Source organism: Serratia myotis (genome assembly GCF_027474885.1).
In the GTDB taxonomy this organism is placed as follows: Bacteria; Pseudomonadota; Gammaproteobacteria; order Enterobacterales; family Enterobacteriaceae; genus Serratia; species Serratia proteamaculans.
Genome location: NZ_CP099707.1, coordinates 1,727,355 through 1,842,697, shown reverse-complemented (window position 1 = coordinate 1,842,697; position 115,343 = coordinate 1,727,355). Strand labels below are relative to the sequence as shown.

Here is a 115,343-nt window from a genome sequence, read left to right as displayed (position 1 = left end):
CAAATGAATTTGTCGAACAGGCGCTGGAAACCTTCCGTTGGCACAGCCGGGCGACGGTCAGCGCAGCCGAATATCAACAGTTGCATGACCAGCACCGTTTGATCGCCGATGTCGTGGCCTTTAAAGGCCCGCACATTAACCATTTAACACCACGCACTCTCGATATCGATTTGGTCCAGCAAGCCATGCCCGGCCGGGGTATCACCCCCAAAGCGGTGATTGAAGGCCCGCCGCCACGTCGCCGCCCTATCCTGCTGCGCCAAACCAGTTTTAAAGCGCTGGAAGAGAACGTTGATTTTGTTGAACATGATGGTAGCGCCGTAGCCGGGCATCACACGGCACGCTTCGGCGAAATTGAACAGCGCGGAGTGGCACTGACAACCAAAGGCCGTACACTGTACGATCGCTTGCTACAGGCGACCAATGATGCTTTGCAGGCCCCGCCGAGCGAAAAAAATGCTGAGCGCTACAACCAGTTACTGGCGGAAAATTTCCAGGCATTTCCAGATGATTACGCCACCCTGCGTGAGCAGCAGTTGGCCTGGTTCCGCTATTTCCCGACCGAATGTGGGCTGGCAGCTAAAGAAACCCTGGATCACCACAGCACGTTGGAACAGCTGATCGCTCAGGAATATATCCGTTTCCAGCCGCTGGTCTATGAAGATTTTCTGCCGGTCAGTGCCGCAGGCATTTTCCAATCGAATTTGGGCGACAGTGGCCACACGCAGTACAACGCAGCCTCAAGCAGGGCGGCATTTGAACTGGCGTTGGGTGCAGAAGTGGTTGATGAATTGGCGTTATATCAGCAAACGCAACAGCGTTCGATAGACGCCTGCGCGCAAGCACTGGGGCTTCACGCGCTGGCAATCTGAATTATTTTTTTAGCAGAGTTTCAATGCTGTGCAGCAGTTGCTCAGCCTGTTCGGGGGGAAGTACCGCGTCAACCGGTAAATACCACCAGTTGGGCTGGGCAAAAGCACGACATTTGACCGCATCTTTCTCAGTCATCAGTAGCGTTTGCCCTGAAGATACCAGCGCCGCCAAGGGGTCATGCTGATATTCCTGATGATCGGCAAATGCCACTTCCTTTTCAACCTCCACACCCAGCTTTTCCAAGGTGGCGAAGAAGCGTGGGGGATGACCGATACCGGCCATTGCCACTACATGCGGCAGTTCGACTGCCGGGCGGCGCTCACCGCTGGCAACATTAACCGCGTCACGTGCCTGCAACCGCATGGCGATCTCACCCTGCTGGGCCACACCACCGTTGGCAATCAGGGCATCAACGCTGTTTAGCCGCGAAGCACGTTCGCGCATCGGGCCTGCCGGTAACCACCATCCATTGCCAAAGCGGCGTACTCCGTCGATCACCACCAGTTCAAAATCACGCTGCAAAGCGTAATGCTGCAGACCGTCATCGGTAATCACCACATCAAGTGGCTGCTGCTTAAGCAACGCCTGAACCGCTTCACAACGCTTGGGTGAGATTGCCACTGGTGCAGCAGTACGCTGAAAAATCAGCACCGGCTCATCGCCCGCCTGCTGGGTGGTCGTGCTCGCGTTAAGTAACAGCGGATAAGCCTCGGCTTTACCACCATAACCGCGAGAAACCACACCCACCCGGTATCCGCGCTGCTGCAACTGTTCTACCAGCCAGATCACCATCGGAGTTTTGCCGTTGCCACCGGCAGTGAGATTCCCTACCACCACCACCGGCACCGGTGCGCGCCAGCTTTTACGCAGGCCGCAACGGTAGCTGAGCCGAATCAGACCACTGACCAGGCCATACAGCCAGGACAGCGGTAACAGCAGCAAATAAACCAGCGAACTGCCTGACCAGATGCGCTCAATCATTATTGACCAAACTGCATACGGTGAAGCTGGGCATAAGCCCCCCGCTTTTCGAGCAAGACCGCATGCTCGCCACGCTCAACGATACGGCCATCCTCAACCACCAGGATTTCATCAGCCTTCTCAATGGTCGACAGACGGTGCGCAATCACCAGTGAAGTACGGTTCTTCTGTAATTCATCCAGCGCGGCCTGAATAGCACGTTCCGATTCTGTGTCCAGTGCCGAAGTAGCTTCATCGAGGATCAGGATCGGGCAGTCACGCAGCAAGGCACGGGCGATAGCGATACGTTGGCGTTGACCGCCGGACAGCATTACGCCGTTCTCACCGATCACCGTGTCCAGACCGTTCTCCATTTTTTCAATGAAGTCCATGGCATAAGCCATGCGCGCAGCCTTTTCTATCTCTTCGCGGCTATAACGTTCTTCACGCGCGTAAGCGATGTTGTTGGCAATAGTGTCATTGAACAAATGCACGTTTTGCGAAACCAGCGCTACCTGATCACGCAGCGATGCCAGTGTGTACTCGCGCAAATCATGACCATCCATCAGGATCTCGCCTTCCTGGACGTCATAAAAACGGGTCAGCAGATTGGCGATCGTCGATTTGCCCGAACCGGAACGCCCTACCAACGCCACAGTTTTACCTTCTGAAATGCTCAGATTGATATCGCGCAACGCAGGAGTTTCTTTGCCTGGATAGTAGAAAGTGACATTACGGAATTCGATATCGCCCTTCGCACGTGCAACTTCACGGGTGCCGGTATCTTTTTCCTGTTCCATATCCAAAATCGAAAATAAGGTCTGGCACGCCGCCATCCCACGCTGGAACTGAGCGTTGACGTTGGTCAGTGACTTCAGCGGGCGCATCAGGGCGATCATCGAAGAGAACACCACGGTGATAGTACCGGCAGTCAGGGTAGCCATTACGCTAGGGAAGCTGGCGGCATACAGCACGAAGGCCAGCGCCAGTGACGCGATAAGCTGAATAATGGGGTCAGAGATAGAGGAAGCGGAAACCAGTTTCATACCTTGTTGGCGCATGCGGTTGCTGACCGAATTGAAGCGATCGGTTTCAACCTGCTGACCGCCAAAAATCAGCACTTCCTTATGGCCTTTAAGCATCTGCTCTGCGCTGGTCGTCACCTGCCCCATCGTGTTCTGCATGTTTTTGCTGATATTACGGAAGCGTTTGGAAACAATGCGGATAGCAATAGAGACAATAGGGGCCAGTACGATCAGGATCACCGACAGCTGCCAGCTGTAGTAGAACATCATGGTGAACAGCGCGATTATCGACGCCCCTTCACGCACCACGGTCACCAGCGCACTGGAAGACGATGAAGCGACCTGTTCGGAATCATAGGTGATCCGCGACAGCAAGGTCCCGGTAGACTGCTGATCGAAGAACGATACCGGCATTCTCATCATATGGCCAAACAGCCGGCGGCGCATATGCATCACCACCATACCGGATACCCAGGAGATACAGTAACTGGAAACGAAGCCAGTCGCCCCGCGCACCACCATCAGGCCAATTACCGCCAATGGCATCCACAGCAGAATGCTGCTTTCCGTTTTCCCAAAACCGTCATCCAATAAAGGTTTAAGCAAAGACAACATAAAGGCGTCGCTGGCCGCGTTAAGTACCAACGCAATGGCGGCCACGATCAGTCCGGTCTTAAAAGGTGTGATCATCGGCCAGAGGCGACGGAAAGTCTGCCAGGTGGAGAGATCTTTATCATTCATCATGCAAATACCAGCATCGGAAGAAATAGCGGCCCATTTTACTCATTATCACCCTCTACGCCAAACCGCTGATGGTACCAACGGGGCATTAATTGTTCACGAAAGCCTTTAATTTGCCAATCGTTGTCGAAAAAAAGTACGGATAACTGACCGGAGCGCGAAGTATCGCGCCATATGATGTCATTTGCCAGATATCTGGTGACAACTTTAACCGCAGGTAAACGCCATTTATTGTAACGCGATGCCGAAGCTATTGCTGCCTTCGGCGCTACCGCCCGCAAAAATGGCGGCGTGGACGAGGTTTTACTGCCATGATGCGGTACCTGTAACACTGTAGCGCTCAATAAAGGACGTTGATGCCGTACCAGCTGTGCCTCCGTCCTTTTTTCTGCATCGCCGGTTAGCAACAGGCTATATTTGCCATCATCAATACGAATTACGCATGAATCATCGTTTCCTGCCATTTTTACCCTCTTTGGCGGCCACAACACTTGAAACTGTAACGATTGCCATTGCCAGCGCTCCCCGGCCACGCAGGGTAAATGACCTGCATCAAGACGTGGACTTCTTACGGCCGCTTGCGGAAATGCCCGCTGCATCTCTTCAAGACCACCGATATGATCCAGATGATCGTGACTGATAATGATTTGCTCCACAGGTAATCCTCGCCAGTGAAGAAACGGCAAAATATTCCGACCAGCGGCACTCCCTGTCCCCCAACGGGGGCCAGTATCATACAATATTGCCCGACCGTTCTTTTCAACCACCATCGCCAAACCATGCCCAACGTCTAGCATATCTACACGCCAAGAGTATGTGGGCTCTCTTTCACGCCACAGTAAGCCACACACCGCCAAAGTTGCCAGCACCGATGCATAACGCCACCACCAGTGAAAACGCCAAAAAATCACCAGCAGCCAACCGGTAAGACTGACAGCCAGAGAGGCTGCGCCAAGATCGACCCAACCATTTTGCAGGTAGTGTAATGGGGTAAACACCCCTGCCAGGGTAAGATCGGCTACTTCCCAGAGTCCCGCACTCAACATCGGGAAAATACCCACCACCACTGCCAGCAGGATCAAGGGTACCGTGACCAGCGAGACCAGGGGGACAGCCCAAAGATTGGCCGGTATGGAGGTAAGCGTCAGGCCAAGAAACAAGCCGGCCTGCATGGGGACCAATAGCAATGTGATACCAAACTGAATATGCAGCCAACGTAGCGGTGCCCAGTACCATCCCGAGCGAAAGCGGGGATGCAACGGCACCCATTCGAACCAAAAAATCAGGCAAAGCACTGCCGTGGCCGATAGCCAAAAGCTGTCGGATAACACTGCCAGCGGATCACAAACCAGGATTAGCCCGATACACCACAGCCAAATTTGCCAGGAAGAGCAATGGATGCCGCGTATACGCAACAACATCCACAGTGTCAGCGCCAGGCCGGTTCTTACCGCGGGTGGATGCGCGCCAGCCAACCAGACATAGCCCAATGCGCCGAGCCAACTGATGATCAGTGGAAAACGGTAACCAATCAGGTTTGCCGGCAGAAAAAATTGCAGAGCCCGTAACAAGGACCAAATCAAAATAGCCACCATCGCCACGTGCAGCCCCGAAATGGCCATCAGGTGGGCAATGCCGGTTTTCAACATCAAAGTCCGCAGTGCCGGTTCCAGCGCCGCCCGCTCTCCAAATGCCAACGCCAGCAACACGGCTTTATAGCGGAGAACTCCCATATTGCTCTCGGCATGGCCGATCATGCGCTGCCGCCAACCGCAACTTTGGTCCAGGATTACCGCGCTCTTAACCTGTGCCGTCAAAGGTTGGCGCCGTGACATCGCCCAACGCTGACTGTCAAAGCCCCCTTCATTTAAGCTGCCATGCACCGGCCGCAAGCGCAGGTGCAATCGCCAGCGTTGTCCGGCGCACAGGGGCCGATCTTTCGGCTGCCAGCGGGTGGAGAAAGCGATCGAGGGCACCAGCCAGTGGCCATTGATCTGCTCGATACGCATAACCGTCTGCTTTCGTGGTGCGGAAGCCAACGCAATACTGCTCACCTGAACCACCGCGTTCACCACTGGGCCCTGACTTAAGCGATTGATTTGATTAACCAGGGTTCCGGCAGTAAATACCGCCCAAAGAAAACCCAATGCCCCCCACGCCATAAATCGGCCTACGTTGCCCCTACACCACAGGCAGAGACAAACAGGTAAGGTGACCCACAGAGTGAGGCGCGCATCGGGTAAGGACGGCATGAAAAGCAGCGGTAAAATACCGCAGATAATTGCACTTACAGCCAAATCCAGCGAAGTTTTGATAAGTGATCTCCCGGTATCGGGCAGCTATTCAGGCTGCCAACATCACGGGATTGTTTACGCATAGGCCAATACTCACCATCAACAATCTGACGGCACGCGATCGTCACCGCACAATAACAGCAGCCGTTACCACGGCTAACCACATGCTGCGGCTTGGCTCGCAAGAAGCGCCGAGACCGCCAATGGAAGATAACAGGCAAAAAAAAACGGCGCCCCAAGGGCACCGTTTTGTATTTCTTTACAAGCAACAACTCTATGGTCAGTCAGTGACTAGCCATAGATATTGGCGCGGTCACGCAGCTCTTTGCCTGGCTTGAAGTGAGGAACGTACTTGCCGTCCAACTCAACTTTATCGCCAGTTTTCGGGTTGCGACCCACACGCGGAGCACGGTAGTGAAGAGAAAAACTGCCGAATCCGCGGATCTCGATGCGTTCCCCATCGGCTAGCGTTGCAGCCATATGTTCTAGCATCTCTTTCACTGCATCCTCAACGGCTTTCGCCGGTACATGAGATTGCTGGCCAGCAAGTCTTTCAATAAGTTCAGACTTGGTCATAGTTCCTCCAAGCTTTGCAGCTAAACTACCGTATCGGGGCGGTCAAAAACCGCCCCCCGTCATTACTCGCCTTTAGCCGCTTTGAAAGCTTCAGCCATTGCGTTAGAGAAGTTGCTTTCTTCCTGCTTGCTGCCGCTATTAACAGTAGCAATTGCATCTTTCTCGTCAGCTTCGTCCTTAGCACGTACGGACAGGCTTACTACGCGGTTCTTACGGTCAACGCCGGTGAATTTAGCTTCAACGTCGTCACCCACATTCAGAACCAGAGTTGCATCTTCAATGCGGTCGCGAGAGGCTTCAGAAGCACGCAGGTAACCTTCTACGCCGCCTGCTAATTCAACTGTAGCACCTTTGGCGTCAACTGCAGTGACTTTACCAGTAACAATAGTACCTTTCTTGTTCATAGACAGGTAGTTATTGAACGGGTCTTCAGCCAGCTGCTTCACGCCCAGGGAGATACGCTCGCGCTCTGCGTCAACTTGCAGAACAACCGCTGCGATTTCGTCGCCTTTCTTGTATTCACGAACTGCTTCTTCGCCTGCAACGTTCCAGGAGATGTCAGACAGGTGAACCAGGCCGTCGATGCCGCCGTCCAGGCCGATGAAGATACCGAAGTCAGTGATAGACTTGATTTTACCTTCAACGCGGTCGCCCTTGTTGTGGGTTTCTGCAAACTGCTGCCATGGGTTGTTTTTGCACTGCTTCAGACCCAGGGAGATACGACGACGTTCTTCATCGATGTCCAGAACCATAACTTCCACTACATCGCCCACGTTAACAACTTTGGACGGATGGATGTTTTTGTTGGTCCAATCCATTTCAGAAACGTGTACCAGACCTTCAACGCCTTCTTCGATTTCTACGAAGCAGCCGTAATCAGTCAGGTTGGTTACACGACCAGTCAGCTTGGTGCCTTCTGGGTAACGTTTCGCGATAGCAACCCATGGATCTTCGCCCAGTTGCTTCAGGCCCAGGGAAACACGAGTACGCTCGCGGTCGAACTTCAGCACTTTAACAGTGATTTCGTCGCCAACGTTGACGATTTCGCTCGGATGCTTAACGCGTTTCCAAGCCATATCAGTGATGTGCAGCAGGCCGTCTACGCCGCCCAGATCAACGAATGCACCGTAGTCAGTGAGGTTCTTAACGATACCTTTAACTTCCATGCCTTCCTGCAGGTTTTCCAGCAGTTGATCACGTTCTGCGCTGTTCTCTGATTCGATAACCGCACGGCGAGAAACTACAACGTTGTTGCGTTTCTGGTCCAGCTTGATGACTTTAAACTCAAGCTCTTTGCCTTCCAGGTGCAGAGTGTCACGTACTGGACGCACGTCAACCAGGGAACCTGGCAGGAACGCACGAATACCATTCAGCTCTACAGTGAAGCCACCCTTAACTTTGCCGTTGATAACACCGACGACAGTTTCAGCTTCTTCGTAAGCTTTTTCCAGCGTGATCCAAGCTTCGTGACGCTTAGCTTTCTCACGGGACAGCAGAGTTTCACCGAAGCCATCTTCAACAGCGTCCAGCGCAACATCAACTTCGTCGCCTACCTGGATTTCCAGCTCGCCCTGTGCGTTTTTGAATTGCTCAGCCGGGATGGCAGACTCAGATTTCAGACCGGCGTCAACCAGTACTACGTCTTTGTCGATAGCAACTACAACGCCACGAACGATGGAACCCGGACGGGTTTCGATTGTTTTCAGGGATTCTTCAAAGAGTTGAGCGAAAGATTCAGTCATGTTTAATCTTCAGGGTTCTATAGTTTAACGTCCATTTAGCATCCCGCCGAATGGGGTTGTTTCACATACCCCGCCATTGGCTCCATGCCGACAGGGTTTAGGTTACAGGGGTAAAATTTTACCCGATATAGTTCGATACTACCATGACAAATATGACAAAAAGCCAATAACGCCGCCGCGCTTACTGCTGCGGCAACGCTAAAACTTCATGTGCATAAGTCAGCGCACGCTGGATGACTTCGTCGATCGACATGCTGGTTGAATCCAGCACGAGGGCGTCGGAAGCAGGCACCAGGGGCGCGATAGGCCGATTACGGTCACGGTCATCCCGTTCCTTTATCTCGGCTAAAAGACGTTCAAAGTTAACATTAAAGCCCTTTTCCTGCAACTGTAGCATGCGGCGGTGTGCACGCTCCTCCGAACTGGCGTCCAGGAAAATCTTGACCGGCGCATCGGGGAACACCACCGTGCCCATATCGCGGCCATCGGCAATCAGCCCAGGGGCCTCACGGAACGCCCGCTGGCGGCGCAACAGGGCTTCACGCACGCGCGGAAAAGCGGCTGCCTGCGAAGCGGTATTGCCAACGGTTTCGGTGCGGATTTCATTGCTGACATCCTCACCTTCCAAAATAACCTGCAGTTTGCCATCCAGGGCAATAAAGCGAACATCGAGATGTGCGGCCAGTGGAACCAGCGCCTCCTCAGACGTGATATCGACCTGATGATGCAACGCCGCCAAAGCCAGCACGCGATAAATCGCACCGGAATCCAGCAAACGCCAACCAAGTGATTCGGCCAACGCTTTACACAGCGTGCCTTTGCCTGCGCCACTTGGTCCATCAACGGTTATCACCGGGGCTGTAGCCGTCATTTCTCTCTCCTTCAGGTAGAAAACCTCACAGGGACATAACCTGCCGCCAGCACAATGCGAAAGCATAATTAAAAACATCCCTGCCGCCCGCCCAATCGGGGCAGTCACGGTGGCGCATTATACGCTGCCAAACGGCGAACTGTTACCCTGGAACTGTCTGGTTGTTGAAAATAAGCGTATGACCGCGCAAAAGTATAGCGGACAGCGCCGGGCTACAGGCGTTAAAAACAATAAAGGCCCAATTAAGGGCCTTAAAAGAAAGTATCTGACTGCGGATCACGCCAATTGACTGATGCGTGCCAGTTGTTCGAAGTAGTCCGGGAAGGTTTTCGCGGTACATTTCGGATCGAGAATGGTCACTGGAGTATCCGACAGCGCCACCAGCGAGAAACACATCGCCATACGGTGGTCATTGTAGGTACCGATATCGGCAAATTTCAGCTTGGCCGGCGGTACGACGTGAATATAGTCTTCCCCTTCATCCACTTCCGCGCCCACTTTACGCAACTCTGTCGCCATCGCAGCCAGACGGTCGGTTTCTTTCACCCGCCAGTTATAGATATTACGAATGGTCGTTGGGCCTTCGGCAAACAGGGCCGCAGTCGCAATGGTCATCGCCGCATCAGGAATGTGGTTCATATCCATGTCGATGCCACGCAATTCACCGCGGCTGCATTCAATATAGTCATCGCCCCAGGTAATGCGTGCCCCCATTTTTTCCAGTACATCGGCAAATTTGGTGTCACCCTGAACGCTTTTCTTACCGATGCCGGTGACACGCACGGTGCCACCTTTAATTGCGGCGGCCGCCAGGAAGTAAGAAGCCGAAGAAGCATCACCCTCCACCAGGTAGTCGCCCGGAGAACGGTAGGTTTGGCGGCCACTGATGTGGAACACGCGATAGTTGTCGTGGCTGACCTCAACACCAAAGGTACGCATCAGGTGCAGCGTGATATCAATGTACGGCTTGGAAACCAGCTCACCCTTGATATGGATATTGGTGTTCTGTTCGGCCAAAGGTGCCGCCATCAGCAATGCGGTCAGGAATTGACTGGAAACGCTGCCGTCGACGGTCACATCACCGCCGCGGAAACCCCCACGCAGGCGCAATGGCGGATAATCGGTCTGCTCCAGGTAATCAATCTGGGCGCCGCCCTGACGCAGGGCATCCACCAGATGACCAATTGGACGCTCTTTCATGCGTGGCTCACCGGTCAGCACCACATCATTGCTGCCCAGGCACAACGCGGCCGCCAAGGGACGCATCGCGGTACCGGCATTGCCGAGGAACAGTTCAAGCGGCTGGCTGGCCACCAGCGGGCCGGCAACACCTTCAACTTTACAAGTGGTGCGATCGTCTGACAGTTGATAGTTCACGCCCAGCGCCTGCAGCGCATTCAACATATGGCGCACGTCGTCGCTGTCCAGCAGGTTGGTCAGCGTCGTCGTTCCCTCCGCCAGCGCAGCCAGCAGCAGAGCACGGTTGGACACGCTCTTGGAGCCGGGTAAGTTGACGGTGCCATTGACCAAGGCAACCGGTTGTAACGTCAGGGAATCCACCATGTGAACTAAAATCTCCAAAATCTGATAAACGAAACGGCCCCGGGAAAATGCCGGAGCCGCTTTAACTCAAAAGGACAACAGCGAAGGCGGCCCGCTCAAGGCAGGCAACCTGGCTTAACCGTGACGACGTTCGAAGTCGGCCATAAAGTCGGTTAATGTCTTCACACCGGCCAGCGGCATTGCATTGTAAATAGAAGCGCGCATGCCGCCAACCACTCGGTGGCCTTTCAGCGCTTGCAGGCCAATGGCTTCTGCTTCGCTGAGGAACACCTTATCCAGCGCAGGATCCGCCAACTGGAACGGCACGTTCATCCAGGAACGGTTGGCAAGCGCCACCCGGCTGCGGTAGAAATCAGAATTATCGATGGTCGCGTACAGCAACTCGGCCTTGGCCTGGTTACGTTTATGCATTTCCACCAGGCCACCCTGCTCTTTCAGCCATTTGAACACCAGGCCGGACAGGTACCAGGCAAAGGTCGGCGGCGTGTTGAACATGGAGTCGTTCTCGGCCAGCACGGTGTAATCGAGGATCGACGGCACTTCACGACGCGCCTTACCCAGCAGATCTTCACGTACAATCACCAGCGTCAGACCGGCCGGACCAATATTTTTCTGCGCCCCGGCGTAAATCACGCCGAAACGGCTAACGTCCAGCGGACCGGACAGAATGGTGGAGGAGTAATCGCCAATCACCACTTTATCGCCGAAGTCAGGCACCTCATCGATAGCCACGCCGTCGATGGTTTCGTTCGGACAGTAATGCACGTAAGCCGCGTCATCGCTCAACAGCCACTCTTTCATCGGTTTGATGCCGAGCAGGCCGTCGACGTTAGTTTTCACGTCGATGGTGTTTGGCGTGCAGTATTTTTTCGCTTCGGTGATGGCGCTATGTGCCCAATAACCGCCGTCGATATAGTCTGCGGTGGTTTTGTCACCCAACAGGTTCAGAGGCAACGCGGCAAACTGCGCGCGGGCACCACCGTGGCAGAACAGAACTTTATAGTTGGAGGGGATTTTCAGCAGATCGCGCAGGTCCTGTTCGGACTGCTGAGCGACTTCGATAAACTCTTTACTGCGATGGCTGATTTCCATCACCGAGGTGCCAAGACCGTGCCAGTTGCACAGCTCCTGTTCCGCACGACGCAAAACTTCAACCGGCAGCATGGCCGGACCAGAGCTAAAATTATAAACCTGAGTCATTTCCCCTCACCACATTCACTATTCGCCAATGATACTGGCCTACCGAAATACGCCCGAATTAATCCTTCGGTTTTATCACTCGCGCCCCCCTCCTGCAATGGTTATTCGCCCGATGCCGGGAAACGCCCAACCCCTGCACTAACAGGCTCTGCCAAATCACCGGTATTTTTTGCAATAAAACGCTGTGACAACGGCCAATTCAGTGGGTTAACGCGGTTTTTTATGCTGTATACAGCCGACATGGCTAGGGGGCACGCAGGCCCCCGAATGAAGGAAAGACACTCAGTATTGATTAAACATCTGCTGAATTTGTTTGGCGTCTTTAGTCTGAGTCAGCGCCAGTTGCAGCAGGATCCGCGCTTTTTGCGGATTCAGCGTACCGGCGGCAACAAAGCCTAATTTGGTATCATCCACTTCGGCATCTTCGGTGGTCGCGCCGGTGGGCACTCTGGAGGAACGCACCACGGCGACCCCGTTATGGGCGGCTGTCGCCAGGGTGTCGAATACCGTTTTATACAGATTGCCGTTACCGACCCCGGCGCTGACGATGCCCTGATAACCTTCGGCAATCAGCGCTTTGGCCGGCGCATCGGAAGCATTGGCATAGTTATAGATAATGCCGACCTTGGGTAGCGCTGTCAGGCTGGAGACATCAAACGGGGTATCGGTAGTGTGTTTGCGTTGCGGTGAACGTTGGTAATCAACCTTGCCGTTATGGATATAGCCGAGCGGGCCGAAGTTGGGCGACTGGAAAGTCTGTACGGAAGTGGTATTGGTTTTAGTCACGTCGCGCCCATCCAGCACGATGTCGTTCATCGCCACCAGCACACCGCGTTTAGCCGATTGCGGATCGGCTGCCGTCACCACGGCGTTATACAGATTAAACGGACCGTCGGCACTCATCGCGGTGGCCGGGCGCATCGCTCCGACAATCACCACCGGCTTATCGCATTTTACCGTCAGATCAAGAAAGTAGGCGGTTTCTTCCAGTGTGTCGGTGCCATGGGTGATGACAAAACCATCAGTTTTAGCGCAGTCGGCATTGATTTTCTTCGCCAGCTTCAGCCAAACTTCATCATTCATATCCTGCGAACCGATGTTCACTACCTGTTCGCCCTGCACATTGGCGACGTTTTTCAACTCCGGCACGGCATTCACCAGGGCATCAACGCCCAGCTTACCCGCCGTGTAGTTGGATTTTGTCGCCGATTCGCCCCCACCGGCGATGGTGCCACCGGTCGCCAACAGCGTAATGGTGGGCAAGGCCAGAGCAGAACCGCTTGCGCCCGCCAGCAGGAGCGCCACAGCGCTGAGTTTCACTGATTTCATTGGGTTTCTCCATGATAGATAACCCGCTGAATTATGGCCCTTATCCCCAAAAAAACTGTGACTTTGCCACCGATTTAGGAATACATGGAGCTTGGGCGTAAAACCCCGTATCATTGCGCGTTTTTAGTACGCTCAAAAAGTGAAGACAATGACGCAAACTTTTATCCCTGGCAAAGACGCCGCGCTGGAAGACTCTATCGCCCGTTTCCAACAGAAATTAAGCGATCTGGGTTTTAATATCGAAGAGGCCTCCTGGCTGAACCCGGTGCCACACGTATGGTCGGTTCACATCCGCGATCGCGATTGCCCGCTGTGCTTCACCAACGGTAAAGGCGCCAGCAAAAAAGCTGCGCTGGCCTCCGCTTTGGGCGAATACTTCGAACGTCTCTCTACCAACTATTTCTTTGCCGACTTCTATCTGGGCAAACAGATTGCCGAAGGCGATTTCGTGCATTACCCGAACGAGAAATGGTTCCCGATCCCAGCCGATGATTCGCTGCCGGCCGGCATTCTCGATGATCGTCTGCATGCATTCTATAATCCGGATCGGGAAGTTAACGCCAGCGATCTGATCGACCTGCAGTCCGGTAATGGCGATCGTGGCATTTGCGCCCTGCCATTCTCCCGTCAGTCCGACCAGCAGACGGTTTACATCCCGATGAACATCATCGGTAACCTTTATGTGTCCAATGGCATGTCTGCCGGTAACACCGCCAACGAAGCTCGCGTACAGGGCCTGTCTGAAGTGTTCGAGCGCTATGTGAAAAACCGCATCATCGCCGAATCCATCAGCTTGCCGGAGATCCCGGCTGAAGTATTGAACCGCTATCCGGGCGTGGTGGAAGCTATCGCCAAGCTGGAAGAAGAAGGTTTCCCGATCCTCTCTTACGATGCCTCACTGGGCGGCAACTACCCGGTGATCTGCGTTGTGCTGTTCAACCCGGCTAACGGCACCTGTTTCGCCTCGTTCGGCGCCCATCCTGATTTTGGCGTGGCACTTGAGCGTACCGTGACTGAACTGCTGCAGGGCCGTAGCCTGAAGGATCTGGATGTGTTCACCGCACCAACCTTCGACGACGAAGAAGTCGCAGAGCATACCAACCTGGAAACCCACTTTATCGATTCCAGCGGTTTGATCTCCTGGGATATGTTCAAGCAGGATGCGGATTACCCGTTTGTCGACTGGAGCTTCAGCGGCAGCACGCAGGAAGAGTTCGCCACGTTGATGAGCATCTTCGATAAAGAAGGCGCGGAAGTGTACATCGCCGACTACGAACATTTGGACGTGTATGCCTGCCGCATCATAGTGCCGGGCATGTCCGATATTTACCCTGCGGAAGACCTGCTGCTGGCCAACAACAGCATGGGTGCGCACCTGCGTGATCTTCTGTTGGCTCTGCCGGGCAGTGAGTGGGAGCCGCAAGAATATCTGGCGCTGATTGAACGCTTTGACGACGAAGGCCTGGACGATTTCACCCGCGTGCGCGAACTGCTGGGTATTGCTTCCGGTAAAGACAACGCCTGGAACACCCTGCGCGTTGGCGAGTTGAAATCAATGCTGGCATTGGCCGGTGGCGATATGGACCAGGCGCTGATCTGGGCCGAGTGGACGCAAGACTTCAACGCTTCGGTGTTGAGCCCGGCACGCAGCAACTATTACCGTTGCCTGCAAACGCTGCTGTTACTGACACAAGAACCTGACCGCGATCCGGCGCAGTACTACACTGCCTTCGTGAAGATGTACGGTCAGGAAGCGGTAGATGCTGCCTCTGCGGCCATCAGCGGCGAAGTGCGCTTTAACGGCCTGTTCGCAGTCGATAACGATCTGAAAGCCTTGCCGGCTCATCAGGCGCTGTTAGCGGCCTACGAAAAACTGCAGAACGCCAAACGCCGTTATTGGGCGCAAGCATAATCTCAGTCCCTTTGCGCCGGCGGTCCGCTGCCGGCGCAATACTCAAATTGCCCCCTGTCGCCTCTCTCCAAATTATCAACATCTTATTTTGACGGTTAAATAAGCGGTTTTTCTGCTTATTTTTTTCGCTTAATTACGCACTTATCAGCAAACAAGACAAATAAAACGGCAATTGTTACCGGTCGGTAAAATAATAATTAACCGATAATTAAACGCTGACCATCGGAAAGTGACAAAATGCATGAAAATTTAACCTTTCCGAGAAGGTTCGGATGGTTTATTCAAAATTATTTGCAAACATTAAAAAATAGTTTTACAATAAAATTCAATTAGTTAACTCAATAAACCTTGCGATTTATCTGGTTTTTGGCCGCTTTAGTTTCTCGCCTTATGATCCAAATCAATTTTTACCCTATACTGCTTTGCTAGTATCTCATTGCGTTGTTTTAACCCTTAAAAGCGAGAGTTAGTGTGAAAGCTGACAACCCCTTCGATCTGATATTACCTGCAGCAACGGCGAAAATCGCTGAGGATGCAGGTGTGTACAAAGCCACCAAGCATCCGCTGAAAACGTTTTATTTGGCGATCACTGCCGGTGTCTTTATTTCAATCGCATTCGTGTTTTATATCACGGCGACTACCGGCACTGCCGGTGTGCCTTTCGGCCTGGCAAAATTGGTCGGCGGCATCTGTTTCTCCCTGGGGTTAATGCTGGTCGTCGTTTCGGGCGCCGACCTGTTCACTTCTACCGTACTGATTGTCATCGCCAAGGCCAGCGGCCGTATCAGCTGGTGCCAGCTGGGTGCCAACTGGCTGAATGTCTATATCGGTAACCTGATTGGCGCACTGTTCTTTGTGGCACTCATCTGGTTCTCTGGCGAACACATGGTGGCCAACGGCCAATGGGGCCTGAACGTCCTGCAAACCGCTGACCACAAGCTGCATCACACTTTTGTTGAGGCCGTCTGCCTCGGCATTCTGGCTAACCTGATGGTCTGCCTGGCGGTGTGGATGAGCTACTCAGGCCGCAGCCTGATGGACAAAATGTTCGCCATGATCCTGCCGGTCGGCATGTTTGTCGCCAGCGGTTTCGAACACAGCATCGCCAACATGTTTATGATCCCTATGGGTATCGTGGTTAAAAACTTCGCCACGCCAGAATTCTGGCAAGCCATAGGGGCAACACCTGAGCAGTTTGCTCATCTGACCGTAAGCAACTTTATCATCGACAACCTGATCCCAGTCACCATTGGCAACATCATTGGTGGCGGTTTGCTGGTTGGGTTGACTTACTGGGTAATTTATCTGCGTGGTGGTGAACAACAGCACTAAGCTGTTAGTTATCGCGCGCCGAGTTAGAACTCCACAATTAAAGGTAGGTGTATAATGACCGAACTTAACGAGAAGTTAGCCAAAGCTTGGGCAGGTTTCAGTAAAGGTGACTGGCAGAACGAGGTCAACGTTCGTGACTTCATCCAGAAAAACTACACTCCTTACGAGGGTGATGAATCCTTCCTGGCCGGCGCAACTCAGGCCACTTCCACCCTGTGGGACAAGGTTATGGAAGGGATCAAACTGGAAAACCGCACCCATGCGCCAGTTGATTTCGACACCAACGTTGCAGCTACCATCACTTCCCACGACGCTGGCTACATTGCCAAAGAGCTGGAAACCATCGTTGGCTTGCAGACTGATGCACCACTGAAACGTGCGCTGATCCCATTCGGCGGCATCAAAATGGTAGAAGGTTCTTGTAAGGTCTATGGCCGTGAACTGGATCCACAGCTGAAAAAAGTGTTCACCGAATACCGCAAAACCCACAACCAGGGCGTATTTGATGTTTACACCAAAGACATTCTGAACTGCCGTAAATCCGGCGTGCTGACCGGTCTGCCAGATGCTTATGGCCGTGGCCGCATCATCGGTGACTACCGTCGCGTAGCCCTGTACGGCATCGATTTCCTGATGGCCGACAAACTGAATCAGTTCAAGTCACTGCAGACCAAGCTGGAAAACGGCGAAGATCTGGAAATGACCATCCAGCTGCGTGAAGAAATTGCTGAACAGCATCGCGCTCTGGGCCAGATTAAAGAAATGGCGGCCAAATACGGCTGCGATATCTCTAAGCCGGCTACCAACGCGCAAGAAGCCGTACAGTGGACCTACTTCGGCTACCTGGCCGCAGTGAAATCCCAGAACGGTGCAGCCATGTCCTTCGGCCGCGTGTCTACCTTCCTTGACGTGTTCATCCAACGCGACATCGAAGCAGGCAAACTGAACGAAGAACAGGCGCAGGAACTGATTGACCACCTGGTGATGAAACTGCGTATGGTGCGCTTCCTGCGTACTCCTGAGTATGATGAGCTGTTCTCCGGCGACCCAATCTGGGCGACTGAGTCCCTGGCAGGTATGGGCGTTGACGGCCGTACTCTGGTCACCAAAAACAGCTTCCGTTTCCTGAACACCCTGTACACCATGGGGCCGTCTCCGGAACCGAACATGACCATCCTGTGGTCTGAAAAACTGCCGTTGAACTTCAAAAAATACGCAGCGAAAGTGTCTATCGACACCTCCTCCGTACAGTATGAAAACGACGACCTGATGCGTCCTGACTTCAACAACGATGACTACGCCATCGCCTGTTGCGTTAGCCCGATGATCGTCGGCAAGCAAATGCAGTTCTTCGGTGCCCGTGCCAACCTGGCGAAAACCATGCTGTACGCCATCAACGGCGGCGTTGATGAAAAAATGAAAATCCAGGTTGGCCCGAAAGAAGCGCCAATGATGGATACCGTGCTGGACTATGACAAAGTCATGGAACGTATGGACCACTTTATGGATTGGCTGGCCAAGCAGTACGTGACCGCGCTGAACATCATTCACTACATGCACGACAAGTACAGCTATGAAGCTGCACTGATGGCACTGCATGACCGTGACGTTTACCGCACCATGGCTTGCGGCATCGCAGGTCTGTCCGTTGCGGCTGACTCCCTGTCTGCTATCAAGTACGCTAAAGTATCCACCATCCGTGATGAAGACGGCCTGGCCGTAGACTTCAAAATCGAAGGTGAATACCCGCAGTTCGGTAACAACGATGCTCGTGTTGATGACATCGCCTGTGACCTGGTAGAACGTTTCATGAAGAAAATTCAGAAACTGCGTACCTACCGTAATGCTGTAGCGACTCAGTCCGTACTGACCATCACTTCCAACGTGGTTTACGGCAAGAAAACCGGTAACACCCCAGATGGTCGCCGTGCTGGCGCTCCATTCGGTCCAGGTGCTAACCCAATGCACGGCCGTGACCAGAAAGGTGCCGTAGCCTCTCTGACTTCCGTAGCCAAACTGCCGTTTGCCTATGCGAAGGATGGGATCTCCTACACCTTCTCCATCGTGCCAAACGCACTGGGTAAAGACGACGACGTGCGTAAAGCCAACCTGGCGGGTCTGATGGACGGTTACTTCCACCACGAAGCTTCTATCGAAGGCGGTCAGCACCTGAACGTCAACGTGATGAACCGTGAAATGCTGCTGGACGCGATGCAAGATCCTGAGAAATATCCTCAGCTGACCATCCGCGTATCCGGTTATGCCGTTCGCTTCAACTCGCTGACCAAAGAACAACAGCAAGACGTAATTACCCGTACTTTCACTCAGTCGATGTAATTGCCCCATCCGGGCGGGGTTTCCCGCTCGGTGGTTAAGCTGAACCCCGGGGCCGGATCTTTCCGGCCTTTTTAATAAATGCTAGTTCCCTGACTCAGCACGAGTCTGTTTTGCCAGATAGCTATACTTGATGGATATCCGGCAAAACAGTTATCCGGCGTAATAACCGGCCAACAGGAATCGTTCCACCCCAGTCGTCGGGCCCTGCCCGCTTACTGCATCGCTGATCCCTGGCTGGCGGTTATGAGCCTACTTTTAGACTGCGTTTGACAGTCAATATTGGAGAAAACCCCGCAATGTCAGTGACAGGTCGCATCCACTCCTTCGAATCCTGTGGCACCGTAGATGGCCCAGGGATCCGCTTTATCGTTTTCTTCCAGGGCTGCCTGATGCGCTGCCTGTATTGCCACAACCGTGATACCTGGGATACCCACGGTGGGAAAGAAGTCACCGTCGAAGAATTGATGAAAGACACCGTCTCCTATCGCCACTTTATGAATGCCTCCGGTGGCGGCGTTACGGCTTCCGGCGGCGAGGCTATCCTGCAGGCCGAATTCGTCCGCGATTGGTTCCGGGCTTGTCATGAAGAAGGTATCAACACCTGTCTGGACACCAACGGTTTTGTACGACGTTACGATCCGGTGATCGACGAACTGCTGGATGCCACCGACCTGGTGATGCTGGATCTCAAACAGATGAACGACGACATTCACCAGAATCTGGTCGGCGTTTCTAACCACCGCACGCTGGAATTCGCCCGCTATTTGGCGAAGCGCAATCAGCGCACCTGGATCCGTTATGTGGTAGTGCCGGGTTGGTCAGATGATGACAAGTCAACGCACCTGCTGGGTGAGTTCACCAAGGACATGACCAACATCGAGAAAATCGAACTGCTGCCTTACCACGAACTGGGCAAACACAAGTGGGTAGCGATGGGGGAAGAGTACAAGCTGGACGGTGTTCATCCGCCGAAAGCGGACACTATGGAGCGCGTCAAAGGTATTCTGGAAAGCTACGGCCACAAAGTGATGTACTGATCCGCTAGCAACAACAAAAAACCCGGCACGGTATGGCCGGGTTTTTTATGCTCAGGCGGCAGCAAACGGAGTGTGTTGCGGGTCCGGCTTTTTCAATAGCATCATCAGATAGACCAGAGCCACGGCGGCAATCATCACAAACAGCGACTGGTCAGAATAATTTTGCATCAGCAGCGCCGTCATCGACGGGCCGAGCAGGCTGCCAATGGTGTAACTCATCAATAGCGCCTGGTTCATCGCCACCAGCTCATGCGGTAACGTCTTCTCACAGGCCCAGGACATCGCCACCGGATACAGGGTAAAGCCGGCACAGCCGAGAATGAACAGCGATGGTGCCATGGCAGAGTGACTGAGCATCGCCACGCTGGCGAGGATCACCACAAACACCTGAATGCGCAGTACCAGCAGGCGACCATAGCGGTCAGCCAGTCGCCCCACCGGCCATTGACCAACAATGCCGGAGCTGACCAGCAACGCCATCCAGTAACCGACGTTGGCATCACTCATCCCCTGATGAGATAAATACAGCGGCATCAGACCATACAGTGAACCAAGCACAATCCCGGAGATGATGCAGCCATTGATACCCAACCGGGCACTGCGGCGTTTCAGCATCGGCCATACCGCGGCCTGTTGGGGTTCATCGTGCTGGCTGTTCACCCGGGCAAACAACATCGGCAACATGGCGCTGATCACAATGGCTGTTACCCAAGGCACCACGTTCAACAGTTCGGTAGACACCATACTCAACAGCAGTTGGCCGACCACCGTACCGAGGTAGTAAACCATCATATAGGCCGCCAGCAGTTGGCCACGGTTGGAAAGATTACCGCTGCGCAGTAAGGCGCTCTCAACAATCACCCAAATCCAGGCACAGCCGATACCGGCAAAGAAACGCCACCCCATCCAACTCCAGAAATCAAGCGACAACGCCATACCGGCGGTCGCCACGGCGAACACCACGCAGGCAAGATGATAGCTGCGGGTAAAGCCAATGCGCTGGATCAGTTTGCCCGCAATCAGCGTGCCGAACAGATTGCCGGTAAAGTAAGAAGAACTTACCATTCCCACCTGCCCGGTTGACAACTGAGCATGGGTTAACCAAAGAGGAACTAACGTATTCAATACGGCAATAGAAACCGTGAGCAACAACAGGCCACAGAGCAGCAGGAGCACTGGGCGGGAATATGCGGACATAGTGAGATTAAAACCGAACGCGCAATGAGAGTGCGCGCATCATGCCACTGGCGATAAAAAAGTCAATCAGCTCTTATCAGTACACCGCACAATTTGTATTACACAGACTGGCAGGCGTAACACAGAGCAAAAACCTTTATGCTGAGCACTGATAAACCTCGCGGGGAGGAAGGACATGATGGAAAGCAAAACAGAGACTGCCGTCACTACACTGTTGAGTGATATTGCCAGCACCCACGCTGAGCTTTTACCGGTGATTCAGCGCGTTCGCCAACTGGCCACCGCCTTGGGTGATAAGGTCTGCGAATCGGTACGTTTCGCCGTATGCCGAACCGATGAACAGCCGCCGGCGTTTGTACGCCTGACGGCCGTTCATTTTTTATCAGAAATGCAGGTCCAAAGACTCAACTTCGGCAGTGCATTCTTCACCCCAGGCGTTCAGGGTAATTTGCGCCAATTGCGCCAGCCCCTGATAGAAAGGATGCTGCGCATTTGCCTGCAACAACTCCAGATAGCGCGGAGCCCAAGGCAGCACATGTTTGGTCAGCAGTTGTTCAACCAGCCCACCCTGACGTTCTTCAGCTAACCATGCCACCATCATCAACAAGGTGCCGATGTGATCTTCCGGCTCATTGCGATCGTGTTGCGCATCAATGCCATTCGAACGTAACCACCGGCGCAGACGCAGGGTGGAATTGCCAAACAGCACGTTCTCTTTGTCCAGATACACCGAACCCCATAACGGAGCCGGTAAGGTGTCAGGCCCGACAAACAGACGTTGGTAAGCCTCTGCCAACGACTCCTCTTGCTCATCTTCAATCCCGGTAGCGATCAGTGCTGCCGCAGTCTGCAACTGCTCGGCGTCGCCATACGGCCATTCTTTGACCCACTCAGATTCAGACAAGGTTGCCAACAACTGTTGACCGTCTTCACTTTCTGGCGGTGCATACAACAACACACCCAGCACCCGGCCCGTTAAAGCGATATTTTCAAGCGTCATAAATCAAGGATCCTATTAAGGGCACAGCGAACTGTGCCTGACTACAATATTAACCGGCTACCGCCATGCCAACGGTCATATGCAGGCCGTAGAACACACCACGCCCTACCAGCTCACCAGCGATAACCAAAATCAAACCTAAAACCATCCCCATCACGCTCGCGTTACCCCGGCGCAACAGTGGGCAAATCCAACAACCTAAACCTAACACCACCAATACCAGCCGCCCAACCATTAACTGGCCGTATTGAGGGATCAACGTTGATGCCTGCTGTACCGAGCTGGTGATACTGGCCAACTCATAGCCTTGCATCATCACCGCACCCAGGCTTACCAACAGCGCCACTACGCTCAGAATAGCCAGCGAATAGCGGGCTGATACCGCTAATCCAGCCGCACGCAGTAACAGAACGCCCAGCAATGGCCCACCGATCAGCGTCGTCAGGAAAAAGTTCAGCGTAGTGTAACCGTTATGCCAGGTTGGCACAGTATCGATTTGATACACCCGCGTCATGGCGTAAACAAAGACTATGCCCGACGCCATGGTCACCCACAGCCACACTTTGCCCAACGCCGCTGGCATTTTGCCCAGCACCGCCAGTAGCCAATAGAACCCCCCGACGGCGAAGAACAACGCGCCACCGGCAATTTCGTTGCTCAACGCCGACGCGCCGACGCGGTTTAAAGAGTTAAACGCCCGTAACGGCGAACCCAGGTGCAGGGTAGATGCGACAAAAGCGATGCCCATCAGCAACCATAAGAAGAACATTGAGCGATGCACCGCCCGGTCCTGCTGCTGGTTCAGATTGCCACCGATCACCGCAATTCCCATAACGATGATCGCCCCCACCACAGATTGCCCCAATACGGTAAACAGCATCAGCGGCCATTCATGCCATCCCATGCCCATATTAAACCTCCTTCGGATTGGCCAGATAACCCGTGGTATCACCACTCGGTCGGCTATTGGCATTGGGTTTCAGCACGATGCACGGCCGGGTAAAATGCGCCGCCGGCAGCGGGGCCACCTGTGCCAAAGTGCCATGCTGCTGGCGTAGTTGCTCGATAGGACCAAAGTCCAGGGCCCGCAGCGGGCAGGACTCCACGCAGATAGGCTTGTTGCCTTCTGCCACTCGCTCATGGCAACCATCGCATTTGGTCATGTGCCCTTTGGCCGCATTGTACTGCGGCGCGCCGTACGGACAGGCCATGTGGCAATAGCGACACCCAATACACACCTCTTCATTCACCACCACAAAGCCATCTTCCCGTTTGTGCATCGCACCGGTCGGGCACACTTTGGTACAGGCGGGATCTTCACAATGGTTGCAGGCGATCGACAAATAATAGGCAAACACGTTTTGTTGCCAGCCTTCGCCATCCTGTTGCCAATCGCCTCCGGCATATTCATAGATGCGGCGGAAGCTGACATCCGGCGTCAGGTTTTTATAGTCCTTGCAGGCCAGTTCGCAGGTTTTGCAGCCGGTGCAACGACTTGAATCGATAAAGAATCCATATTGCTGAGTCATTGGCTACCCCTTATACCTTTTCGATTTGAATCAGATTGGTATGCTGCGGATTCCCCTTCGCCAAAGGCGAGGGACGATGGCTGGTCAGGGTATTCATGCAGGCGCCATGATCGACCCGATCACCGCTCATATCCGCCTGATGCGCGGCGTTACCTTGGCTTCGACCCGTACTTCGCCACGGCCGTTGAACACCCGCACCTTGTCACCGGCGAGGATCCCACGCGATTGCGCATCCAGTGGGTTGATCCACACTTCCTGGCGGCAGGCCGCCTGCAAAATATCGATATTGCCGTACGAGGAGTGGGTGCGCGCCTTGTAGTGAAAGCCAAACATTTGCAGCGGGTAGGTTTTACGCAGCGGATCGTCCCAGCCTTCAAAGGTAGAGGCATAAACCGGTAACGGGCTGATGGTTTCGTCTTTCTCCAGTTGCCAGTCATTGGCAATCTCAGCCAGTCGGCTGGAATAGATTTCTATCTTGCCGGACGGCGTTTTTAACGGGTTCGCTTCCGGATCCTGACGGAAATTTTTGTAAGCCACGAAATGGCCATTGGGATCTTTACGCTTGTAGATGCCCATGCTGCGCAACGCTTCATAGCCCGGCAGCAGGGGATCCCGCGCCTGCATTTTGGCGTACAAATATTGCAGCCATTGTGCCTGGGTACGCCCTTCGGTGAACTTCTGATGCACCTCTGGCCCCAAACGACGCGCTACTTCACTCAGCACCTCATAGATGCCTTTACGTTCGAATTTGGCGGAGGTGGCGGGTTGAATAAAGATCAGATAGCCCATGTTACCGGCATAGTCGTTGGGAATAATGTCTTCCTGTTCGACGGTCATCAGATCCGGCAGCAGAATATCGGCATATTTCGCCGACGAGGTCATAAAGTTTTCCAGCACCACTATCATTTCGCATTGGGAATCGTCCTGCAAAATATCGTGGGTTTTATTGATGTCGGAGTGCTGGTTGGTGATGGTATTACCGGCATAGTTCCAGATGAACTTGATCGGTACGTTCAGTTTATCCTGACCACGAACCCCATCGCGCCTGGCGGTCATTTCCGGGCCTCGTGCAATGGCATCGGTCCAGCTAAAACAGGAGATTTGCGCTTTGACCGGGTTGGTCAATACCGGCATACGCTCAATGGTGATGGTATAGGTGGATTCACGCGCCCCACTGTTGCCGCCATTAATGCCAACATTGCCGGTCAGAATCGGCAACATGGCGATGGCCCGCGAGGTCAATTCCCCGTTGGCCTGCCGCTGCGGCCCCCAGCCCTGGCAGATATAGGCCGGTTTCGCGCTGCCTATTTCCCTTGCCAGTTTGATAATGCGATCTGTCGGAATGCCGGTAATTTTTGCCGCCCACTGCGGCGTTTTTTCAACGCCGTCCTCACCCTGTCCAAGAATATAGGCCTTGTAATGGCCATTTATTGGAGCATCGGCGGGTAAGGTTTTTTCGTCGTAGCCAACGCAATATTGGTCCAGGAAGGGTTGATCGACCAGATTCTCGCTGATCAACACATGCGCCAGTCCAGCCACTAATGCCGCATCCGTACCTGGCCGAATCGGGATCCATTCATCCTCACGTCCGGCGGCAGTATCGGTATAACGTGGATCGATAACGATCATCCGTGCATTAGAGCGTTCACGCGCCTGCTCCAGATAATAGGTAATACCGCCACCACTCATCCGCGTTTCCGCCGGGTTATTACCGAACATCACCACCAATTTGCTGTTTTCAATATCCGAGGTGCTGTTACCTTCATTGCTGCCATAGGTGTAAGGCATGGCGCAGGCGATTTGCGCGGTGCTGTAAGTGCCATACTGGCTCAGGTAACCGCCATAGCAATTCATCAGACGGGCGACCAGTGAAGCATTCGGCGATGAGCGGGTAATATTGCCGCCGACAATGCCCGAGGTGTAATTGATATACACCGCCTCGTTGCCATATTGCCCGACAATCCGCTTCAGGTTGTTGGCGATGGCATCATAAGCTTCGTCCCAGCTGATACGTTTGAATTTGCCTTCACCCCGTTTACCGACGCGCTTCATGGGATAATTCAGGCGGTCAGGATGGTTCATTCGGCGACGAATAGAACGACCGCGTAAACAGGCTCGCACCTGGTGGTCGCCATACTCATCCAGGCCGGTGTTATCGGTTTCGACCCAATAAACTTCATCGTCGCGGACGTGTAAACGCAAGGCACAGCGACTGCCACAGTTAACCGAACAAGCGCCCCAGACCACTTTGTCCTGTGCGGCTTGTAGCACACTTTCACTGATTGAAACCGCTAAAGCACGCCGGCTAAAGGGCAATGCGATACCCCCGACGGCCAGCGCCAACCCGACTATGCCGCTGGATTTTACCAACGTACGACGGCTGAATCCCCCAGACTCCTGACGGTTTGTTTTGTTTTCCGACATAACTCACTCCACGTTTTACCCTGGTATTGATAAACGTCATGCCCTTGATTCAAGGCAGCGATCAGAGGAGACAGATCCGATGTCTGTTGATGAGCCTGAGAAAAGCCCTCCTCTATGAGTGGATATTACTCAGAAGTGAGTAGTGAACTTTGTCTGCTATCAATAAAGCGGGGGAAGTATCTGAAAGAAAAAGGGCTTTCGAACAAAGGGGTAACAATTTTCTTATAAAAAAAGCGCCCGTAGGCGCTTTTCGTGGAACAGCTAACTTATTAACCGATATATTCCAGGCCACCCATATATGGGCGTAATACTTCTGGTACCTGAATACGGCCATCGGCCTGCTGGTAGTTTTCCAGCACCGCCACCAGCGTACGACCTACTGCCAGACCAGAACCGTTCAGCGTATGCACCAGGCGCGGCTTCTTCTCGGTTTTGCTGCGGCAGCGGGCTTGCATACGGCGCGCCTGATAATCCCACATGTTGGAGCAAGATGAGATCTCACGGTAAGTGTCCTGCGCCGGCAGCCACACTTCCAGATCGTAGGTCTTGCATGAGCCTGCACCCATGTCACCGGTACACAGCAACATTTTGCGGTATGGCAGGTTCAGCAACTGCAGCACTTTCTCTGCATGGCCGGTCAGCTCTTCCAGCGTAGCCATAGAGTCTTCCGGACGGACGATCTGCACCATCTCAACTTTGTCGAACTGGTGCATGCGGATCAAACCACGGGTGTCACGGCCATAAGAACCGGCTTCGGCACGGAAACAAGGCGTATGCGCGGTCAACTTCAGCGGCAGAGATTCCTCTTCCAGGATCTCGTCACGCACCAGGTTGGTCAATGGTACTTCTGCCGTTGGGATCAGCGCATAGTTGCTGCTGTCGGACTCTTCTTCCAGCGGTTTGGTGTGGAACAAGTCTTCACCAAACTTCGGCAACTGGCCGGTACCGTACAGCGTGGCATGGTTAACCAGATAAGGAACGTAGGTTTCCTGGTAGCCGTGCTGTTCGGTATGCAGATCCAGCATGAACTGGGATAACGCACGGTGCATGCGGGCGATTTGCCCTTTCATCACCACAAAGCGTGAACCCGTCAGTTTTACCGCCGCGGCAAAGTCCAGACCCCCGGCCATTTCGCCCAGGTCGACGTGATCGCGCACCTGGAAATCGTACTGGCGCGGTTCGCCCCAGCGGCTGACTTCCTGGTTATCGCTGTCGTCTTTGCCGTCTGGCACTTCATCGTCAGGCAGGTTCGGGATCGCCAACGCATAGTCACGGATTTCAGCCTGCAGCTGGTCCAGCGCGGCCTTGGCCGTGTCCAGCTTGTCACCCAGTTCGTTTACTTCGCGACGCAGCGGCTCAATGTCTTCCCCGCGCGCTTTAGCCGCGCCGATGGATTTCGATCGGGAGTTACGTTCTGCCTGCAGCGTTTCGGTTTCTACCTGCAGAACTTTGCGACGCTCTTCTTGAGAACGCAGCAGATCCAGATCGAGTTTAAAGCCTCGGCGAGCCAGTTTGACGGCGACTGCGTCTAGCTCATTACGCAGCAGATTGGGATCGAGCATGCTAATCCTGTGCTTATTGTTATTGAAAGAAAATTTGATGTTTTATTCGGCTGAATTTATAGCCGCATAAAGGAAGAGTGATACCCGCTAACCTTACCGCAACGGCAACGCTAGCGGTAGCGTTTTGTCTGGCTATTTTGATCCTGCTCAGCAAGCCATGCCAGCTTTTCACCGATTTTACCTTCCAGCCCGCGAGTGGTTGGATGATAGTAACGCGTCTTGGCCATTTCGGGCGGGAAGTAATCTTCACCGGCGGCATAGGCATTGGGTTCGTCGTGGGCGTAGCGATATTCTGCACCCAACCCCATTTCCTTCATCAGCTTGGTTGGCGCATTGCGCAAGTGCTCGGGTACGTCATAATCAGCCATCTCTTTGGCGTCACGTATTGCCGCTTTGAAGGCGGTGTAAACCGCGTTGCTTTTTGGCGCACAGGCCAGATAGACGATAGCCTGGGCTATCGCCCGTTCACCCTCCGCCGGCCCTACCCGAGTGAAGCAGTCCCAGGCCGCAATAGCCACCTGCATACCACGCGGGTCAGCATTACCGACATCTTCAGAAGCGATCGCCAGCAACCGGCGTGCCACGTACAAGGGATCGCCCCCGGCGGTAATAATACGGGCATACCAGTAAAGCGCAGCGTCCGGTGCTGAACCACGCACCGATTTATGCAGCGCCGAGATCAGATCGTAAAAGCGGTCGCCTTTATTATCGAAACGCGCACTGCGTTCCCCGGAGACTTCTTTCAGTAATTCCGGCGTCAATACGCGGATGCCTTTGGCGTTGATTTCCGCCATGTCCGCCATCATCTCCAGGCTGTTCAGCGCCCGACGGGCGTCGCCGCCCACCAGCTCCGACAACATGCGGCGCGTCTCTTCCGGCAGTTCGATATTCTGGCCACCCAAACCCCGGCTGTTGTCTTGCATCGCCTGATCCAGCACCTGACTGATATCTTCGGCAGTCAGTGCCTTCAGTAAATAGACGCGAGCACGCGACAACAACGCCGAGTTAAGCTCAAAGGACGGGTTTTCGGTGGTGGCGCCGATAAAGGTGATGGTGCCGTCTTCAATATGCGGCAGGAAGGCATCCTGCTGGCTTTTGTTGAAGCGGTGCACCTCATCGACAAACAGGATAGTGCGGCGACCGGAGTCACGGTTTTGACGTGCGCGCTCAATCGCCTCACGGATCTCTTTAATCCCGGACGTGACGGCAGAAATACGTTCGACGTCCGCCTGGCCATAACGGCCGATCAATTCCGCCAGCGTGGTTTTCCCGGTGCCCGGTGGCCCCCACAGAATCATCGAATGCAGTTGTCCCGCCTCGATAGCCCGCGGCAAAGGCTTACCGGCAGCCAACAGATGCTGCTGGCCGATGTATTGTGCCAGCGTAGTCGGCCGCATCCGCGCGGCCAACGGCTGGAATTCATTCTGGGAAAAATCGAGCGACATATTACTCACGCGGACCTCACTGGCGCTGGTCGTCCAGCGTCACCCCCTTCGGCGGGGTAAATTTGAATTTGCTGGCATCAGCCGCGACATTCTGCTGGCTTTTCAGCGCGTAAGAACTGCGTTGGCCGTCCTGCTCAACCGCGGCAAAACTGCGGATAGTGCCGCTGTTATCCACGGTAATAGCGAACTGTTTCAGGTTGCCGCTGCTGGATTTTGGCGTCAGCTCAAAATCATTGCCCTTCTGCTTAACGTTGTACTGTTTCCAGTCATTGGCGTTATTACGGGTGATCAGCATGAACGGCGTGTTGCCGGTGGCGTTTTTCAGCCAGGTGGCAGTGACCTGCTCAACAAAGGGATTGTAGAACCACAGGGTCTGACCGTCTGACACCAGTACGCTCTCGTCCGGCGAGGTCATATGCCAGTTAAACAGATTCGGGCGCTTAACCCAGAGTTCGCCTTCACCCTGCTGTACCGCCGCGCCATCGCTGCTGGTCACCGTCTGGGAGAAGCTGGCGTGGAAACTGTTCACTTTCGCCAGACGACTTTGCAAATCCTGCGCGGCGTCGGCCAGCACAGAGGTGGAAGCGAAACCCGAAAGCAGACAACAGGCAACTAACAGTTTTTTCATTATTCCAGATACCTTATGAAATGCGTTAACCGCAAGGCGGTGCCGTGCGGGTCAAATTACCCCTTAAACACCTTTACTCTACCCGAAGCCATTCGCCGGCAGATAGGCCAATGTTCCGAGAAGCCGATGGGTTTACGCTTCTTTGCACAAGGGCCGCTAAGCGGCCCTTTTAATTAAATAACAACGATTAAAACTTCATCAGTCATGCCGTGGCGGTGCCAGCACCTCGCGGTTGCCGTTGTGCCCCTGCTCGCTGACGATGCCCTGCGCTTCCATCTGTTCGATGATACGCGCGGCGCGGTTATAACCGATGCGGAACTGACGCTGTACGCCGGAGATAGAGGCGCGGCGTTTATCCACCACAAACTCCACCGCCTGATCAAACAACGGATCCAGCTCTTCGTCACCGTCCAGACCACCGCCGGAACCCCCCTCACCGTCGTCACCGGCGTTGAGGATACCCTCTTTATATTGAGGTCGTTCACGCGCTTTCCAATCCTTAACCACTGCATGCACTTCCTGATCGCGCACAAATGCACCATGCACACGTACCGGAATGGAGGAGTTAGGGGCCAGATACAGCATGTCACCCATCCCCAGCAGGGATTCAGCACCGCCCTGATCGAGGATGGTGCGCGAGTCAATCTTGCTGGATACGGTAAAGGCAATACGGGTCGGGATGTTGGCCTTGATCAGGCCGGTGATCACATCCACCGACGGACGCTGAGTTGCCAGCACCAGGTGGATCCCCGCCGCACGCGCTTTCTGCGCCAGACGAGCGATCAGTTCCTCGACCTTTTTGCCGACCGTCATGATCAGGTCGGCAAACTCATCGACCATCACCACGATGTAAGGCTCTTTCTCCAGTACCGGCGGCGTGATGTCCATGCTGTCGGTCGGTTTCCAGAACGGATCCGGGATCGGACGCCCCATGGCTTCAGCCTGATCGACGCGTTCGTTATAACCGGCCAGGTTACGCACACCGAGCGCAGACATCAGCTTGTAACGACGCTCCATCTCGGCGACACACCAACGCAGGGCATTGGCGGCGTCTTTCATGTCGGTAACCACGTCGGTCAACAGATGCGGAATGCCCTCATAGACCGACAGTTCCAGCATTTTCGGGTCGATCATGATAAAGCGCACTTCTTTCGGCGTGGCCTTATACAGGATGCTCAGGATCATGGCATTGACCCCGACCGACTTACCGGAACCGGTGGTCCCCGCGACCAGCAGGTGTGGCATTTTCGCCAAATCGGCCACCACCGGTTCGCCGGAAATGTCTTTACCCAATACGATCGCCAGCGGCGACGGATTGTCGCGGAACGCCGGGCAGTCCAGCACTTCTCGCAGATAGACCGTCTGACGCTTGACGTTAGGCAGCTCCAACCCGACGTAAGGCTTGCCGGGGATCACTTCCACCACACGCACCGCGGAGGTCGACAATGAACGCGCCAAATCGCGCGACAGGTTGGAAATACGTGCAGCCTTGACGCCCGGAGCCAAATCCAGCTCGAAGCGGGTGATGACCGGACCTGGCAAAATATCCACCACGTCGGCTTTCACCCGGTAATCGGCCAGGCTGGCCTCCACCAAACGCGCCTTTTGTTCCAGTGCGAAGGAATCTACCGGTTCCACCTCTTTCGGGGCTTCGGTCAGCAGATCCAGCGTCGGCAACGGCGTGGTCGGTTTTTGCAACGGCATATCGTTGCGCATCAGGAACGGGTGTATCAGGCTGTCCATCGCCGGTTGCTGCACAGCGGCAGGTTCCGGTTGCGCCACAGGCTGCTGATAGGCTGGCGGCTGTTGCTGCACTGCCGGTTGCTGCTGCGGTTGTTGGTAAGCAGGCTGATAGGACTGTACCGGCGGAGTCTGAGGCTGAGCCGGCGCGGCGGGCTCAAACTGACCGAACGGCACATCGTCTTCACGCTCGCTTTGCTGCTCAATGCGCTCTTCCAACTGTGGCGACAAGGTGAACAATGGCTCAACCGGGCCATCATCAACCAAATCATCCATCGGCGAGAAGCCGAACGCATTACGGGTATCGACCGGCGTAGTTGGCTGCACCGATGGCGCGACTTCTGGCTGGCCATAGCGCTGGCTTTGCTGGTTGGCAAACGCTTGACGCAGTGCGGCCTCCTGCAGAGCAGCTTCATCATCCAGATTATCCGACGCAGATTCCTCACCGTAACGCTGGCTTTGCTGCTCGGCAAATGCCTGACGTAACGCCGCTTCCTGCAGGGCTTCATCATCTGGCGAAAGATTATCCGCATTCTGCAATGGCTCATCGTCCCCTCGGGTGCGCTGTTCCTGTTCGGCCATGCGCTGCGAAGGCAGTTTGATGCCATAAGAAGCCAGTTCACGACGAGTCGGAATGCGTACCGGATTAGGACGCGGTAATTCAGGGCCGAGGCCTTGTTTCACCTGCGAGTTAGCATCACTGGTAGCGCTAAAGGCCGGCATAAAGGTATTGGCGGCAACAGCACCGGCAATCGCCGCCGCTGCGGCAGGTGCCTGAGGTTTCACGCTGCCAAACGGGGTAACGGCAGGCTCAGCGGCACTGAAGCCGGCCGGAGCGCTGACGTCAACGCTATCACGCTGGGCGGCAGAAAAATCAAACGGGGAACGGTCTGGCGACGGCGATACGGCCGGTGCGTCCCAGTTCCCCATACGCGGTTCATCGTCGTCCCGGTAAGGATCGGCCTGGCGCGTCAACTTCGGCGTCGGCGTCTCTTCAGGGATTTCAAACGAATACAGCGGCGGTGCGGTGTTTTCTGCTACCGCACTCATCGGATGCTGGTTCACCGAGGCCGGAGCCACAGGTGCTGCAGTAACCGACGGTGCCTGAGCCACGACAGGTGCCGCAGTGACAGGGGCGCTGGCTACCGCTGACGCGACAGGCGCGACATCGGCCTCATCGTCATCATTAGCCCGCAGACCGCTGAGTAACGGATCTTCGGCATCTTCCGCCGCCATTTTGGCGGTTTCCGTTACCGAAGGCGCAGAGAACAACACGTCGTCTTCCGCCGCATTGGCCGCCGTTGCCGAGGTAGCCACAGCAAGCGCGGCATCCTTGTCAGCGGATTCAGGCTGATCTTCGACGTAGCGCTCATCATCGTCATGATAACGGTCTTCACGACGTGAGCGGTTGGTCATAAAGGTGGCCGTACCCAGCACCACGCCGCCGATGCGCTCGGCGATCACCAACCAGGACCAGCCGGTAAACAGCGTCAGCCCCGCAGCCCAAACGCACAACAGCCCCAGGGTGGCGCCGATACCGTTGAACCACGGCAACATGGCGTTGCTCAGCAAGCTGCCAATCACGCCGCCGGATGCGAAGTAATAGAGGTCGTCGACATTCAATGCCGCCAGGCCACACGAGGTGAGCACCAGCGCCAACGTGCCGATCAGGCGCAGTGAAAGCGCAAAATAGTCGATGTATTCGCCATTGCCGCGCTGACGGTAAGCCGCCCAGCACAACACCAGCATGATCGGCGGTATCGCATAGGCGAGTACCCCGAAGGTGAAGAACAATGTGTCGGCCATCCAGGCCCCGACGCCACCGCCCAGGTTATGAATAGGCTCATGCCACGCGGTCTGCGACCAGCTTGGGTCAGAGGGATTAAAACTGACCAAGGCAGCCATGAGGTAAATGGCAAAAATGGCTACCACAATCAACACAGCTTCGAGCAAACGGCGACCGCTGCTGAGTTTTCTCAAGGTAACTTCTTTATCTTCTGTATATTCCTGGCTCAAGAAAGGCTCTCCAGGTTCCTGTTAGCTGACATAGCAACAGCGCCGAGAAGCTTCCCCGGCGCCGAAACTGTATGAATAAACAGGAGTGTAACCAATTTAATCAGGTTTTGCACCTGCACCCTACCGTGTTTTGATAACCAGACGGTTACTCTGTTTCACTTCTTCCATTACCACGTACGTACGGGTGTCGTTAACCCCCGGCAGACGCAGCAAGGTTTCACCGAGCAACTTACGGTAAGCCGACATATCCGGCACGCGGGTTTTCAACAGATAGTCGAAATCACCGGACACCAGATGACACTCCTGAATTTCTTCAAGCTTCTGAACGGCTGAGTTGAATTGCTCAAACACATCCGGCGCACCGCGATTCAACGTGATTTCCACGAAAACCAACAGGGAAGCGTCCAGATAATGCGGGTTGAGCAAAGCGGTATAGCCATGAATAAAACCCTGGCGCTCGAGGCGGCGCACGCGTTCTAAACATGGAGTTGGAGATAGCCCCACGCGCTTCGAAAGCTCAACGTTCGAAATACGCCCATCCTTCTGCAGCTCGTTCAGGATATTGCGGTCGATACGGTCGAGATCTTTACCCGGGCGTTTCTTATTGTCTGCCATTATTATTGTCTCTCTTATTTTCTTCCCTGCACTTGCCACACCCTAACCAACATCAATGTGTAAGGGTTCGTTCCAAGCGAAGACCCAATGCCTGTCATATGCTTCACTACCATCATCACCCCTTGTGCAGTCTGTCTGTCAAACCCTGCACCGGGTAGTTAAATGACGTTATTGCAAGAAGAAATCCCCCTCGCTTGCGCGGTGTCCCCTCACCCGCCGCACGCGGCTTCAGCAACGGCGCAAAATTCTGCGCCAACGCCGTAAATACGTACGATTTACTGCAGGGACAGGGATAATTTCTTCTTCCTATGATGTTTTCGCAAATGCGCAGCGGATTGTCAAAGTAAAAGAAGCAAAATCAGAAGAACGTACCGTCATGAAAAGTTAGCACCCCGTTTTTAGTTATGAATCGCTGGCTTAAAAACCCCGCTGCCAAGGCGCTTAAACCCGCTTTACGGGCTGTTTCTGACCCATTGAGTACACCACAGTGTTGAGTGGCTTCCATAAGTTAAATTGCTGCGTTTTACGCTCGCTTTAGCAGCAAAATAATAATTAATAGGCCATGACTATCAAACAAATCGTTAACAACATCCCCTGACGCTTTTTTTAATGCCGCATTTTCCCTACAATCGAATCCATTGTCCGCCATTGTGGGAAAAGAGGTTATTCATGGGCACGGCTAAACACAGTAAATTATTGATCCTGGGCTCCGGCCCGGCTGGCTACACCGCCGCCGTTTACGCAGCGCGCGCCAACCTGAGCCCGGTATTGATTACCGGTATGGAACAAGGGGGTCAGTTGACCACCACCACCGAAGTGGAAAACTGGCCGGGTGATGCCGAAGGCCTGACCGGCCCGGCGCTGATGGAGCGTATGCGTGAGCATGCGGAAAAATTCCAGACCGAGATTGTGTTTGACCACATCAACAGCGTTGAGCTGCAGAACCGTCCGTTCCGTCTGTTTGGCGACAACGGCGAATACACCTGTGATGCTTTGATCATCGCCACTGGCGCTTCCGCACGTTACCTTGGCCTGCCTACCGAAGAAGCGTTCAAAGGCAAAGGCGTGTCTGCCTGTGCCACCTGCGACGGTTTCTTCTATCGCAATCAGAAAGTCGCGGTCGTCGGCGGTGGTAATACCGCCGTGGAAGAGGCTTTGTACTTGTCCAACATCGCGGCCGAAGTTCACCTGATTCACCGCCGTGACAGCTTCCGTTCAGAGAAAATCCTGATCAACCGGCTGATGGAGAAAGTGAAAAACGGCAATATCGTGCTGCATACCGACCATACCCTGGACGAAGTGCTGGGCGATCAGATGGGCGTGACTGGCGTACGCATCCGCAGCACCAAAGCGGAAAACCAAACGCAGGACCTGGAACTGGCTGGCGTGTTTATCGCCATCGGCCACAGCCCGAACACCAGCATTTTCGGTGGTCAGCTGGAACTGGAAAACGGCTACATCAAGGTGCAGTCCGGCATTCACGGTAATGCCACCCAGACCACCATTCCTGGCGTATTCGCTGCCGGCGACGTGATGGACCACATCTACCGCCAGGCGATCACCTCCGCCGGGACCGGTTGTATGGCGGCGCTGGACGCTGAGCGTTATCTGGACGGCATTGCCGGCGCAGAAGTGCTGTAACCCCACACTGTCATTTTGAAAAGCGGCTATCACAGCCGCTTTTTTTTTGCCGCCATCTTTCTGTTATACCGCTATTTGACCGCTTTATTATTTTCAGTCTGTCGGGTGAAGAGGTAACATTGGCCTTCACTTGTTCGCTTCAGGTTGGGGCAAACACTTTTTTTAACAGTACGTTAACCTTGTCTGTACCCACAGGCGCCGGCGACGCAGACCCATATCTGATGAAAAAAACCAGACAGCAACAGTTAACACATTGGCTCAAAACTCAGAGCAGCCTGGCGCAGCGTTGGTTGCGCCTTTCCATGTTGTTGGGGCTGATAAGCGGCATTCTGATTGTCGCCCAGGCATGGCTATTGGCTGCCCTGCTCCACGCGCTGATTATCGAGCACGCCCCGCGCGAACAGCTTATCCCCTCGTTTATCTGGCTGGCCGCCACCTTCGCATTGCGGGCGGTGTTGAGTTGGCTGCGTGAACGCGTCGGTTTTATCTGCGGACAGGTGATCCGCCAGCGTATGCGTCAGCAGGTGCTGGATAAACTGCAGCAACTCGGCCCGGCCTGGATCCAGGGCAAACCGGCCGGCAGTTGGGCCAGCATCATCGTCGAACAGATCGAAGACATGCAGGATTATTATTCTCGCTATCTGCCGCAGATGTACCTGGCGGTGTTTATCCCCGTGCTGATCCTGATTACCGTATTCCCGATAAACTGGGCCGCCGGCCTGATCCTGTTGACCACCGCCCCGCTGATCCCCATGTTTATGGCGCTGGTCGGTATGGGTGCCGCAGACGCCAACCGCCGCAACTTTGTGGCGCTGGCACGACTGAGCGGTAACTTCCTCGATCGCCTGCGCGGTTTGGATACGCTGCGCCTGTTTAACCGGGCTGAAGCGGAAACCGCGCAGATTGCCAAATCATCCGAGGATTTCCGTACTCGCACCATGGAAGTCTTGCGACTGGCATTTCTGTCGTCAGCGGTGCTGGAGTTCTTTGCCTCCATCTCCATCGCTGTGGTGGCGGTCTATTTTGGTTTCTCGTTCCTTGGCGAACTTAATTTTGGCAGCTACGGCACCGGCGTTACGCTGTTCGCCGGTTTCCTGGTGCTGATCCTGGCACCGGAATTCTTCCAGCCGCTGCGTGACCTTGGGGCCTTCTACCATGCCAAAGCGCAGGCGGTGGGCGCAGCAGAAGCGCTGGAAACCTTCCTCAGTGCCGAAGGTGAGCAAATGGGTAGCGGCACGCAAACGCTGGATAGCGATGCGCCGCTGGAGTTGCAGGCGCAGGATCTGGAGATCCTGTCACCGGATGGCGTACTGCTGGCCGGCCCGCTGAGCTTCACTCTGCCCGCGAACCAGCGCATTGCTTTGGTCGGGTTGAGCGGCGCCGGTAAAAGCTCGCTGCTGAACCTGCTGCTCGGTTTTCTGCCCTATCGCGGTTCTCTGACGGTCAACGGCATCGAGTTGCGCGAGCTGGCCGCCGAAGGCTGGCGTCAGCAGCTTGGCTGGGTAGGACAAAACCCGCACCTGCCGGCTCAAACGCTGCGGGCCAATATCCTGCTGGGCAACCCGCAGGCCAGTGACGCCCAGTTACAGCTGGCGGTAGAGCAAGCCTACGTCGGTGAGATCCTGCCGCATTTGCCACAGGGATTAGAGACTGAAGTCGGCGATAACGCCGCCCGTCTCTCCGTCGGTCAGGCCCAGCGCGTAGCAGTTGCCCGGGCGCTTATCAGCCCACGTCGTTTGCTGCTGCTGGATGAACCGGCCGCCAGCCTTGACGCCCACAGTGAACGGCGGGTGATGCAGGCACTGAATGCCGCCTCGCATCAGCAAACCACCCTGCTGGTGACCCACCAGTTGGAAGATACCGAAGACTACGACCAGATTTGGGTCATGGACGGCGGGCACATCGTCCAGCAAGGCGATTACGCCACGCTGAGTGCCCAACCGGGCCTGTTCGCCAATCTGATTGCACACCGCAGCGGGGATCTATAATCATGCGCGTTTTGCTGCCGTTTCTGGCGCTATACCGTCGTCACAGCCTGCTGATCTGTCTGGGCATTGTACTGGCCATCGTTACGCTGCTGGCCAGCATCGGACTGCTGGCGCTGTCTGGCTGGTTCCTCGCCGCTTCGGCCCTGGCCGGGCTGGCGGGCCTGTTTACTTTCAACTACATGCTGCCGGCCGCCGGTGTCCGCGGTGCCGCCATTTTCCGCACCGCCGGGCGCTACGCCGAACGCGTGGTCAGTCACGATGCCACCTTCCGCGTGCTGTCCCATCTGCGGGTGTTTACCTTTAAAAAGATCCTGCCACTGTCGCCGGGCGGCATTGCCCGTTTCCGTCAGGCCGATCTGCTTAACCGTCTGGTGGCGGATGTCGATACGCTGGATCATTTGTACCTGCGGGTGATCTCACCGCTGGTCAGCGCTGCCGCCGTGATTGTGGTCGTCACTTACGGCCTGAGTTGGCTGGACACCTCTCTGGCGCTGACGCTGGGGGGCATTCTGCTGATGCTACTGTTGCTGGTGCCCCCGGTGTTTTATCGTGCAGGCAAGCCGATTGGCGGCCAGTTGACCACGCTGCGCGGCCAGTACCGTACCGACCTTACCGCCTGGCTTCAGGGCCAGGCCGAACTGGTGGTGTTTGGCGCCGTTGAAAGCTTCCGCGCCGATCTGGATACCACCGAGCAGCACTGGCAGCGCCGCCAATGGCAGCAGGCCTCGCTGGGCGGCATGGCGCAGGCACTGATGATCCTGGCTAGCGGCCTGACAGTCACCTTGTTGCTGTGGCTCACTGCGGCCGGTATCGGTGGCGACAGCCAGCCCGGTGCGCTGATTGCGCTGTTCGTGTTTGCCGCGCTGGCCTCATTTGAAGCGCTGATGCCGGTGGCTGGCGCTTTCCAGCATCTTGGGCAGGTGATCGCTTCCGCCACCCGGGTGAAGCAGGTCATCGACCGGCAACCGGAGGTCAGCTTCCCTACCCGCGGCCCAGCGGCTGAGAAAGGCGCTGCCCTGAGTCTGCAACGGCTGACCTTCACCTACCCCGACCAACCGCTGCCGGTAGTGCAGGACGTCACGCTGGAGATTGCCGCCGGTGAACACATTGCTCTGCTCGGGCGTACCGGCTGTGGCAAATCGACCCTGCTGCAATTGCTGACCCGCGCCTGGAACGCCGATAGCGGCCAGGTGCTGCTCAACGGCCAGCCACTGAGCGCTTACGATGAAACCACGCTGCGCCAGATGACCACCGTCGTCAGCCAGCGGGTGCATATTTTCAGCGATACGCTGCGTGAAAACCTGCGCATCGCTGCCCCGGCGGCCACCGATGAACAACTGCGCGGGGTCTTGCAGCAGGTCGGGCTGGACAAGCTGCTGGAGAACGAGGGGCTGAATGCCTGGCTGGGAGATGGCGGTCGCCAGCTTTCCGGCGGTGAGCAGCGTCGTCTGGGCATTGCCCGTGCGCTATTGCATCAGGCCCCCCTGTTGCTGCTCGATGAACCGACCGAAGGCCTGGATGCCGAGACCGAACAACAGATCCTGGCACTACTGCGCCAACATTGTCAGGGGAAAACGCTGATCCTGGTCACCCACCGTCTGTATGGGCTGGAGCACCTGGACCGCATCTGCGTGATGGACGGCGGCCAGATTGTCGAGCAAGGTGATCATCTCACCCTGATGCGTCAACAGGGGCGTTACGCCCACTTCCGCCAACGTATCAGTGGTATACCGCTGTAAAATGGCCTGTAGAGGACGCTGAGACCTTATATGCGCATTGTTAAGCTGTCACCGCAGTCACTGGCGTTCCCCTCTCCTGAGGGCGCTCTGCGCGATCCTAACGGGCTGCTGGCCATTGGCGGCGATCTGACCGCGCCGCGTTTGCTGGCCGCTTATGAGCGTGGCATCTTCCCCTGGTTCTCGCCGGGAGAAGCCATTCTGTGGTGGTCACCGGACCCCCGGGCGGTGCTGTTCCCGGCCGAACGTCATATCAGCCGCAGTCTGAAACGTTTTCTGCGCAGTAACCCCTTTCGCATTACGCTGAATCACGACTTTGCGGCGGTGATCGCCGCCTGCGCCGATCGACCGGAAGAAGGCACCTGGATTGGCCCGGAAGTACAACGTGCTTATTTGCATCTGCACCGCCTTGGCTTCGCCCACTCGATCGAGGTTTGGCAGGATGAAGAGCTGGTTGGTGGCATGTACGGTATCGCTCAGGGGGCGCTATTTTGCGGCGAGTCGATGTTTAGCCGCACCACTAATGCCTCCAAGTGCGCCCTGATGACTTTTTGCCGCCATTTTGCCGCTTATGGCGGAGAATTGATTGACTGTCAGGTGCTTAACGCTCACACTGCCACGCTGGGTGCGAGAGAGATCCCCCGAAGACAATTTTTGCAGCAGCTCAGCCAACTTCAGCGCAAGCCATTAGCGCCAGAGTGTTGGGCACCGCAAGTTTTACCCCCACAGCAGGTTGAACCACCCTCCCCAACAAACTAATTTTGCGGAAACGGTGCAATGTTCACCGACACTTCTTTACATAATGTGGGTTTTTCGGCATTATCTTGCCGGTTAAAAACTAAGGTAGTTAGACCTAGAGGATTCGATGGCCAAAGAAGACAATATTGAAATGCAGGGCACCGTTCTTGATACGCTGCCAAACACCATGTTCCGCGTTGAATTAGAAAACGGGCACGTGGTTACCGCACATATCTCCGGTAAAATGCGTAAGAACTACATCCGCATCCTGACGGGCGACAAAGTCACTGTAGAGCTGACCCCGTACGACCTGAGCAAAGGCCGCATTGTCTTCCGTAGCCGTTAATCGGCTCACTCGTCGCCAGCCGATGGCGGCACCGAGGATGTAATGCCTCCGGAGCCCTTTCCGTTTACCCCCGTAGCAACGTTCAACATCGAGTTGCAGGTGCGCAGGTAAACTGAGAGGGCTCAATCATTTCTGTTGTGGTGATGATTTTCACCCATAAAAAAAGCGATGCCGAAGCATCGCTTTTTCTTTATCTGACCCCGGACTTAGTGCACCGCACCTTCATCCGCTTTGCGCATTGACGCGCTGATAAATTGGTAAGTCAGTTTCTGATTCTCTTTGTCCAGCTCGACTTTCACCGAGCCGCCATCCACCAGTGAACCAAACAGCAATTCGTTGGCCAGCGGTTTTTTCAGGTTTTCCTGCATCACACGCGCCATTGGACGAGCCCCCATCGCACGGTCATAGCCTTTCACTGACAGCCAGTCACGCGCTTCGTCACTCACTTCCAGCGACACGCCCTTCGCATCCAGCTGCGCCTGCAGTTCGACGATAAACTTGTCGACAACCTGCTGAATGACTTCGGCCGACAGATGGTTGAACCAAATAATGTTGTCCAGGCGGTTACGGAATTCCGGCGTGAACACTTTTTTGATCTCTTCCATCGCGTCGGTGCTGTTGTCCTGCTGGACCAGACCGATCGATTTACGTTCTGTCTCGCGTACCCCGGCGTTGGTGGTCATCACCAGGATCACGTTGCGGAAGTCCGCCTTGCGGCCGTTGTTATCGGTCAGGGTACCGTTGTCCATCACCTGCAGCAGCAGGTTGAACACGTCCGGGTGCGCCTTCTCGATTTCATCCAGCAGCACTACCGAGTGCGGATGTTTGAGCACCGCATCGGTCAGCAGACCGCCCTGATCGTAACCGACATAGCCCGGAGGTGCGCCAATCAGACGGCTGACGGTATGACGTTCCATATACTCGGACATGTCAAAACGCAGCAGTTTGATATCCATCGCCTTCGCCAGCTGAACCGTGACCTCGGTTTTCCCGACGCCGGTTGGCCCGGCAAACAGGAAGGAACCGACAGGCTTGCGATCGTGTCCCAGACCCGCCCGGCTCATCTTGATCGCTTCGGTCAATGCTTCAATCGCCTGATCCTGACCAAACACCAGCATTTTCAGACGGTCGCCCAGGCTTCTCAACACATCCCGATCGCTCGCTGACACGGTTTTTTCCGGGATGCGCGCGATACGCGCCACCACCGACTCAATGTCGGCAACGTTGACGGTTTTCTTGCGCTTGCTGATCGGCATTAAGCGACTGCGAGCACCCGCCTCGTCGATCACGTCAATAGCCTTGTCCGGCAAATGACGGTCATTGATGTATTTCACCGACAGCTCAACCGCCGCACGCACCGCTTTCGCGGTATAACGCACATCGTGGTGTGCTTCGTACTTGGTTTTCAGGCCGTTGATGATCTGAATGGTCTCTTCCGGCGTTGGCTCGGTAATGTCGATTTTCTGGAAACGACGGGCCAGTGCGCGGTCTTTTTCAAAAATGTTGCTGAATTCCTGATAGGTGGTCGAGCCGATGACCCGGATCTTGCCGCTGGAAAGCAGCGGTTTGATCAGGTTGGCGGCATCTACCTGCCCACCGGACGCCGCACCGGCACCGATGATGGTGTGGATCTCATCGATAAACAGGATGCTGTTCTTATCCTGCTCCAGCTGTTTCAGCAGGGCTTTGAAGCGTTTTTCGAAGTCGCCGCGGTATTTGGTGCCCGCCAGCAGCGAACCGATGTCCAGGGAATACAGGGTGCAGTCCGCCATCACTTCCGGAACGTCGCCCTGCACAATGCGCCAGGCCAGCCCTTCGGCAATCGCGGTTTTACCCACGCCGGACTCACCCACCAACAGCGGGTTGTTCTTGCGGCGACGGCACAGTACCTGGATAGCGCGTTCCAGCTCAGGGTCACGGCCAATCAACGGATCGATGCCGCCCACCCGGGCCAGTTGATTGAGGTTGGTGGTGAAGTTCTCCATACGGTCTTCCCCTCCGGACTGCTCTTCATTCACCGGGTTTTCCGCATTTGGCGCTTGGCCCGGCTCGTCTTTACGTGTGCCATGTGAAATGAAGTTCACTACGTCAAGACGACTGACGTCGTGTTTGCGCAGCAGGTAAGCCGCCTGCGACTCCTGCTCGCTGAAAATTGCCACCAGCACGTTGGCGCCGCTGACTTCGCTGCGGCCGGAAGATTGCACATGGAATACCGCACGCTGCAGTACGCGCTGGAAGCTAAGCGTCGGCTGAGTGTCGCGCTCTTCTTCACTGGCGGGCAGCGTCGGCGTGGTTTGTTCGATAAAGGCTTCGAGTTCCTGGCGCAGTGCAGCCAGGTCCACCGTACATGCCTCAAGCGCTTCCCGCGCGGCAGGGTTGCTGAGTAACGCCAGCAACAGGTGCTCCACGGTCATAAACTCGTGTCTGTGCTCACGCGCCCTGGCGAAAGCCATGTTGAGACTGAGTTCCAGTTCTTGATTGAGCATAAGCACCTCCCCAATAGATTGCCTTAATCAGGCTTTTTCCAGCGTACAAAGCAACGGATGCTCGTTCTCCCTGGCATAACGGTTCACATGTACGACCTTGGTTTCCGCCACCTCGGCGGTAAAAACACCACAGATCGCCTTGCCTTGATAGTGGACCGTGAGCATCAGTTGCGTTGCGCGTTCAATATCATAAGAAAAGAACTTTTGCAGAACGTCAATCACAAATTCCATCGGTGTGTAATCGTCGTTGTTAAGTATAACTTTATACATAGACGGCGGTTTTACCGCATCGATTTGTTTTTCTTCGGCTAAGTGTTCAAAATTTAGCCAATCGTTGTTATTGCCCATCGCTGCTCATCTTCTCTGCTCTGTCCTTTAATATGGGGACAGGTTCCGGTTATTCAAAGTGGGGTATTCATACTATTTTATCATCTTCGCCGCCATCCCGCCGCACTGGAACGTGCGCAAAAATCACTGACGAATTGTTACCAAACAATGTCAATAGCGTTACCTGCTTCAAACTTTGATGAACTGCACCCCACCGACAAAAGCCGATCCCTTGACGTGATGATCATTTGCTCTAGAGTGTAAATTCGTGAGCTGGTGGTGTTTTAACCACTCTCAGGCTCATCTGCTGCCTGCCATTGGCGGGTGCGAATTCAGTTATTCATCTCACCTAAAAATAGCGTTGCGAGGGATGTAAAAGCATGGAGACGGGTACTGTTAAATGGTTCAACAACGCCAAAGGGTTTGGGTTTATCTGTCCTGAAGGCGGCGGCGAAGACATATTCGCCCATTACTCTACGATCAAGATGGACGGGTACCGGACGCTAAAAGCTGGCCAGCAGGTCAGTTTTGACGTGCACCAAGGGCCAAAAGGGAACCATGCGAGTCTTATTGTGCCAGTGGAAAGCGAGGCGTTGGCCTAAACGCTTCCACCAAGTCAGTCTGAAACACCGCAAAGAATGCCAGCCGCCGTATGACTGGCATTTTTTTATTGGCTTATTATTCGCGCGCCAGCGCGTCAATCGGGTTAAGCCGCGCCGCACTGCGCGCCGGCAGATAGCCGAATACCACACCGATCGCCGTTGAACAAACAAACGCGCTCAGCAACGCCGCCGGTGGGAAACTGATTTGCCACCCCGGTAGCACCAGTTGAACCAACAGGCCGATGGCAAACGACAGCATGATACCCAACGCGCCGCCGACCAGACACACCAGCACCGCTTCAATCAGGAACTGCTGCAGTACGTCACCGGATCGAGCCCCCACCGCCATACGAATGCCGATCTCACGGGTACGTTCTGTCACCGACACCAACATGATGTTCATCACGCCGATCCCACCAACCACCAGTGAAATTACCGCCACCAGCGTCAGGAACAGCTGTAGCGTACGCGTGGTTTTTTCTGCGGTCTGCACCAGACTGTCCATGTTATAGGTGAAGATGTCTTTCTTGCCGTGGCGCAGCGTCAGCAAGCGCGTCAACTGCTGCTCCGCCTCCTGGCTGTTGTAGCCCTCGCGAATACGCACGGTGATCGAATCGAAATAGGCGTTGCCCATCAGTCGGTTGGCCATGGTGCTGTAGGGCACCCAGACGTTCAGCGTCTTGCTGCTGCCGAACATCGACTGTTTTTCTTTCGCCACCCCGACCACCGTCGCCGGCATATTGCCCACCAGGATCACCTGCCCCACCACATCCTTCTGGTGCGGGAACAGCCGGCGCTGGGTATTGGCGTCAATCACCACCGTTTGCGACTGCGATTGCACCTGCAGTTGATCAATACCGATGCCCTGGGTAAAGGTCATGCCGTATACGCGGAAAAACTGCTCGCTGACCCCGGTGACGTTGGCCGCCACGTCGACGTTACCCAACCGCAGCCGCATGCTGCTGGCGATGGTGGGTGACAGTGCATTGACGTAGGGTTGCTCACGGAGCGCGGCAAGGTCGTCGTACTTCAGCGCCTGGCGAAAGGTCGGGTCGTCGTCACCAAAGTCCTTGCCGGGATAAATGTCGACCGTATTGGTGCCGATGGATTTGATGTCCGCCAACACCATCTGTTTGGCAGCGTCGCCGATCACCAGGATCGACACCACCGAGGCGATGCCGATAATAATCCCCAGCATGGTCAACGCGGTACGCATTTTACTTGCCGCCATCGCTCGCCAGGCCATCACCAGCGCCTCACGGAAACGGCCAGTGGTTTGCTGCCAGGACGGGGCCGGGGCCACCATCTCCAGGGGTTTGGCGTTCGGGTTGCGGCGCTGTTCCGGCCGTGAATCGGCAATGATCGCCCCATCGCGAATCTCAATGATCCGCTCAGCCTGCTGGGCCACCGCCGGATCGTGGGTGACGATAATCACCGTATGCCCCTGCTCGCGCAGTTGCTTGAGGATCGCCATCACTTCTTCGCCGGAGTGGCTATCGAGAGCACCGGTCGGCTCATCCGCCAGGATCACCTGCCCACCGTTCATCAACGCGCGAGCAATACTGACCCGTTGCTGCTGGCCACCGGAAAGCTGGCTTGGCCGGTAGCCCACACGCTCACTGAGCCCCAGGCGCTGCAACAACCCCACCGCCCGCTCGCGCCGTGCCGCCTTTCCCAGCCCGGCATACACCGCCGGGACCTCAACGTTATGTGCCGCGCTCAGATGGGGCAGTAAATGATAACGCTGGAAGATAAAGCCAAAATGCTCACGCCGCAGCCGGGCCAACGCATCGCCATCGAGCGTCGCGACGTCCTGCCCCGCCACCCGATACACACCGGCGCTGGGCTTATCCAGGCAACCGAGAATATTCATCAGCGTCGATTTGCCGGAGCCAGAGGCTCCCATGATCGCCACCATTTCGCCGGCTTCGATGCTCAGGCTCACGTCCTTCAGGACCGCCACCGTCTGATCGCCCGATTGATAGCTGCGGCAAATACCGCTCAGTTCCAGCAACGCGGCCATCAGAGAGCCTCCGCGCCGCCGCGGCTGACAATCACTTCATCGCCGATGTTCAATCCGCTGAGAATTTGCACGTCAATATTGTTCCGCAGGCCAATGGCCACCTCACGCTTTTCCTCCTTGCCCTGTTTCAATATCGAAACCTGGTAGCGATTATCGGCAATTTGATCGCCCAGCGCCGCCAAAGGAATGACCTGTGCCTGACTGACGCCCGCCAGTTGGATATGCACCTGCGCGGTCATTTGCAGTCGCAGCAGCCCCTCGGGGTTCGGCACTTCAAAACGTGCATAGTAAAAGATGGCGTTATTGACCTTTTCCGGCGTCGGCTGAATATCTTTCAGCACGCCGTCAAAGCGCCGGTTCGGATCGCCCAGTACGGTAAACCAGGCTTTTTGGCCCGGTTTGAGGCTGATAACGTCTGCTTCCGATACCTGAGCCTTCACCAACATGGTGCTGAGATCGGCCAGGGTCAAAATGTTTGGCGCCTGTTGTGCGGCGATCACCGTCTGGCCCTGCAAGGTGGTGATTTGCACCACGTCACCGTCCATCGGTGCTTCAATACGGGTAAACGCCAGATTGATTTTTGCGGTATCCAGGCTGGCCTGATTTCTGGCGATCTGCGCCTGAATGGTGCCCACCTGGGCTTTTTTCACCGCCAGTTGGGTTGCCGCCTGATCCAGATCCTGGCGTGATACCGCCTGCAGTTTGGCCAGCGCCTGATTACGCTGCAGTGTGACCGCCGCCAGCTGTTGTTCCGCCTGAGCCTGCTGCAACTGAGCATGCAATTCACGCAAGGTAGCCTCACCCTCTCGGATGCTGTTTTGCGCCTGCTGCGGGTCAATCACGCCCAGTAACTGGCCCTTTTTCACCCGGTCGCCAATCTCGACGTACAGGCTTTCCAACTGACCGCTGACCTGCGCGCCCACGTCAACTTTGCGCACCGCGTCAAGCTGGCCGGTCGCCAATACGTTTTGCTGTAGATCGCCCTTGGCAACCTTCACCGTTTTAAATGGGGTCGCTGTCGGATGACCAAAGTGCCAGGCCGCTACGGCGGCAATCGCCACCAGTACCACCAGCGCCATGACCCAGCGTCGCTTATGTCCTTTAAACCACGTCAAAATAGGTTCCTGTCTGTTGCAATTCAAGCTGCCAATGGCGGCAACGGAGGCTAAATTATCACGCACAGTGATGAATAACTAAACCTTAGCTCAACACATTGTGGAGACACCCTTGGTTACATTCAGTATTGAACTCCCGTTTAGTCAAGGCTTGTTGAAATAGCGCCATTCAACACAGTCAAGGATTTCATCATGTCTCAGCTCAGCTATCCACTCGTATCTGCTCGCCCGCTTAACGGCTGGCAACTGATGACGGCGCTGGCCAATGGCGACAAAGCGCCGAGCAAAGCCTGGAAGAAAACATCATTCCGCCTTAAGTTTGTCGGCCGTTCGTTATTTTCCTGGCGCACCACCAGTGGCCTGCTCAACATGCTGGCGTCCAACCCTTTGCTGGATGAGATCCTGAGCGCGCAACCCAACCTGCCGTGCAAGCTGCATCGCCCCTATCTGGCAGCAAACATGAGCAAAATCGAGGGCCTGTTCGCCCTGCGTGATCATTACGATCTCAGCAAACAACGCATGCCAATGAAAATGCTGCTCGGTCATCTGAACAAGCCCTTTATGCTGACCAGCGCCAGCGGCAAGAGTGGCGGTGCGGTGTCACTGGAGCTGGCAGCCATTGATCACCTGAATAAAGAAGGGGAGGCCACCCTGCTGCTGCGTAATGCCAACGGGATCATGCTGGCGGAAATCACCTTTGCACTGATGCACTTTCAGCAACAGCCAACGTTGTTTATCGGGGGTTTGCAGGGGGCCAATCACCAGGTACCGCACGCGGAAATCCAGCAGGCCACCAAAGAGTGCCACGGGTTATTCCCAAAACGGCTGGTGCTGGAAGGCATTTGCACACTGGCACGTCATCTGGGCATTCAGCAAATCGTGGCGGTCGGCAACAGCACCCATATCTATCAGAACTGGCGTTATCAAAGTAAAAAGAAACAACAACTGCATGCCGATTACGATCAATTTTGGATATCAATGGGCGGCAAGATGCTGGAAAGCGGCTATTTTCTGTTGCCGGAACACATCACTCGCAAACCCATCGATGACGTCGTCAGTAAAAAACGTGCAGAATACCGCCGTCGCTATCAACTGCTGGACGAGCTGGAACAGGGAATGGCGGAGCATTTCAACGCCCAATCCCGTTTTGCCGGTGCCTAATCGGCCCGGCCGCGTGCCAGCCAGATCACGCGTGAGAACATTTTCTTCAGCAGGGGGGGCACCGAATCCGTGCCCCGCTCACCCGCGTTCATCGCCACCTCAATCGCCAGGTCGGGCTTCGAGGAGTGATGCACCGCCTTGAGGATCACCTTACGTACCGGCATCTGGCCATTGCTCGGCACCGAGGCCACCCGGTAATAGACTGAGCTGAAGCCTTCACGGAACATAAAGTGTTCCATATCCGGTGCCGGTAACGCGGTCAGCCGGTCACGTTCGTTGTCCTCATGGTTATCCAGCATGCCGCGTACGGTGCTGGCGTATTTTCTCCCCGCCTCATCGCCGTCCACCAGCGCATGCCACTCAATGCCCATCCGCCGGGCAAACCTTAGCAACGGTTTCAGGCCGCACTGGGCAAACTCGATCACCCGCACCCCTTCCGCTTCAAAGTGATAGCCACACTGGCGCGCCAACTCGTTCAACAGCCAGACTTCCGTTTCACCTTCCACCAGCAGCCAACAGCGGGCAAACAACGACGACGGTCGGTTAAAGCGAATATGAAATGAAATGCGTCGCCCATCCTCCGGGCCCAGCCCACGTGGCCCAAGGCGATAAGTGGCAACCCGCCCCGACTCACGTACTAACCGGCAAACGTGCTCAACCGGCACCAGGGAGACCAGTTCGCTGGAATTGGTGGTGGTGATGCGCTGCAGCGGCAGCTGGTTCAGCAGCCCCCAGGCCACCGACAGCATGATCGGATGCAGACGGGTCTCCGGATCCTCCACCAGCAACAGCGGCCGGGCGTGCGGATCCAGCTTGACGCTGCCCTTGGCCTGCAGCAGCGTAGAAAACATGCCCAGTAAAATAAGACGCATACTGCGGCTATTAGGTTCGGCCACCATGCGGTTGATACTGTCCAGCGAACGCCATGCCAGCTGATCCTGATCTTGATCCAGTCGCTGTCGGCGTGGCCTTGTCACCTGCGAGCCCTGTTCAGCGAAGTAGTGTTCCAGCAGTTGCTGCATGGCCGCCAGCCCCTGACGCATCTCGGCATTGGTCAATTTTTGCGGGTTACGCACCAACTCACGCGTCAATTGATCCAATTGCAGTGACAGCGCCTTGTTATCGGCCGGGTTTTCGTTATTCAGCGTACTGGGCCGCAGGCGGCGGATAAAACGCGCATCGCGCAGGCGCAGTACCGGGTGAATACGGATGATGGCGTGCACCAGTTGCTCAATATGATGCAATTGCATCGCATTGCCGTCGGCATCCAGGAAGCCGCGCCAGGTGCATACCGTATCGTCATCGGCCAATTCGCCTTCGCAACGGTAATAAATGCGGTTCAGGTTATCGTCACCCTTAATCCACAGCGGCGACAGATGGCGGTAACGGGGCAGATGAGCATGACCAATGTCTTTTTCGCAGAAGGTAAAAACCACCTGCAAATGCCGATCTTTGGCCTCTTCCTCACCGGGCGGGAAATGAAAGTCATGCGCCTCAAAACGGTACAGCTTGGGCTCTGGGGCCAGAAGCAAAGTCAGCGCGTCAAGCAGGCTGGATTTACCCCAGGCGTTTTCGCCGAGCAGCAGCGTGTTGTCATCCAGCATCAGTGATAGCCGGTTGATGCCGCGGAAACCTACAATCTCGATACGCTCTAAGAACATCTGTCGCCTCCCGTGCGCACTGCCACCGTCCTTCATGGGGTGACCTCCTCAGAGCATGGTCAAAAAACCCCTTGCAGGTCAAGCAGGCGAGGTTAAATCTGCCGCTTTACTCCGGCCGTTGTTTTGGTTAGCTTGTTGAGCCCCGCCGGTCACCCGCGCGCCATCCGCTGAACAAAGGACGTAAGCTTCACCATGTATTCAGGACTGCTGATTATTCTGTTACCGCTGATTGCCGGTTACCTCATTTCTTTACGCAGCAGGACGTTACTGCAAACCATCAACCGCCTGCTGAGCGGGATGGTGTACGTGATCCTGTTCTTTATGGGCATCAGCCTGGCGTTTCTGGAGGATCTGAGCAGCAATCTGGTCTTGATCTTCCAGTATGCCTCGGTGTTTTTCCTGTGCATTCTCGCCGCCAGTTTACTGATGCTGATGCTGCTGGAACGCAAAATGCCGTGGCACAACAGCCATAAACAGGAAAAGCTGCCCTCACGCCTGCATATGGCACTCGAGTCATTCAAGCTGTGCGGCGTGGTGCTCGGCGGCTTCCTGCTCGGCCTGACGCAGTGGCAATGGCTGCAATTCGCCAATAAAGGCAGCGAGTACGCGTTGATTTTCCTGCTGCTGCTGGTCGGTATCCAACTGCGCAACAGCGGTATGACGCTGCGCCAGATCGTGCTTAACCGTCGCGGCATGATGGTCGCGGTCGTGGTGGTCGTTAGCGCACTGGCCGGGGGGGCTCTGGCGGCACAGCTGCTGGGGTTGCCAATTAAAGCCGGGTTGGCGATGGCGTCCGGTTTTGGCTGGTACTCGCTTTCCGGCATTCTGATCACCGACGCCTACGGCCCGGTCCTGGGTAGCGCCGCCTTCTTTAACGATCTGGCCCGCGAACTGGTAGCGATTATGCTGATCCCAACGCTGGTGCGCCGCAGCCGTTCCACCGCGCTGGGCCTGTGTGGCGCCACCTCAATGGACTTTACCCTGCCTGTGCTGCAACGCAGCGGGGGTATGGAGATAGTGCCGCCAGCCATTGTGCACGGCTTCCTGCTGAGTCTGTTGGCACCGGTACTGATCGCCCTGTTCTCTTGATCTCTGCCCGGGGGCATTGCCCCCGGAAAGCGTAATAATTCCCATCCGCGCGGCAAAATTGCGCTAAATCAAACTTGCCCTTGGTAGCATCACAAAAGCCTTTTTAAGCCCCGATTGCCGATCTATGCTCTTAAACAAGCATTATAAATGCAACTTTAAAAAGGAAGCGATTATGTTCTGTGTGCAATGTGAACAAACCATCCGTACCCCAGCCGGCAACGGCTGCTCCTATGCCCAGGGCATGTGTGGCAAAACGGCGGAAACCTCTGACCTGCAGGATTTACTGGTCGCAGCGTTACAGGGATTATCCGCCTGGGCGTTGCAGGCCCGGGCGCTCGGGATCGTCGATCATGATATCGACAGCTTTGCCCCACGCGCCTTCTTCTCGACCCTGACCAACGTTAACTTCGATTCCGAGCGCATCATCGGTTACGCGCGCGAAACCATCGCTCTGCGTGAGTCTTTGGCCGCCCGCTGCCGGTTGCTGGACGCTGGCGTGCACGTCGATCATCCCCTGGCCAGCCTGCAGTTGGCCGGCGATGATATGCCCTCACTGTTGCAACAGGCCGCTCAGTTTGCCCTGAATACCGATAAAGCCGAGGTCGGTGACGACGTGCACGGCCTGCGCATGCTGTGCCTGTATGGCCTGAAAGGCGCTGCGGCTTATATGGAACACGCCCACGTGCTGGGCCAGTCCGATGACCAGATTTACGCCGACTACCACGCTTTTATGGCCTGGCTCGGCACCCAGCCGCGCGACGTGGATACCCTGCTGAATAACGCCATGGGCATCGGTAAAATGAACTTCAACGTGATGGCGATCCTCGATCACGGCGAGACTCAGGCCTATGGCGATCCGGTACCAAGTGCGGTTAACGTGCGCCCGGTGGCGGGTAAAGCCATTCTGATCTCCGGCCATGATCTGAAAGATCTGCGCATGCTGCTGGAACAGACCGAAGGCCAGGGCGTGAACGTCTACACCCACGGTGAAATGTTGCCGGCACACGGCTACCCGGAACTGAAAAAATTCAAGCATCTGGTGGGCAACTACGGCAGCGGCTGGCAGAACCAGCAAACCGAGTTTGCCAAATTCCCCGGCCCGATCCTGATGACCTCCAACTGCATTATCGATCCTGAGGTCGGTAACTATGGCGATCGTATCTGGACGCGCAGCATCGTCGGCTGGCCAGGCGTTAACCATCTGGAAGGGGACGATTTCGCCCAGGTGATCGCTCAGGCACAGGGCATGAGCGGCTTCCCGTACAGCGAAATCGAACATATGATCACCGTCGGCTTTGGCCGCCAGACGCTGCTCAACGCCGCTGATACGGTGATCGACCTGGTGGCGCAAAAGAAACTGCGTCACGTCTTTTTGGTCGGCGGCTGTGACGGCAGCCGTGATGAACGCAGCTACTTTACCGACTTCGCCCGCAGCGTACCGCAAGACTGCCTGATCATGACCTTGGCCTGCGGCAAATACCGCTTCAACAAGCTGGATTTCGGTACTCTGGAAGGTTTGCCGCGCCTGCTGGACGTCGGCCAATGTAACGACGCCTATTCTGCCATCATGCTGGCAGTCAAACTTGCCGATACCCTCGGCTGCTCGGTCAACGAGCTGCCGCTGAGTCTGGTGTTGTCCTGGTTTGAGCAAAAGGCGATCGTCATCCTGCTGACGCTGCTGTCACTGGGAGTCAAAAACATTGTCACCGGGCCGACCGCGCCGGGCTTCCTGACCGACAACCTGATGGCCATCCTCAACGACAAGTTCGGCATGCGTCCGATCACTACCGTTGAGCAGGATCTGCAAGCCCTTCTCGGCTGATAACGTTATTCCTGGGGTCGCGGATAGCGGCCCCTTTGCTTTTGAGGTGCCCGATGACCCAACCCAGCCCACTTTGCCCCAACCGCATGCAGGTGCATTCGATCCAGCAGGAAACCGCTGACGTCTGGACGCTGAATCTGATTTGCGATGTTTTTTACCCTTATCAACCCGGTCAGTTTGCGCTGGTCAGCATTGGCAATAGCGAAGACACGCTGCGCGCCTATACGCTGTCCTCCTCACCCGGTCAGAGTCGTTTTCTCAGCATCAGCGTGCGTTGCCTGCCGGACGGCGTGGGTTCACGCTGGTTAACCCGCGAAGTCAAACCCGGCAATACCCTGTGGCTGTCCGACGCACAAGGCGAGTTCAGCTGTGAACGGCACCCGGCCGATCGTTACCTGATGCTGGCGGCCGGTTGTGGCGTCACGCCGATTATCTCCATGTGTCGCTGGCTGGTAGCGAACCGTCCGGCCTGTGATATCGCGGTGATCTTTAACGTGCGTACCCCTGCCGACACCATTTTCGCCGAACAATGGCGCGAGTTGTGCGCCGCGCATCCGCAGCTGCGGCTGACGCTTATGGCCGAACAGGATATTCAGCCGGGCTATCTTAGCGGGCGGATCAGTGCCGAAGTGCTGCGCCAGACGGTGCCGGATCTCACCGAGCGCACGGTGATGACCTGTGGCCCCGCGCCCTATATGACCCAGGCAGAACAGCTTTGTCTGCAGCTTGGTGTGCCGGCCAGCCGCTTCCATAAGGAGCAATTCCATACCCCGGCAGAAACCGATGCCGAACAGGGTGAAGGATTAACCCTGCGCACCGCTCGCCCTCTGCGTGAGTTCCGCGTACCGGTCGGCAGCACGCTGCTGGCGGCAATGGAAGCTCACGCGCTGCCGGTCAACGCCGCCTGCCGCGCCGGGGTGTGTGGTTCATGCAAAACCCGCATCCTCGAAGGTGACTACACCACCACCAGCAGCATGACGCTGACTGCGGCTGAAATCGCCCAGGGCTATGTGCTGGCCTGCAGTTGCCAACTGCAAGGTGACGTCACCCTCGCCTGACACTTTCTGCCCCGTCGGCGACGATGGGGCATTTATCGGCAAGCAGGCTTTCCCTTCCCCTTCTACACTTTCCCGGTTCCATGCATGTCACTGCGTTTATTTGAGAAAGACTGATAAGTCATACCCAATAGATTTCAAGTCACGCTTGCCGACTGGCTGTGGCTTGAAAGATGAGGGGCCTTTACAACGCTTGGGGGAATTATGAAGCAAACTGTAGCCACACTGATCGCGAAAACTCTGGAACAGGCCGGTGTGAAACGCATTTGGGGCGTCACCGGTGATTCGCTCAACGGTCTCAGCGACAGCCTGCACCGTATGGGCACCATCGAATGGCTGGGAACGCGCCACGAAGAGGTCGCCGCCTTCGCCGCCGGAGCAGAAGCCCAGCTTACCGGTCAGTTGGCGGTCTGCGCCGGTTCCTGTGGCCCCGGTAACCTGCATCTGATTAACGGTCTGTTTGACTGCCACCGCAACCACGTGCCGGTATTGGCGATTGCCGCACACATTCCCTCCAGCGAGATCGGCAGCGGCTATTTCCAGGAAACCCACCCGCAAGAACTGTTCCGCGAATGCAGCCACTACTGTGAGTTGGTCTCCAACCCGGAACAGTTGCCACGGGTGCTGGAAATTGCCATGCGCAAGGCAATCCTCAATCGCGGCGTGTCGGTGATCGTACTGCCGGGCGACGTGGCACTGCGTATGGCACCGGAAGACGCCAGCATGGTGTGGCACACCCCGGCACTGCCGCTGGTGCAGCCGCCAATGAGCGAACTGAACAAGCTGGCGACCACCCTGAACAAAGCGAAGAACATTACGCTGATGTGCGGCAGTGGCTGTGCCGGCTCGCATGACGAAGTGGTTAAATTGGCCGAACTGCTGCAGGCACCGGTGGTCCATGCGCTGCGCGGTAAAGAGCATATCGAATGGGATAACCCTTACAGCGTCGGCATGACCGGGCTGATCGGTTTCTCTTCCGGCTACCACGCGATGATGAACGCCGATACCCTGGTGCTGCTCGGCACCCAATTCCCCTACCGTGCGTTCTATCCAACCAACGCCAATATCATTCAGATCGACATCAACCCCGGTAGCATCGGCGCCCACTGCCCGGTCAATATGGCGCTGGTGGGCGATATCCATACCACCCTCACCGCGCTGCTGCCGCAGTTGGAACCGAAGAGCGACCGTGCGTTTCTCGACAAGGCGCTGGAGCACTACCGCACTGCGCGCAAGGATCTCGACGGGCTGGCAACCGCCAATGACGACCAACCCATTCATCCGCAGTATCTGGCGCAGCAGCTCAGCCAGTACGCCAGTGATGATGCCATCTTCACCTGTGACGTCGGCACGCCAACGGTGTGGGCTGCACGCTATCTGAAGATGAACGGCAAACGCCGCCTGCTCGGATCGTTCAACCACGGCTCGATGGCCAACGCCATGCCACAAGCCATTGGCGCGCAGGCCACCGAACCGAACAAACAGGTGATCGCCATGTGCGGCGACGGCGGCTTTACCATGCTGATGGGGGATTTCCTGTCGCTGGCGCAACTGAAACTGCCAGTCAAGATTGTGATATTCAACAACAGCGTGCTGGGCTTTGTGGCGATGGAAATGAAGGCCGGCGGCTACCTGACCGACGGCACCGATCTGCACAACCCGGATTTTGCGGCAATTGCCAACGCCGCCGGCATCAAGGGCATTCGCGTGGAGAAGGCTTCGGATCTGGATGCGGCCCTGCAAGAAATGCTGGCGCACCCGGGCCCGGCGTTGCTGGACGTGGTCACCGCCAAGCAAGAACTGGCAATGCCGCCGCAGATCAAATTCGAACAGGCCAAGGGCTTTAGCCTGTATATGCTGCGCGCCATTATCAACGGCCGCGGCGACGAAGTGGTCGAGCTGGCAAAAACCAACTGGTTGCGTTAATAATCGTGTCCTCTTTCAGCTAAAACTATCCCCAACAGATTTCAAGTTGCAGCCAACAACGCTGCGGCTTGAAAGATGAAGGGGATAAAGGATTTTTATGCTTATCGATTTACGCAGTGACACCGTGACCCGCCCCAGCGCCGCGATGCGCGAAGCCATGGCCCAGGCCGAAGTCGGTGATGACGTTTACGGCGATGACCCGACGGTCAATGCCCTGGAGGCGGAAGCGGTCCGTCTGTCCGGTAAAGAAGCGGCGTTGTTCTTGCCAAGTGGCACTCAGGCCAATCTGGTGGCGCTGCTGAGCCATTGCCAGCGTGGTGATGAGTACATTGTCGGCCAGCAGGCGCATAACTATAAATACGAAGCCGGCGGCGCGGCGGTGCTCGGCAGCATCCAGCCACAACCGATTGAAGCGAACCCGGACGGCACCCTGCCGCTCGATAAGGTCGCTGCGGCAATCAAACCCGACGATATCCACTTTGCCAAAACCCGACTGCTGAGCCTGGAAAACACCATCAGTGGCCGCGTGCTACCGCTGGAATACCTGCAGCAGGCCTGGCAGTTCAGCCGTGAGCATCAGTTGGCCTTGCATATCGACGGCGCACGCATCTTCAACGCCGCCGTCGCGCTGAATGTGCCGTTGAAAGAGATTGTGCAGTACTGCGACACCTTCACCATTTGCCTGTCAAAAGGGCTCGGCGCGCCAGTGGGGTCGTTATTGTGCGGCAGTGAGGCCTTTATCCAGCAGGCCCTGCGCTGGCGTAAAATGACCGGCGGTGGCCTGCGCCAGGCCGGTATTCTGGCCGCGGCCGGGTTATATGCGCTGGAGCACAACGTCAAGCGACTGCGTGAAGACCACGACAATGCCAAATGGCTGGAACAGCAACTGCAACGGATTGGCGTCGACATCGTCGAGCCGGGCGCGCAGACCAACGTGCTGTACCTGCGTCAATCACCGGAGCTGGCGGCCAAACTGGGCCCCTGGATGCGTGAGCACGGCGTACTGATCAGCAGCGGGCCGTTGACGCGCATTCTGACCCATCTCGATGTCAGCCGTCAGGATTTGCAGCGCCTGGTCGAGTTGTGGCAGAAATTCCTCCAACAGCACGCCTGAGTCCTGAATCTCCCTGACGTAACCCTCAGGGAGATCCCCATCAGTTCCCGAGTGCAGCCACAAAGCGACGGGTGATCTGCTGCGGACGAGTAATCGCTCCGCCCACTACCACCGCATGCGCGCCCAAAGCCAGACAGCGGGCGGCCATGGTCGGCGTTTCAACATTGCCCTCGGCAATCACCGGTACGCTGACCGCCGCCAGTACCTCCCGCAGAAAAACAAAGTCATCCTGTGCCAACTCACGGCCCAAGGTTTCTTCGGTATAGCCATGCAAGGTTGTCCCTACACAGTCGAACCCCAGACGATCGGCATGGATGGCCTCTTCCAGCGTGGCGATGTCCGCCATCAACAACACGTCGGGATATCGCTCACGCACGGCAGCAACCAACGCCGCCAACGCCAGGGTGCCAGGTCGAGGATGCAAGGTCGCATCCAGGGCGATCATCTGCGGCCCCGCCGTCATCAGCTCATCAATTTCTTGCAAAGTGGGCGTGATGTACACCTGACTGCCGACATAATCACGCTTGATGATACCAATCACCGGCAGTGTCACCGCCTGCATGATGGCTTTGACATCCTCTACGCTGTTGGCCCGGATCGCTGCCGCCCCGCCTTGCTGCGCAGCAACCGCCATACGCGACATGATAAAATCACTGTGCAGCGGCTCATCATCCAATGCCTGACAGGAAACCACCAACCGTCCCTTAATCTGCTGCAAAATAGAAAGCGTCATAAATCCAATAACTCCTCGACTTCATTTTTAATGATGGTGACGTGCGGACCGTAAATGACCTGCACCCCATTGCCGCGAATGATCACCGCACGTGCCCCGCTGGCTTTCAGCCCGGCTTCATCCAGCAACCGGCTCTGCTTCACCGTAATGCGCAAACGGGTGGCGCAGCAGTCCAACTCGACAATGTTGTCTTTGCCACCCAGCGCCGCCAGCACCTGCTGCGATCGCGCGGTACCCTCCAGTGCCACTTCGGCCGGCAGTTCTTCGCCGCGCCCCGGCGTTTTGAAATTGAAACGAACAATCAGGAAGCGGAAGGTGAAGTAGTACAGAAAAAACCAGGGAACGCCGACCAGCGGCACATACATCCAGTGGGTCTTGGCCTCGCCCTGCAATACGCCAAACAGCATGAAATCAATAAAGCCGCCGGAGAACGTCTGGCCGATAGTGATATGCAGAATGTGGGCAAGCATGAACGCCAGGCCATCAAACAGGGCATGGACCACGTACAGCGCCGGGGCGACAAACAGGAACGAGAACTCAATCGGCTCGGTAATGCCGGTGAGGAACGAGGTCAACGCCGCCGACAATAACAAACCGCCGACGCGTTTGCGGTTCTCCGGACGGGCGGTCTGGTACATCGCCAGACAGGCCCCTACCAGACCAAACATCATGGTGATAAAGCGGCCAGACATAAAACGCGCAGTCCCGATGTAAAACTGCTGGGTATGTGGATCGGCGAGCTGAGCGAAGAAAATACGCTGTGTCCCTTCCACCAACTGGCCGTTGATCACTTCGCTGCCGCCCAGTGCCGTGGTCCAGAACGGCAGATAAAAAATATGGTGCAGGCCAAATGGCCCCAGCATGCGCAGCACAAAACCATAGATAAAGGTGCCCAAATAACCACTGGCATCCACCAGCCCGCCCAGGCCAAAGATCACCTGCTGGAAGTGGGGCCAGATAACGGTCATCAGGGCTCCCACGCCCATGGCCGCCAGGGAGCAGATAATAGGGACGAAACGGGAACCGCCGAAAAAACCCAGGAACTGCGGCAGCGCAATTTTGTTGTAGCGATCGTGCAGATACCCGGTCACCAGGCCAATGATCACCCCGCCGAATACCCCGGTCTCCAGCGTTTGGATGCCCATAATGACGCCTTGCCCCACCGCACCCGGATTTTCAGCGGCCAGAGAACCGTTGATTTTGAGTAAGGCATTGATGGTGGCATTCATCACCAGGTAGGCAATCAACGATGCCAGCCCCGCCGTCCCCTTATCACCTTTGGCCAGGCCCACGGCCACACCCACGGAGAACAACACCGCCAGGTTGGCAAACACGATAGAACCGGCGCTGGCCATCACGGTAAACACCCCTTGCAGCCAACCGACGTTGAGGAAGGGATAGGCCTCCAGAGTATTGGGATTGGACAACGCCCCACCGATCCCCAGCAGCAAGCCAGCGGCTGGCAACACGGCGATCGGCAACATAAACGACTTTCCGAACCGCTGGGCTTTTTCAAACCAGCTGCCGGACCTTGATTCCCCTGCTGTTGACATAAATTTTCCTCATTATCATTTTTTATGATGAAAATTTTTACCACAAATAAATATAAATGTTGAAAATTTTAATCATAACGATGATCGGCTTCACAATACGTCGATTTCGCTGGCGGGCGGCGGCGACTTTCCGCCACAATAGAAAGAGGAATAATCAGAAAGGTAACGTGATGAATACTGGAAATTTATTATTGCGGCTGCGGCAGGATCTGACGAGTTACAGCCCCACGCTGCAAAAACTCGGTAGCTATGTGATCGAGGAGCCATCCAGGGCCGTCTACTTTACCATCACCGAACTGGCCCGCGAGAGCGGCACCAGCGAAGCCAGCGTGACCCGGCTTTGCCGTCATCTGGGCTGCAAAGGCTATACCGAGTTTAAAATGGCGCTGGCGCTGAGCCTGCAACAAAACCAGCCTGAGGCGACCACGCGCCAGAGCCCCACGGAGGATCTGGTGGAGGAAAGCGTGCAGGCATTGCGGGATACCGGCGCGTTGCTGGACCATCAGGCCCTGCGGCAGGCGGCAGAAAGCCTGCACCAGAGCGCTTCGGTGCAGATTTATGGCGTCGCCGCCAGTGCGATTATCGGGGATTTCCTGCACTACAAGCTGTTGCGAGTGGGCAAACCGGCGCTGTTGTTCAGTGATATGCACCGGGCAGCGATGAACGCAGCTTCGCTGGGAAAGCAAGACCTGCTGATCGTCATCTCCAGCTCAGGATCGACCAAAGACGTGTTGCATGCAGTGACCCTGGCCAAACAACGCGGCGCACGGATCATCGCCGTCAGCAACACCCAGCGCAGCCCGCTGGCCAAACTGGCGGATGTGCTGCTGGTGGCGGCCAAACCGGAAGGTCCGCTGAACGCGGGCGCACTGCCTGCCAAGGTCGGCGCGATGTTGCTGGTGGAGTTTATGGTGGCCGAACTGGCCAAGTTTGACCCTGCTTACGGCCAGGCCGTGCAGGAAACAGCAAGCGCTACCCTGCCGTTATTGCTGTGAATCAGAGTATCCAGCGGCCGTAAACCCAGTACCAAATCGCCAGCGTCGCAAGCACATTCAGCACCACGCTGACGATAAACCAGCTTTTGAACGGCTGTTTCTGGGTTTTATGGCGAAACAGCTGCTGCGCGGCTATCGCCCCGACCCACCCGCCCACCAGCCCGAACACCAGCAGCGTGCTTTCCGGTACCCGTCGCCAGTCTTTGCGCGCCGCAAACTTATCCGCACCGTACACCAACAGCGTCAGCAGGTTAGCCAACAACCACCACATCCAGATCGGATGCAGGAAAAACAAACTGGCAATCAGCGCCAGTCCCAACAGGGCATAACAAACGGCATTGAGTTTCATAGCTTCCGGCTTAGTACAGACAAACGGTGCGTAGTGTGACGCCGCCCGTCAGCGGATGCAATGCCCGCATAACCACACAAAAAGTGCATTTAAACCACGAGTTTGGCATCCTGTGTCTATGCTAAACAGACTTTCACCGCAAAGGCGGCGCTAATGACAGCTCAACGCGTACTGGTTCTTGGGGCCAGCGGCTATATCGGCCAAAACCTGATCCCCCACCTGATCGAACAGGGACACAGCATTACCGCCGCCGCACGACGCATCGAATGGCTGCAGGAACAGCACTGGCCGCAGGTTAACTGTCAATATGTCGATGTTTATCGGCCAGAAACCCTGGCCGCCGCGCTGTGGGAGATCGACGCCGTTTATTATCTGATCCACGGCATGGGCGACGGCGATGATTTTATTGAAAAAGAACGCCAGGCCGCGGAGAACCTGCGCGATGCGCTGCGCAGTTCCAGCGTCAAACAGGTAATTTTTCTTGGCGCACTGCAACCCGAGGGCGACAGCTCGCCGCACCTGGTGGCACGTAAGCTGACCGGTGAGATCCTTCGCCAGAGTGGCGTCCCGGTTACCGAACTACGCGCCAGCATCATTGTCGGCCCCGGCTCGGCCGCGTTCGAAATCATGCGCGATATGGTCTACAACCTGCCAGTGCTAACGCCGCCGCGCTGGGTACGATCCAAATCTTCCCCGGTGGCGCTGGAAAACCTGCTGGTGTATCTGGCCGATCTGCTGGCGCATCCGGCAGAAGAAAACCGCATTTTTGACGTCGCCGGCCCCGAGTACATCAGCTACCAGACCATGTTTGAACGCTTCATCGCCATCAGCGGCAAGAAACGCTGGCTGATCCCGATCCCGCTGCCCACCCGCTTTATCTCGGTATGGTTTATCAGCATGATCACTTCGGTACCCACTTCCATCGCCAGCGCACTGATCCAGGGGTTGAACCACGATCTGCCCGCCGACGGTAAACCGCTGCAGGCGTTGATACCGCAGGATCTGCAAACCTTCGATCAGGCGGTGACGGCCACTCTGCAACGCGAAGCGGAAGTCGTCGATTCCGCCGACTGGGGCTACGATCCGGAAGCGCGAGCACGCTGGCGGCCGGGCTACGGTTTTTATCCCAAACAGGCCGGCTGTTCGATAGAAACTCAGGCATCCAGCCAGGCGCTGTGGCATACCGTGCAGCAACTGGGCGGTAAAGAGGGGTATTTTTACGCCAATATTCTGTGGCAAATCCGCGCCCGTATGGACGATATGATCGGCAATCGTGTGGTTTATGGCCGTCCACCGCGCGACTCGCTGGAGATTGGCGACGTGGTCGACGGCTGGAAGGTCATCACGCTCAAGCCGCAGCGCCAGTTGGCGTTACTGTTTGGTATGAAAGCCCCCGGGCTGGGCCGCCTGAGCTTTACCATCAAGGATCACGGCGACCACCGTACCCTCGACGTTCGTGCCTGGTGGCACCCCGCCGGTTTCAGTGGGCTACTGTATTGGTTCGCCATGATGCCCGCTCATCTGTTTATTTTTCGCGGTATGGCACGCCGTATTGCCAAACTGGCCGAAGAGCACCCGCGCAATCATCCTTAACCCTATCCTATAGCTTTCAAGTTGCAGCTAACAACGCTGCGGCTTGCAAGATGACGGGTATAGCGCTTATTTGTCGATCAACCGCACAGTTTACTGCTGTGCTTAGGCCCTTTCCGATTGCATAGAGCACGAAATAACGGAAGAATGGCATCTTATTTGCTGTTGTGCCGCTGAAGGCCGTCAGCATTCTGATTTTTGGTGAGAATAGAGTTCGTTATGAAGGTATTGGTCACCGGTGCAACCAGTGGGTTAGGCCGTAACGCCGTTGAATATCTGCGCCGTCAGGGCATAAAAGTGCGCGCGACCGGTCGCAACCAGGCCATGGGCAGCCTGCTGGAAAAAATGGGTGCGGAATTCATTCATGCCGATCTTACCAACCTGATCTCATCGCAGGCCAAAGCCATGCTGGCCGATGTGGACGTGCTGTGGCACTGCTCCAGTTTCACCTCCCCCTGGGGTACCGAAGAGGCGTTTGAACTGGCCAACGTGCGCGCGACCCGTCGCCTGGGCGAATGGGCAGCGGCTTACGGTGTTGCGCAGTTTATCCATATCTCTTCGCCGGCGGTTTACTTCGACTATCATCACCATCGCAACGTTACCGAAGACTTCCGCCCTGCGCGCTATGCCAATGAGTTTGCACGCAGCAAGGCCGCCGGTGAACACGTGATCCAGCAGTTGGCGCTGTCCAACCCGCAGACTCACTTCACCATCCTGCGTCCTCAGGGGTTATTCGGACCGCACGACAAGGTGATGCTGCCGCGTTTGCTGCAGATGATCAAACGCTACGGCAACCTGCTGCTGCCACGCGGCGGTGCTGCGCTGGTGGACATGACCTATCTGGAAAACGCCGTGCACGCCATGTGGCTGGCAACCCAGAAAGAAAATACCCCATCAGGCCGCGCCTATAACATCACCAACCAGCAACCGCGTCAGTTACATAGCGTGGTGCAGCAGTTGATCGACGAACTGGGCATGAAGTGCCGGATCCGTTCGGTCCCCTACCCGATGCTCGACATGATGGCGCGCGGCATGGAAAAGCTCGGCAGCAAAAGTGAAAAAGAGCCGGTGCTGACCCACTATGGCGTCGCCAAGCTCAATTTTGATCTGACGCTGGACACTACCCGCGCCCAGCAAGAGCTGGACTACCGACCGATTATTTCGCTGGACGAAGGCATTTCCCGCACCGCCCGCTGGCTGAAAGATCACGGTAAACTGCACGGCCTGTAATTAACGGGCTGCACCGTACTTCAGCAGCAGCGCGTCGACAATAGCCTCACTCTCGGCATCCGGCTCACCGCGATAATCGCTGGGCCGGAAATGCATCTGAAACGCCGCCAGCACGTTTTTCTGCTGCCGGACATCCCACTGCGCATCAATCCCGTAACCGTAACTCGCCAGCTTTGCCATCAACGGCGCCAGCGGCACTTCGGCATGCTTATCCCGCCCGGCCAAGAGTTTCTGCACCTGCGCCTCATCCGGCCAGGCGCCTATCCCCGCCTGCGCCAGTTGCTGCCAGGGGAATAACGGGCCGGGATCCTGCTTGCGCTGCGGCGCAATATCGCTGTGCCCGACTACGTCCGTCGGCTGAATACCATAACGTTGGATAATATCTTGGCTCAGCGGGATCAACAGGGCAATTTGCTGTGGCGTATACGGCTGCCAGTGGGTAAACAGCAGGGTACGGTTGAACCCGCGATTAACGATTTCGATACCAATCGAGGTGTCATTCAGGTTGGTTCTGCCGCGCCAGCTGCTGGCCCCGGCATGCCATGCGCGCAATGCTTCCGGCACCAGTTGGAAAGCCACCGGTTTGCCCTGCGCCAGTGGCGGGTGCGCCGGTAACAGATAATGCGCGCTGACGTGTTCATCCGTCAGGGTTTTCAATGAGGAGTGGAAATCTTCGGCGGTGTAATGCATCACCAAAAAACGAATGCGTTGGTCTGCGCCCTGCGCCTGATGCAGGGTTTCAAGCTGATAGCCGCCATGATCGACAATGGTGTCCTGCGGCACGCTTTGGCAGCCTGCGAGCAGCGCGGCGGCAAATATCCCTGGCCAAATTTTCACGATTCCCTCCTGCGATTTAGGTTGCCCAATTTGTAATCCGGATTGATTAATCTGTATCCAATAATCAAGTTATTCAATTAATGATGACAGAGATGCCAGATGTGCAAGTGAGTGTTGCGCTGAGCTGGCGGACTCTCTGGCAGATGGTAGCCTCATATTATTACCTGCGCTGATAAAAGTGAGTCACCCATGTTCAAGCCAAACAGTCTCGCCTGGCTGATCTGCGTCGCCATGCTGCCGCTCAGCGGCTGTGACCAAAAAACAGTGGCCAACGCCATGGGGGCCACGCCGCCTGCAGCCACATCTCCGGCGGCCGCCGCATCTCCCGTGGCGGCACCGGCCTATACGCCGTTGAGCGCCGATCAACTGTACCAGTTGGTCAGCCCGGTGGCGCTTTTTCCTGACAAATTGTTAGCGCAGGTGTTGGCGGGGGCCGGTTATCCCGATCAAGTCAGCGCGGCGGATAACTGGCTGGCACAAAACCGCGGCCTGCAACCGACTGCGCTTGCCAACGCTGCGGGTGCTCAGCCCTGGGACCCCAGCGTGCGCGGGCTGGTACAATTCCCTGACGTGCTGGATCAGATGGCGAAAAATATCCCCTGGACCACCGCGCTGGGTGATGCTTATCTCAACGATCCCAGCGACGTGATGAACGCTATTCAGGTGATGCGTCAACGCGCCACCGCCAAAGGCACGCTAAAAACCTCGCCGCAGCAAAGGGTGATCGTCACCCCGGCCACGCAATATGTTGAGCAACAGCCCTACCCGCAAAGTGTGGTCGTCGCACCAGCGCAAACCATTGTGATTGAGCCCAGCCAGCCGGATGTGGTTTACGTACCGCGTTACGATCCCTGGGTGGCCTATGGCGAACCGGTACCCGCCTATCCGAGCTACCACTATCAAAGTGCTCCCGGCTACAGCAGCGGCGATATGCTGGCAACCGGCGTGATCAGCTTTGGCGTAGGTATCGTGGTTGGGGCATTGATTAATCAGAATCATCATGACGACTGGCATAGCTGGGATGTGCACTGGAATAATCGGCGTCAACCGGTTGTCTACAACAATGCCCCCTATATTTCGCATTCCACCACGGTGATTAACCGCGTCACCAATATCAATCAATTTAATAATGTGAACCGTAGCAACACCGTGAATAACTACCGCAACACGCCGGTGGTTCAGGCGCCGCGTTTCGCTGCGCCAACGACCCACCCGGCACCGAACCTGGCCACAATGCAGCAGCCTCACTTTGCCCCTCAGACACCCGTGGCCAATATGCATCAGCCAATGACGACACCGAACTTTACGCGCACGGGAGCCACCGCTGCGCCCCATGTACTGACACCTTCGGCCCATACTCAGTCGCCGATGAGCGTACCGACGTTCAAACACACGGCCCCCGCTGAAGCACGGCAACCGCAGCCGATACGCACCCCACCGGTTCATCAAGCAGAAAACCGGCCAATGCGCCAACCGGAACAGCGCATAACCGCGCCTCATGCCGTACAGCAAGTCACTCGCCCACCGGCCACTAAACCGGTAGTTCGTAGCACACCCGTAGCCCCGGTTTCCCGCCCGCAGCCGATACAGCAACGGTCGGATACCCCGCGGAACCCGTTCCATCAGCAACAGGTGCGGACAGAGCATCGCCCGGCCCCCGCAGCCAGGCCGCAGGAACACCGCCCCTTAAAAATTGAACCACGGAAGGTGGAATAAAGATATGACGCCCCGGCGGCTGCCGGGGCGTGAGAGGAGGGATTAACGGCTGACTTTTACCGCGGTGCCGCTGACGGTCACCATCAGCATGCTGCTGTCTTTGCCCACGGTTTCGTAATCAATATCAATGCCGACCACCGCATTGGCCCCCAATTCTTGTGCCTGCTCTTCCAGTTCCTGGAAAGCGATCAGGCGTGCTTTGCGCAGCTCTTTCTCGTAAGCGCCGGAACGGCCACCCACGATGTCACGTACGCCGGCGAAGAAATCGCGAAAAATATTGGCGCCCAAAATGGCCTCGCCGGTGACAACGCCGCAGTACTCGGTAATGGTAAACCCTTCCAGGGTCGGGGTGGTTGAAAGCTGCATCAAAACTCCTTGCTTGATTGATTCATCTCATTTATCTGACCATTGATTTGCCATTATGTTCTGTTATGAAATGGCACGCAGTACGAATGCAAGGCCCGAAATCGCATTTATACTGTAGGCTAGTGGTCTTCATGGTAGAGACTTTCACATAAGGTAATGAGATGAAAACAAAAACGATTGCAGCAGTTTTTCCCTTAGCGCTGTTACTGAGTGCCTGCACCACCGTTGAACCGGCATTCAAGGATATCGGCACCCGTACCGGCGGTTGTGTGGAAGGTGGCCCGGATACGGTCGCACAGAAATTTTACGATCTGCGTCTGCAACAGGGTACCGGCACCACCCTGCCGGACAGCAACCGTCTGGCGCAACTGCAACCTTACCTGAGTAAAGTGCTGTACCAGGACCTGGTGACGGCCAACCAGAACCCGGGCAAGCATCAGATCACTGGCGATCTGTTCACCGGCAATGCTCAGGGGCCGACCAGCGCAACCGTCGCCAGCGCGTCGACCATTCCTAATACCGATGCCAAAAATATCCCGCTGCGCGTTCAGCTCAGCTACCAGAAAGACGGCGGCAGCGCGGTCAACTGGCAGGATGAAGTGTTGATGGTACGTGAGGGCACCTGTTGGGTGGTCGACGACATCCGCTATCTGAACGTGCCGCCACACGCCGCCAGCGGTACGCTGCGCCAGGTGTTGGAAAACCAGTAAGCCAACTCAACCACCGGTGCCCCACGGTGCCGGTGGTTAGAAAAATGCCCTGATTGCGCTCAACATTTGTTCACTTTAAGAAATTTCGCTACCTACCTCACAGCATGCACGACAAATCCCCCCTTCGAACCTGAGTCGCGGTATCTTGTGCTATCCTTTTACTATTCTGCCGCGCAGTAATAAATTTTAACGCACAAAGATTGCATAAGTATTCTGTGGAAGTTAACATTCGCGGCATCAATATCTATTCAATTTTGGCGCATGAGCATTCAACTTAACGGTATCAACTGCTATTACGGCGCACATCAGGCGCTGTTTGACATCACGCTGGATTGCCCAGCAGGGGAAACCTTAGTGCTGCTGGGTCCTAGCGGCGCGGGGAAAAGCTCATTGCTACGGGTGTTAAATCTGCTGGAAATGCCACGTTCAGGCCAATTGCAGATTGCCGGTAATCAATTCGACTTCAAACAGGCTCCGGGCGAAAAAGCCATTCGCGAGCTGCGTCAGAATGTCGGCATGGTCTTCCAGCAATACAACCTCTGGCCTCACCTCACAGTGGTGCAAAACCTGATCGAAGCACCGTGTCGCGTACTGGGCCTGACCAAGGCTCAGGCGATGGAGCGTGCCGACAAGCTGCTGAAGCGCCTGCGCCTGACCGACTTTGCCGATCGTTTCCCACTGCACCTTTCCGGTGGCCAGCAACAACGCGTGGCCATTGCCCGCGCGCTGATGATGGAACCGCAGGTGTTGCTGTTTGATGAACCGACCGCCGCGCTGGATCCTGAAATTACCGCCCAAATCGTCAGCATCATTCGCGAGTTGGCCGGCACCGGCATCACCCAGGTGATCGTGACCCACGAAGTGGAAGTGGCGCGCAAAACCGCCAGCCGCGTGGTGTACATGGAAAACGGCCACGTTGTGGAACAGGGCGATGCCAGTCACTTCAAGCATCCACAGACCACCGAGTTTGCCAATTACTTATCACACTAACAATTCTACTTGCTGTAATTTGGGGAGTTTGCGATGAAAAAACTAATAATCGCCGCCGTTCTGGCTGGCATCAGCGTTTCCGCCTCCGCAGCCGAAACTATCCGTTTCGCTACCGAAGCTTCTTATCCTCCATTTGAATTTATTGACGCCAGCAACAAGATCCAGGGCTTTGATGTCGATCTGGCCAACGCGCTGTGTAAAGAGATCCAGGCCGAGTGCACTTTCACCAATCAGGCCTTTGACAGCCTGATCCCAAGCCTGAAGTTCAAGCGTTTCGACGCGGTGATGGCCGGTATGGACATCACGCCTGAGCGTGAAAAACAGGTGCTGTTTACCAAGCCGTATTACGACAACTCCGCCCTGTTTGTTGCCCAGAAAGGCAAAGTGGCTGATGTCGCTGCGCTGAAAGGCAAGAAAGTGGGCGTGCAGAACGGCACCACCCATCAGAAATACCTGACCGACAAGCACCCGGAAATCACCACCGTGCCTTATGACAGCTATCAGAACGCCATTCTGGATCTGAAAAATGGCCGCGTTGATGCGGTGTTCGGTGACACTGCGGTGGTCAACGAATGGCTGAAACAAAATGCGGCACTGTCCGCCGTAGGCGATAAGGTGACCGATAAAGACTACTTCGGTACCGGGTTGGGCATTGCCGTTCGCCAGAAAAATACCGATCTGCAGGGCAAGTTCAACGCCGCTCTGGACAAGATCAAACAGGATGGGACTTACCAAACCATCTACAAAAAATGGTTCCAGCAGTAATCAACTCCGATGAATGAAATTCAACCTTTAGCAAGCGCCGCCGGGATGACCGTCGGCCTTGCCGTTTGCGCCCTTATCCTTGGGCTGATCCTGGCGATGCTGTTTGCCGTCTGGGAGTCATCGCGCTGGAAAGTGGTTAGCTGGCTCGGCACCGCCTGGGTCACCCTGCTGCGTGGCCTGCCGGAAATTCTGGTGGTGCTGTTCATCTATTTCGGCTCATCGCAGCTGTTGTTGATGCTGTCCGATGGCTTCACCCTGAACCTTGGCCTGTTCCAACTGCCGGTCCAACTGGCGATTGATAACTTCGAAGTCAGCCCGTTCCTGTGCGGCGTAATTGCCCTCGCCCTGCTCTATTCTGCCTATGCCTCGCAAACGCTGCGTGGCGCGCTGAAGGCCGTACCGCAGGGACAGTGGGAATCCGGTCAGGCGTTGGGGATGAGCACCACGGCGATTTTCTTTCGCCTGATCATGCCGCAGATGTGGCGTCATGCCCTACCCGGCCTGGGTAACCAGTGGCTGGTGTTGCTGAAGGATACCGCGCTGGTGTCACTGATCAGCGTTAACGATCTGATGCTGCAAACCAAAAGCATCGCTACCCGCACCCAGGAGCCTTTTACCTGGTACGTGATTGCGGCGGCGATTTATCTGGTGGTCACCCTGTTCAGCCAGTACATCATTAAACGCATCGAACTGCGCACCACGCGTTTTGAGCGGGGGCCATCCTGATGTTTGAGTTCTTGCCTGAAATTCTCAAAGGGCTGCACACCAGCCTGACGCTGACCATTACCGCCCTGATCGTGGCGCTGGTGCTGTCACTGGTGCTGACGGTGATCCTGACGCTGAAAACGCCGATCCTGACGCCGTTGGTGAAAATCTACATCACCCTGTTCACCGGTACGCCGCTGCTGGTGCAGATCTTCCTGATCTACTACGGCCCCGGCCAGTTCCCGGCGATCCGCGAATATCCGTGGCTGTGGGATTTGCTGTCGCAGCCGTGGCTGTGTGCAATGATCGCATTGGCGCTAAACAGTGCAGCCTACACCACCCAACTGTTCTACGGTGCCGTGCGGGCTATCCCGGCCGGTCAGTGGCAATCGTGCGAAGCGCTCGGCATGTCACGCGCACAGTCGTTGCGTATCCTGTTGCCGTTCGCCTTTAAGCGTGCGCTGTCGTCTTACTCCAACGAAGTGGTGCTGGTGTTCAAAAGTACCTCTCTGGCCTACACCATCACTCTGATGGAAGTGATGGGCTACAGCCAACTGATGTATGGCCGTACCTACGACGTGATGGTGTTTGGTGCCGCCGGGCTGGTGTATCTGTGCGTCAACGGCCTGCTGACGCTGCTGATGCGTCTGGTGGAACGCCGGGCACTGGCTTTCGAACGCCGCAACTGAGTGAGTTGACCCACGCTCTCAAAGCCCTGCCCTCGCGCGGGGCTTTTTTATACCCAATGCAAATTTTTAATCATTTATATTGCATATTAATTCATTAAATGGCAGGGTTAACACCGAGCAACAGCCGCCAAAACATCTGGGTTATTGTCAGTAAAATCAAGCGGTGACGAGATAAAAACACGCAGACTTGCAGACAGGAGTTTTAAGCATGAAAAAACTATTACTGGCCGCCACGGTATTAGCGGGCATCGCCTTCAACGCCAGCGCAGCCGAGACCATTCGCTTCGCCTCTTCCGCCACCTATCCGCCGTTCGAGTCGCTGGATGCCAATAACAAGATCGTGGGCTTCGATATCGATCTGGCCAACGCATTGTGCAAACAAATGAAGGCCGAATGCACCTTCACCAACCAGGCCTTCGACAGCCTGATAGCCGCGCTGAAATTCAAGAAATACGATGCCGTGATTTCCGGAATGGACATCACGCCCGAGCGCAGCAAGCAAGTTTCCTTCACCCAGCCCTATTACGCCAACTCGGCGATTGTGATTGCCGAGAAAGGTAAGTTCAGCTCGCTGGCGGATCTGAAAGGGAAAAAGATCGGCATGGAGAACGGCACCACTCACCAAAAATACATGCAGGACAAGCATCCGGAGATTAACACCGTTTCTTACGACAGCTATCAGAACGCCATTCTCGAACTGAAAAATGGCCGCATTGACGGGGTCTTCGGTGACACTGCCGTGGTGAATGAGTGGCTGAAGAACAACCCTCAGTTGGCCCCGGTCGGCGAGCATGTTACCGATGCACAATACTTCGGTACCGGACTGGGCATTGCGGTACGACCAGACAATCAGGCGCTGCTGACCAAGCTTAATAGCGCGCTGGACGCCATCAAGGCCGACGGCACCTACAAAGCCATTAACGACAAGTGGTTCCCACAGTAAGCGCTGTGCAGGGCGTGGGATGCCACGCCCTGCACTACCATGGATGAAACCCTGTTAATTGAAACCATCGCCATTACCCATATTGAGCTGATTCTGATCCATCCTTTTCGCGAGGGAAATGGTCGGCTGGCGCGTTTATTATCGGACGTGATGGCGGTTCAGGCGGGGTTTGAACCCCTGGATTATGGCAGTTGGGAAAACAACCGACCGCAGTATATCGCCGCTATTCATCATGGGATGTTGATGGATTATCGGCCGATGCAGGATTGGGTTAGACAGGCGCTGACAGGTGGCTAAAGAGCCAGGTGTAAATAAGCGTATTTTTCACGCTTTTCGGCCAATGTAGCCGCCAACTGGGCTGACGCCTGCCCGGTTTCAATGGCCGTGGAAGTGGCAACGGCACGCGCAATGCGCTCTGACGACAGTTTACCGGGTTGTCTCTGTGGCTTGTGCTGTTTCATGTTATCCCCTCGCTATTGGGCTCAGTATAACCTCAATCTACGATTACTGCCGAACCAGCAGCGTCAGCACTTCGTAATGGGCGGTGTGCGGGAACATATCAAACAGCTGCACGCGCTCGATGCGGTAATCCGGCAACATCTCAATGTCTTTCGCCATGCTCTCGGCGTTGCAACTCGAATACAGAATATAGCTTGGTGCCATCTGGTTCAGATAGTCGCACAGCGCCTTGCCAATACCGCGGCGCGGCGGATTGACCAGCACCAGTTGCGGCACGCTCCCTTCGGCCGTAGCGAACTGAGTAGAATCCAGCGCCTTAAAATCGACGTGTTGCAAACCCAGGGTTTCCGCCGACTGGCGCGCACAGGCAATCGCCTCGGCACTGATCTCAATGCCGGTCAGCCGTGTTTCCGGCTGGGCACAATGCAGGCCAAACCCACCCACACCGCAGAACAGGTCCCACATGCTGTCGATAGCCAGCGCCCGTACCCAGTCGCGAGCGGTGGAGTAAAGTTCGGCGGCCACCTGCGGATTGGTCTGAAAGAAGCTTTGCGGGCGGATGTACAGCGGCACCTGATTAAACCGCTCTTCCAGGGCCTGCTGCCCGGTCAGCGGGATCTCCCGTTCCCCTTCCATAATCGCCATATGCACCGGCTGAATATTAGCGGAGATCACCCTGAGCTGCGGCAACTGCTGTTGCAGCCACGGCAGCGCTGCGCGTAGTTGCGCAAGTTTGCTATCGGAACGCAGTACAAAACGCAGCATTACGCCACCGCTGTGGGTACTTTCAGTCAGCAGTAGGTACTTCAGTTCACCGCGTTTACGCGCCACGTTGTAGGGCGTCAGACCGGCGCGGGCGATAAAGCTTTTCAACACATCGAACATCGGCGCAAAACTGGCCGGATACAGCGGGCAGGCACTCAGATCCACCGGCGTACCGTCGCGATGCAGCATGCCAAGTAGCGGACGCTCTACGCTGCCGCTGACCACCATTTTGGCTTTATTGCGAAATGCGCTCTGCTCACCGGCGATCGGTTCCAGCCACTGTGCGACGTCACGGTCGGCCAGCAGTGATTGCAGATGATGCTGTTTGTCCGTCAGTTGCTGCGGGTAAGGCTTTTCCAGCCACTGACAGGAACGGCAGGTGCCCGCCGTATACAAAGCGCAATGCATGAAGATAACCCTGAGTTCGGGGTGAATAATTAAGGGCGCAGAGTTTATCACTCTACGCCGTTAAAATCTCAATTGCGCGCGGCGAAATAACGGCGGCTGGTGGCGGGAACAAACATTAACGCCAGAATGACGACGTCCGGGATTTTTTGCAGGATCAGCACGTGCAGAATTTGGCCGCTGGTTTCACCTTCGACAGTAAACACCTCCGGCAGAAAGCTGCCAATAGTCGCCAACAGCAGATAACCAACCACCAGACACTGGCAGGCCACATAGACCCAACGGCCCCAGTTGCGACCGCGCATCACCGCGAAACCGCAGCTAATTTGCAGGCACAGCAGTACCAGACCGGCCAAAAATATCAGGGTGGAATCCCAGGCCTGCGCACTGGTGCTGACAAACTCCTGAGCGCCATCGACGCCCAGCTCGCCCAACAGCAACAGCACGCTGATGCACTTGATCGCCACCATCGCCGTTCCGGCCACCATCACCGGCACTGGCGCATCTGAAGTCGTTCTCATTCCCTGCCTGCTATTCAGCATGTTTGACATGTCCATGTTCCGCAACGAAACGCCTCCTATACCCGTCATCTTTCAAGTTACAGCGTTGTTACCTGCGCTAGCTCACCCCAGTTACTTACTTAAGTAAGCGCCTGGGGATGAGCGAGCTGGCCGCCTAGCTGTAACTCGAAAGCTATAGGGTATATTCAAACGAGATATATAAAGTCAGGTAATCAATTGCAATACCAATAATTGCAAAAATAGCAGGTTTAATCAGACTCAGCTACGGGCAGCCTTTTGTAATTCGCGCGATCGCTGTTTTTCCGAGCGCGCCATAAACCACCATGCAATCAGGCCGATAACGCCGACCACCAGCAAGATCAAACTCGCCAGGGCGTTGATTTCCGGATTAACCCCCATGCGCACGCTGGAGAACACCAACATCGGCAAGGTGGTCGCCCCCGGTCCGGCGACAAAGCTGGCAATCACCAGATCGTCCAGCGACAAGGTAAACGCCAACATCCAGCCGGCGATCAGCGCCGGGGCAATCATCGGCAAAGTGATCACAAAGAACACTTTCAACGGCGTGGCGCCCAGATCCATCGCCGCCTCTTCGATCGAGCGATCCAACTCACGCAGACGCGAACTGATCACCACCGAAACATAGGCAGTACAGAAGGTGACGTGCGCCAGCCAGATGGTGAACATGCCGCGTTCCGACGGCCAGCCAAAGGTGTGCCCCATCGCCACAAACAGCAGCAGCAGCGACAGGCCGGTGATCACGTCCGGCATAACCAGTGGAGCGGTCAGCATAAAGGCAAAACCGGTTGACCCCCGGAAACGCCCAAAGCGCACCATCACCATCGCCGCAATCGCCCCCAACACCACCGCGGCAGTCGCTGAGGCGGCCGCAATGGTCAGGCTGAGCCCGACGGCACTGATCATCGCCGAATCATGGAACAGCGCGGTATACCAGCGCGTCGACCAACCGGCCCACACCGTCACCAGTTTGGAGCTGTTGAACGAGTAGATCACCAACATCAACATCGGTGCGTACAAGAAGGTGAAGCCTATCACCAGAATGGCGATACGCCACGGTGAGCGCACTACCGGCAAGTTGTTCATCCCCGCCCCCCCATTTCCTTATTCTGGTGCTTGTGGAACCAGAGAATCGGCACGATCAACAGCAGCAACATGACGGTAGCAACCGCCGAGGCCACCGGCCAGTCGCGGTTATTAAAGAACTCCTGCCACAGCACCCGCCCGATCATAATGCTGTCCGGCCCTCCCAGCAGTTCGGGGATCACGAACTCACCCACCGCCGGAATAAACACCAGCATCGAACCGGCAATAATGCCACCACGGGTCAATGGCATAATCACGCTGAAGAAGGTTTTCAACGGTTTGGCGCCCAGATCCAGCGAAGCCTCTACCAGCGAATAATCCAGCCGCGTCAGCGCGGTATAAATCGGCAGCACCATAAACGGCAGATAGGAATACACCACGCCGATATACACCGCCAGATTGGTGTGCAGGATCACCAACGGCTGATCGATTACCCCCAACCACAACAAGAAATTATTCAGAATACCGTTGTTTTTCAGGATGCCCATCCAGGCGTAGACGCGGATCAGGAACGAGGTCCACGACGGCAGGATCACCAGCAACAGCAAGATATTGCGGGTTGAGGATTTGCTGTGTGCCACAGCCCAGGCCAGCGGGTAGCCGATGATCAGGCAACACACCGTCGACACCGCCGCCACCTGCAGCGATTGCAGATAGGCGTCCAGATACAGCGGATCGTCAGTTAATTGCAGGTAGTTGGCGAAATTGAGCGCGATGTCCAGCTTGCCGTCTGCCCAACTCATCAGGTCGGTGTAAGGCGGTACGGCCAGCGCCAGTTCCGCCAGGCTGATCTTGAACACAATCAGGAACGGCAACAAGAACAGCAGCGTCAACCACAGCAACGGCATCGCAATCACCAGCTTGCGGCCATGGGCCATCTGCAGGCGTTGGAAAAAAGCTTTCAGCGGACCGGGTCCTTTGGCAGGAGGTTCCGGCGGCGTGCGTTCAGCAAGCATTGTCATAATGATTATTCCTCACCTTCTCAACTCACACCGTCAACACGACACAGCTGTCGGCTTCCCAGCTCAGGCGGACTTCATCGCCCCAGGTCGGCATCCCTTTGCGGAATCGGTGGCCGTTCTGCAATTGGGCGCTAATCATCTGACCGCTGTGCAACTTCACGTGGTAGATCGACAGATCGCCGAGGTAAGCGATATGCACCACCTCCCCGACCGCAAAGTTGCAGCCATCTTGCGGTACGTCTTCGCACAACATGATTTTTTCCGGCCGTAGCGCGACCTGGATCGGCACGCCATCCACGACCGAGGCATCGGAATCCACCTTGATCGCATGGCGCAGGCCGGGGCTTTGCAGGATCAATCCATCGTCATGACGCTCTTGCAGTACGCAGTCAAACACGTTGACCGAGCCGATAAATTCGGCGCTAAAGCGGCTGTTGGGATGCTCGTAGATCTCTTCTGGCTCGCCGATCTGCACAAATTTGCCACGGTTCATGATGGCGATACGCCCCGCCATGGTCATGGCTTCTTCCTGATCGTGGGTAACCATCACACAGGTCACACCGACCCGCTCAAGAATATCCGTCACTTCCAACTGCATGCGGTCACGCAGCTTTTTATCCAGGGCGCCCATCGGCTCATCCAACAGCAGCAGCTTTGGCCGTTTGGCCAGGCTGCGTGCCAGTGCCACCCGCTGGCGTTGACCACCAGACAGCTGATGCGGTTTACGTTTGGCAAACTCCTGCATGTGCACCAGCGACAGCATCTCCGCCACCCGAGCGGCGATTTCTGCGCGCGGCATTTTGTCCTGCTTCAGGCCAAAGGCGATGTTTTGCTCTACTGTCATGTGCGGGAACAGCGCGTAGGACTGGAACATCATGTTGATCGGCCGCTGGTAAGGCGGCACGTGCGACATATCCTGCCCATCGAGCACAATCTGCCCTTCCGTCGGCTGTTCAAAGCCGGCCAGCATGCGCAATAGCGTCGATTTTCCGCAGCCGGAGGGGCCCAGCAAGGCAAATATTTCGCCCTTATAGATGGTCAGGCTGACGTCTTCTACCGCGTTTTGGCCATCAAAGGTTTTGGTGAGGTTACGGATTTCCAGCAGAGGGGTGAAGACCTTCTGCGACTTGGCTTGAGGACGAGGGATAGCGTCGTTCAATCGGGGTGCTCTCCGGTGCAAACAGTACAAAAAACCACGGCGATTGCCATGGCCCAAAATGGCAACGCAGGCGGGGAGCACCCGCCTGCTGGTATGATACCGGGCTCAGCGTACTGAGCCCCTATCTATCATTTCCCGCTTTTAACTTTAGTCCAGGCGCGGGTAATCACACGGTCCAGCTTCGGCGATTGCACGTTCAGCGTAAACAGCTTGGCGCGCAGATCGGCCGGTGGGTACACGTTCGGGTTGTCGCGCACCTCGGCATTGACCAGCGGAGTGGAATCTTTCACCGCGTTGGCGTAGTACACATAGTTGCTGATCCCTGCCATCACGTCCGGTTTCATCAGGAAGTTCAGGAACTGGTAGGCAGCGTCCTTATTTTTGGCATCTGCCGGCATGGCGAACATGTCAAAGTAAGTCAGGGCCCCTTCTTTCGGGATCGCATAAGCGACGTTCACGCCGTTCTTCGCTTCTTTGGCACGGTTGGCCGCCTGCATCACGTCGCCAGACCAGCCGATCGCTACGCAGATGTCACCGTTCGCCAGATCGTTGATGTACTGGGAAGAGTGGAAGTAACGGATGTTCGGCCGCAGCTTGAGCAGCAGATCGTTGGCCGCACCGGTGTAATCCGCTGCGTTGGTGCTGTTGGGATCTTTGCCCAGATAGTGCAGCACGGTGGCATACACCTCACTTGGCGCATCCAGGAAGGAAACGCCACAGCTCTTCAGCTTCTCGAGGTTTTCCGGTTTGAGGATCAGATCCCAGCTGTCGACCGGGGCATCTTTGCCCAGCACCGCCTTCACTTTATCGACGTTATAGCCGATGCCGGTGGTCACCATCAGGTAAGGAATGCCGTACTTGTTGTCCTTGTCATTGTGAGCCACCAGTTGCAGCATCTCGGGATCAAGGTTTTTGTAGTTCGGCATTTTGCTCTTGTCGAGCGGCTCAAAAATACCGGCCTTCGACTGTCGCTCAAGGAAGTTGGATGAAGGTACTACCAGATCATAACCGGTGCTGCCCGCCATCAACTTGCCTTCCAACACTTCGTTGGAGTCAAAGACGTCGTACACCACTTTAATGCCGGTTTCTTTCTGGAATTTGGCTAAGGTATCCGGCGCAATATAGTCGGACCAGTTATAGACGTGCAGCGTTTTTTCCTCGGCTGACGCTGTGACGGACCCGGCCATCAGCAGGCCGGCAACAACACCCGATAACCACTTTTTACGTTGGGTGACCATCCGTAACTTCCTCCAAAACAGGGGTGAATCATAGAATTGAACTTGTATCGCGAAAGGATACAAAACCTTTCCTGATCGAGCGCAATCGTTGCAACCGCGGATTGAATGGCTATGCAATTGATTGCATACGCCTTTTTCAGTTGCTCAGCCCGCATGGTCACCAGGGGAATCGCAAGCCCTTAGCAGAATCAGCAGCATAACCGCTGTTGCCGGAACGCACCAGCCTCCGGGGTTAAAACCGGCTTTTATCGATTTTTTATGCAGTTTGTCTGTATGTGATACGGCATTAAGGGCATAAACGACGAAGAATATCTGGTAACAGAGGGTAAAACGCAGAATATATTATTGCGGAAGGGAATAACGGCAGCATGCCGCCAGAGCAGCGGCACACATAATGTACAGTGGGGATCAGTGCAGCATTGGCAGGCGGTCAGTCACAGCCGTGTTATCTTCTTCGTCACCCATAAACAGCAGATCGTTCGCCCGCGCCTCGAGGATCACCATCGAGATTTGCTCTTCGCCCTGCTGCATAAAGTGGGTGAACTGCTCCAGCGTGACGCCAACGGCGATGCTCAGCGACTGGCAGACGACCAGCTTCGGCAGGTTATCGTCCTGGATATCAACAAAGGCTTTGATGGTCAGCGAACTGGCGTTGATCTGGCTGAGATCGGCCACCAGCGGGATCAAGGCGGTCGGCTTCACCTCTGCCAGCGCAGAGAACAGCAGCACGTTGTCGACCAGATCGAGCTTGGCATCGAATACGCCGTCGAAATTTTGCATGTGCGGCAGGTGCAGCGCCTGACAGGAATCGCACTCAAAGAAAGAAATGCCCGATTGATCCAGCCAGCGTCGTAACAATGCCAAATCAGGGACAATGAGTGAATCCATAATACCAGCCTCACAATATTCAAAACGCGAAAAGGCGCATAGCTTACGGAATATTGCCCCGCTACGCCACGATCAATGCGGCTTAATTCGCTATTAAGGTAAATATGGTTGAGAAAAAGCCACAACTCCAGCCGCGGAAAGGCGAATTTTTTGCAAGCCACTTATCCGCCCGATTTCAACCTAAAACCTGGCCTGCCGCGCTGCTCAATATACTCGATCATCCTGCCGGCGATATCCAACCCGGTGGTGCTCTCCACCCCTTCCAGGCCCGGCGAAGCATTGACCTCCATCACCAGCGGACCACGCGCCGCACGCAAAATATCCACCCCGGCGACGTCCAGCCCCAGCGTAATGGCGGCCTTGACCGCAATCGCCCGCTCTTTGGCGGTGATGTTCACCTTGCGGGCGGTGCCGCCACGGTGCAGATTGGAACGAAACTCCCCGGGTTTGGCCTGGCGCTCAATCGCCGCCACCACTTTTCCGCCAACCACCAGACAGCGCACATCGCTGCCCTGTGCCTCGCGAATGTATTCTTGCACCAGAATATGGGCGTTAAGGCCGCGAAAGGCATCAATCACGCTTTCCGCCGCCTGACGCGTTTCCGCCAGCACCACGCCGATACCCTGGGTGCCCTCCACCAACTTGACCACCAGTGGCGCGCCGCCGACCAGTTCGATCAAATCCCCGGTGTCGTCCGGCGAATGGGCAAACCCGGTGATCGGCAGATCGATCCCCTGCCGCGCCAGCAACTGCAGCGAACGAAGTTTGTCGCGTGCACGGGTGATCGCTACCGACTCATTCAGCGGGTAGCTGCCCAGCAGTTCAAACTGGCGCAGCACCGCGGTGCCGTAAAAGGTGATGGCGGAGCCGATACGCGGGATCACCGCATCGTAACGCTCCAGTTGACGACCGCGATAATGGATAGTCGGTGCCGCCGGGTTGATGTTCATATAGCAGGAGAGCGGATCGATAACCTCAATGCTGTGGCCGCGCTGCTCCGCCGCCTCAACCAAACGCTTACATGAGTACAACGTTCCATCGCGCGAAAGAATGGCAATTTTCACTTGTCACCCCAAAAAGGCAAACACCTGCCTGGCAGGCCTGTCAGCGGCGGCCGTGACTCAGGCACGCGGCTCATTGTCGTTTTTATCGTCCGGCGTTATTTTCGCTGCAGGCTTGGGCCGATCGTTCTGCGGCGGCTGACCACCACGCATCAACGGGCCAAACCCCTGCACCACACGCCAAACCAGAAACGCCGCTGCCGGCACCATCAGCGCCACGCCGAGGAAAATCATCCCCACCGCCGCCTGCTGTGAAGCCAGCCACCCCGGCAATTGGACGTGGCTGTGAATGCTCAAATAGGCCAGCACCAACAACAGCATCCCCAGCCCTTCCAAAACCAGCACCGTACGCGGTAAGTCACCGAATGAACGCATATTTTTCTTCTCCAGAAGCTCTGCCTCCAGTGTAGTGAATTCCCATTGATGACGACAGCCCCGGCGGCTTAATCGGTTACATGAATCAGAGTAACAGGTAATTCCTGCTTTTTTTTCGCCGACCCAACGGGCATAGTAGTCGCCATCAATGCGGGTAATGCTCAAGCTTAAGTCTTTTTTGACTGACAGAATGTCATTGCAGTTGCGAGTAAATTATTGAATATCAATCTAAGGAGTGTTGCATGTTTGCAGTTATCTTCGGGCGCCCAGGCTGTCCTTATTGTGTCCGTGCGAAAGAGTTGGCGGAAAAACTGACTGAAGAACGTGACGATTTCAACTTCCGTTATGTTGATATCCACGCTGAAGGCATCACCAAGGCCGACCTGGAAAAAACCGTCGGCAAGCCGGTAGAAACCGTACCGCAGATTTTCCTCGATGAGAAACACATCGGCGGCTGCACCGATTTCGAAGCTTATGCCAAAGACAACCTGAACCTGTTCCAGTAAGTTTCAGGCAGAACGACAAAAAGGCGCTTAGAGCGCCTTTTTTATTGCCGTTAGCCACGATGACACTGGCGGTAGGCCTGCAACAGGCTACGCACAAACAGAGCCAGCAACGCACCGAACACGCACCAGAACACTGCGCTGGTCGCATAAGCCAGCTCCTGCCAGACCGAGGCAGACGGCGTTAGCCAGAAATGACGGATGACCAGACACAGCGGCAGTGCATACAACGCCCCCAACAGCGGGCAGAGAATACGTTTTTTGCTCGACAAGTAGCTCGCGACCACGCCGGGTAGCACAAACAGCAGCAGGCCGGTTTCACCCCGATGCTCATGATCCGTGCTGCCAAATGCCCCACTCTGCTGGCCGAGATACACCAGGCTGAACAGCAGAAAACAGCTTAAAATTCCCCACCAATACCGTTCACTCGCCATGCCCCCTCCCCTTTAACCTCGTTAACCACCGTAAAAATCAGCCGTGCCACAAAGCCGGTGACGCCTTGCCGTAAACCGACAATGCTGAACTGAACTTTTTCCTTGGCCTAAAGAGAGTTAAATGCTTTCGGCAGGGCATGGATCCAGCTTTATGCTGGCTGTCACGCGCCATAGCGACTAGAATAAACGCCGCCGATCGATGGTTCGAATCGCCTTTCGCTGGTTAGTTATTTATGACGTCGCTTTTTGACTGAATTTATATCTTATATTTATCTATATCAAGCACTTACTGGTAAACAATAAGTTATCCTACGTGAACATAAACGTCGCTAGTTTGTTAAACGGTAACTACATCCTGTTACTGTTCGTGGTACTCGCACTGGGGCTGTGCCTCGGTAAAGTCCGTCTGGGCTCCGTTCAACTCGGTAATTCCATTGGTGTTTTGGTGGTTTCGCTGCTGCTCGGCCAACAACACTTCGCCATTAACACCGAAGCGCTGAATCTCGGCTTTATGCTGTTTATTTTCTGTGTGGGTGTGGAAGCCGGACCTAACTTTTTCTCGATATTTTTCCGCGACGGCAAAAATTACCTGATGCTGGCGCTGGTGATGGTCGGTTCCGCAATGGTGATCGCCATCGGCCTCGGCAAACTGTTCCATTGGGATATCGGCCTGACCGCCGGCATGCTCGCCGGATCCATGACCTCGACCCCGGTATTGGTGGGCGCCGGCGATACGCTGCGTAATACCATCACCAATGGTCCCGCCCTGCTGGCGGCGCAGGATCATCTGAGCCTCGGCTACGCACTGACTTACCTGATTGGCCTGGTGAGCCTGATTTTCGGCGCGCGCTATCTGCCCAAGCTGCAACATCAAGACCTCTCCACCTCTGCCCAGCAAATTGCCCGTGAACGCGGCCTGGACACCGATAGCCAACGCAAGGTTTACCTGCCGGTCATCCGCGCTTACCGCGTTGGCCCGGAGTTGGTGGCCTGGGCCGATGGCAAAAATCTGCGTGAGCTGGGCATTTATCGTCAGACCGGCTGCTATATCGAACGTATCCGCCGCAACGGTATTTTGGCTAACCCGGACGGCGACGCCGTGCTGCAGGTGGGCGATGAGATTTCACTGGTTGGTTACCCGGATGCCCATGCACGACTGGACCCCAGCTTCCGTAATGGCAAAGAAGTGTTCGACCGTGATCTGCTGGACATGCGCATCGTCACCGAAGAGATCGTGGTCAAGAACAGCAATGCGGTAAACAAGCGCCTGAGCCAGTTGAAGCTGACCGATCATGGCTGCTTCCTCAACCGGGTGATCCGCAGTCAGATTGAAATGCCTATCGACGACAGTATCGTGCTCAACAAAGGTGACGTGCTGCAGGTCAGTGGCGACGCCCGACGGGTGAAAAGCGTGGCGGAGAAGATCGGCTTTATCTCAATCCACAGCCAGGTCACCGACCTGCTGGCCTTCTGCGCCTTCTTTATCATCGGGCTGCTGATTGGCCAGATCACCATTCAGTTCAGCAATTTCTCATTCGGCATCGGCAACGCCGCCGGTCTGCTGATGGCGGGCATCATGCTCGGCTTCCTGCGTGCCAACCACCCGACCTTCGGCTACATTCCGCAGGGCGCGCTGAACATGGTGAAAGAGTTCGGCCTGATGGTGTTTATGGCCGGTGTCGGTCTGAGCGCCGGTGCCGGTATCGGCAACAGCCTCGGTGCCGTTGGCGGCCAGATGCTAATCTCCGGGTTAATCGTCAGTCTGGTACCGGTGGTCATCTGCTTCCTGTTCGGCGCCTACGTGCTGCGTATGAACCGCGCCCTGCTGTTCGGTGCGATTATGGGGGCCCGCACCTGTGCACCCGCGATGGAAATTATCAGCGACACCGCGCGCAGCAACATCCCGGCGCTGGGCTATGCCGGGACCTACGCCATCGCTAACGTACTGTTAACCCTGGCGGGCTCGCTGATTGTGGTGTTATGGCCGGGGATCCTCGGCTAACCGATAAGCAAAGAAGATGAATCAGTGGCAAAAATAATTTGAAATTTTTATCCCCGGTGAGAACTTTCCTTTCAGGGGGTAGTCTTAATTAGTGCCACTGCTTTTCTTTGATGTCCCCATTTTGTGGAGCCCGTTAGTCCCGCCTTTTTAGGTTCAAGACTATCGGGTTTTTTATTGCCTGAATAAACTCCACAGGGGCTAAATCACAGGGTTTGCGAGTAGCCAACCCATTTAGACATGTCCTGATGGGAGATATTTCCACCGCACACTACAATCCCGATGACGGCTTCAGCGGGAAGTTTGGGAGCAATGGTCATAGCCGCAGGTATCAGCGTCCCGGACGCCAGTTCAACCCATTGTTTTGCCTCTTCGCCAAAGGCCACCATTCCCTCTATCGCGGCCTTATCCGATACCACAACCACTTCCTCGATATAAGCTTGAGCATGGGCCAGCATCACTTTATCAATGACAGGTACACCGAGAGTAGAAATAATTGAAGTGACCTCAATGTTCACCGGCTTGCCGGCGCGCAATGCCTGGTGCATCGAACTTGCCCCAGAGGTTTCAACCCCCCAAATTCTAATCTCTGTCTTTATGGCTTTTAGCGCGGTTGCCACACCGGCCAGCATACCGCCACCTCCCACCGCAACCAGGACGTCGGTAAGCTCCGGGCAGTCGGCAATGAACTCAAGCGCCAGGGTTCCGTGCCCTTCGGCGATCAGCGAGTCGTTGCAATCATCAATGACTACGTATCCCTGGTCAGCCAAAATTTTAGCCCGCTCAAACGCAGCGTGAACGTCAGATTCCACGATAACAGAGCTGCCCAGTTCACCCACCCGGTAGATGGCGGTTGCCGGAGCACTTTTCGGCATAATAATAGTGACATCAGCCCCAAAGATCTTCGCCGCCTCGGCTATCGCAATGCCAAAATTACCGCCACTCACCGCCACAAACCGCTTATCTTTAACATCATCCGCCAGGCTCAAAAACTTGTTAAGCACGCCCCGTGCTTTAAAAGAACCACCAAGCTGCGTGTTTTCAAGTTTCAGAAAAACCGGTCTCTGTAGTTTTTCGGTCAGTTTCGGCCCTGGAATAGTGGCGGTACGAATAACTTTACCGTTGAGCCGTTCTGCTGCTTCGGTAATGGCGCTAAATTCAATTAATTTTGTCATTTTTCCCAGTCAGGTAGGTTTAGTCACTAGAGGTATAATCAACTTAATGGCTTTTATCAGTAAAATCCAGACAGCTTTGTTATCAATTTTTCGAACCTTCGTCAGGATTTTCCCCTTCATATTTGGCACTCAACGCTTTCAACTTATTAACCAACCAGCGGCCCGCAGGGCCAGGTGGATTGGATGAGTTAACGGCCACGGACATCGGCATTAAGAAGAACATTTCTGACATATCTTTTATTTTAAGCGGGGTGAGTCTTTTATCTTCGATATCTTGCTTTACCATTTGGTATGGCATGCTTCCCCAGCCAAGTCCTGCCAATAAACACTCTCTTTTGACCGACAAATCCGTTAACTTCCACACCTTCGGCGATACGACGCCAAAATTAAGGTCTTTAGAAACATTAGTTTTATCAATTATTATGAGTTGAACATGTTTGCTGACCTCTTTTCTGGAGAGGTCTGAACTTTGTAGTGATAGCGGGTGGTCATGAGATGCGACAAAAACATGCGAGGTAGACAGCAGAAAATCACAGCTAATTGAAGGCGGCAGCTCTGGAAGAAAACCGATTATCGAGATCTGACAGGATTTATCCAATAAAGGCTGTACTGTGCCCCCCAGAGCATTAACAGTAATATTAACTGCGACGCTATCATAACTTTCATGTAACGCCTTAACTGCCGCAGTTAGCAAACCCATAGGGAACATAATGTCCACGACAAGGGACACCTCTGACTCCATCCCTTCCGATATTTTCCTGGCCGTAGTCTTAAAGTCATTAACTCTATTAATGACCTCCATTGCCTCTATAAATAAAATATTCCCTTCAGAGGTCAAAGTGGGGTAGCGCGACTCTCTTACAAAAAGCTTAACGCCCACCTGATGCTCTAGATTAGAAATAGTATGGCTTACCACAGATTGACTACGCCTTAATTTTCTCCCTGCGGCAGAGAAGCTGCCTTCCGTGGCCGCCGCTATAAAGGTCCGGAGTTGATCAAGACTAACAGTTTCCAACATGTATCCTCCTTTTAGATACATACTATCGAAAAAAACGGGGTACCGCATCGGGTAAAAACAAATTAGTATCGACTTACACGTCAGATAAAAAACGGAAATTATGTTTATAAACACCAGGAAGGTTATCGTTACAGCATCCCTATTGGCAGCATTATTCAGCATGAATGCTTTTTCTTCAGCTACTGCCAATGAATCTCTTGATCCCAGGCTAACGGACACCGCTAATATGTTAAAAAGCAACAGGGAATTAATTAACAAATTTTATGACGCCTTTAAGAGCGGGGATAAAGCCATTATATTGAGCTATATCACCGATGATTTTATCATGCATGTGCCAGGCAAAGGGTTAAACGCTGGAGAGTATTGGGGAAAAGAGGGGTTCAGCCAATTCCTTTCAAATATTGGAAACTACTCTGGTGGAGATTTTTCCTTATCGGTACCCAGCCTGGCGATTAATGAAGACACCATCTTCACTCGCGAAGACATCATCATGAATCGTAAAGAAAATCCAGGTGAAAAGTGGCTATTAAGATTCATTATGGAGTATCACATTAAAGATGGTTTGATTTCGGAAGCCTGGACAATACCTCAGGATCCCATTGCGTATGACGCTTTTTGGACGCCAAAATCCCAATACATTGAGACCAGATCAGCAGGTTTTAACCAGAAAAGCGTAGGGATTTCGGACAACGATCCTTTCACGCACTCGGTTGAGAGTCTGCAAGTAGTGGGGAAGTTTTATCATTATTTCTGGAAAGGCGATCTTAACGCCATGTCAAAACTTGTCGGTGATGAGTTTGAGTTTTATACCCCTGGCCGAAGCTCGCTGGCGGGAAGATATAAGGGATGGCATGGATATGAAACCTTCAGAGAGAAATTAATCGCCAATGTGGCTGGCGATAAATACAAACTGGAATGGGGTGGCTATGCCGCATCGAAAAACGATGTGTTCGTAAAAGAGTATATCCGAATGAATACCAGCTGGGACAAAGAGGTTAAATCAAGCTTTGTCATTCTTCACTTCACGATGAAAGAGGGGAAAATAGCTAAAATAGAAGACACTCCGGTGGATTCAATTAAGTACGATTCTTTATTCACAAAACCCGTGAGCGAAAAATAAAAATGCCGGCTGGCGATGTTATCGTCAGCCGGACAATTTGGCGGGTAATCACTTAGCCGTGCTAATGGTTAGCACGCATCAGCATTACTTCTGCTCTGCTTTACTCACGGTGTCTTCGGCTTTCCACACGCGGTATTTCACTTCCACGTCTTTCGGTGCATAGACGACGATTGGCAAGCGGCTGTTGTAACGTTGCATAGCAGCGTCACCCAGATTGGCGGCAATAAATTTCTGCGTTTTGGTGTTGTCTGGGCAAGCCATCATGGTGGAGGCCGGTTCAGACAGTTTTTCCAGCACCAGGTAGTTGTAACCCCAACCGGAAAGCGTTTTGCTTTCCAGCGTGCCACCGATCATGTGGCGGTTGCAGTCCACTTCCAGCGTTTTGCCGATCAGCAGTTCAACCTTGAAATTCTCTTCGTGTTCCTGCTTCGGCAGGTAGATCACCTGACGGTTCATGCCCTTTTCGGCTTTCGGGTAAGGGGCGACCTTTTCCAGCGGCTGTTTGCTGATATCAGTCTCTTCAGCAGAGGTGGCAGCAATGGCGCTGGCGGAAACGGCCATCAGCAGGCCGGAAAATACAACGGATACCTTGTTCATGTTTATATCCCTACAATTTATTAAATGCTCCGGGCATAAGCTAATACACTACCGATAGGCTAGCCAGCAGTTTAATCTTCTTTACAATTAGCAATGGCCAGCGGCAATAACCCACCACCGACCATTTATTAGGATAAATCATTAACGAGATGCGTTTTTGGCGATATAAGCCTTCACCACCTGATAGACATAATCCTGGCACGCCAGGCCCGTCTGCGGGTCATATTTACCCTGATTGGTAATATTGTTAGACAGTACGCGGATGCCAACAAAGGGGATGTTGAAGGCAGCAGCGATCTGCGCGGCGGAGGCCGTCTCCATCTCTTCAACCGAGGTATGATAGTTTTTGTGGAAATAACCAATGCGGTCCAGTTCACTGTTCCACACGTCGGCAGAGCCGATCACCCCTTCAACCACCTTGCCCTGGGTATAGCTGCCTTTAACCCCTTCCGCTATGGCCAGGAGGTTGGCATCCGCCGGGAATTGGCGAAGAGTGTGGGCATTCTTATCCTCACCGGCACTGCCTTTAGAAGCCAGTAAATCCATTGGTTGCCACTGACGTGAGTCACTGCCCTCCCCCAGTGCCTTCTTCGGCGTTTTAAAGGCACCCAGACTAACCGAATACTTACCCAGCACGATGTCGTACACCTTCAGTGCCGGATCGTGGCCACCGGCGGTACCCTGATTGATGATCGCCACCGGGTGGAAGTTAGTCGCAGCAATCGCCGTAGCGGCCGCCGCATTAGACATGCCTTTCAGGGTTTCTGACACCACCACCGGATAACCGTCCACCGTACCGCGCCAGAAACGCCAACCACCAATCTGCTCCTCACGCGGGTTGTCCAGGCGCTGGGCGAAACGTTCAGCCTCTACCGGCATCGCGCCCTGCACCACAATCGGCCCGGTGACCTGTGCCAACGCCAAAGGTGAAAAAACTGCACTACAGGCTGCCAACAGCGCCAAATTTAATTTTTTTGTCATCGCCACATCATCCCAATAAAAAGCAAACGATTACCTTAGCCGAAAGCCGATAATCCGCCTATCGCTTTCTCTACGTCAGCCAGCCGGAGGGTTAAGGTTTTCTTAAGGCAGAATTATTACAGTGGCAGCATCCATTAATGTCACCGAGCCTGCGCGTGAATCCAAAACCTTCATTAAATCAATCCTCAACAACACCCCAAATTAAGACTAACGCCCTTTACTCCCTGTCGGCATCCTTTTACCGTTGGCAGGTTTTGGGATTGATAGTCAGTGGCTTGTTGTTCCTTTGGCTGTCGCGTAACGAACAGCTGGACTGGGCAGTCAGCAATTACTGGTTCGACGCCGCCAGTGGGCACTTCCCGTGGCAAAACGATCGCTGGCTGGACTTGATTAACCACCGCTTGCTGAAAATTGGCGTCATTACCGGTGCAGTGTTGGCGTTGTTTTGGGGAATTTTCCGCCGTAATCCGCGCATGATCGTCACCATGCTGCTGATCGGTATTGGCCCCTTGGTGGTCGGCATTCTGAAAGCCACCAGCGCGCACTCCTGCCCATGGGATTTGATCGAATACGGCGGCAAGGCCATGTCCTACCCCTTGTTCGGTGCAATCCCGGCAGAACCCGGTCCGGGCCGCTGCTTCCCTGGCGGCCATGCTTCCAGTGGCTTTGCAGTGATGGCGCTGTTTTTCCTGTTTTACCCGCAACGCCCACGCCTGGCTTACTGGTGCTGGTTCGGCGGTATTGCGCTCGGCATGCTGATGGGGTTTGGTCAGGTGATGCGCGGCGCACATTTTCTTACCCATAACCTGTGGGCGGGTTGGTGGGTTTGGCTCAGCCAGTTGGCTGTTTATTGGATGGTGAGCGGTTATAGCCGCCGCAAGACAAGGTAAATATTATGGAGCAGTTGAATTATCTTCTTTTCGCCTGGATCAATGCGACCCCGGCGTCCCCCGAATGGTTGATCGATCTCGCTACTTTTCTGGCGCGCGATCTCATTGCTATCGTGCCGATGCTGATCGTCGGACTCTGGCTGTGGGGGCCGCAGAATCAACTGGTATCGCAACGTGAAGTAGTGGCCAAGACGACAATTGCTCTGCTGTTCGCCATGCTTGCCTCAGCCACCATTGGCATGCTTTTGCCGCATGAGCGGCCGTTCGTCGCCGGTGTCGGTTATACCTTCCTGGCACATGCCCCGGACAGCTCCTTCCCGAGCGATCACGGCACCGCCATCTTTACCTTCGCTCTGGCCTTTTTGTTCTGGCACCGGGTTTGGTCAGGAATTTTATTGCTGATTGTGGCAGCCGGTATTGCCTGGTCACGTGTCTATTTGGGCGTGCACTGGCCGCTGGATATGGTGGGCGGTTTCCTGCTCGGTCTGGTCGGTTGCCTGTTTGCTCAACTGGTGTGGAACCTGTTTGGCGATATCATCGCCAACAAACTGACGCGCCTGTACCGTTTCCTGTTCGCCATCCCGATCCGCAAGGGCTGGGTGAAAGAGTAAATTGGCACTTTGGCAGGGGCGGCTCCGCCCCTGTTCTCACACCACACCGGTCGTCACACAAAACTCACGTGTTTTTCCCGCTCCTATCATCATCCCCGTCTGCCCACTTTGCTCCTGTGGGCTGCTGGTGGCCGGTTGAATGAACCTGAACAAACGCTGGTTCCCTTGTTGTGCAATAGGGCGCAGACCATAGTTGAACTGCTCGGTGGAAAACCGCGTGACGTAGCGCCTCCCCTTTGACGCCAACATAAAGAACTCGGCCTGATCGACATACAGTGACAGATCGTCCGTACACTGCACCCCCTGCTCGGCGATGCTCCCCGGAGGAGTCAGTGCCGGCATCGGTAAGTTCTGTCGGAACACCGCCGCGGGAATGCAGCCATAGTTGAGCTGGCAAACATAACTTAGCGATAGGGGGCGATTGGCAAGGTTGGTGATTTGCATATCAATCGAGAATTGGGCGCTGTCCGCCGTCAAACGTACCGCCGGGCGCAGTCGGCAATGTTGATGAGCAGACTCTCCACTGCCATACAGCGTCAACGTATCGCCCTCGACCTGCAACCACACTAGCTGCATGTCTGATAATGGGTCCCCCAGGTATGGCCAGGGTGAATGAAAGGCGACATTGCCCCCTGGTTTGCCTATCGGCGTTCTGGTACTACGACGGCCCGACTTCAGCGAGTAGCCATCAAAATCGGCATCCCAAATCGTCAAAACGCGGTAAGGCAATACCCGTAGTGAGCCGCGGCTGTTTGCCAGCGTCAGCATCGGCCCTGCTGTTTCACAGTTAAAAGTGGTGACTACAAAATCCGCATTGCGGAAAACTTCTTCTGGTTGCGCTCCGAACTGCTCTGGCGCCAGATTTATTATCATATCCATACTTTCCCCCTGGGTGTTCACGCGAGTTATCCCGCGGCCAACGCCTGTAAATGTTACTTAAATAACATTCCATCCGTCCCCATGTTATACACACAACAGCCAAAAAACGATGATCTGGGTATAATTTTTAAAACTTCACTATGTTTACCGCCAATGGAATGTTATTATTCTAACATTATTCACATCCTGCTTTGAAAACCTGACTAAGGAATCGAGATGACAACCGAAAACATTGATTACGCCCGCTATGTCGATCACACCCTGCTGGCGATGGACGCCACTGAAGAGCAAATCGCCAAACTGTGTGAAGAAGCACAGCAGCACAACTTCTACGCCGTCTGCGTTAACTCTGGCTATGTGCCACTGGCGGCGCACCTGCTGCAGGAAAGCGAAGTGAAAATCTGCTCAGTGATTGGTTTCCCACTGGGTGCCGGTCTGACCGTAGCCAAAGCCTTCGAAGCTAAAGCTGCCATTGCCGCCGGCGCGCAAGAAATTGACATGGTGATCAACGTTGGTTGGCTGAAAAGCGGCCTGCTGGACGAAGTCAAAGCCGATATCGCCGCCGTGCGCGAGGTTTGCGCGGCGATCCCGTTGAAGGTAATATTGGAAACCTGCCTGCTCAGCGATGAGCAGATCGTTCAGGTTTGTGAAATGTGTCGCGAACTCGATGTGGCCTTCGTTAAAACCTCAACCGGCTTCAGCACCGGCGGAGCTCGTGAAGAGCACGTCAAACTGATGCGCGCGACAGTGGGCAGTGAGATGGGTGTTAAAGCATCCGGCGCCGTGCGCGATCGCGCAACCGCCGAGAAGATGATCAAAGCAGGTGCGACTCGTATCGGCACCAGCTCTGGCGTAGCAATCGTTTCCGGTGATCAGGCTGCCGCCGGCAGTTACTGATAACCTGAGGCGTCTCAGTACCGGGCGCGCGCCGTGATAATCTGATGCGGGGTAATAAGTCCAGCCGATGGCTGGGTCCCTATTACCCCGCATTTGTGTGTTCAGCCCTGGAGAAACTCTCTTAACCCTGTGGGAAGACAGACAGATGGAAACGCGGCGCGAAGAACGTATCAATCGATTAGTGCAGGCGTTAAAGCGCTCTGACAAGATCCACTTAAAAGAAGCCGCCGTCCTGTTGGGCGTTTCAGAAATGACCATTCGCCGCGATCTCAGTGCGGAACCGGCTGCCGTGGTGCTGCTGGGCGGTTACGTGGTGGCCGATCCACGCAGTAACGGCGTCACCCACTATTTTGTTTCCGATCAAAAAGCCAAACAGGTCACGGAAAAGCGGCGCATCGGTTTGCTCGCCGCGCAGCTTATCAGTGAAAACGACACCGTGTTTTTCGACTGCGGCACTACCACCCCGGCAATCATCGACGCCATTGCCGACGACCTGGTGTTCACCGCGGTCTGCCACTCGCTGAATACTTTTCTGGCGTTACAGGACAAACCGAACTGCAAGGTGATCCTGTGCGGCGGTGAATTCAAGCCAAACAACTACATTTTCACCGCCGTCGGCCGCCACAACGAGCTGGATCATATCTGTCCCAATATCGCCTTTATCTCCGCCGCCGGTTTGAGCCTGCAACAGGGTGCCACCTGCTTTAACTTTGATGAGCTGGAGATGAAGCACCGGGCGATAGCAATGTCACAACAAAAAATTCTGGTGGCTGACCACAGTAAATTCGGTAAAACCAAACCCGCCTGCATTGGACCACTGACCCAATTCGACCGGGTGATCACCGATCGTCAGCCCGACCCGGAGTTTGCGGAGTTTTTCAGCGAAAACGCGATCGCCATTCGTTTTTAATCTGCCCCCTACCGTCGGCCCCGGCCGGCGGTGCCCTTCATTAGCCCCTTCTTGCCCGACAAAAACCGGACAAATAATGCGCAATTGATTCAATTGTTTTCTTATCCCTACGCGATATCAGGTTAATAAATTGAAACAGTTTCTCAGGCTTATTCCCTCTGTACAGATAAATCCGGCTTAATATTACTTTCTCGCCAGGTATAACAGCGCTTTTATATGATAAATCGCATTACCGTCTGCATGATAAATATCAACAATTGCGCAACCAATGCGCTTTAAATATAACCAATTTGGCTTATTTATATGATGAATGGTTAAGCATTTTTATCCGCTAACCAGTTAAGTAGTTTACCCGCGTTATTAGCTGGATATTTAAAATAAATACAGTAAAAACAAATAATTGAAACAAATTCCACTTAAATTAACAATGTGATCTGCGTCACTAAAACCGCTTAATCCGGGTTTTTAGCTAGATTCAAACCCCTGCTTAAAATATATTGCTCGACTTGCTGACAACGGCAGCGTTTTATCTGGTTACAGATTGTTCACGCCAGATAAACTCTGAAACATTGATGAGAGCGTTTTCAGCATGAAATCTTACACAAGTGCGCAACATATGCATGAAAAACCAATAAAAAAGCACTTAGCCGCACACATTACGCATTTGAGAGCATGATCACGGTTGTTTCTACTGTAAATCGTTATCTTGCCGCCAACGAAAATCGGCAGGCAATGACCTTCCGGCAGCAGTACCGATACGATGTCCTCGACGGGCTAAATATCATTAGATTAATTATCCGGCACCATTGCCAACGGTAATTAGATTATTAAACAACCAGGGGGCACCCACTATCCCCGCAAGCTACATCTGATTCTTACCGATGCCGTCATCTGATATTGCGTCATTCGGTCTTAACCTTAAGTTTTGCCTTTAATTTTAAATTAGCGTGTTCACTTCGGAGATATTTATGGACACTACACAGACCGGCACTATTGCCTCTGCGGCTTCTGGCTCTACCAGTACCTGGCGTAAAACCGACACCATGTGGATGTTGGGCCTGTACGGCACCGCGATCGGCGCGGGCGTCTTGTTCCTGCCAATCAACGCCGGTATCGGCGGTTTGATTCCCCTGATCATCATGGCCATCATCGCTTTCCCGATGACCTTCTTCGCGCACCGTGGCCTGTGCCGCTTTGTGCTCTCCGGTAAAAATGCCGGTGAAAACATCACCGAAGTGGTTGAAGAACACTTTGGTATCAGCGCCGGTAAGCTGATTACCCTGCTCTACTTCTTTGCTATCTACCCGATCCTGTTGGTTTACAGCGTCGCCATCACCAATACCGTCGACAGCTTTATTACCCACCAATTGGGTATGACTTCGCCACCACGTGCCATTCTGTCGCTGATCCTGATTGTCGGCCTGATGACCATCGTGCGTTTCGGTGAGCAGGCTATCGTGAAAACCATGAGCATCCTGGTCTTCCCGTTTGTCGCCGTGCTGATGCTGCTGGCCCTGTACCTGATCCCGAACTGGAGCACCGCTATCTTCGAGAACGTTTCTCTGTCCGGCGCAGGTACGGGTATGGGTCACGGTCTGGTTGTCACCCTGTGGCTGGCAATTCCGGTGATGGTGTTCTCCTTCAACCATTCACCTATCATCTCCGCATTTGCGGTGGCCAAGCGTGAAGAATACGGTCAGGAAGAAGCCGAGAAGAAATGCTCACGCATTCTGGGCTTCGCTCACATCATGATGGTGTTGACCGTGATGTTCTTCGTGTTCAGCTGTGTGCTGAGCCTGTCGCCGGAAAACCTGGCGGAAGCCAAGGCGCAGAACATCTCCATTCTGTCTTACCTGGCCAACCACTTTAATAACCCGATGATCGCCTACATCGCGCCGGTTATCGCCTTTATCGCCATCACCAAATCGTTCCTCGGTCATTACCTGGGTGCACGTGAAGGCTTTAACGGTCTGATCGCCAAGTCGATGAAGAGCCGCGGCAAGACCATCAGCACCAACAAACTGAACCGTATCACCGCCCTGTTTATGCTGGTGACCACCTGGATTGTTGCGACCCTGAACCCAAGCATCCTCGGCATGATCGAGAATATGGGTGGTCCAATCATCGCCATGTTGCTGTTCCTGATGCCGATGTACGCCATCCGTAAAGTACCGGCAATGCGCAAATACAGCGGCCACATCAGCAACGTGTTCGTGGTAGTGATGGGCCTGATCGCCATCTCCGCAATCCTGTATAGCTTCTAATGACGCCCAGCCGGCGCACCTGCGCCGGCTTCTCGCACGGCCCTCCCTTTCCTGCATTAACGCCTAACACCTGAAGAAGGAGGCGAGACCATGGTCAGCGTTTTCGATATTTTCAAAATTGGTATTGGTCCATCCAGTTCCCACACCGTCGGCCCGATGAAAGCCGGCAAGCTGTTTGTCGATGAATTGATTGCCAACCAGCAGTTAATGGATACCACTCGCGTGGTGGTGGACGTCTACGGTTCGCTGTCGCTGACCGGCAAAGGTCACCACACCGATATCGCGATTATCATGGGGTTGGCGGGTAACCTGCCGCACGACGTAGATATCGACGGCATCGCCGGTTTTATCCGCGACGTTGAACAACGCGGTCGCCTGCTGCTGGCCAAGGGCCACCACGAGGTGGATTTCCCGCTGCAGACCAGCATGAACTTCAGCAAAGATAATCTGCCGCTGCATGAAAACGGCATGCGCATCAGCGCGTTCGCCGGTGAGCAGCAGTTGCACAGTAAAACTTATTACTCCACCGGCGGCGGTTTTATCGTCGATGAAGAAAATTTCGGCCTGGCCGCGACCAATACGGTTCAGGTGCCCTTCCCGTTCAACTCTGCGCGTGACTTGCAGCAACACTGCAAAGACGCCGGTTTGTCGCTGTCCGGCCTGGTGATGCAAAACGAATTGGCGCTGCACAGCAAGGCCGAGATCGACGCACACTTCGCCGATGTCTGGCAGGTGATGCGCGCTGGTATCGAACGCGGCATGAACACCGAAGGCCTGTTGCCCGGCCCGATGAAGGTTCAGCGCCGCGCCGCCGCCCTGCGCCGTCTGCTGGTGACCGGTGACAAGAACAATATCGATCCGATGAACGTCGTCGACTGGATCAACATGTTCGCCTTCGCCGTTAACGAAGAGAACGCTGCCGGTGGCCGCGTGGTGACCGCTCCAACCAACGGTGCCTGTGGCATCATCCCGGCGGTGCTGGCCTATTACGACCAGTTTATTCGTCCGGTGAACCCCAATTCCTACAGCCGTTATTTCCTGACGTCCGGCGTGATCGGTGCGTTGTATAAGATGAATGCTTCGATTTCCGGCGCCGAAGTGGGTTGTCAGGGCGAAGTCGGCGTCGCCTGCTCAATGGCGGCGGCAGGGCTGGCAGAATTGATGGGCGGCAGCCCGGCACAGGTTTGCATTGCGGCGGAAATCGCCATGGAGCACCACCTGGGGCTGACCTGCGATCCGCTGGCCGGTCAGGTTCAGGTGCCCTGTATCGAGCGTAACGCGATTTCCGCAGTGAAAGCGGTCAATGCCGCACGTATGGCGCTGCGTCGTACCAGTGAACCGCGCGTGTGCCTGGATAAGGTGATCGAAACCATGTATGAGACGGGCAAGGACATGAACGCCAAGTACCGCGAGACTTCGCAAGGCGGCCTGGCGATCAAGGTGGTGGCCTGTAACTGATCAAAAAGAGGGCGCAATCCTGTGGACTGCGCCCTCGTCTTAAAGCTAATTGCTGTTGTTCTTAACCGAACACGCTACCGAACCATTGAGTCAGCTTCATCATCACCATGTCCCAGATACGGCTGAAGAAGTTACCTTCTTTCACTTCCTGCATCGCCACCAGCGGATACTGCTCAATGGTTTTACCGTCGAGCTGGAAATCAATGGTGCCGACTACCTGATTTTTCGCCAACGGCGCTTCCAGCGTCGGTTGGTTCAGCTTGTAACTGGCCTTCAGGTTTTTCATCTGCCCTTTCGGGATGGTGACAGCGGCGTCTTTCGCTACGCCCAACGGCACTTCCCCGACATCGCCAAACCACACTTTCTGGGTCACGAACGGCTTGTCCGTTTTGATTGGCGTGGCGGTTTCATAGAAGCGGAAACCCCAGGTCAGCAGTTTTTCACTTTCGCTAAAGCGGATACGGTCGCTCGGCGCGCCCAGCACCACCGAAATCAAACGCATCGGGCCATCGGTAGCGGAGGCCACCAGGTTATGGCCGGCACCGCCGGTGTAACCGGTTTTGATGCCGTCAACGGTCAGGTTGGTGCTCCACAACAGACGGTTGCGGTTAACCTGGCGGATCTTGTTGAAGGTGAACTCTTTTTCTTTGTGCAGCGCGTACTCATCCGGCACATCGCGGATCAACGCCTGGCTGAGCAAGGCCATATCGCGTGCGGTGCTGTACTGCCCTTCCGCATCCAGACCGTGCACCGTCAGGAAGTGGGTATTCTGCAAGCCCAGCGATTTGGCGTAGTTGTTCATCAGGCCGACAAACGAATCCTGACTGCCCGCGACATAGTCGGCCAAGGCGATGCTGGCATCGTTACCCGACTGAATGACGATGCCCTTGTTCAGTTCCATCACCGGCACCTGATCGCCCGGCTTGATAAACATCAGCGAGGAACCGCGCAGCGCCGGGTTGCCGGTAGCCCATGCGTCCTTACCGACGGTCACCATATCTTCGGGCTTGATCTTGCCGGCCTTGATCGCCTGGCCGATCACATAACTGGACATGATCTTGGTCAGGCTGGCGGGATCGAGACGGGTATCGGCATTGCCCTCCGCCAGAATTTTGCCGCTGTTGTAATCCATCAGCACATAGGCCTTGGCATCTACCTGTGGCGCCGCCGGCGCTTCGGCCGCCTGGACAACAGGGACAGCCAGCAACAGTATGCTGACGCTAAAAGTTAATTTTTTCAGAGTGGTAGGTAAGTTTCTTTTCATCATGACGTCGCCAGAGTGTCCATTCAAATCATTGAAATAGCGTTAACTTTCAAACATATTCACGTTTTCAGCCAACCAGCGAGAGTGGCCCGGCACGCGTTTGCCAACCGCAATCTCCCTGCGGCCCCATGACGGGTGAGCGGCGCACCGAAAATGCCCTTGCTGTGAGTTTATTAGATTCATCTTATTTTTGCAGGGTTTAGCGTGAATTTTCAGCATTTTTACATAACTGTACGCTGTTACGCGCAATTTGGATGAAAAGCCAACCGTACGTGGTTTTTTTATACTACCCACGGCTACACGGCCAAACATCCAAACTGCTGCACATCTGCGCTTCTATACGTCCAAATTAGATTAATATATTCCAAAAAGGCATATTGAACGGTTATTTGTTCTTTTTAATAGGCTTATTGGCAGCGCTATCATCCAGACAACGGCTTTAAACCGAATTATTCTGGAGATCCCCCATGGCTATACCGCATTCCGTCATCGATCTGATCGGCAACACCCCGATGCTGGAACTGACCCAGTTCGATACCGGTCCCTGCCGGCTGTTCGTCAAACTGGAGAATCAAAACCCCGGCGGCTCAATCAAGGACCGCGTGGCGCTCTCGATGATCGAACAGGCAGAACGTGACGGCAGCCTGCAACCCGGCGGTACCATCATTGAAGCCACCGCCGGCAATACCGGCCTCGGGCTGGCACTGGTGGCGGCCCTGAAGGGGTATAAGCTGTTGCTGGTGGTGCCGGACAAGATGAGCCGCGAGAAGATTTTCCATCTGCGCGCACTGGGTGTGGAAGTGGTACTGACCCGCTCCGACGTCGGCAAGGGCCACCCGGCTTACTATCAGGATTATGCCCAACGTCTGGCGAGCGAGACTGCCGGCGCTTTCTATATCGATCAGTTTAATAACCCGGCCAATCCGGCGGCCCATACCCGCACTACAGCACCGGAACTGTGGCAGCAGATGGACCATCAGGTCGACGCCATCGTGGTCGGCGTCGGTTCTGGCGGTACGCTGGGTGGTCTGAGCCGTTATTTCGCCGAGGTGTCGCCCCAGACCGAGTTTGTTTTGGCTGACCCTGCCGGTTCGATCCTGGCGGACTATCTCGATAACGGCCAGATAGGTGAGGCTGGCAGTTGGCTGGTAGAAGGTATTGGCGAAGATTTCGTCCCGCCGCTGAGCGACTTTAATCAGGTGCGTAACGCCTACCGCATCGGGGATGCCGAGGCCTTTACCACCGCGCGCGATTTGTTGCGTAAAGAAGGCGTATTGGCCGGTTCATCCACCGGCACCCTACTGGCTGCCGCGCTTCGCTATTGCCAGGCGCAGACCGAACCAAAACGCGTGGTCACCTTCGTCTGCGACAGCGGCAATAAATACCTGTCTAAAATGTATAACGATCACTGGATGCTGGAACAGGGCCTGCTGAGCAAGCCGCAACACGGTGACCTGCGCGATCTGATCGCCTACCGTCATGACGAAGGCGCTGCGGTGTCGGTGGCTTCGGAAGATACCCTGGCGATCGTCCATGCCCGCATGCGGTTGTATGACATTTCACAGTTACCGGTGCTGGAGGGCGATCGGGTGATCGGCCTGATCGACGAGTGGGATTTGCTGAACGCCGTGCAGGCGGACGCCAGCCACTTCAGCCTGCCGGCCTCCCGCGCCATGACCCATTCGGTCAAAACCTTGCAAAAAGAAGCCAGCTATCAGGATTTGCTCGCCACCTTCAATCACGGCCACGTGGCGGTGGTGCTCGACGGCGAGCGCTTCCTCGGTCTGATTACCCGCACCGACGTGCTTAACGCCTGGCGCCAGAAATTACGCTAATAAATAAGGAAGATTGTATGGCCAAGTTTGATACGTTGACCGTCCATGCCGGCTACACGCCGGATGCTACCGGCGCAGTGATGCCGGCCATTTACGCCACCTCCACCTACGCCCAACCGGCGCCGGGCGAGCATACCGGCTATGAATATTCGCGCAGCGCCAACCCGACGCGCACCGCGCTGGAGAGTGCCATCGCCGAACTGGAGGGCGGCAGCCGCGGTTACGCCTTTGCCTCTGGCCTGGCGGCCTGTTCAACGGTGCTGGAGCTGCTCGACCAGGGCAGCCATCTGGTGGCGGTTGACGATCTGTACGGCGGGACCTATCGGTTGTTGGAAAAAGTGCGTAGTCGCACTGCCGGCCTGCGGGTCACCTATGTTTCCCCGGCGGACATTGCCGCGCTGGAGCAGGCGATCGAACCGGATACCAAAATGATCTGGGTAGAAACGCCGACCAACCCGCTGTTGAAACTGGCGGACCTGAGTGCGATCGCCGCGATCGCCAAAAAACACGGTTTGATCAGCGTGGCGGACAACACCTTCGCCTCGCCTTATATTCAACGTCCGCTGGAGCTCGGCTTTGACGTAGTGGTGCATTCGGCCACCAAATACCTCAACGGACATTCCGACGTGGTGGCCGGCGTGGCCGCTGTAGGGAATAACCCGGAGCTGGCCGAACAACTGGGCTTTTTACAAAACGCGGTGGGTGGCATTCTCGATCCATTCAGCAGCTTCCTGACGCTGCGCGGTATCCGCACGCTGGCGCTGCGCATGGAGCGTCACAGTAACAGTGCTTTGCGTATTGCCCAGTGGCTGGAAAGCCAGCCGCAGGTAGAAGACGTCTACTATCCGGGCCTGCCGAGCCACCCGCAGCATGGGTTGGCGGCAAAGCAGATGAGCAGCTTTGGCGGCATGATTTCAGTGCGGCTGAAAGGTGATGATGCCTTTGCCCGTCGGGTGATCAAGCGTTCTCAGCTGTTCACCCTGGCAGAAAGTCTGGGCGGGGTGGAAAGTCTGATCAGCCAGCCGTTCAGCATGACCCATGCGTCAATCCCGCTGGAGCAGCGGCTGAAAACCGGCATCACGCCGCAGTTGCTGCGCCTGTCGGTGGGCATTGAGGATGCAGAAGATCTGATCGCCGATCTGCAGCAAGCGCTGGCGGAATAATCGCAGCCCTCAGACGACTGACAAAGTTGGTTATTAGGGAGAGCGTGCCGAAGGGGTCGTAGCAGCTTTAGCTGCCGGAGTGCCCCTCGGTGCGCTAGGCCCGAGTATCTCAAACTGGAAGACAACTGCAAAAGGCCTACATCTTGCCAGGCCTTCCCATTTGAATCTGAGTTCTGGCCCTTTTAGTTTTCACACTACAGCACCAATAACATCCTGATAGTAGCGCTGCGCCACATCGGGATGAGAGCGAATACGTCCCTTCAGGTAGTTAAAACCCACGTCACGCAACAGCGGATTATGCGGATCGCTGGCCGGTCCGTGCGCCTCAGTCATCAGAGATGCCGGAAGCTGATAAAGTGGCACCACGGCATCCAACCGAGCGCCAAGGAAGAAGGCAATCGACAAACGGTCGCTGCCCGCAGGCGGTGTCTCTACCCGGTGTACCGTGGCACGCAGATAGCCATTGGTTGCCAGCTCCAGCAGCTCACCGATATTCACCACAAAGGTGTCCTCAAGCGGTTCGGCGTCAATCCATCGCCCTTCGTCAATTTCAACCTGCAGACCCTTTTGCCGGTCCTGCAACAGAAAGCTGAGAAACCCGGAGTCTTTATGGGCACCCACCCCTTGCCCGCTGGCGGTCGCCTCGCGCCCCGGATAACGGATCAGTTTGATATGTTCATTGGGTTTGTCGCCGTAGAGCGCATCAAATGCCTGCTCCGGTAAAGAAAGCGCCAGGGCAAAAGCGCGCAACAGTCGCAGCGACATGGCGGTCATCGCCTGTTGCCACTGCAACAGCAGCGGCTTCAATTCGGGCAAGGCCTCAGGCCATTGATTCGGCCCCTGTAAACGCGCCCAACGCGGGGTTTCATTAGCCAGTTGCAGCGCAGGACGTTCCGCGCCGATATCAAACTGCTCACGCCAGTCCGGCTGCCCGCGCGTCAGTTCGGCTGCTGCACGGTTATAACCGCGAAAGTGCGGCGAATGTACCATCTGCACCGCCAGCTTGTCGGCTTCCGGCAGGGCGAAAAATTGCCTGGCATACTGCTGCAATTGAGCATTCAGCCGGTTATCTACGCCGTGTCCACGCAGATAGAAAAAACCTGCGTCACGCGCTGCCGCACGCAGCTCATCAAGGAATCTCTGCCGCTGCCGCGCGTCGCCGTCAAGCTGCGAAAGATCCAGCAGCGGCAGCGTCCTCAGCGTCAGTGGTGGTGTCATTATCCTGTTCCTCTTCATCCCCGACAAAAACCGGGCCGCTATAAAGGCGAATTATCAGCATCTTTAACTCCTGGATGACCAGTACATGGTCCCTATAGTTACCACCCCGCCAACGATGCCAGCCAATATTGTTGCGTTCTAAGTTATGCAAAGCTTCAACAAAGTGTCGCAAAACTGTCATCAATGTTTCTTATGCTCTGCGCAATTTGTTCGTCGCCACTGGCTGGCGGCTTACGCTATCCGCTATTCTGTATACACCGCCATTTCACTCCCTGCCTGCCGGAGAAATACTGATGGATTTAGCCTTATTCGACCTGGATGAAACCCTGATTGATGATGACAGCGCCAGCCTGTGGATGCGCTGGTTAGTCACCGAGGGGTTTGCGCCGGCGGAACTGGAACAGCAGGAACAGCAACTGATGCAGCTCTATTATCAGGGCAAGCTGTCGATGGAGGATTACATGCAGGCCACGCTGGCCCCACTGGCCGGTCTGAGCACCCAGACGGTGGCCGGTTGGGTGCAGCGTTATATCCGCCGCGATATTCTGCCGCGCGTCTACCCCGCCGCCCGTGAACGCCTGCTGTGGCACCGTGAACGTGGCGACTGCATTCTGGTTATTTCCGCCACGGGCGAACATCTGGTTGCGCCGATAGCCGCACAACTGGGTGCCGACGGCGCGCTGGCGATTGGTGTTGAAGTGCAAGACGGCCGCTTCACCGGCAACACTTACGGCACCATGACCTACCAGCAGGGCAAGGTGATCCGCCTGAAAAAGTGGCTGGCCGAACACCCGGAGCTGAGCTTTGAACACAGCCATGGCTACAGCGATTCCCTCAACGACAAGGCGATGCTGGAATATGTCGACAGCGCCACGGTGATCAACCCGGACACGGAGCTCAATGCGCTGGCAGTCGAAAAGGGTTGGGAGATTTGCCGCTGGGAGCGCTAAATGACAATCCGGTCGGCAAAAAATGCCTTCCGGTGTGACAACCGCTGAATTGTGGCGTACGAATAACAGCTTAGGTTAATTCACCCGTATAAAGAGGCGTTCTATGCTGACCATTTGGGGTCGTGAAAATTCGAACAATGTCAGGAAAGTGCTGTGGTGCGCCGCAGAGCTGGAGCTGAACTATAGCCATATCAATGCCGGTGGCGCATTCGGCAAGGTGAACGACGAGCTCTACCGCTCATTAAACCCGAACGGTCTGGTGCCGTTACTGCAGGACGGTGACTTCGTGCTGTGGGAATCCAACACCATAGTGCGTTATCTGGCGGCGAAATTTGGCAGCGAACCGTTCTACCCGCAGGATCTGCAGGCACGCGCCAGCGCTGAGAAATGGATGGACTGGACCACCGCCACCATCGTCAGCCACTTTAGCGTGGTGTTCTGGGGCCTGGTGCGTACCAAGCCGGAACTGCGCGACATGGCCAAGATTGAAGCGGCGATCGCCACGCTGGAAAAGCACTTCGACATTGTGGAAGAGACCCTGGGCCGCCAGCCTTACCTTTCCGGCGAGTCGTTCGGTATCGGTGACATCCCGCTCGGCAGCTTTGCTTACGCCTGGTTCTCAATGCCAATTAAGCGCCAACCCCGCCCGAACATGGAGCGCTGGTACCAGCAGTTAACCGCCCGCCCCGCTTATCAGCAGGGTGTGATGAGTGAGTTAACCTGATTTTTCTGCGCCCCTCCCGGGGCGTTTTTTTACGACGCCCCGACCTTCAGCAGCTTACCGTCACTCTCATCCGTCAGCAGATAAAGATAACCATCAGGTCCGGTGCGCACTTCGCGAATGCGTTCGCCTTGATCAGCCAGCAGCCGTTCCTCCCCCACAACTTTATTACCGTCCAGCGTCAGACGGATTAACTCTTTTTGCGCCAACGCGCCAATAAACAGCGAATGCCGCCAGGCAGGGAAGCGTTGCGAATCATAGAACGCCATGCCGCTGATACCGGGCGACACCGGCCAATGATGCAGCGGCGGTTCGGTGCCGACTACCTTCTGCCCTTTAGCCTCCGGGATCGCCAACCCGGAATAATTAATGCCATAGGTGGCGATCGGCCAACCGTAGTTTTTCCCGGCCTGAGGAATATTGATCTCATCCCCGCCGCGCGGGCCATGCTCATGCTCCCAGATGGCACCGCTCCAGGGGTTCAGCGCCAATCCCTGTGGATTGCGCTGGCCATAAGACCAGATTTCTGGCCGCTTACCGGCCTGACCGACAAACGGATTATCCGGCGGTACGGCCCCCTCGGCGGTTAACCGCAGGATCTTGCCCTGCAGCTTGTCCAGATCCTGCGCCGTCGGCCGCTGGTTATTTTCGCCCAGTGCGATAAACAGATATCCCTGACGATCGAACGCCAGCTTGCCACCGAAGTGATTACCGACCGACAACTTCGGCTGCTGACGGAAAATCACCCTGAAGTTCTCCAGCCGCCGGCTGTCGGCGCTTAGCTGGCCGTAGCCCACCGCGGTTCCCGCCTTGCCATCCTCACCCACTTCGGCAAAGCTGAGGTAAACCCGCCTGCTGTCGGCAAAATCCGGCGCCAACAGCACTTCCAGCAGGCCACCCTGCCCCTGGGCATACACCTGTGGCACGCCGCTAATCGGCGCTGACAGCCCTTTCTCTTGCTGCCACAACCGCAGACGGCCCGGTTTTTCAGTGATTAACATTCCCCGATCGCCAGGCAAAAACGCCAGCGACCATGGGTGTTCCAATTTATCCTGTAATTGCGTGACCGTCGGCGCGGCGTGCAACAGACCACTGAACAACAGTAAAGCGGCCATCATGCTCAATCGGGGCATAGCGTCCTCCTGGACAGAAACTGACCCACTTAGTGTAGCCCAGTAGGATGATCCCCACGTTTGTTTTAAATTTCAATATGTTGCCTTTTCCACGGACTGTGCTTAAGTTAAGGGTTCACCAAGGAGAAAACATGAACATCACCGTCACCGAAACTCTTGACGAAGAAACCCTCAACACCATCCGTTTGGGGTTACGGGCCCACAACAGCCCATACATCGACCCTACCCAACGCAAACCCCTTGCCGTCTATAGCCAGGACGAAGCAGGTCGGGTGGTCGCAGGCCTGACCGGCGAGACCTGGGGAAACTGGTTGAGCGTTGAATGGTTGTGGGTGGATGATTCGCAGCGCGGCAGCGGGTTAGGTCGCAAGGTGGTGCTGGCGGCTGAACAGGAGGCTAAAGCGCGGGGTTGTCGTTATGTTCGCCTGGAAACCTTCAGCTTTCAGGCGCGGCCGTTTTACGAGAAGCTCGGGTATCGCTTGCAGATGACGCTGCAGAATTACCCGATAGAACACGAATGTTACTTTCTCACCAAAACTCTTATTGAATAGCAGGTGGCTTGATGGAAACCGCAACCATGGTTGTGAATTGCGTGGCATACAAGGCCGGTCAACGGCTGGGCGAAGTGACCATTGATGATATCAGTGAGGTGGTCAAGCAACCGGACACCTTCGTCTGGCTCGGGCTGTGGCAGCCGGAGGACGTCTTTATGCGCAAGGTGCAAGAAGAGTTTGGGTTGCACGATCTGGCGATTGAAGATGCCCTGTGCGCCCACCAGCGGCCAAAACTCGAAGCCTACGGCGATTCATTGTTTATCGTGGTCAAAACCGCGCAATGGGGAAAGGACGAAGTCGAGTACGGCGAAACCCACTTTTTTGTCGGCAAAAACTTTCTGGTCACGGTACGCCACGGTGACTCACCCAGCTATGCGCCGATCCGCCTCAAGGCCGAAGAAAACCACAAGCAAATGTGCCGTGGCCCGGGTTTTGCCTTGTATTCGGTGATGGACTTTGTGGTAGATAACTACCGCACCGTGGTAGCGAAGTTCGAGACGGATATCGAAGCCATCGAAGCCAACATGTTCAAGTCCGAGTTTGATCAGACCGCCATCGAGAACGTCTATACCCTGCGGCGACACCTGTTGGCGCTGCGCAATGCGGCGATGCCAATGGACGAAATCTGCAATCAGCTGATTCGCCTGCATGAAGAAGTGATCCCGAAAGAGCTGCGCGCCTATGTACGCGACGTGCAGGACCATGCCCGCCAGGTGGTCAGTAACATCGACGATATGCGAGAAATGCTGACCAACGCCATGCACGTCAATCTGGCACTGGTCACGGTAAAACAGAACGAAGTGGTAAAACGGCTGGCGGGCTGGGGGGCGATCCTGGCGATCCCAACGGTGATATTCAGCCTGTACGGCATGAACTTTGCCAATATGCCGGAGCTGAAATTCCCCTGGGCCTATCACACCATTCTCGGGGTCACCGCCGTCGGCTGCTTCTTCCTGTACCAAAAACTGAAGAGATCCGGCTGGCTGTAGCCGGTTATGGGGCTACGCATCACAGCCCCATTTTACCCATTACTCGGGCTGAACCTGCTGCTGCAGACTGGGTCGGGTCAGCAAACTGCCAATCAGAAAGGCCGCGCCGCCCGCCAGCAGGCCACCGTAGATCGGGCTGTTGGCCTCAATACCCTGGTAATACATCAGCCCCAACACGCACAGGCTGCCGGTCAGCATGCTGGCAATAGCCCCGGTGCTGGTGGCGCGCTGCCAGAAAATAGCGCCGATCAGCGGGATCAGCATCCCCCCCACCAGCAGGTTATAAGCCAGCGTCAGCGCCATCATCACGTCCCGCACCACAAACGCCAGCCCCAGCATAATGCAGCCCATGATCAGTGTCGTGAGTCGCCCGGCCGCCAAGCCACCGGAAGGCCGCTTGCGGATCGCCGGCAGTACGTCCTCCAGCGCGATAGTTGAGGACGCTAACAGACAGGCGCTGGCCGTCGACATCAGCGCCGCCAACGCGGCAGCCGCCACCAAACCGCTGACGCCCGCCGGCAACACCGCCTGAGCAATGGCGGCAAAAGCGCCATCGGTATTGCTCAGTTGCGGCAGCACCAACTTTCCGGCCATGCCAATCAGAGCACCGGTCACGCCATACAGCACGCAGTAAACCCCAGCCCCCAGCCCGGCGTAACGGGCAATATTGCTGCTGCGGGCGGTAAATACCCGCTGCCAGATATCCTGACCGATCAGAATGCCGAAGAAGTAGATCAGGAAGAACACCAGGATGGTATCCAGCCCGATCGACGACAGCTGGTAGTAGCTGTCCGGCAGTTGGCTGCTGAACGCCGCCCAGCCACCGGCCTTGACGATGCTCATCGGCATCAATACCAGCATCATGCCGACGGTCATAATAATAAACTGGATGATATCGGTCAGCGTCAGTGACCACATGCCGCCCAGCGTGGAATAAAGCACCACCAAACCGCCGCCGAGCAGAATTGAAGCGGTGAACGACAGGTCAAACATCACCTGCATCACGCTGCCGATGGCGATAATCGAGGTGACCGCCACCATCAGATCGTAAGCCAGCATGATGGCACCGCTGGTGACTCTGGCGGCCGGATGATAGCGTCGCGCCAGCACCTGACTGACGGTGTAGAGCTTGAGTTTGAGCAGCGGTTTGGCCAACACCATGCTCAACACCACAATCCCCGCACCCAGCGCCCCGCACAGCCATACCCCCGAGATCCCGTAGGTGTAACCCAGCTTGACGCTGCCAATGGTTGACGCACCACCCAATACCACGGCGGACAGCGTGCCCAGGTACAAACAGGGCCCCAGATTGCGGCCGGCCACCAGATAATCTTCCTTGGTGGTAGCCCGGCGAACGCCAAGCCATCCCACCGCCCCTATCACCAAAAAGTAAAACACCACTACCAGCAGGTCGAGATTCATCAGTCACTCCGCATGCTTGCTATTATTCGGTATCTGGCGCAACGGCTCCGCCGGTCAGGGTATGGCGAGGCCTTATCGCTCAGGCAACACGCACAGCATTTCAAACAGCAGGTTAGCCGCCAGTAGCGCGGTATTGCCGGAACGATCGTAAGGCGGCGAGACCTCCACCACGTCGCTGCCGACCAGATTCAGCCCCCGACAGCCTCTGACAATTTCCAGGCCCTGCCAAACCGACAGCCCACCGACCTCCGGTGTGCCGGTGCCCGGTGCAAAAGCCGGATCCAGACCGTCAATGTCGAAACTGAGGTAAACCGGCGCATTGCCCATCTGTTCACGCACTTCTGCCATCAGCGGTGCCAACGAGCGATACCAGCAGGCTTCCGCCGGTACCACGCGGAATCCCTGTTTGCTGGACCAGTCGAAATCATCGGCCTCATAACCGCTGCCACGCAGCCCAATCTGTACCACCCGCTGTGGCTGCAATAGCCCCTCTTCAAAGGCGCGGCGAAAAGTCGTCCCGTGCGCCAACTTTTCACCAAACATCTCCTCGTTGGTGTCAGAGTGGGCATCTATGTGAATCAAGCCGACCGGGCCATATCGGCTGGCCATCGCACGCAGGACAGGTAACGTCAGTGTGTGATCGCCCCCCAGCGTTAGTGGAATGCAGCCGTGGGCCAAAATGTCGTTATAGGCCAGCTCAATGCGGCGGACACTGTCCTCCAGGCTGTAGGGGTTGATGGCCACATCCCCCAGGTCGGCCACCTGCAACCGTTCAAAAGGCGCGGCGGCGGTGCCCATGTTGTAAGGGCGGAGCATCACCGATTCTTGCCGGATTTGCCGCGGTCCATAACGCGTACCGCTGCGATTTGAAGTACCAATATCAAGGGGAATACCGACGAAGGCCGCATCCAGCCCCCGTGCATCATCTGCGACGGGCAGGCGCATCATGGTAGGGATACCGGCAAAACGCGGCATATCGTTGCCACTTTGGGGTTGATTCAACATGGGCTTTCCTTGTTCGAGCGTCGGTGAGTTTCAACATTTGGATAACAATTACAGGCTACCCTGACACCTGACAGGGCTACCATTCCATCTTTAGAATGTAAGTATTGAAAATACCGATGATTAGTAACGCATTGAACCGTTGGCTTTTATTTAACTCCCATGCCATAAAGACACAGTTATCTGCCCACCGAACCCCCTCGGTGATGTTATGCAATGGTTAACAATTAGCGATTTCCGTGGAGGAGAGAATGCTCACCAATTTGAGCGATATTGATCTGCGACTGCTGCGGGTATTCGTCGCCGTTGCGGAAGCCCAGGGCGTCAGCGCGGCTCAGGAAACGCTGTTGATGAATCAGTCGACCATCAGCACCCATCTCGCCACGCTGGAGACCCGACTGGGATTTCGCCTGTGTCAGCGCGGCCGTTCCGGTTTTATGCTGACCCCGAAAGGCGAACGCATGCTGATCGCCTGCCGCACCCTGTTTAACGCTGCGCGTGACTTTACCCGCGTCAGTCAGTCGCTGAACGGCCTGTTGACCGGCGATCTGCAGATCGGCCTGGTGGATAATCTGGTGTCGCTACCGGGTAATCCCTTCAGTCGTGCCATCAAACAGTTTCAACGTCGACATCAGGATGTGCAGTTGCAGTGCCGAATTTGCGCCCCCGGCGAACTGGAACAGGGGTTGCTGAATCAGCAGCTCGATGTGGGTATCGGTTATTTTGGCCAGCAGTTGGACGAGCTGCAATATCAGCCCTGGATAGCAGAGACGCAGGCGGTCTATTGCAGCAGCGATCACCCGTTGTTTGCACTGGAGCAGCCGGGACGTGAACAGATTGAAAATGCGCGCTGGGTCAAACGCGGCTACCTGCTGGCGCAGCAGCTCTGCCCGCTGGCACCGCTAAACCTCGGTGCCGTTGCCCATCATATGGAAGGGGTCGCCCATCTGGTGCTCAGCGGCGAGTATCTCGGTTATCTGCCCACCCATTACGCCGCGCGCTGGGTAGAACAAGGCGCATTGAAACAGTTAGGTGGGCAGGCGCTGTCTTATCAGGCGGCATTGAGTCTGGTGACCCGGCCCGGCTTGCCAAAGGAGGCACTAAGCGCATTGCTGGAGGATTTGCAGCGCGCCGGGGAGGCTTCAGCTGCTATGGCGTTGGTGCAACCTCATGGCCAGTAACATCACCGTCAGGCTAAGCACTACCGCAATGCTGGCCATCGCCATGCCGTCCCCTACCGAACCTTGTTCAAACTGACGCCAGACAAACACCGACACCGTTTGTACCCCGGCCGGAGACAATAGCAGTGAGGTCACCAATTCACGTACCGAAACGGCAAACACCAGCATCGCCGCCGCCAACAGGCTGGGAAACACCAGTGGCAGCATGATCAGTCGCAGTGCCTGCAGCGGCGAAGCGCCATGCACCCTGGCCGCCGCCTCCAGATTGCCACCAATCTGGCGCAGCGCCGCGCCGGCGTAGCGCACCGGATAAGGCAGCAACAGGCAGCTGTAGGCGAGCAGCAGGATCCCCCAGGTATTGTAAGGCGACAGCGGCCAAAAACTGCGGTTCCAGGCCAGGATCAACCCTACCCCCACCACAATTCCCGGCAAAGCTGCCGGTAACAGTGACAGCGCGTCGATCAACACCGCACCGCGCACTCGCTTGCCCACCACCAGCCAGGCCGCCAGAAAACCGACCACCCCGGTCAATAGCGCCGCCCCTAATGCCAGAGACAGGCTGGTGGCCAATGCAGAAAAGGCATCGTTGTCCGTTTCAAGCAACGGCGCGAAATGCCCCAACGTCAGGTTGCTCCATGACAGCCCACCCGAGAGCGTGGCGGAAAAGGCCGTCGCCAACATTGATGCCAAGGGTAAGCCTACCGACAGCAACGCCGTTACGCTGAACAACGCAATGGTCGGCCAATACCCCTTGCCCAACGGCCTTATCGCTACCGTGGCCGGTTTTCCGGTGGTGGTTTCCACCTGGAGGGATCCGGCAATGGCACGCTGCAACCAAAATGCACTTAGCGCCAACCCGACCAAAATTAACGACAGCACAGCCGCCCCGGTCAGGTCGATGGGCCAGTCTGCCAGGCGCTGCTCAATGCCGGACGTCAGTACCAGAACCCCCGCACGGGAACCCAGCGCGGCAGGTACGCCGTACTCCTCTATTGCCAGCGTAAAAGCCAGCAGCAGGCTGGCGGCGATCGCCGGTGCCGCCAGCGGTAAGGTAATACGCCAGAATGCTCGCCACGGCCCTGCGCCATGCACCCGTGCCACTTCCGCCAAACGGCTGCCACCGGCGGCCATGCTGCGTGAAACGGCAAAATACACCACCGGAAAGATATTCAGCGACATCACCAGGATCACCCCCGGCAGCGAGAACAGCAGCCCACTCAGCCGTATGGGCCACAGCTGTTCAAGATAGCCGCTGGGTTGCAACGCCAGCATCCACGACAGCGCCGCAATGTAAGGCGGGATCAGAAAAGGGATCAGGAACAACAAATCCCACAGCCTGGCATAAGGCAGCGCAAACAATCCCCGCAGTGCGCCCAGCGGTATGCCGAGTACTGCGCTGACCAGGGCTACGCCAACCCCGACGCACAGCGTGTCACTCAGTTGCCTGAACAAGGTGGGATCCGCCAGCAACGCAGGAAAAGCGCTGAACGGCTTGGCCAGCGATCCCTGTGCCAACTGCGGAAACACCGCCTGCATTACCACAAATAACATCGGCATGGCGACCAGCAGCAACAGAACGGCCACCGTGATGCCGGGCAGCAGTGCATTCTTCATCATTCCCCCGGCACGCAACTTATCGTTGACCAAATAGTGTGGCGAAACGATCGAGCAAAGCGGAACGTGAGGCCGCCGGGGTATCTCCCTGCGGTAACAGCTTGAGCGTTTTGAACAGTGGGCGTTTGGCCTCAATATCCTGACGCGCCGGCATCAGCCAGGCATCCGCCACCGCCCGTTGTCCTTCAGGAGAGAGAACATAGTCGACAAATGCCCGTGCCTGATCCGCGTGCTGCGTCGACTTCAGGATCATCATCGGCCTTGGCGCAATCACCGTGCCGCTCGACGGGAAGATCACCTTGATCGTTTCACCGTCCGCCATACTGTTGTAAGAGACGTAATCCACCGCGCCGAACACTGCCGCTTTGGCCCCCTGCAACACCGGCGTCAACGCCTGCGCATTCGGACCGGCAATGATGGCACCGTTGGCTTTCAGGCTGTCAAACAGCTGCCAGGCCTGCTCGCCCTGCGCCTGTTGCAATCCCAGCAACAGATCGAGCGACGCACCGGAAAGCGCCGGATCTGGCGTAGTGACCTTGTCTTTAAACACCGGCTGCGTCAGATCGCGCCAGTCTTTCGGTTCCGGCGTACCGCTTTTGCTGTTCCAGACAATGCCCAGTGCCGAAATCCCCTGCGCAACATAAGATGAGGTTTTAAACTGCGTCGGGACTTCAGCCGCATTAGGGCTCTGGTAATCCAATAACCAACCGCGTTGTTGCAAATCTGTCGCGGTATCCCAGGAGGCTGAAATCAGTACGTCCGCCCGCGGGTTAGCCTGTTCGGCTTCCAGCCGTGCCATCACCTTACCGGTGGTTGCCTGGAAAATATCTACTTTGACTCCACTCTGCTTTTCATAACCGGCGGCCAGTTTCTTGGCCAACGACCCCGGACCGGCGGTATACAACGTCAGCGCCTGTACGTTGCTGCTCATCATGGCGAAAGACAATGCCATAGCTACAGTCACTCCTGTTTTTGTCATGCGACCTGTAATACGCGGTTGAAAGAACATGTTATTTATCCTTAAGCCATTAGAGAGAGTTCATTTCGGCAATACGGCCGCCGGCGATATACGCCACCCGGTGGGCCATCACCGCCGCTTCGTTGCGATCGTGAGTGACGTACACCGCCGTGGTGCGCAACTGCCGCAACAGAGTGGCCATTTCATGGGACAAGGACTCGCGCAGATCGCGGTCGAGATTCGAAAGCGGTTCGTCGAACAACAACACCTGCGGCTCAGCGACAATCGCCCGCGCCAGTGCAACCCGTTGCTGCTGCCCACCCGACAGCTCGGCCGGGCGGCGTTCGGCAAAATCAGCCAACCCCACGCGCGCCAGCGCAGCCATCACCCGCTGATGGCGCTGAGGCCGGGCGATAGCGCGCATTTGCAGTGGGAAACCCACGTTTTGTGCCACGCTCATATGCGGCCACAGGGCGTAATCCTGAAATACCATCCCCAAATTGCGCTGTTCTGGCGGCAGGCTGTAGTGCGCATCGGCCACCCGCAACTCACCGAAGGAGATGCTGCCCAGTTCCGGCGACAACAGGCCGGCCAGCAGCTTCAGCAAGGTACTTTTGCCACAGCCGGAAGGCCCCAGGAGCGCCAGCGTCTCACCAGCGGGAATGGTCAAATCGATCTGTTGCAGGATCGGCCGTTCGCCAATGCAGTAGCACAAGCCGGAGGTGGTAATGGATATCGGCCCCCGAGAGTCATCACTCATGGCAACCGCCCGCAGCCGTGGGCCGCTGAGAACAGAAAGGCTGGATAAATAATAGGGATGGATGAGCCAGAACGATGGCTCGGGAGAGATACCGGCATGGGGCAACCGCCCGCACCGTCGGCAGGGAGTTTATGAATAACATGGGTCATCCTCTTTGGGACTTTATATCGGAAAGGCGATTGTAGGCAGGGGATAAGACGATTGAGTTACAGCGCGAAGACACTCAGATGACAATATAAAAAATGCCCCGCACTTGGCAGGGCATGTTCAAACGTTTAGTTGACCGGCATACGCGCCGGATCCGGGTACTGATATTCAAACCCCAGTTCATTGCAGATACGGCTGCCGTCCACCAGCCGCCCGCCCTGCTCCGCCTCGGCGGCGAACTGCGGAGGTGCCAGATTTAATTGTTCGGCCAGCGCCGGGTAGAACTCGCGCTTGGTCGGATGGGCCGGCGCACACAGGTTATAAACATGGCCGCCTTTCGGCAATTTCAGCAGCAGTTGGATCGCACCGATCACGTCGTCCTGATGCACCAGATTGACCCCTTGCGAGCCGCCTTTAACGTCAACTTTACCGGCCAGGAATCGGCCAGGATGACGATCGGCTCCCACCAGCCCCGCCAGACGCAAAATATCCACCGAGGTGTTCGGCAGCTCATGCAGCCAACGTTCCAGCTCTGCCAGCACCTGCCCCGAAGGCGAAACCGGCTTCAGCGGCGAGTCTTCGCGCACCGTGCCGGTGGTTTCACCGTACACCGAGGTTGAACTGGTAAACAGGATGCGCGGCACGCCGAAAGCCATCGCGCTGTCCACCAGCATGCGCACCGCATTAAAATAGTTTTCACTGCCTTCGACGGTACGGCGAGCGGGTAACGTCACCACCAGCGCATCAACGCGCAACAGTGCTTCCAGATCCTCCGGTTCGCAAATCAGTTCCGGCGTCATTTCCAACTGATAGCATTCAATCCCGCTCATCCGTGCGGCCTCGACGCCATCCGGCGTGGTTTTACTGCCAACAACGTCAAATCCACGGCTCATCAGCGACAGAGCCAGCGGCATACCCAACCAACCCAGGCCAATAATGGCTACCTTTTTCATGATCTTCCTCTCTTGAAGACTGCAGCGCTTTGCCCATTAAGGCTACGCCAGTCGGCGTAGTGATTCAATCCACCGACCTTAAGCTTAGGTAAAGTCGCGTCCAGCTAATAACTCAACCTGTTTCAATAAATTAAATTTATGACGACAAAAAAGAGTTGCGCGACAGACGGCGGATAGTTTAGGTTAATTAGCAATTGAGTTTGTAGCGACTTTATACAGAGAACACACCATGACACGCATTCAGTTCAGCCACCATCATCACCATCACCCTGACTAGTCTTTCAGGCGATGTGTGCTGGAAGACGGTTAGTTAATCTTCCAGTGGCGCGCAGAATGCAAGAGAGAGCCCTCGGAAGATTTCTTCCGAGGGTTTTTTTTTGGCTCCGGACAGACAGACAAAATAATTTTCATAATAAATTCATAAAATTACAGATTAAACAGAGGTTACCATGTTGGATAAAACACGTTTACGGATAGCAATGCAGAAATCGGGCCGCCTGAGTGATGAATCACAGGAGCTGCTGGCGCGCTGCGGTATCAAAATCAACCTGCAGCAACAACGCCTGATCGCCTTCGCGGAGAATATGCCGATTGATATCCTGCGCGTGCGCGATGACGATATCCCGGGCCTGGTGATGGACGGCGTGGTCGACCTGGGCATTATCGGTGAGAACGTGCTGGAAGAAGAGCTGCTCAACCGCCGCGCCCAGGGCGAAGACCCGCGCTATTTCACCCTGCGCCGCCTGGACTTCGGCGGCTGCCGCCTGTCGCTGGCCACCTCACTCGACAGTGAATATACCGGCCCGCAAAGCCTGCAAGATGCCCGCATCGCCACCTCTTACCCGCACCTGCTGAAGCAATACCTCGACAAACAGGGCGTGCGCTTTAAATCCTGCCTGCTGAACGGTTCGGTTGAAGTGGCACCACGTGCCGGTCTGGCCGACGCCATCTGCGACCTGGTTTCCACCGGCGCTACGCTGGAAGCCAACGGTCTGCGTGAAGTGGAAGTGATTTACCGCTCGAAAGCCTGCCTGATCCAACGCGACGGCGAAATGCCGGAAGCCAAACAGCAACTGATCGACCGCCTGATGACCCGTATTCAGGGCGTGATCCAGGCGCGTGAATCCAAGTACATCATGCTGCACGCGCCAAGCGAGCGTCTGGACGAAATCGTCGCGCTGCTGCCGGGTGCCGAACGCCCTACCATTCTGCCGCTGGCCGGCGCACAGAACCGCGTAGCCATGCACATGGTCAGTAGCGAAACCCTGTTCTGGGAAACCATGGAAAAACTGAAAGCGCTGGGTGCCAGCTCGATTCTGGTGTTGCCAATTGAGAAGATGATGGAGTAAGGCCATGTCGAACTTCAATACTCTGGTCAACTGGGCAGACTGCAGCGCCGAACAGCGCACAGCACTGCTGATGCGCCCGGCGATCTCCGCCTCGGACAGCATCACCCGCACGGTGAGCGAAATCCTCGACAACGTGAAGGCCAATGGCGATCAGGCGCTGCGCGATTACAGCGCCAAATTTGATAAAACCGAGGTTGGCGCGCTGCGCGTCACCGCCGAACAGATAGCCGCCGCCAGCGCTCGTCTGGGTGATGAGATCAAGCAGGCCATGGCCGTGGCCGTTGCCAATGTGGAAACCTTCCACAATGCGCAACAGCTGCCGCCGGTCGATGTGGAAACCCAGCCGGGTGTGCGTTGCCAGCAGATAACCCGCCCGATCGATTCGGTCGGGCTGTATATTCCCGGTGGCTCCGCACCGCTGTTTTCTACCGTACTGATGCTGGCGACACCGGCACGCATCGCCGGTTGCCGTCGCGTGGTGCTGTGCTCACCGCCACCGATTGCCGAT

99 protein-coding genes, 2 pseudogenes and 1 other annotated feature (2 of these 102 cut by a window edge) are annotated in these 115,343 nt (G+C 55.6%); of the genes and pseudogenes, 47 read left to right on the top strand and 54 right to left on the bottom strand.

Annotated elements, in window-relative coordinates:
• Nucleotides 1-872, top strand: partial view of a 2-oxoadipate dioxygenase/decarboxylase HglS gene (hglS, locus tag NHG65_RS08600; RefSeq protein WP_499183161.1) — the 3' portion only. 535 nt of this gene lie to the left of the window's left edge; 872 of the gene's 1,407 nt are visible here — the last part of the coding sequence; its start codon lies off the left edge, out of view; the stop codon is at nucleotides 870-872.
• Between the two features lies 1 nt (nucleotide 873).
• Here the strand turns inward: hglS and lpxK are convergent, their stop codons facing one another.
• The 9 genes from lpxK to ansB form a co-directional block, all read right to left on the bottom strand.
• Nucleotides 874-1,854 carry a tetraacyldisaccharide 4'-kinase gene (gene lpxK, locus NHG65_RS08595; RefSeq protein WP_099061739.1) on the bottom strand — a complete coding sequence of 327 codons (981 nt, stop codon included), beginning with the start codon at nucleotides 1,852-1,854 and terminating at the stop codon, nucleotides 874-876.
• A complete protein-coding gene (gene msbA / locus NHG65_RS08590; protein ID WP_099061740.1) occupies nucleotides 1,854-3,602 on the bottom strand; it encodes a lipid A ABC transporter ATP-binding protein/permease MsbA in 1,749 nt (582 codons plus the stop codon). The genes lpxK and msbA overlap by 1 nt, the downstream gene beginning before the upstream one ends.
• Nucleotides 3,603-3,637: 35 nt before the next feature.
• Nucleotides 3,638-5,851, bottom strand: coding sequence for a ComEC family protein (locus tag NHG65_RS08585; RefSeq protein WP_499183465.1), 2,214 nt, complete (start codon nucleotides 5,849-5,851; stop codon nucleotides 3,638-3,640).
• A 333-nt stretch (nucleotides 5,852-6,184) separates the two neighbouring features.
• Nucleotides 6,185-6,469 carry an integration host factor subunit beta gene (gene ihfB, locus NHG65_RS08580; protein ID WP_004942652.1) on the bottom strand — a complete coding sequence of 95 codons (285 nt, stop codon included), beginning with the start codon at nucleotides 6,467-6,469 and terminating at the stop codon, nucleotides 6,185-6,187.
• Between the two features lie 62 nt (nucleotides 6,470-6,531).
• A complete protein-coding gene (rpsA, locus tag NHG65_RS08575; protein WP_099061742.1) occupies nucleotides 6,532-8,211 on the bottom strand; it encodes a 30S ribosomal protein S1 in 1,680 nt (559 codons plus the stop codon).
• A 181-nt stretch (nucleotides 8,212-8,392) separates the two neighbouring features.
• Entirely contained in the window at nucleotides 8,393-9,082 is a 690-nt protein-coding gene (gene cmk / locus NHG65_RS08570; protein WP_085116071.1) for a (d)CMP kinase, read from the bottom strand.
• Between the two features lie 276 nt (nucleotides 9,083-9,358).
• Complete coding sequence (gene aroA / locus NHG65_RS08565) at nucleotides 9,359-10,645, bottom strand: 3-phosphoshikimate 1-carboxyvinyltransferase (RefSeq protein ID WP_099061743.1); 1,287 nt, start codon at nucleotides 10,643-10,645, stop codon at nucleotides 9,359-9,361.
• A 114-nt stretch (nucleotides 10,646-10,759) separates the two neighbouring features.
• Complete coding sequence (gene serC, locus NHG65_RS08560; protein ID WP_207977614.1) at nucleotides 10,760-11,845, bottom strand: 3-phosphoserine/phosphohydroxythreonine transaminase; 1,086 nt, start codon at nucleotides 11,843-11,845, stop codon at nucleotides 10,760-10,762.
• A gap of 282 nt (nucleotides 11,846-12,127) precedes the next feature.
• A complete protein-coding gene (gene ansB / locus NHG65_RS08555; RefSeq protein ID WP_499183160.1) occupies nucleotides 12,128-13,174 on the bottom strand; it encodes an L-asparaginase 2 in 1,047 nt (348 codons plus the stop codon).
• A 148-nt stretch (nucleotides 13,175-13,322) separates the two neighbouring features.
• On the opposite strand from ansB, the gene ycaO reads away from it, so the two are divergent.
• From ycaO to pflA, 4 genes are all read left to right on the top strand, one after another.
• Nucleotides 13,323-15,086, top strand: a complete 1,764-nt coding sequence (gene ycaO, locus NHG65_RS08550; protein WP_099061746.1) for a 30S ribosomal protein S12 methylthiotransferase accessory factor YcaO — start codon at nucleotides 13,323-13,325, stop codon at nucleotides 15,084-15,086.
• A 471-nt stretch (nucleotides 15,087-15,557) separates the two neighbouring features.
• Complete coding sequence (gene focA / locus NHG65_RS08545; protein WP_099061747.1) at nucleotides 15,558-16,418, top strand: formate transporter FocA; 861 nt, start codon at nucleotides 15,558-15,560, stop codon at nucleotides 16,416-16,418.
• A gap of 54 nt (nucleotides 16,419-16,472) precedes the next feature.
• Nucleotides 16,473-18,755, top strand: a complete 2,283-nt coding sequence (pflB, locus tag NHG65_RS08540; protein ID WP_099061748.1) for a formate C-acetyltransferase — start codon at nucleotides 16,473-16,475, stop codon at nucleotides 18,753-18,755.
• 296 nt (nucleotides 18,756-19,051) lie between these two features.
• Nucleotides 19,052-19,792: a pyruvate formate lyase 1-activating protein gene (gene pflA / locus NHG65_RS08535; protein WP_085116064.1), complete on the top strand. Its 741-nt coding sequence runs from the start codon at nucleotides 19,052-19,054 to the stop codon at nucleotides 19,790-19,792.
• Between the two features lie 51 nt (nucleotides 19,793-19,843).
• Here the strand turns inward: pflA and NHG65_RS08530 are convergent, their stop codons facing one another.
• The 10 genes and pseudogenes from NHG65_RS08530 to lrp form a co-directional block, all read right to left on the bottom strand.
• Nucleotides 19,844-20,989, bottom strand: a complete 1,146-nt coding sequence (locus NHG65_RS08530) for an MFS transporter (protein WP_499183159.1) — start codon at nucleotides 20,987-20,989, stop codon at nucleotides 19,844-19,846.
• A gap of 382 nt (nucleotides 20,990-21,371) precedes the next feature.
• A complete protein-coding gene (dmsD, locus tag NHG65_RS08525; RefSeq protein ID WP_219015811.1) occupies nucleotides 21,372-21,989 on the bottom strand; it encodes a Tat proofreading chaperone DmsD in 618 nt (205 codons plus the stop codon).
• A gap of 49 nt (nucleotides 21,990-22,038) precedes the next feature.
• Nucleotides 22,039-22,899 (bottom strand): DmsC/YnfH family molybdoenzyme membrane anchor subunit, encoded by an 861-nt coding sequence (locus NHG65_RS08520; RefSeq protein WP_219015810.1) that lies wholly within the window; start codon nucleotides 22,897-22,899, stop codon nucleotides 22,039-22,041.
• A 1-nt stretch (nucleotide 22,900) separates the two neighbouring features.
• On the bottom strand, nucleotides 22,901-23,518 hold the full coding sequence (locus NHG65_RS08515; RefSeq protein WP_085116061.1) for a DMSO/selenate family reductase complex B subunit: 618 nt from the start codon (nucleotides 23,516-23,518) through the stop codon (nucleotides 22,901-22,903).
• A gap of 10 nt (nucleotides 23,519-23,528) precedes the next feature.
• Nucleotides 23,529-25,942, bottom strand: a pseudogene (gene ynfE, locus NHG65_RS08510) (selenate/tellurate reductase subunit YnfE).
• A gap of 269 nt (nucleotides 25,943-26,211) precedes the next feature.
• Entirely contained in the window at nucleotides 26,212-27,504 is a 1,293-nt protein-coding gene (gene serS, locus NHG65_RS08505; RefSeq protein ID WP_099061790.1) for a serine--tRNA ligase, read from the bottom strand.
• Nucleotides 27,505-27,614: 110 nt separating this feature from the next.
• Nucleotides 27,615-28,958, bottom strand: coding sequence for a replication-associated recombination protein A (locus NHG65_RS08500; protein ID WP_099061791.1), 1,344 nt, complete (start codon nucleotides 28,956-28,958; stop codon nucleotides 27,615-27,617).
• Between the two features lie 7 nt (nucleotides 28,959-28,965).
• The gene (lolA, locus tag NHG65_RS08495) at nucleotides 28,966-29,577 is read right to left on the bottom strand and encodes an outer membrane lipoprotein periplasmic chaperone LolA (RefSeq protein WP_085116057.1); all 612 of its coding nucleotides are present in this window, start codon (nucleotides 29,575-29,577) and stop codon (nucleotides 28,966-28,968) included.
• Nucleotides 29,578-29,775: 198 nt separating this feature from the next.
• On the bottom strand, nucleotides 29,776-33,333 hold the full coding sequence (locus NHG65_RS08490; RefSeq protein ID WP_499183158.1) for a DNA translocase FtsK 4TM domain-containing protein: 3,558 nt from the start codon (nucleotides 33,331-33,333) through the stop codon (nucleotides 29,776-29,778).
• A gap of 120 nt (nucleotides 33,334-33,453) precedes the next feature.
• On the bottom strand, nucleotides 33,454-33,948 hold the full coding sequence (lrp, locus tag NHG65_RS08485) for a leucine-responsive transcriptional regulator Lrp (protein WP_004928318.1): 495 nt from the start codon (nucleotides 33,946-33,948) through the stop codon (nucleotides 33,454-33,456).
• Between the two features lie 669 nt (nucleotides 33,949-34,617).
• Here lrp and trxB point away from each other — a divergent pair.
• The 5 genes from trxB (at nucleotide 34,618) to infA (ending at nucleotide 40,397) form a co-directional block, all read left to right on the top strand.
• Nucleotides 34,618-35,589, top strand: coding sequence for a thioredoxin-disulfide reductase (gene trxB / locus NHG65_RS08480; RefSeq protein WP_099061793.1), 972 nt, complete (start codon nucleotides 34,618-34,620; stop codon nucleotides 35,587-35,589).
• Nucleotides 35,590-35,810: 221 nt separating this feature from the next.
• Nucleotides 35,811-37,577 (top strand): heme ABC transporter permease/ATP-binding protein CydD, encoded by a 1,767-nt coding sequence (cydD, locus tag NHG65_RS08475; protein WP_207980079.1) that lies wholly within the window; start codon nucleotides 35,811-35,813, stop codon nucleotides 37,575-37,577.
• A 2-nt stretch (nucleotides 37,578-37,579) separates the two neighbouring features.
• A complete protein-coding gene (gene cydC, locus NHG65_RS08470) occupies nucleotides 37,580-39,316 on the top strand; it encodes a heme ABC transporter ATP-binding protein/permease CydC (RefSeq protein ID WP_207980081.1) in 1,737 nt (578 codons plus the stop codon).
• 30 nt (nucleotides 39,317-39,346) lie between these two features.
• Nucleotides 39,347-40,072, top strand: coding sequence for a leucyl/phenylalanyl-tRNA--protein transferase (gene aat / locus NHG65_RS08465; RefSeq protein ID WP_085116052.1), 726 nt, complete (start codon nucleotides 39,347-39,349; stop codon nucleotides 40,070-40,072).
• Between the two features lie 106 nt (nucleotides 40,073-40,178).
• The gene (gene infA / locus NHG65_RS08460) at nucleotides 40,179-40,397 is read left to right on the top strand and encodes a translation initiation factor IF-1 (protein WP_002211347.1); all 219 of its coding nucleotides are present in this window, start codon (nucleotides 40,179-40,181) and stop codon (nucleotides 40,395-40,397) included.
• Nucleotides 40,398-40,603: 206 nt separating this feature from the next.
• Here the strand turns inward: infA and clpA are convergent, their stop codons facing one another.
• Together clpA and clpS are read right to left on the bottom strand one after the other, a co-directional pair.
• Nucleotides 40,604-42,883, bottom strand: coding sequence for an ATP-dependent Clp protease ATP-binding subunit ClpA (gene clpA / locus NHG65_RS08455; protein WP_085116051.1), 2,280 nt, complete (start codon nucleotides 42,881-42,883; stop codon nucleotides 40,604-40,606).
• A 27-nt stretch (nucleotides 42,884-42,910) separates the two neighbouring features.
• On the bottom strand, nucleotides 42,911-43,231 hold the full coding sequence (gene clpS, locus NHG65_RS08450; RefSeq protein ID WP_004928347.1) for an ATP-dependent Clp protease adapter ClpS: 321 nt from the start codon (nucleotides 43,229-43,231) through the stop codon (nucleotides 42,911-42,913).
• A gap of 359 nt (nucleotides 43,232-43,590) precedes the next feature.
• On the opposite strand from clpS, the gene cspD reads away from it, so the two are divergent.
• Complete coding sequence (gene cspD, locus NHG65_RS08445) at nucleotides 43,591-43,812, top strand: cold shock-like protein CspD (protein WP_012006105.1); 222 nt, start codon at nucleotides 43,591-43,593, stop codon at nucleotides 43,810-43,812.
• Nucleotides 43,813-43,888: 76 nt separating this feature from the next.
• Here cspD and macB read toward each other — a convergent pair whose 3' ends face one another.
• Both macB and macA read right to left on the bottom strand, forming a co-directional pair.
• Nucleotides 43,889-45,835 carry a macrolide ABC transporter ATP-binding protein/permease MacB gene (gene macB / locus NHG65_RS08440; RefSeq protein ID WP_413502614.1) on the bottom strand — a complete coding sequence of 649 codons (1,947 nt, stop codon included), beginning with the start codon at nucleotides 45,833-45,835 and terminating at the stop codon, nucleotides 43,889-43,891.
• On the bottom strand, nucleotides 45,835-46,914 hold the full coding sequence (gene macA / locus NHG65_RS08435; protein WP_420030053.1) for a macrolide transporter subunit MacA: 1,080 nt from the start codon (nucleotides 46,912-46,914) through the stop codon (nucleotides 45,835-45,837). The genes macB and macA overlap by 1 nt, the downstream gene beginning before the upstream one ends.
• A gap of 228 nt (nucleotides 46,915-47,142) precedes the next feature.
• On the opposite strand from macA, the gene NHG65_RS08430 reads away from it, so the two are divergent.
• The gene (locus tag NHG65_RS08430) at nucleotides 47,143-48,111 is read left to right on the top strand and encodes a VirK/YbjX family protein (protein WP_099061800.1); all 969 of its coding nucleotides are present in this window, start codon (nucleotides 47,143-47,145) and stop codon (nucleotides 48,109-48,111) included.
• On the opposite strand, the gene NHG65_RS08425 is transcribed toward NHG65_RS08430, so the two are convergent.
• Complete coding sequence (locus NHG65_RS08425; RefSeq protein ID WP_207980085.1) at nucleotides 48,108-49,772, bottom strand: ATP-dependent endonuclease; 1,665 nt, start codon at nucleotides 49,770-49,772, stop codon at nucleotides 48,108-48,110. The two genes, NHG65_RS08430 and NHG65_RS08425, sit on opposite strands and share 4 nt — an antisense overlap.
• A gap of 192 nt (nucleotides 49,773-49,964) precedes the next feature.
• Between NHG65_RS08425 and NHG65_RS08420 the strand changes: the two genes are divergently transcribed.
• The 5 genes from NHG65_RS08420 to ltaE all read left to right on the top strand — a co-directional run bounded on the left by NHG65_RS08420 (nucleotide 49,965) and on the right by ltaE (nucleotide 56,778).
• Nucleotides 49,965-50,861 (top strand): LysO family transporter, encoded by an 897-nt coding sequence (locus NHG65_RS08420; RefSeq protein ID WP_176979999.1) that lies wholly within the window; start codon nucleotides 49,965-49,967, stop codon nucleotides 50,859-50,861.
• Nucleotides 50,862-51,033: 172 nt separating this feature from the next.
• Nucleotides 51,034-52,683 (top strand): hydroxylamine reductase, encoded by a 1,650-nt coding sequence (hcp, locus tag NHG65_RS08415; RefSeq protein WP_207980089.1) that lies wholly within the window; start codon nucleotides 51,034-51,036, stop codon nucleotides 52,681-52,683.
• Between the two features lie 53 nt (nucleotides 52,684-52,736).
• On the top strand, nucleotides 52,737-53,741 hold the full coding sequence (gene hcr, locus NHG65_RS08410; protein WP_261426957.1) for an NADH oxidoreductase: 1,005 nt from the start codon (nucleotides 52,737-52,739) through the stop codon (nucleotides 53,739-53,741).
• Nucleotides 53,742-53,942: 201 nt separating this feature from the next.
• Nucleotides 53,943-55,664, top strand: a complete 1,722-nt coding sequence (gene poxB / locus NHG65_RS08405) for a ubiquinone-dependent pyruvate dehydrogenase (protein WP_499183157.1) — start codon at nucleotides 53,943-53,945, stop codon at nucleotides 55,662-55,664.
• A gap of 97 nt (nucleotides 55,665-55,761) precedes the next feature.
• Complete coding sequence (ltaE, locus tag NHG65_RS08400; RefSeq protein WP_413477358.1) at nucleotides 55,762-56,778, top strand: low-specificity L-threonine aldolase; 1,017 nt, start codon at nucleotides 55,762-55,764, stop codon at nucleotides 56,776-56,778.
• Nucleotides 56,779-56,818: 40 nt separating this feature from the next.
• Here the strand turns inward: ltaE and NHG65_RS08395 are convergent, their stop codons facing one another.
• Together NHG65_RS08395 and NHG65_RS08390 are read right to left on the bottom strand one after the other, a co-directional pair.
• Nucleotides 56,819-57,511, bottom strand: coding sequence for an N-acetylmannosamine-6-phosphate 2-epimerase (locus NHG65_RS08395; protein WP_413502620.1), 693 nt, complete (start codon nucleotides 57,509-57,511; stop codon nucleotides 56,819-56,821).
• On the bottom strand, nucleotides 57,508-59,064 hold the full coding sequence (locus tag NHG65_RS08390; RefSeq protein WP_099061807.1) for a PTS transporter subunit EIIC: 1,557 nt from the start codon (nucleotides 59,062-59,064) through the stop codon (nucleotides 57,508-57,510). The genes NHG65_RS08395 and NHG65_RS08390 overlap by 4 nt, the downstream gene beginning before the upstream one ends.
• 167 nt (nucleotides 59,065-59,231) lie before the next feature.
• On the opposite strand from NHG65_RS08390, the gene NHG65_RS08385 reads away from it, so the two are divergent.
• A complete protein-coding gene (locus tag NHG65_RS08385; RefSeq protein ID WP_112350295.1) occupies nucleotides 59,232-60,059 on the top strand; it encodes a MurR/RpiR family transcriptional regulator in 828 nt (275 codons plus the stop codon).
• A 1-nt stretch (nucleotide 60,060) separates the two neighbouring features.
• On the opposite strand, the gene NHG65_RS08380 is transcribed toward NHG65_RS08385, so the two are convergent.
• Complete coding sequence (locus tag NHG65_RS08380) at nucleotides 60,061-60,408, bottom strand: DUF1294 domain-containing protein (protein ID WP_099061809.1); 348 nt, start codon at nucleotides 60,406-60,408, stop codon at nucleotides 60,061-60,063.
• Nucleotides 60,409-60,561: 153 nt separating this feature from the next.
• Between NHG65_RS08380 and NHG65_RS08375 the strand changes: the two genes are divergently transcribed.
• On the top strand, nucleotides 60,562-62,001 hold the full coding sequence (locus NHG65_RS08375) for a DUF2867 domain-containing protein (protein WP_499183156.1): 1,440 nt from the start codon (nucleotides 60,562-60,564) through the stop codon (nucleotides 61,999-62,001).
• 216 nt (nucleotides 62,002-62,217) lie between these two features.
• Complete coding sequence (locus NHG65_RS08370) at nucleotides 62,218-63,228, top strand: 3-beta-hydroxysteroid dehydrogenase (RefSeq protein ID WP_085116039.1); 1,011 nt, start codon at nucleotides 62,218-62,220, stop codon at nucleotides 63,226-63,228.
• On the opposite strand, the gene NHG65_RS08365 is transcribed toward NHG65_RS08370, so the two are convergent.
• Nucleotides 63,229-64,065: an N-acetylmuramoyl-L-alanine amidase gene (locus NHG65_RS08365; protein WP_099061812.1), complete on the bottom strand. Its 837-nt coding sequence runs from the start codon at nucleotides 64,063-64,065 to the stop codon at nucleotides 63,229-63,231.
• A gap of 189 nt (nucleotides 64,066-64,254) precedes the next feature.
• Between NHG65_RS08365 and NHG65_RS08360 the strand changes: the two genes are divergently transcribed.
• Entirely contained in the window at nucleotides 64,255-65,781 is a 1,527-nt protein-coding gene (locus tag NHG65_RS08360; protein ID WP_499183155.1) for a DUF3300 domain-containing protein, read from the top strand.
• Between the two features lie 42 nt (nucleotides 65,782-65,823).
• Here NHG65_RS08360 and NHG65_RS08355 read toward each other — a convergent pair whose 3' ends face one another.
• A complete protein-coding gene (locus NHG65_RS08355; protein WP_099061814.1) occupies nucleotides 65,824-66,147 on the bottom strand; it encodes a heavy metal-binding domain-containing protein in 324 nt (107 codons plus the stop codon).
• Nucleotides 66,148-66,308: 161 nt separating this feature from the next.
• On the opposite strand from NHG65_RS08355, the gene NHG65_RS08350 reads away from it, so the two are divergent.
• The 7 genes and pseudogenes from NHG65_RS08350 to NHG65_RS08320 all read left to right on the top strand — a co-directional run.
• A complete protein-coding gene (locus tag NHG65_RS08350; RefSeq protein WP_112350289.1) occupies nucleotides 66,309-66,857 on the top strand; it encodes a lipoprotein in 549 nt (182 codons plus the stop codon).
• Between the two features lie 261 nt (nucleotides 66,858-67,118).
• A complete protein-coding gene (artP, locus tag NHG65_RS08345) occupies nucleotides 67,119-67,847 on the top strand; it encodes an arginine ABC transporter ATP-binding protein ArtP (RefSeq protein ID WP_099065094.1) in 729 nt (242 codons plus the stop codon).
• Between the two features lie 33 nt (nucleotides 67,848-67,880).
• Complete coding sequence (gene artJ, locus NHG65_RS08340) at nucleotides 67,881-68,612, top strand: arginine ABC transporter substrate-binding protein (RefSeq protein ID WP_499183154.1); 732 nt, start codon at nucleotides 67,881-67,883, stop codon at nucleotides 68,610-68,612.
• Nucleotides 68,613-68,621: 9 nt separating this feature from the next.
• On the top strand, nucleotides 68,622-69,338 hold the full coding sequence (gene artQ, locus NHG65_RS08335; RefSeq protein WP_099065096.1) for an arginine ABC transporter permease ArtQ: 717 nt from the start codon (nucleotides 68,622-68,624) through the stop codon (nucleotides 69,336-69,338).
• Complete coding sequence (gene artM, locus NHG65_RS08330) at nucleotides 69,338-70,006, top strand: arginine ABC transporter permease ArtM (protein ID WP_085116031.1); 669 nt, start codon at nucleotides 69,338-69,340, stop codon at nucleotides 70,004-70,006. The genes artQ and artM overlap by 1 nt, the downstream gene beginning before the upstream one ends.
• Nucleotides 70,007-70,214: 208 nt before the next feature.
• A complete protein-coding gene (locus tag NHG65_RS08325; protein WP_099065097.1) occupies nucleotides 70,215-70,949 on the top strand; it encodes an arginine ABC transporter substrate-binding protein in 735 nt (244 codons plus the stop codon).
• A 24-nt stretch (nucleotides 70,950-70,973) separates the two neighbouring features.
• A pseudogene (locus tag NHG65_RS08320) lies at nucleotides 70,974-71,246 on the top strand (Fic family protein); the annotation flags it as partial.
• On the opposite strand, the gene NHG65_RS08315 reads toward NHG65_RS08320, so the two are convergent.
• The 10 genes from NHG65_RS08315 to NHG65_RS08270 all read right to left on the bottom strand — a co-directional run bounded on the left by NHG65_RS08315 (nucleotide 71,243) and on the right by NHG65_RS08270 (nucleotide 79,886).
• A complete protein-coding gene (locus tag NHG65_RS08315; protein ID WP_170925006.1) occupies nucleotides 71,243-71,410 on the bottom strand; it encodes a hypothetical protein in 168 nt (55 codons plus the stop codon). The pseudogene NHG65_RS08320 and the gene NHG65_RS08315 sit on opposite strands and share 4 nt — an antisense overlap.
• Nucleotides 71,411-71,453: 43 nt before the next feature.
• Complete coding sequence (rlmC, locus tag NHG65_RS08310; protein WP_499183153.1) at nucleotides 71,454-72,581, bottom strand: 23S rRNA (uracil(747)-C(5))-methyltransferase RlmC; 1,128 nt, start codon at nucleotides 72,579-72,581, stop codon at nucleotides 71,454-71,456.
• A 68-nt stretch (nucleotides 72,582-72,649) separates the two neighbouring features.
• Nucleotides 72,650-73,129, bottom strand: coding sequence for a YbjO family protein (locus NHG65_RS08305; protein WP_099065099.1), 480 nt, complete (start codon nucleotides 73,127-73,129; stop codon nucleotides 72,650-72,652).
• A 228-nt stretch (nucleotides 73,130-73,357) separates the two neighbouring features.
• Nucleotides 73,358-74,203, bottom strand: a complete 846-nt coding sequence (gene potI, locus NHG65_RS08300; RefSeq protein ID WP_099065100.1) for a putrescine ABC transporter permease PotI — start codon at nucleotides 74,201-74,203, stop codon at nucleotides 73,358-73,360.
• Nucleotides 74,200-75,165 (bottom strand): putrescine ABC transporter permease PotH, encoded by a 966-nt coding sequence (gene potH / locus NHG65_RS08295; protein WP_390899990.1) that lies wholly within the window; start codon nucleotides 75,163-75,165, stop codon nucleotides 74,200-74,202. The genes potI and potH overlap by 4 nt, the downstream gene beginning before the upstream one ends.
• 25 nt (nucleotides 75,166-75,190) lie before the next feature.
• On the bottom strand, nucleotides 75,191-76,324 hold the full coding sequence (gene potG, locus NHG65_RS08290; RefSeq protein ID WP_099065101.1) for a putrescine ABC transporter ATP-binding subunit PotG: 1,134 nt from the start codon (nucleotides 76,322-76,324) through the stop codon (nucleotides 75,191-75,193).
• A 128-nt stretch (nucleotides 76,325-76,452) separates the two neighbouring features.
• Nucleotides 76,453-77,562, bottom strand: a complete 1,110-nt coding sequence (gene potF / locus NHG65_RS08285; RefSeq protein ID WP_207980111.1) for a spermidine/putrescine ABC transporter substrate-binding protein PotF — start codon at nucleotides 77,560-77,562, stop codon at nucleotides 76,453-76,455.
• Nucleotides 77,563-77,970: 408 nt separating this feature from the next.
• Nucleotides 77,971-78,450, bottom strand: coding sequence for a type III secretion system chaperone family protein (locus NHG65_RS08280; RefSeq protein WP_499183152.1), 480 nt, complete (start codon nucleotides 78,448-78,450; stop codon nucleotides 77,971-77,973).
• Between the two features lie 161 nt (nucleotides 78,451-78,611).
• The gene (gene rimK / locus NHG65_RS08275; RefSeq protein WP_099065104.1) at nucleotides 78,612-79,514 is read right to left on the bottom strand and encodes a 30S ribosomal protein S6--L-glutamate ligase; all 903 of its coding nucleotides are present in this window, start codon (nucleotides 79,512-79,514) and stop codon (nucleotides 78,612-78,614) included.
• A gap of 57 nt (nucleotides 79,515-79,571) precedes the next feature.
• A complete protein-coding gene (locus tag NHG65_RS08270; protein WP_261252879.1) occupies nucleotides 79,572-79,886 on the bottom strand; it encodes a YbjC family protein in 315 nt (104 codons plus the stop codon).
• Between the two features lie 242 nt (nucleotides 79,887-80,128).
• Here NHG65_RS08270 and NHG65_RS08265 point away from each other — a divergent pair, with 242 nt between their 5' ends.
• Nucleotides 80,129-80,392 (top strand): GrxA family glutaredoxin, encoded by a 264-nt coding sequence (locus NHG65_RS08265; protein WP_099065106.1) that lies wholly within the window; start codon nucleotides 80,129-80,131, stop codon nucleotides 80,390-80,392.
• A 50-nt stretch (nucleotides 80,393-80,442) separates the two neighbouring features.
• Here the strand turns inward: NHG65_RS08265 and NHG65_RS08260 are convergent, their stop codons facing one another.
• A complete protein-coding gene (locus tag NHG65_RS08260) occupies nucleotides 80,443-80,823 on the bottom strand; it encodes an inner membrane protein YbjM (RefSeq protein ID WP_099065107.1) in 381 nt (126 codons plus the stop codon).
• A gap of 313 nt (nucleotides 80,824-81,136) precedes the next feature.
• Between NHG65_RS08260 and NHG65_RS08255 the strand changes: the two genes are divergently transcribed.
• Nucleotides 81,137-82,825, top strand: a complete 1,689-nt coding sequence (locus NHG65_RS08255) for an aspartate:alanine antiporter (protein WP_085116017.1) — start codon at nucleotides 81,137-81,139, stop codon at nucleotides 82,823-82,825.
• Between the two features lie 203 nt (nucleotides 82,826-83,028).
• On the opposite strand, the gene NHG65_RS08250 is transcribed toward NHG65_RS08255, so the two are convergent.
• Entirely contained in the window at nucleotides 83,029-83,997 is a 969-nt protein-coding gene (locus NHG65_RS08250; protein ID WP_499183151.1) for a threonine ammonia-lyase, read from the bottom strand.
• 82 nt (nucleotides 83,998-84,079) lie between these two features.
• Nucleotides 84,080-85,015: a LysR family transcriptional regulator gene (locus tag NHG65_RS08245; RefSeq protein ID WP_499183150.1), complete on the bottom strand. Its 936-nt coding sequence runs from the start codon at nucleotides 85,013-85,015 to the stop codon at nucleotides 84,080-84,082.
• 100 nt (nucleotides 85,016-85,115) lie between these two features.
• Between NHG65_RS08245 and NHG65_RS08240 the strand changes: the two genes are divergently transcribed.
• Nucleotides 85,116-86,135 (top strand): nuclear transport factor 2 family protein, encoded by a 1,020-nt coding sequence (locus tag NHG65_RS08240; protein WP_499183149.1) that lies wholly within the window; start codon nucleotides 85,116-85,118, stop codon nucleotides 86,133-86,135.
• Between the two features lie 84 nt (nucleotides 86,136-86,219).
• Here NHG65_RS08240 and eco read toward each other — a convergent pair whose 3' ends face one another.
• Both eco and NHG65_RS08230 read right to left on the bottom strand, forming a co-directional pair.
• Nucleotides 86,220-86,732: a serine protease inhibitor ecotin gene (gene eco / locus NHG65_RS08235; RefSeq protein ID WP_099064176.1), complete on the bottom strand. Its 513-nt coding sequence runs from the start codon at nucleotides 86,730-86,732 to the stop codon at nucleotides 86,220-86,222.
• A 141-nt stretch (nucleotides 86,733-86,873) separates the two neighbouring features.
• A complete protein-coding gene (locus tag NHG65_RS08230; protein WP_207975648.1) occupies nucleotides 86,874-87,713 on the bottom strand; it encodes a 5'-methylthioadenosine/S-adenosylhomocysteine nucleosidase in 840 nt (279 codons plus the stop codon).
• Nucleotides 87,714-87,850: 137 nt separating this feature from the next.
• Here NHG65_RS08230 and NHG65_RS08225 point away from each other — a divergent pair, with 137 nt between their 5' ends.
• Both NHG65_RS08225 and ybjG read left to right on the top strand, forming a co-directional pair.
• Nucleotides 87,851-88,603 (top strand): phosphatase PAP2 family protein, encoded by a 753-nt coding sequence (locus NHG65_RS08225; protein WP_221344909.1) that lies wholly within the window; start codon nucleotides 87,851-87,853, stop codon nucleotides 88,601-88,603.
• 5 nt (nucleotides 88,604-88,608) lie between these two features.
• Nucleotides 88,609-89,214 carry an undecaprenyl-diphosphate phosphatase gene (gene ybjG / locus NHG65_RS08220; RefSeq protein ID WP_099064174.1) on the top strand — a complete coding sequence of 202 codons (606 nt, stop codon included), beginning with the start codon at nucleotides 88,609-88,611 and terminating at the stop codon, nucleotides 89,212-89,214.
• Nucleotides 89,215-89,250: 36 nt separating this feature from the next.
• Here ybjG and NHG65_RS08215 read toward each other — a convergent pair whose 3' ends face one another.
• A complete protein-coding gene (locus NHG65_RS08215) occupies nucleotides 89,251-90,093 on the bottom strand; it encodes an aldose epimerase family protein (protein WP_219015783.1) in 843 nt (280 codons plus the stop codon).
• Between the two features lie 216 nt (nucleotides 90,094-90,309).
• Here NHG65_RS08215 and deoC point away from each other — a divergent pair, with 216 nt between their 5' ends.
• The 4 genes from deoC (at nucleotide 90,310) to NHG65_RS08195 (ending at nucleotide 95,622) form a co-directional block, all read left to right on the top strand.
• Complete coding sequence (gene deoC / locus NHG65_RS08210) at nucleotides 90,310-90,990, top strand: deoxyribose-phosphate aldolase (protein ID WP_413502597.1); 681 nt, start codon at nucleotides 90,310-90,312, stop codon at nucleotides 90,988-90,990.
• A gap of 145 nt (nucleotides 90,991-91,135) precedes the next feature.
• Nucleotides 91,136-91,900 (top strand): DNA-binding transcriptional repressor DeoR, encoded by a 765-nt coding sequence (gene deoR, locus NHG65_RS08205; RefSeq protein WP_099064172.1) that lies wholly within the window; start codon nucleotides 91,136-91,138, stop codon nucleotides 91,898-91,900.
• Nucleotides 91,901-92,868: 968 nt separating this feature from the next.
• Entirely contained in the window at nucleotides 92,869-94,164 is a 1,296-nt protein-coding gene (locus NHG65_RS08200; RefSeq protein WP_174352891.1) for an HAAAP family serine/threonine permease, read from the top strand.
• Between the two features lie 90 nt (nucleotides 94,165-94,254).
• Nucleotides 94,255-95,622 (top strand): L-serine ammonia-lyase, encoded by a 1,368-nt coding sequence (locus NHG65_RS08195; RefSeq protein ID WP_413502596.1) that lies wholly within the window; start codon nucleotides 94,255-94,257, stop codon nucleotides 95,620-95,622.
• Nucleotides 95,623-95,683: 61 nt separating this feature from the next.
• Here the strand turns inward: NHG65_RS08195 and NHG65_RS08190 are convergent, their stop codons facing one another.
• Complete coding sequence (locus NHG65_RS08190; protein ID WP_198404455.1) at nucleotides 95,684-96,889, bottom strand: serine hydrolase; 1,206 nt, start codon at nucleotides 96,887-96,889, stop codon at nucleotides 95,684-95,686.
• Between the two features lie 464 nt (nucleotides 96,890-97,353).
• On the opposite strand from NHG65_RS08190, the gene NHG65_RS08185 reads away from it, so the two are divergent.
• Both NHG65_RS08185 and NHG65_RS08180 read left to right on the top strand, forming a co-directional pair.
• Nucleotides 97,354-98,721 carry a pyridoxal-phosphate dependent enzyme gene (locus NHG65_RS08185; RefSeq protein ID WP_413502595.1) on the top strand — a complete coding sequence of 456 codons (1,368 nt, stop codon included), beginning with the start codon at nucleotides 97,354-97,356 and terminating at the stop codon, nucleotides 98,719-98,721.
• 17 nt (nucleotides 98,722-98,738) lie between these two features.
• On the top strand, nucleotides 98,739-99,884 hold the full coding sequence (locus tag NHG65_RS08180; RefSeq protein ID WP_099064167.1) for a trans-sulfuration enzyme family protein: 1,146 nt from the start codon (nucleotides 98,739-98,741) through the stop codon (nucleotides 99,882-99,884).
• A 189-nt stretch (nucleotides 99,885-100,073) separates the two neighbouring features.
• On the opposite strand, the gene NHG65_RS08175 is transcribed toward NHG65_RS08180, so the two are convergent.
• Nucleotides 100,074-101,102, bottom strand: a complete 1,029-nt coding sequence (locus NHG65_RS08175) for an isopenicillin N synthase family dioxygenase (protein WP_499183148.1) — start codon at nucleotides 101,100-101,102, stop codon at nucleotides 100,074-100,076.
• 293 nt (nucleotides 101,103-101,395) lie between these two features.
• Between NHG65_RS08175 and NHG65_RS08170 the strand changes: the two genes are divergently transcribed.
• Both NHG65_RS08170 and NHG65_RS08165 read left to right on the top strand, forming a co-directional pair.
• Nucleotides 101,396-102,052 (top strand): HAD family hydrolase, encoded by a 657-nt coding sequence (locus tag NHG65_RS08170; RefSeq protein ID WP_085116000.1) that lies wholly within the window; start codon nucleotides 101,396-101,398, stop codon nucleotides 102,050-102,052.
• A 103-nt stretch (nucleotides 102,053-102,155) separates the two neighbouring features.
• Nucleotides 102,156-102,776 carry a glutathione S-transferase family protein gene (locus NHG65_RS08165; protein WP_099064163.1) on the top strand — a complete coding sequence of 207 codons (621 nt, stop codon included), beginning with the start codon at nucleotides 102,156-102,158 and terminating at the stop codon, nucleotides 102,774-102,776.
• Between the two features lie 29 nt (nucleotides 102,777-102,805).
• On the opposite strand, the gene NHG65_RS08160 is transcribed toward NHG65_RS08165, so the two are convergent.
• Nucleotides 102,806-103,906 carry a PQQ-dependent sugar dehydrogenase gene (locus tag NHG65_RS08160; protein ID WP_499183147.1) on the bottom strand — a complete coding sequence of 367 codons (1,101 nt, stop codon included), beginning with the start codon at nucleotides 103,904-103,906 and terminating at the stop codon, nucleotides 102,806-102,808.
• Nucleotides 103,907-104,037: 131 nt separating this feature from the next.
• Here NHG65_RS08160 and NHG65_RS08155 point away from each other — a divergent pair, with 131 nt between their 5' ends.
• Both NHG65_RS08155 and corA read left to right on the top strand, forming a co-directional pair.
• Complete coding sequence (locus NHG65_RS08155) at nucleotides 104,038-104,457, top strand: GNAT family N-acetyltransferase (protein ID WP_207975662.1); 420 nt, start codon at nucleotides 104,038-104,040, stop codon at nucleotides 104,455-104,457.
• A gap of 11 nt (nucleotides 104,458-104,468) precedes the next feature.
• Nucleotides 104,469-105,449, top strand: a complete 981-nt coding sequence (gene corA / locus NHG65_RS08150) for a magnesium/cobalt transporter CorA (RefSeq protein ID WP_207975663.1) — start codon at nucleotides 104,469-104,471, stop codon at nucleotides 105,447-105,449.
• A 39-nt stretch (nucleotides 105,450-105,488) separates the two neighbouring features.
• Here corA and NHG65_RS08145 read toward each other — a convergent pair whose 3' ends face one another.
• Together NHG65_RS08145 and speB are read right to left on the bottom strand one after the other, a co-directional pair.
• Nucleotides 105,489-106,871, bottom strand: coding sequence for a sodium:solute symporter family protein (locus tag NHG65_RS08145; protein WP_099064159.1), 1,383 nt, complete (start codon nucleotides 106,869-106,871; stop codon nucleotides 105,489-105,491).
• A 72-nt stretch (nucleotides 106,872-106,943) separates the two neighbouring features.
• Nucleotides 106,944-107,876 carry an agmatinase gene (gene speB, locus NHG65_RS08140; RefSeq protein ID WP_499183146.1) on the bottom strand — a complete coding sequence of 311 codons (933 nt, stop codon included), beginning with the start codon at nucleotides 107,874-107,876 and terminating at the stop codon, nucleotides 106,944-106,946.
• Between the two features lie 248 nt (nucleotides 107,877-108,124).
• On the opposite strand from speB, the gene NHG65_RS08135 reads away from it, so the two are divergent.
• Nucleotides 108,125-109,054, top strand: a complete 930-nt coding sequence (locus tag NHG65_RS08135) for a LysR family transcriptional regulator (protein WP_499183145.1) — start codon at nucleotides 108,125-108,127, stop codon at nucleotides 109,052-109,054.
• On the opposite strand, the gene NHG65_RS08130 is transcribed toward NHG65_RS08135, so the two are convergent.
• The 4 genes from NHG65_RS08130 to NHG65_RS08115 form a co-directional block, all read right to left on the bottom strand.
• Entirely contained in the window at nucleotides 109,016-110,668 is a 1,653-nt protein-coding gene (locus NHG65_RS08130) for an ABC transporter permease (protein ID WP_499183464.1), read from the bottom strand. The genes NHG65_RS08135 and NHG65_RS08130 overlap by 39 nt on opposite strands.
• 19 nt (nucleotides 110,669-110,687) lie before the next feature.
• Complete coding sequence (locus tag NHG65_RS08125) at nucleotides 110,688-111,647, bottom strand: ABC transporter substrate-binding protein (RefSeq protein ID WP_413502589.1); 960 nt, start codon at nucleotides 111,645-111,647, stop codon at nucleotides 110,688-110,690.
• Nucleotides 111,648-111,696: 49 nt separating this feature from the next.
• Entirely contained in the window at nucleotides 111,697-112,386 is a 690-nt protein-coding gene (locus NHG65_RS08120) for an ABC transporter ATP-binding protein (RefSeq protein WP_499183144.1), read from the bottom strand.
• 275 nt (nucleotides 112,387-112,661) lie between these two features.
• Nucleotides 112,662-113,486, bottom strand: a complete 825-nt coding sequence (locus tag NHG65_RS08115; RefSeq protein ID WP_099064156.1) for an SDR family oxidoreductase — start codon at nucleotides 113,484-113,486, stop codon at nucleotides 112,662-112,664.
• A 229-nt stretch (nucleotides 113,487-113,715) separates the two neighbouring features.
• Between NHG65_RS08115 and hisL the strand changes: the two genes are divergently transcribed.
• The 3 genes from hisL to hisD form a co-directional block, all read left to right on the top strand.
• Nucleotides 113,716-113,763, top strand: a complete 48-nt coding sequence (gene hisL / locus NHG65_RS08110; protein WP_101495319.1) for a his operon leader peptide — start codon at nucleotides 113,716-113,718, stop codon at nucleotides 113,761-113,763.
• Nucleotides 113,739-113,865 (top strand) — a sequence feature (His leader region). (Overlaps the previous gene by 25 nt.)
• 70 nt (nucleotides 113,866-113,935) lie before the next feature.
• Nucleotides 113,936-114,835 (top strand): ATP phosphoribosyltransferase, encoded by a 900-nt coding sequence (gene hisG, locus NHG65_RS08105; protein WP_085115991.1) that lies wholly within the window; start codon nucleotides 113,936-113,938, stop codon nucleotides 114,833-114,835.
• Between the two features lie 4 nt (nucleotides 114,836-114,839).
• A protein-coding gene (gene hisD, locus NHG65_RS08100) for a histidinol dehydrogenase (protein WP_499183143.1) crosses the window boundary here: on the top strand, nucleotides 114,840-115,343 show its start. The gene runs 804 nt beyond the window's last position; 504 of the gene's 1,308 nt are visible here — the first part of the coding sequence; its start codon is at nucleotides 114,840-114,842; its stop codon lies beyond the right edge, outside the window.

Coding starts and splice junctions, on each gene's coding strand:
- serC (WP_207977614.1), bottom strand. CDS start 11,845: ATGACTCAGGTTTATAATTTTAGCTCTGGTCCGGCCATGCTGCCGGTT.
- deoC (WP_413502597.1), top strand. CDS start 90,310: ATGACAACCGAAAACATTGATTACGCCCGCTATGTCGATCACACCCTG.
- NHG65_RS08190 (WP_198404455.1), bottom strand. CDS start 96,889: ATGATGAAAAGAAACTTACCTACCACTCTGAAAAAATTAACTTTTAGC.
- NHG65_RS08130 (WP_499183464.1), bottom strand. CDS start 110,668: ATGAAGAATGCACTGCTGCCCGGCATCACGGTGGCCGTTCTGTTGCTG.
- lrp (WP_004928318.1), bottom strand. CDS start 33,948: ATGGCAGACAATAAGAAACGCCCGGGTAAAGATCTCGACCGTATCGAC.
- NHG65_RS08370 (WP_085116039.1), top strand. CDS start 62,218: ATGAAGGTATTGGTCACCGGTGCAACCAGTGGGTTAGGCCGTAACGCC.
- hcr (WP_261426957.1), top strand. CDS start 52,737: ATGACCCAACCCAGCCCACTTTGCCCCAACCGCATGCAGGTGCATTCG.
- lpxK (WP_099061739.1), bottom strand. CDS start 1,854: ATGATTGAGCGCATCTGGTCAGGCAGTTCGCTGGTTTATTTGCTGCTG.
- cspD (WP_012006105.1), top strand. CDS start 43,591: ATGGAGACGGGTACTGTTAAATGGTTCAACAACGCCAAAGGGTTTGGG.
- ybjG (WP_099064174.1), top strand. CDS start 88,609: ATGGAGCAGTTGAATTATCTTCTTTTCGCCTGGATCAATGCGACCCCG.
- NHG65_RS08265 (WP_099065106.1), top strand. CDS start 80,129: ATGTTTGCAGTTATCTTCGGGCGCCCAGGCTGTCCTTATTGTGTCCGT.
- ltaE (WP_413477358.1), top strand. CDS start 55,762: ATGCTTATCGATTTACGCAGTGACACCGTGACCCGCCCCAGCGCCGCG.
- eco (WP_099064176.1), bottom strand. CDS start 86,732: ATGAACAAGGTATCCGTTGTATTTTCCGGCCTGCTGATGGCCGTTTCC.
- NHG65_RS08585 (WP_499183465.1), bottom strand. CDS start 5,851: ATGCCGTCCTTACCCGATGCGCGCCTCACTCTGTGGGTCACCTTACCT.
- NHG65_RS08250 (WP_499183151.1), bottom strand. CDS start 83,997: ATGACAAAATTAATTGAATTTAGCGCCATTACCGAAGCAGCAGAACGG.
- NHG65_RS08430 (WP_099061800.1), top strand. CDS start 47,143: ATGTCTCAGCTCAGCTATCCACTCGTATCTGCTCGCCCGCTTAACGGC.
- NHG65_RS08200 (WP_174352891.1), top strand. CDS start 92,869: ATGGACACTACACAGACCGGCACTATTGCCTCTGCGGCTTCTGGCTCT.
- corA (WP_207975663.1), top strand. CDS start 104,469: ATGGAAACCGCAACCATGGTTGTGAATTGCGTGGCATACAAGGCCGGT.
- NHG65_RS08270 (WP_261252879.1), bottom strand. CDS start 79,886: ATGCGTTCATTCGGTGACTTACCGCGTACGGTGCTGGTTTTGGAAGGG.
- NHG65_RS08520 (WP_219015810.1), bottom strand. CDS start 22,899: ATGGGCATGGGATGGCATGAATGGCCGCTGATGCTGTTTACCGTATTG.
- artP (WP_099065094.1), top strand. CDS start 67,119: ATGAGCATTCAACTTAACGGTATCAACTGCTATTACGGCGCACATCAG.
- dmsD (WP_219015811.1), bottom strand. CDS start 21,989: ATGACGCTTGAAAATATCGCTTTAACGGGCCGGGTGCTGGGTGTGTTG.
- NHG65_RS08155 (WP_207975662.1), top strand. CDS start 104,038: ATGAACATCACCGTCACCGAAACTCTTGACGAAGAAACCCTCAACACC.
- lolA (WP_085116057.1), bottom strand. CDS start 29,577: ATGAAAAAACTGTTAGTTGCCTGTTGTCTGCTTTCGGGTTTCGCTTCC.
- trxB (WP_099061793.1), top strand. CDS start 34,618: ATGGGCACGGCTAAACACAGTAAATTATTGATCCTGGGCTCCGGCCCG.
- NHG65_RS08195 (WP_413502596.1), top strand. CDS start 94,255: ATGGTCAGCGTTTTCGATATTTTCAAAATTGGTATTGGTCCATCCAGT.
- ansB (WP_499183160.1), bottom strand. CDS start 13,174: ATGAAATCAGTGAAACTCAGCGCTGTGGCGCTCCTGCTGGCGGGCGCA.
- macA (WP_420030053.1), bottom strand. CDS start 46,914: ATGGCGCTGGTGGTACTGGTGGCGATTGCCGCCGTAGCGGCCTGGCAC.
- NHG65_RS08175 (WP_499183148.1), bottom strand. CDS start 101,102: ATGACACCACCACTGACGCTGAGGACGCTGCCGCTGCTGGATCTTTCG.
- aat (WP_085116052.1), top strand. CDS start 39,347: ATGCGCATTGTTAAGCTGTCACCGCAGTCACTGGCGTTCCCCTCTCCT.
- NHG65_RS08515 (WP_085116061.1), bottom strand. CDS start 23,518: ATGACTCAGCAATATGGATTCTTTATCGATTCAAGTCGTTGCACCGGC.
- artQ (WP_099065096.1), top strand. CDS start 68,622: ATGAATGAAATTCAACCTTTAGCAAGCGCCGCCGGGATGACCGTCGGC.
- NHG65_RS08225 (WP_221344909.1), top strand. CDS start 87,851: ATGTCACCGAGCCTGCGCGTGAATCCAAAACCTTCATTAAATCAATCC.
- NHG65_RS08360 (WP_499183155.1), top strand. CDS start 64,255: ATGTTCAAGCCAAACAGTCTCGCCTGGCTGATCTGCGTCGCCATGCTG.
- NHG65_RS08185 (WP_413502595.1), top strand. CDS start 97,354: ATGGCTATACCGCATTCCGTCATCGATCTGATCGGCAACACCCCGATG.
- NHG65_RS08145 (WP_099064159.1), bottom strand. CDS start 106,871: ATGAATCTCGACCTGCTGGTAGTGGTGTTTTACTTTTTGGTGATAGGG.
- poxB (WP_499183157.1), top strand. CDS start 53,943: ATGAAGCAAACTGTAGCCACACTGATCGCGAAAACTCTGGAACAGGCC.
- rlmC (WP_499183153.1), bottom strand. CDS start 72,581: ATGCATTGCGCTTTGTATACGGCGGGCACCTGCCGTTCCTGTCAGTGG.
- macB (WP_413502614.1), bottom strand. CDS start 45,835: ATGGCCGCGTTGCTGGAACTGAGCGGTATTTGCCGCAGCTATCAATCG.
- NHG65_RS08325 (WP_099065097.1), top strand. CDS start 70,215: ATGAAAAAACTATTACTGGCCGCCACGGTATTAGCGGGCATCGCCTTC.
- NHG65_RS08425 (WP_207980085.1), bottom strand. CDS start 49,772: ATGTTCTTAGAGCGTATCGAGATTGTAGGTTTCCGCGGCATCAACCGG.
- clpA (WP_085116051.1), bottom strand. CDS start 42,883: ATGCTCAATCAAGAACTGGAACTCAGTCTCAACATGGCTTTCGCCAGG.
- NHG65_RS08350 (WP_112350289.1), top strand. CDS start 66,309: ATGAAAACAAAAACGATTGCAGCAGTTTTTCCCTTAGCGCTGTTACTG.
- artM (WP_085116031.1), top strand. CDS start 69,338: ATGTTTGAGTTCTTGCCTGAAATTCTCAAAGGGCTGCACACCAGCCTG.
- NHG65_RS08135 (WP_499183145.1), top strand. CDS start 108,125: ATGCTCACCAATTTGAGCGATATTGATCTGCGACTGCTGCGGGTATTC.
- NHG65_RS08260 (WP_099065107.1), bottom strand. CDS start 80,823: ATGGCGAGTGAACGGTATTGGTGGGGAATTTTAAGCTGTTTTCTGCTG.
- deoR (WP_099064172.1), top strand. CDS start 91,136: ATGGAAACGCGGCGCGAAGAACGTATCAATCGATTAGTGCAGGCGTTA.
- artJ (WP_499183154.1), top strand. CDS start 67,881: ATGAAAAAACTAATAATCGCCGCCGTTCTGGCTGGCATCAGCGTTTCC.
- hisG (WP_085115991.1), top strand. CDS start 113,936: ATGTTGGATAAAACACGTTTACGGATAGCAATGCAGAAATCGGGCCGC.
- NHG65_RS08305 (WP_099065099.1), bottom strand. CDS start 73,129: ATGTCAAACATGCTGAATAGCAGGCAGGGAATGAGAACGACTTCAGAT.
- NHG65_RS08215 (WP_219015783.1), bottom strand. CDS start 90,093: ATGGATATGATAATAAATCTGGCGCCAGAGCAGTTCGGAGCGCAACCA.
- cmk (WP_085116071.1), bottom strand. CDS start 9,082: ATGACGGCTACAGCCCCGGTGATAACCGTTGATGGACCAAGTGGCGCA.
- NHG65_RS08165 (WP_099064163.1), top strand. CDS start 102,156: ATGCTGACCATTTGGGGTCGTGAAAATTCGAACAATGTCAGGAAAGTG.
- rpsA (WP_099061742.1), bottom strand. CDS start 8,211: ATGACTGAATCTTTCGCTCAACTCTTTGAAGAATCCCTGAAAACAATC.
- NHG65_RS08280 (WP_499183152.1), bottom strand. CDS start 78,450: ATGGATTCACTCATTGTCCCTGATTTGGCATTGTTACGACGCTGGCTG.
- NHG65_RS08390 (WP_099061807.1), bottom strand. CDS start 59,064: ATGTCAACAGCAGGGGAATCAAGGTCCGGCAGCTGGTTTGAAAAAGCC.
- NHG65_RS08395 (WP_413502620.1), bottom strand. CDS start 57,511: ATGACGCTTTCTATTTTGCAGCAGATTAAGGGACGGTTGGTGGTTTCC.
- NHG65_RS08120 (WP_499183144.1), bottom strand. CDS start 112,386: ATGAGTGATGACTCTCGGGGGCCGATATCCATTACCACCTCCGGCTTG.
- NHG65_RS08160 (WP_499183147.1), bottom strand. CDS start 103,906: ATGCCCCGATTGAGCATGATGGCCGCTTTACTGTTGTTCAGTGGTCTG.
- hcp (WP_207980089.1), top strand. CDS start 51,034: ATGTTCTGTGTGCAATGTGAACAAACCATCCGTACCCCAGCCGGCAAC.
- NHG65_RS08530 (WP_499183159.1), bottom strand. CDS start 20,989: ATGTCCGCATATTCCCGCCCAGTGCTCCTGCTGCTCTGTGGCCTGTTG.
- NHG65_RS08380 (WP_099061809.1), bottom strand. CDS start 60,408: ATGAAACTCAATGCCGTTTGTTATGCCCTGTTGGGACTGGCGCTGATT.
- NHG65_RS08355 (WP_099061814.1), bottom strand. CDS start 66,147: ATGCAGCTTTCAACCACCCCGACCCTGGAAGGGTTTACCATTACCGAG.
- clpS (WP_004928347.1), bottom strand. CDS start 43,231: ATGGGCAATAACAACGATTGGCTAAATTTTGAACACTTAGCCGAAGAA.
- NHG65_RS08245 (WP_499183150.1), bottom strand. CDS start 85,015: ATGTTGGAAACTGTTAGTCTTGATCAACTCCGGACCTTTATAGCGGCG.
- potF (WP_207980111.1), bottom strand. CDS start 77,562: ATGGTCACCCAACGTAAAAAGTGGTTATCGGGTGTTGTTGCCGGCCTG.
- NHG65_RS08315 (WP_170925006.1), bottom strand. CDS start 71,410: ATGAAACAGCACAAGCCACAGAGACAACCCGGTAAACTGTCGTCAGAG.
- pflA (WP_085116064.1), top strand. CDS start 19,052: ATGTCAGTGACAGGTCGCATCCACTCCTTCGAATCCTGTGGCACCGTA.
- potI (WP_099065100.1), bottom strand. CDS start 74,203: ATGAACAACTTGCCGGTAGTGCGCTCACCGTGGCGTATCGCCATTCTG.
- cydD (WP_207980079.1), top strand. CDS start 35,811: ATGAAAAAAACCAGACAGCAACAGTTAACACATTGGCTCAAAACTCAG.
- speB (WP_499183146.1), bottom strand. CDS start 107,876: ATGTTGAATCAACCCCAAAGTGGCAACGATATGCCGCGTTTTGCCGGT.
- serS (WP_099061790.1), bottom strand. CDS start 27,504: ATGCTCGATCCCAATCTGCTGCGTAATGAGCTAGACGCAGTCGCCGTC.
- NHG65_RS08170 (WP_085116000.1), top strand. CDS start 101,396: ATGGATTTAGCCTTATTCGACCTGGATGAAACCCTGATTGATGATGAC.
- NHG65_RS08180 (WP_099064167.1), top strand. CDS start 98,739: ATGGCCAAGTTTGATACGTTGACCGTCCATGCCGGCTACACGCCGGAT.
- ihfB (WP_004942652.1), bottom strand. CDS start 6,469: ATGACCAAGTCTGAACTTATTGAAAGACTTGCTGGCCAGCAATCTCAT.
- msbA (WP_099061740.1), bottom strand. CDS start 3,602: ATGATGAATGATAAAGATCTCTCCACCTGGCAGACTTTCCGTCGCCTC.
- NHG65_RS08420 (WP_176979999.1), top strand. CDS start 49,965: ATGTATTCAGGACTGCTGATTATTCTGTTACCGCTGATTGCCGGTTAC.
- NHG65_RS08115 (WP_099064156.1), bottom strand. CDS start 113,486: ATGAAAAAGGTAGCCATTATTGGCCTGGGTTGGTTGGGTATGCCGCTG.
- potH (WP_390899990.1), bottom strand. CDS start 75,165: ATGACAATGCTTGCTGAACGCACGCCGCCGGAACCTCCTGCCAAAGGA.
- NHG65_RS08375 (WP_499183156.1), top strand. CDS start 60,562: ATGACAGCTCAACGCGTACTGGTTCTTGGGGCCAGCGGCTATATCGGC.
- cydC (WP_207980081.1), top strand. CDS start 37,580: ATGCGCGTTTTGCTGCCGTTTCTGGCGCTATACCGTCGTCACAGCCTG.
- NHG65_RS08240 (WP_499183149.1), top strand. CDS start 85,116: ATGTTTATAAACACCAGGAAGGTTATCGTTACAGCATCCCTATTGGCA.
- aroA (WP_099061743.1), bottom strand. CDS start 10,645: ATGGTGGATTCCCTGACGTTACAACCGGTTGCCTTGGTCAATGGCACC.
- ycaO (WP_099061746.1), top strand. CDS start 13,323: ATGACGCAAACTTTTATCCCTGGCAAAGACGCCGCGCTGGAAGACTCT.
- NHG65_RS08125 (WP_413502589.1), bottom strand. CDS start 111,647: ATGACAAAAACAGGAGTGACTGTAGCTATGGCATTGTCTTTCGCCATG.
- NHG65_RS08230 (WP_207975648.1), bottom strand. CDS start 87,713: ATGACAAAAAAATTAAATTTGGCGCTGTTGGCAGCCTGTAGTGCAGTT.
- infA (WP_002211347.1), top strand. CDS start 40,179: ATGGCCAAAGAAGACAATATTGAAATGCAGGGCACCGTTCTTGATACG.
- pflB (WP_099061748.1), top strand. CDS start 16,473: ATGACCGAACTTAACGAGAAGTTAGCCAAAGCTTGGGCAGGTTTCAGT.